Annotated in this window: 87 protein-coding genes, 1 tRNA gene and 1 pseudogene (1 of these 89 running past the window's edge); 63 read left to right on the forward strand and 26 right to left on the reverse strand. The window is 71.4% G+C overall.

Annotated elements, in window-relative coordinates:
* A protein-coding gene (locus EDF33_RS07895; RefSeq protein WP_132099671.1) for an error-prone DNA polymerase crosses the window boundary here: on the forward strand, nucleotides 1–3,097 show its 3' portion. The gene continues 329 nt to the left of window position 1, outside the view; only the last 3,097 of its 3,426 coding nucleotides appear in the window; its start codon lies off the left edge, out of view; the stop codon is at nucleotides 3,095–3,097.
* A 57-nt stretch (nucleotides 3,098–3,154) separates the two neighbouring features.
* Here the strand turns inward: EDF33_RS07895 and EDF33_RS07900 are convergent, their stop codons facing one another.
* Together EDF33_RS07900 and EDF33_RS07905 are read right to left on the reverse strand one after the other, a co-directional pair.
* A complete protein-coding gene (locus EDF33_RS07900) occupies nucleotides 3,155–4,666 on the reverse strand; it encodes a HAMP domain-containing sensor histidine kinase (protein ID WP_123293948.1) in 1,512 nt (503 codons plus the stop codon).
* Nucleotides 4,663–5,340: a response regulator transcription factor gene (locus EDF33_RS07905; RefSeq protein ID WP_111084549.1), complete on the reverse strand. Its 678-nt coding sequence runs from the start codon at nucleotides 5,338–5,340 to the stop codon at nucleotides 4,663–4,665. The genes EDF33_RS07900 and EDF33_RS07905 overlap by 4 nt, the downstream gene beginning before the upstream one ends.
* Nucleotides 5,341–5,565: 225 nt before the next feature.
* On the opposite strand from EDF33_RS07905, the gene EDF33_RS07910 reads away from it, so the two are divergent.
* Nucleotides 5,566–5,904 carry a hypothetical protein gene (locus tag EDF33_RS07910; protein WP_132099672.1) on the forward strand — a complete coding sequence of 113 codons (339 nt, stop codon included), beginning with the start codon at nucleotides 5,566–5,568 and terminating at the stop codon, nucleotides 5,902–5,904.
* Nucleotides 5,905–5,965: 61 nt separating this feature from the next.
* Here the strand turns inward: EDF33_RS07910 and EDF33_RS07915 are convergent, their stop codons facing one another.
* The gene (locus EDF33_RS07915) at nucleotides 5,966–7,039 is read right to left on the reverse strand and encodes an aromatic acid exporter family protein (protein WP_123938833.1); all 1,074 of its coding nucleotides are present in this window, start codon (nucleotides 7,037–7,039) and stop codon (nucleotides 5,966–5,968) included.
* An 80-nt stretch (nucleotides 7,040–7,119) separates the two neighbouring features.
* On the opposite strand from EDF33_RS07915, the gene EDF33_RS07920 reads away from it, so the two are divergent.
* Both EDF33_RS07920 and EDF33_RS07925 read left to right on the forward strand, forming a co-directional pair.
* Entirely contained in the window at nucleotides 7,120–8,364 is a 1,245-nt protein-coding gene (locus EDF33_RS07920; RefSeq protein WP_132099673.1) for an aminoglycoside phosphotransferase family protein, read from the forward strand.
* Nucleotides 8,365–8,985: 621 nt separating this feature from the next.
* Nucleotides 8,986–11,112 (forward strand): DEAD/DEAH box helicase, encoded by a 2,127-nt coding sequence (locus tag EDF33_RS07925; protein ID WP_165901102.1) that lies wholly within the window; start codon nucleotides 8,986–8,988, stop codon nucleotides 11,110–11,112.
* A 149-nt stretch (nucleotides 11,113–11,261) separates the two neighbouring features.
* Here EDF33_RS07925 and EDF33_RS07930 read toward each other — a convergent pair whose 3' ends face one another.
* Nucleotides 11,262–11,534 (reverse strand): mycoredoxin, encoded by a 273-nt coding sequence (locus EDF33_RS07930; RefSeq protein ID WP_132099674.1) that lies wholly within the window; start codon nucleotides 11,532–11,534, stop codon nucleotides 11,262–11,264.
* A 68-nt stretch (nucleotides 11,535–11,602) separates the two neighbouring features.
* Here EDF33_RS07930 and EDF33_RS07935 point away from each other — a divergent pair, with 68 nt between their 5' ends.
* Genes EDF33_RS07935 through EDF33_RS07945 form a run of 3 tightly spaced genes read left to right on the forward strand, consistent with a single transcriptional unit; the run spans nucleotide 11,603 to nucleotide 14,291 of the window.
* Nucleotides 11,603–11,929, forward strand: a complete 327-nt coding sequence (locus tag EDF33_RS07935; protein WP_123293946.1) for a helix-turn-helix transcriptional regulator — start codon at nucleotides 11,603–11,605, stop codon at nucleotides 11,927–11,929.
* On the forward strand, nucleotides 11,926–12,765 hold the full coding sequence (locus EDF33_RS07940) for a hypothetical protein (RefSeq protein WP_132099675.1): 840 nt from the start codon (nucleotides 11,926–11,928) through the stop codon (nucleotides 12,763–12,765). Before EDF33_RS07935 ends, EDF33_RS07940 begins: the two co-directional genes overlap by 4 nt.
* Entirely contained in the window at nucleotides 12,762–14,291 is a 1,530-nt protein-coding gene (locus tag EDF33_RS07945) for a CYTH domain-containing protein (RefSeq protein WP_131878577.1), read from the forward strand. Before EDF33_RS07940 ends, EDF33_RS07945 begins: the two co-directional genes overlap by 4 nt.
* 95 nt (nucleotides 14,292–14,386) lie before the next feature.
* Here EDF33_RS07945 and EDF33_RS07950 read toward each other — a convergent pair whose 3' ends face one another.
* Both EDF33_RS07950 and EDF33_RS07955 read right to left on the reverse strand, forming a co-directional pair.
* Nucleotides 14,387–16,531 (reverse strand): S9 family peptidase, encoded by a 2,145-nt coding sequence (locus tag EDF33_RS07950; RefSeq protein ID WP_132099676.1) that lies wholly within the window; start codon nucleotides 16,529–16,531, stop codon nucleotides 14,387–14,389.
* 9 nt (nucleotides 16,532–16,540) lie between these two features.
* Entirely contained in the window at nucleotides 16,541–17,953 is a 1,413-nt protein-coding gene (locus EDF33_RS07955; RefSeq protein WP_132099677.1) for a Fic family protein, read from the reverse strand.
* A 74-nt stretch (nucleotides 17,954–18,027) separates the two neighbouring features.
* Here EDF33_RS07955 and EDF33_RS07960 point away from each other — a divergent pair, with 74 nt between their 5' ends.
* A complete protein-coding gene (locus EDF33_RS07960; RefSeq protein WP_111084558.1) occupies nucleotides 18,028–19,227 on the forward strand; it encodes an amidohydrolase in 1,200 nt (399 codons plus the stop codon).
* 111 nt (nucleotides 19,228–19,338) lie between these two features.
* Here the strand turns inward: EDF33_RS07960 and EDF33_RS07965 are convergent, their stop codons facing one another.
* Together EDF33_RS07965 and EDF33_RS07970 are read right to left on the reverse strand one after the other, a co-directional pair.
* A complete protein-coding gene (locus EDF33_RS07965; RefSeq protein WP_132099678.1) occupies nucleotides 19,339–20,229 on the reverse strand; it encodes an aminodeoxychorismate lyase in 891 nt (296 codons plus the stop codon).
* 63 nt (nucleotides 20,230–20,292) lie between these two features.
* Entirely contained in the window at nucleotides 20,293–20,643 is a 351-nt protein-coding gene (locus EDF33_RS07970; RefSeq protein ID WP_123294181.1) for a tryptophan synthase subunit alpha, read from the reverse strand.
* A gap of 64 nt (nucleotides 20,644–20,707) precedes the next feature.
* Here EDF33_RS07970 and EDF33_RS07975 point away from each other — a divergent pair, with 64 nt between their 5' ends.
* Nucleotides 20,708–21,226: an 8-oxo-dGTP diphosphatase gene (locus tag EDF33_RS07975; protein WP_159573127.1), complete on the forward strand. Its 519-nt coding sequence runs from the start codon at nucleotides 20,708–20,710 to the stop codon at nucleotides 21,224–21,226.
* A 22-nt stretch (nucleotides 21,227–21,248) separates the two neighbouring features.
* Here EDF33_RS07975 and EDF33_RS07980 read toward each other — a convergent pair whose 3' ends face one another.
* The 3 genes from EDF33_RS07980 to EDF33_RS07990 form a co-directional block, all read right to left on the reverse strand.
* Nucleotides 21,249–21,536 carry a hypothetical protein gene (locus tag EDF33_RS07980; RefSeq protein WP_111084562.1) on the reverse strand — a complete coding sequence of 96 codons (288 nt, stop codon included), beginning with the start codon at nucleotides 21,534–21,536 and terminating at the stop codon, nucleotides 21,249–21,251.
* 229 nt (nucleotides 21,537–21,765) lie between these two features.
* On the reverse strand, nucleotides 21,766–23,322 hold the full coding sequence (locus EDF33_RS07985) for an ABC transporter permease (protein WP_132099680.1): 1,557 nt from the start codon (nucleotides 23,320–23,322) through the stop codon (nucleotides 21,766–21,768).
* Nucleotides 23,323–23,373: 51 nt separating this feature from the next.
* Nucleotides 23,374–25,062, reverse strand: coding sequence for a sodium:proton antiporter (locus EDF33_RS07990; RefSeq protein WP_132099681.1), 1,689 nt, complete (start codon nucleotides 25,060–25,062; stop codon nucleotides 23,374–23,376).
* A gap of 117 nt (nucleotides 25,063–25,179) precedes the next feature.
* Between EDF33_RS07990 and EDF33_RS07995 the strand changes: the two genes are divergently transcribed.
* From EDF33_RS07995 to EDF33_RS08005, 3 genes are all read left to right on the forward strand, one after another.
* Nucleotides 25,180–26,436 (forward strand): inorganic phosphate transporter, encoded by a 1,257-nt coding sequence (locus EDF33_RS07995; protein WP_123938824.1) that lies wholly within the window; start codon nucleotides 25,180–25,182, stop codon nucleotides 26,434–26,436.
* A complete protein-coding gene (locus tag EDF33_RS08000; protein WP_123293936.1) occupies nucleotides 26,436–26,732 on the forward strand; it encodes a hypothetical protein in 297 nt (98 codons plus the stop codon). Before EDF33_RS07995 ends, EDF33_RS08000 begins: the two co-directional genes overlap by 1 nt.
* A 314-nt stretch (nucleotides 26,733–27,046) precedes the next feature.
* A complete protein-coding gene (locus EDF33_RS08005; protein WP_132099682.1) occupies nucleotides 27,047–28,537 on the forward strand; it encodes an aspartate ammonia-lyase in 1,491 nt (496 codons plus the stop codon).
* A 30-nt stretch (nucleotides 28,538–28,567) separates the two neighbouring features.
* Here the strand turns inward: EDF33_RS08005 and EDF33_RS08010 are convergent, their stop codons facing one another.
* Together EDF33_RS08010 and EDF33_RS08015 are read right to left on the reverse strand one after the other, a co-directional pair.
* Complete coding sequence (locus EDF33_RS08010) at nucleotides 28,568–29,653, reverse strand: YihY/virulence factor BrkB family protein (protein ID WP_131878596.1); 1,086 nt, start codon at nucleotides 29,651–29,653, stop codon at nucleotides 28,568–28,570.
* 237 nt (nucleotides 29,654–29,890) lie between these two features.
* Entirely contained in the window at nucleotides 29,891–31,210 is a 1,320-nt protein-coding gene (locus EDF33_RS08015) for an MFS transporter (RefSeq protein WP_132099683.1), read from the reverse strand.
* A 69-nt stretch (nucleotides 31,211–31,279) separates the two neighbouring features.
* On the opposite strand from EDF33_RS08015, the gene EDF33_RS08020 reads away from it, so the two are divergent.
* The 3 genes from EDF33_RS08020 (at nucleotide 31,280) to EDF33_RS08030 (ending at nucleotide 34,804) form a co-directional block, all read left to right on the forward strand.
* Nucleotides 31,280–31,651 carry an FKBP-type peptidyl-prolyl cis-trans isomerase gene (locus EDF33_RS08020; RefSeq protein ID WP_123293932.1) on the forward strand — a complete coding sequence of 124 codons (372 nt, stop codon included), beginning with the start codon at nucleotides 31,280–31,282 and terminating at the stop codon, nucleotides 31,649–31,651.
* Nucleotides 31,651–32,487 (forward strand): aldo/keto reductase, encoded by an 837-nt coding sequence (locus EDF33_RS08025; RefSeq protein ID WP_132099684.1) that lies wholly within the window; start codon nucleotides 31,651–31,653, stop codon nucleotides 32,485–32,487. Before EDF33_RS08020 ends, EDF33_RS08025 begins: the two co-directional genes overlap by 1 nt.
* A gap of 73 nt (nucleotides 32,488–32,560) precedes the next feature.
* The gene (locus tag EDF33_RS08030) at nucleotides 32,561–34,804 is read left to right on the forward strand and encodes an AAA family ATPase (RefSeq protein WP_243692389.1); all 2,244 of its coding nucleotides are present in this window, start codon (nucleotides 32,561–32,563) and stop codon (nucleotides 34,802–34,804) included.
* Nucleotides 34,805–34,957: 153 nt separating this feature from the next.
* Here the strand turns inward: EDF33_RS08030 and EDF33_RS08035 are convergent, their stop codons facing one another.
* From EDF33_RS08035 to EDF33_RS08045, 3 genes are read right to left on the reverse strand one after another with little or no spacing between them, the layout of a single operon-like run.
* Nucleotides 34,958–35,227 carry a protealysin inhibitor emfourin gene (locus EDF33_RS08035; protein WP_132099686.1) on the reverse strand — a complete coding sequence of 90 codons (270 nt, stop codon included), beginning with the start codon at nucleotides 35,225–35,227 and terminating at the stop codon, nucleotides 34,958–34,960.
* 38 nt (nucleotides 35,228–35,265) lie between these two features.
* Nucleotides 35,266–36,315, reverse strand: coding sequence for a M4 family metallopeptidase (locus EDF33_RS08040; protein WP_132099687.1), 1,050 nt, complete (start codon nucleotides 36,313–36,315; stop codon nucleotides 35,266–35,268).
* A 41-nt stretch (nucleotides 36,316–36,356) separates the two neighbouring features.
* Nucleotides 36,357–37,439, reverse strand: a complete 1,083-nt coding sequence (locus EDF33_RS08045) for a glycoside hydrolase family 6 protein (protein ID WP_132099688.1) — start codon at nucleotides 37,437–37,439, stop codon at nucleotides 36,357–36,359.
* A 116-nt stretch (nucleotides 37,440–37,555) separates the two neighbouring features.
* Here EDF33_RS08045 and EDF33_RS08050 point away from each other — a divergent pair, with 116 nt between their 5' ends.
* The 8 genes from EDF33_RS08050 to EDF33_RS08085 all read left to right on the forward strand — a co-directional run bounded on the left by EDF33_RS08050 (nucleotide 37,556) and on the right by EDF33_RS08085 (nucleotide 42,644).
* Nucleotides 37,556–38,002, forward strand: a complete 447-nt coding sequence (locus EDF33_RS08050) for a VanZ family protein (RefSeq protein ID WP_123293926.1) — start codon at nucleotides 37,556–37,558, stop codon at nucleotides 38,000–38,002.
* 102 nt (nucleotides 38,003–38,104) lie between these two features.
* Complete coding sequence (rpsO, locus tag EDF33_RS08055; protein WP_070416523.1) at nucleotides 38,105–38,374, forward strand: 30S ribosomal protein S15; 270 nt, start codon at nucleotides 38,105–38,107, stop codon at nucleotides 38,372–38,374.
* A gap of 137 nt (nucleotides 38,375–38,511) precedes the next feature.
* On the forward strand, nucleotides 38,512–39,129 hold the full coding sequence (locus tag EDF33_RS08060; RefSeq protein WP_123673424.1) for a CE1759 family FMN reductase: 618 nt from the start codon (nucleotides 38,512–38,514) through the stop codon (nucleotides 39,127–39,129).
* A gap of 126 nt (nucleotides 39,130–39,255) precedes the next feature.
* On the forward strand, nucleotides 39,256–39,615 hold the full coding sequence (locus EDF33_RS08065) for a hypothetical protein (protein WP_132099689.1): 360 nt from the start codon (nucleotides 39,256–39,258) through the stop codon (nucleotides 39,613–39,615).
* The gene (locus EDF33_RS08070) at nucleotides 39,612–40,571 is read left to right on the forward strand and encodes an FAD:protein FMN transferase (RefSeq protein ID WP_132099690.1); all 960 of its coding nucleotides are present in this window, start codon (nucleotides 39,612–39,614) and stop codon (nucleotides 40,569–40,571) included. The genes EDF33_RS08065 and EDF33_RS08070 overlap by 4 nt, the downstream gene beginning before the upstream one ends.
* Nucleotides 40,571–41,128, forward strand: coding sequence for a ferric reductase-like transmembrane domain-containing protein (locus tag EDF33_RS08075; protein WP_132099691.1), 558 nt, complete (start codon nucleotides 40,571–40,573; stop codon nucleotides 41,126–41,128). Before EDF33_RS08070 ends, EDF33_RS08075 begins: the two co-directional genes overlap by 1 nt.
* Nucleotides 41,125–42,396: an NADH-ubiquinone oxidoreductase-F iron-sulfur binding region domain-containing protein gene (locus EDF33_RS08080; RefSeq protein ID WP_132099692.1), complete on the forward strand. Its 1,272-nt coding sequence runs from the start codon at nucleotides 41,125–41,127 to the stop codon at nucleotides 42,394–42,396. The genes EDF33_RS08075 and EDF33_RS08080 overlap by 4 nt, the downstream gene beginning before the upstream one ends.
* Nucleotides 42,393–42,644, forward strand: a complete 252-nt coding sequence (locus EDF33_RS08085) for a ferredoxin (RefSeq protein WP_243692390.1) — start codon at nucleotides 42,393–42,395, stop codon at nucleotides 42,642–42,644. The genes EDF33_RS08080 and EDF33_RS08085 overlap by 4 nt, the downstream gene beginning before the upstream one ends.
* Before the next feature lie 10 nt (nucleotides 42,645–42,654).
* Here the strand turns inward: EDF33_RS08085 and EDF33_RS08090 are convergent, their stop codons facing one another.
* On the reverse strand, nucleotides 42,655–43,869 hold the full coding sequence (locus tag EDF33_RS08090) for a hypothetical protein (RefSeq protein ID WP_132099693.1): 1,215 nt from the start codon (nucleotides 43,867–43,869) through the stop codon (nucleotides 42,655–42,657).
* A 281-nt stretch (nucleotides 43,870–44,150) separates the two neighbouring features.
* Here EDF33_RS08090 and EDF33_RS08095 point away from each other — a divergent pair, with 281 nt between their 5' ends.
* Nucleotides 44,151–46,418 (forward strand): polyribonucleotide nucleotidyltransferase, encoded by a 2,268-nt coding sequence (locus EDF33_RS08095; protein ID WP_123293920.1) that lies wholly within the window; start codon nucleotides 44,151–44,153, stop codon nucleotides 46,416–46,418.
* 69 nt (nucleotides 46,419–46,487) lie between these two features.
* Here the strand turns inward: EDF33_RS08095 and EDF33_RS08100 are convergent, their stop codons facing one another.
* Entirely contained in the window at nucleotides 46,488–47,015 is a 528-nt protein-coding gene (locus EDF33_RS08100; protein ID WP_131878620.1) for a YbhB/YbcL family Raf kinase inhibitor-like protein, read from the reverse strand.
* A gap of 243 nt (nucleotides 47,016–47,258) precedes the next feature.
* Between EDF33_RS08100 and EDF33_RS08105 the strand changes: the two genes are divergently transcribed.
* Nucleotides 47,259–48,224 carry a ferritin-like domain-containing protein gene (locus tag EDF33_RS08105; protein ID WP_132099694.1) on the forward strand — a complete coding sequence of 322 codons (966 nt, stop codon included), beginning with the start codon at nucleotides 47,259–47,261 and terminating at the stop codon, nucleotides 48,222–48,224.
* A 195-nt stretch (nucleotides 48,225–48,419) separates the two neighbouring features.
* On the opposite strand, the gene EDF33_RS08110 is transcribed toward EDF33_RS08105, so the two are convergent.
* Nucleotides 48,420–49,067 (reverse strand): TetR/AcrR family transcriptional regulator, encoded by a 648-nt coding sequence (locus EDF33_RS08110; RefSeq protein WP_132099695.1) that lies wholly within the window; start codon nucleotides 49,065–49,067, stop codon nucleotides 48,420–48,422.
* Nucleotides 49,068–49,313: 246 nt separating this feature from the next.
* On the opposite strand from EDF33_RS08110, the gene EDF33_RS08115 reads away from it, so the two are divergent.
* Nucleotides 49,314–50,648 (forward strand): pitrilysin family protein, encoded by a 1,335-nt coding sequence (locus tag EDF33_RS08115; protein ID WP_123938811.1) that lies wholly within the window; start codon nucleotides 49,314–49,316, stop codon nucleotides 50,646–50,648.
* Nucleotides 50,649–50,656: 8 nt separating this feature from the next.
* Entirely contained in the window at nucleotides 50,657–51,259 is a 603-nt protein-coding gene (locus EDF33_RS08120) for a histidine phosphatase family protein (RefSeq protein WP_111084585.1), read from the forward strand.
* On the opposite strand, the gene EDF33_RS08125 is transcribed toward EDF33_RS08120, so the two are convergent.
* A complete protein-coding gene (locus EDF33_RS08125; RefSeq protein WP_132099696.1) occupies nucleotides 51,256–51,747 on the reverse strand; it encodes a GNAT family N-acetyltransferase in 492 nt (163 codons plus the stop codon). The genes EDF33_RS08120 and EDF33_RS08125 overlap by 4 nt on opposite strands.
* 23 nt (nucleotides 51,748–51,770) lie before the next feature.
* Between EDF33_RS08125 and EDF33_RS08130 the strand changes: the two genes are divergently transcribed.
* Entirely contained in the window at nucleotides 51,771–52,517 is a 747-nt protein-coding gene (locus EDF33_RS08130) for a dihydrodipicolinate reductase C-terminal domain-containing protein (RefSeq protein WP_243692391.1), read from the forward strand.
* A gap of 64 nt (nucleotides 52,518–52,581) precedes the next feature.
* Complete coding sequence (locus tag EDF33_RS08135; protein ID WP_132099783.1) at nucleotides 52,582–52,992, forward strand: tetratricopeptide repeat protein; 411 nt, start codon at nucleotides 52,582–52,584, stop codon at nucleotides 52,990–52,992.
* A gap of 7 nt (nucleotides 52,993–52,999) precedes the next feature.
* Here the strand turns inward: EDF33_RS08135 and EDF33_RS08140 are convergent, their stop codons facing one another.
* Nucleotides 53,000–53,920 (reverse strand): TIGR01777 family oxidoreductase, encoded by a 921-nt coding sequence (locus tag EDF33_RS08140; RefSeq protein WP_132099698.1) that lies wholly within the window; start codon nucleotides 53,918–53,920, stop codon nucleotides 53,000–53,002.
* Between the two features lie 54 nt (nucleotides 53,921–53,974).
* Here EDF33_RS08140 and EDF33_RS08145 point away from each other — a divergent pair, with 54 nt between their 5' ends.
* The 14 genes from EDF33_RS08145 to dapF all read left to right on the forward strand — a co-directional run bounded on the left by EDF33_RS08145 (nucleotide 53,975) and on the right by dapF (nucleotide 68,870).
* Entirely contained in the window at nucleotides 53,975–54,805 is an 831-nt protein-coding gene (locus EDF33_RS08145) for a thymidylate synthase (RefSeq protein WP_123293913.1), read from the forward strand.
* Nucleotides 54,805–55,305, forward strand: a complete 501-nt coding sequence (locus EDF33_RS08150; RefSeq protein ID WP_132099699.1) for a dihydrofolate reductase — start codon at nucleotides 54,805–54,807, stop codon at nucleotides 55,303–55,305. Before EDF33_RS08145 ends, EDF33_RS08150 begins: the two co-directional genes overlap by 1 nt.
* A 248-nt stretch (nucleotides 55,306–55,553) precedes the next feature.
* On the forward strand, nucleotides 55,554–56,531 hold the full coding sequence (dapA, locus tag EDF33_RS08155; protein WP_111084638.1) for a 4-hydroxy-tetrahydrodipicolinate synthase: 978 nt from the start codon (nucleotides 55,554–55,556) through the stop codon (nucleotides 56,529–56,531).
* Nucleotides 56,532–56,580: 49 nt separating this feature from the next.
* Nucleotides 56,581–58,257: a ribonuclease J gene (locus EDF33_RS08160; RefSeq protein ID WP_131878632.1), complete on the forward strand. Its 1,677-nt coding sequence runs from the start codon at nucleotides 56,581–56,583 to the stop codon at nucleotides 58,255–58,257.
* A 119-nt stretch (nucleotides 58,258–58,376) separates the two neighbouring features.
* A complete protein-coding gene (locus EDF33_RS08165) occupies nucleotides 58,377–61,286 on the forward strand; it encodes a DNA translocase FtsK (RefSeq protein ID WP_123938806.1) in 2,910 nt (969 codons plus the stop codon).
* Nucleotides 61,283–61,951 carry a CDP-diacylglycerol--glycerol-3-phosphate 3-phosphatidyltransferase gene (gene pgsA, locus EDF33_RS08170; RefSeq protein WP_132099784.1) on the forward strand — a complete coding sequence of 223 codons (669 nt, stop codon included), beginning with the start codon at nucleotides 61,283–61,285 and terminating at the stop codon, nucleotides 61,949–61,951. Before EDF33_RS08165 ends, pgsA begins: the two co-directional genes overlap by 4 nt.
* Nucleotides 61,952–62,010: 59 nt before the next feature.
* Nucleotides 62,011–62,493, forward strand: a complete 483-nt coding sequence (locus EDF33_RS08175; protein WP_123939007.1) for a CinA family protein — start codon at nucleotides 62,011–62,013, stop codon at nucleotides 62,491–62,493.
* A gap of 154 nt (nucleotides 62,494–62,647) precedes the next feature.
* Complete coding sequence (locus EDF33_RS08180) at nucleotides 62,648–62,956, forward strand: helix-turn-helix transcriptional regulator (RefSeq protein WP_027464765.1); 309 nt, start codon at nucleotides 62,648–62,650, stop codon at nucleotides 62,954–62,956.
* 93 nt (nucleotides 62,957–63,049) lie between these two features.
* On the forward strand, nucleotides 63,050–63,274 hold the full coding sequence (locus EDF33_RS08185) for a DUF3046 domain-containing protein (protein WP_111084594.1): 225 nt from the start codon (nucleotides 63,050–63,052) through the stop codon (nucleotides 63,272–63,274).
* Between the two features lie 282 nt (nucleotides 63,275–63,556).
* The gene (recA, locus tag EDF33_RS08190; protein WP_111084595.1) at nucleotides 63,557–64,618 is read left to right on the forward strand and encodes a recombinase RecA; all 1,062 of its coding nucleotides are present in this window, start codon (nucleotides 63,557–63,559) and stop codon (nucleotides 64,616–64,618) included.
* The gene (locus EDF33_RS08195) at nucleotides 64,615–65,481 is read left to right on the forward strand and encodes a regulatory protein RecX (RefSeq protein ID WP_132099700.1); all 867 of its coding nucleotides are present in this window, start codon (nucleotides 64,615–64,617) and stop codon (nucleotides 65,479–65,481) included. The genes recA and EDF33_RS08195 overlap by 4 nt, the downstream gene beginning before the upstream one ends.
* A 26-nt stretch (nucleotides 65,482–65,507) precedes the next feature.
* Nucleotides 65,508–67,001 (forward strand): tRNA (N6-isopentenyl adenosine(37)-C2)-methylthiotransferase MiaB, encoded by a 1,494-nt coding sequence (gene miaB / locus EDF33_RS08200; protein ID WP_123341028.1) that lies wholly within the window; start codon nucleotides 65,508–65,510, stop codon nucleotides 66,999–67,001.
* Entirely contained in the window at nucleotides 66,988–67,983 is a 996-nt protein-coding gene (gene miaA / locus EDF33_RS08205; protein ID WP_347812764.1) for a tRNA (adenosine(37)-N6)-dimethylallyltransferase MiaA, read from the forward strand. Before miaB ends, miaA begins: the two co-directional genes overlap by 14 nt.
* On the forward strand, nucleotides 67,980–68,870 hold the full coding sequence (gene dapF, locus EDF33_RS08210) for a diaminopimelate epimerase (protein WP_132099701.1): 891 nt from the start codon (nucleotides 67,980–67,982) through the stop codon (nucleotides 68,868–68,870). The genes miaA and dapF overlap by 4 nt, the downstream gene beginning before the upstream one ends.
* An 86-nt stretch (nucleotides 68,871–68,956) precedes the next feature.
* Here dapF and EDF33_RS08215 read toward each other — a convergent pair whose 3' ends face one another.
* The gene (locus EDF33_RS08215; RefSeq protein ID WP_132099702.1) at nucleotides 68,957–69,568 is read right to left on the reverse strand and encodes a methyltransferase; all 612 of its coding nucleotides are present in this window, start codon (nucleotides 69,566–69,568) and stop codon (nucleotides 68,957–68,959) included.
* A 61-nt stretch (nucleotides 69,569–69,629) separates the two neighbouring features.
* Between EDF33_RS08215 and hflX the strand changes: the two genes are divergently transcribed.
* Entirely contained in the window at nucleotides 69,630–71,168 is a 1,539-nt protein-coding gene (gene hflX, locus EDF33_RS08220) for a GTPase HflX (RefSeq protein WP_111084601.1), read from the forward strand.
* A 179-nt stretch (nucleotides 71,169–71,347) separates the two neighbouring features.
* Here the strand turns inward: hflX and lexA are convergent, their stop codons facing one another.
* Complete coding sequence (gene lexA / locus EDF33_RS08225) at nucleotides 71,348–71,992, reverse strand: transcriptional repressor LexA (protein ID WP_132099703.1); 645 nt, start codon at nucleotides 71,990–71,992, stop codon at nucleotides 71,348–71,350.
* A 235-nt stretch (nucleotides 71,993–72,227) separates the two neighbouring features.
* Between lexA and EDF33_RS08230 the strand changes: the two genes are divergently transcribed.
* The 15 genes from EDF33_RS08230 to EDF33_RS08300 all read left to right on the forward strand — a co-directional run bounded on the left by EDF33_RS08230 (nucleotide 72,228) and on the right by EDF33_RS08300 (nucleotide 86,415).
* Nucleotides 72,228–72,605, forward strand: coding sequence for a LysM peptidoglycan-binding domain-containing protein (locus tag EDF33_RS08230; RefSeq protein ID WP_111084603.1), 378 nt, complete (start codon nucleotides 72,228–72,230; stop codon nucleotides 72,603–72,605).
* A 75-nt stretch (nucleotides 72,606–72,680) separates the two neighbouring features.
* Nucleotides 72,681–73,787 carry a histidinol-phosphate transaminase gene (locus EDF33_RS08235; RefSeq protein ID WP_132099704.1) on the forward strand — a complete coding sequence of 369 codons (1,107 nt, stop codon included), beginning with the start codon at nucleotides 72,681–72,683 and terminating at the stop codon, nucleotides 73,785–73,787.
* On the forward strand, nucleotides 73,784–74,386 hold the full coding sequence (gene hisB / locus EDF33_RS08240) for an imidazoleglycerol-phosphate dehydratase HisB (protein ID WP_132099705.1): 603 nt from the start codon (nucleotides 73,784–73,786) through the stop codon (nucleotides 74,384–74,386). Before EDF33_RS08235 ends, hisB begins: the two co-directional genes overlap by 4 nt.
* Complete coding sequence (hisH, locus tag EDF33_RS08245; RefSeq protein WP_132099706.1) at nucleotides 74,383–75,018, forward strand: imidazole glycerol phosphate synthase subunit HisH; 636 nt, start codon at nucleotides 74,383–74,385, stop codon at nucleotides 75,016–75,018. The genes hisB and hisH overlap by 4 nt, the downstream gene beginning before the upstream one ends.
* A gap of 125 nt (nucleotides 75,019–75,143) precedes the next feature.
* A complete protein-coding gene (priA, locus tag EDF33_RS08250; RefSeq protein WP_111084607.1) occupies nucleotides 75,144–75,890 on the forward strand; it encodes a bifunctional 1-(5-phosphoribosyl)-5-((5-phosphoribosylamino)methylideneamino)imidazole-4-carboxamide isomerase/phosphoribosylanthranilate isomerase PriA in 747 nt (248 codons plus the stop codon).
* A gap of 4 nt (nucleotides 75,891–75,894) precedes the next feature.
* Nucleotides 75,895–76,740, forward strand: a complete 846-nt coding sequence (locus EDF33_RS08255; protein WP_132099707.1) for an SseB family protein — start codon at nucleotides 75,895–75,897, stop codon at nucleotides 76,738–76,740.
* Nucleotides 76,741–76,842: 102 nt separating this feature from the next.
* A complete protein-coding gene (locus EDF33_RS08260) occupies nucleotides 76,843–77,718 on the forward strand; it encodes a ParA family protein (RefSeq protein ID WP_111084609.1) in 876 nt (291 codons plus the stop codon).
* Nucleotides 77,702–78,505, forward strand: a complete 804-nt coding sequence (locus tag EDF33_RS08265; protein WP_111084610.1) for a ScpA family protein — start codon at nucleotides 77,702–77,704, stop codon at nucleotides 78,503–78,505. The genes EDF33_RS08260 and EDF33_RS08265 overlap by 17 nt, the downstream gene beginning before the upstream one ends.
* Nucleotides 78,495–79,214: an SMC-Scp complex subunit ScpB gene (gene scpB / locus EDF33_RS08270; protein ID WP_243692392.1), complete on the forward strand. Its 720-nt coding sequence runs from the start codon at nucleotides 78,495–78,497 to the stop codon at nucleotides 79,212–79,214. Before EDF33_RS08265 ends, scpB begins: the two co-directional genes overlap by 11 nt.
* Before the next feature lie 1,258 nt (nucleotides 79,215–80,472).
* Nucleotides 80,473–81,264 (forward strand): pseudouridine synthase, encoded by a 792-nt coding sequence (locus EDF33_RS20385; RefSeq protein WP_240347709.1) that lies wholly within the window; start codon nucleotides 80,473–80,475, stop codon nucleotides 81,262–81,264.
* Nucleotides 81,265–81,341: 77 nt separating this feature from the next.
* On the forward strand, nucleotides 81,342–82,454 hold the full coding sequence (locus EDF33_RS08280; protein ID WP_132099709.1) for a prephenate dehydrogenase: 1,113 nt from the start codon (nucleotides 81,342–81,344) through the stop codon (nucleotides 82,452–82,454).
* 239 nt (nucleotides 82,455–82,693) lie between these two features.
* The gene (gene cmk / locus EDF33_RS08285) at nucleotides 82,694–83,359 is read left to right on the forward strand and encodes a (d)CMP kinase (protein ID WP_132099786.1); all 666 of its coding nucleotides are present in this window, start codon (nucleotides 82,694–82,696) and stop codon (nucleotides 83,357–83,359) included.
* A gap of 108 nt (nucleotides 83,360–83,467) precedes the next feature.
* Nucleotides 83,468–84,988, forward strand: a complete 1,521-nt coding sequence (gene der / locus EDF33_RS08290; protein ID WP_111084613.1) for a ribosome biogenesis GTPase Der — start codon at nucleotides 83,468–83,470, stop codon at nucleotides 84,986–84,988.
* A 127-nt stretch (nucleotides 84,989–85,115) separates the two neighbouring features.
* Complete coding sequence (locus tag EDF33_RS08295; RefSeq protein WP_132099710.1) at nucleotides 85,116–85,757, forward strand: hypothetical protein; 642 nt, start codon at nucleotides 85,116–85,118, stop codon at nucleotides 85,755–85,757.
* A 136-nt stretch (nucleotides 85,758–85,893) separates the two neighbouring features.
* Nucleotides 85,894–86,415, forward strand: coding sequence for a hypothetical protein (locus EDF33_RS08300; protein ID WP_123293894.1), 522 nt, complete (start codon nucleotides 85,894–85,896; stop codon nucleotides 86,413–86,415).
* Between the two features lie 112 nt (nucleotides 86,416–86,527).
* Here the strand turns inward: EDF33_RS08300 and EDF33_RS08305 are convergent, their stop codons facing one another.
* Both EDF33_RS08305 and EDF33_RS08310 read right to left on the reverse strand, forming a co-directional pair.
* Nucleotides 86,528–88,675 carry a RecQ family ATP-dependent DNA helicase gene (locus tag EDF33_RS08305; RefSeq protein WP_165918741.1) on the reverse strand — a complete coding sequence of 716 codons (2,148 nt, stop codon included), beginning with the start codon at nucleotides 88,673–88,675 and terminating at the stop codon, nucleotides 86,528–86,530.
* Nucleotides 88,676–88,740: 65 nt separating this feature from the next.
* Nucleotides 88,741–90,231 carry a hypothetical protein gene (locus EDF33_RS08310; protein ID WP_132099711.1) on the reverse strand — a complete coding sequence of 497 codons (1,491 nt, stop codon included), beginning with the start codon at nucleotides 90,229–90,231 and terminating at the stop codon, nucleotides 88,741–88,743.
* A 70-nt stretch (nucleotides 90,232–90,301) separates the two neighbouring features.
* Here EDF33_RS08310 and EDF33_RS08315 point away from each other — a divergent pair, with 70 nt between their 5' ends.
* From EDF33_RS08315 to EDF33_RS08330, 4 genes are all read left to right on the forward strand, one after another.
* Entirely contained in the window at nucleotides 90,302–91,132 is an 831-nt protein-coding gene (locus tag EDF33_RS08315) for an endonuclease/exonuclease/phosphatase family protein (protein ID WP_132099712.1), read from the forward strand.
* A complete protein-coding gene (locus EDF33_RS08320) occupies nucleotides 91,129–91,725 on the forward strand; it encodes a hypothetical protein (RefSeq protein ID WP_132099713.1) in 597 nt (198 codons plus the stop codon). The genes EDF33_RS08315 and EDF33_RS08320 overlap by 4 nt, the downstream gene beginning before the upstream one ends.
* 153 nt (nucleotides 91,726–91,878) lie before the next feature.
* Nucleotides 91,879–91,952, forward strand: a tRNA-Pro gene (locus EDF33_RS08325).
* A gap of 311 nt (nucleotides 91,953–92,263) precedes the next feature.
* Nucleotides 92,264–93,814, forward strand: coding sequence for a DUF1254 domain-containing protein (locus EDF33_RS08330; RefSeq protein WP_243692393.1), 1,551 nt, complete (start codon nucleotides 92,264–92,266; stop codon nucleotides 93,812–93,814).
* A 210-nt stretch (nucleotides 93,815–94,024) separates the two neighbouring features.
* On the opposite strand, the pseudogene EDF33_RS08335 reads toward EDF33_RS08330, so the two are convergent.
* Nucleotides 94,025–94,120 (reverse strand): annotated as a pseudogene (locus tag EDF33_RS08335) (IS5/IS1182 family transposase); the annotation flags it as partial.

Raw genomic sequence — 94,120 nt, forward strand, 5'->3', positions numbered from 1 at the left:
CGAGGTCGCCGAGGCGTACCCGCAGGTCGGCACCGTCTACGGCACCGAGCTCTCGCTGGGCCTGACCGAACCGCAGAACGGCGTCCCCGATCCCGAGGGCTCCCACCTGCTCCTGCTCGCCGACGGGCAGGACGGCTACCACCGGCTCGCGGGCGCGGTGACGAGTGCGCACCTCGCGGCCGGGTCCGAGAAGGGCAGCCCGCGCTACGACCTCGACGAGCTCGCGGGACGGGCCGACGGACACTGGCGGGTGCTCACCGGGTGCCGGAAGGGCACCGTCCGGCAGGCGCTCGAGCAGGGCGGGGAGTCCGCGGCGGAGACCGCGCTGCGCGTGCTGCTCGACCGTTTCGGGCGCAGCAACGTCGTGGTGGAGCTCCTCGACCACGGCGACCCGCTCGACAGTGCGCGGAACGACGTGCTCGCGACCCTCGCCGAGCGGTACACGCTGCCCCTGGTCGCGACCGGCAACGTCCACTACGCCACCCCGGACCGGTTCCCGGTGGCGACGGCGCTGGCCGCGGTCCGGGCCCGGCGCAGCCTCGACGAGATCGACGGGTGGCTGCCGGCCGCCGACACCGCGCACCTGCGCTCCGGCGCCGAGATGACCCGGCGGTTCGGGCGGTACCCGGGGGCGATCGGGAACACCGTCGCGCTGGCCGACGAACTCGGGTTCCGCCTGCGCACGGTCAAGCCCGGGCTGCCCGACCTCGACGTACCGGACGGCCACACCGCGATGTCCTGGTTGCGGGAGCTCACCTGGACGGGTGCCCGTCGGCTCTACCCCGGCAGCGCCGACGGCGTGGACCCGCAGAAGCGCGAGCGCATCGAACGCGAGCTCGCCGTGATCGAGGACAAGAACTTCCCCGGCTACTTCCTGATCGTGCGCGACATGGTGCAGTACGCCCGCGGCCGGGGGATCCTCTGCCAGGGGCGGGGTTCCGCCGCGAACTCCGCGGTCTGCTACCTGCTCGAGATCACCGCGGTGGACTCGATCCGCTACGGCCTGCCGTTCGAGCGGTTCCTGTCGGCGATGCGCGACGAAGAGCCCGACATCGACGTCGACTTCGACTCGGACCGCCGCGAAGAGGTGATCCAGTACGTCTACGAGAAGTACGGCCGGTACAACGCCGCCCAGGTCGCGAACGTCATCACGTACCGCCCGAAGGGTGCCGTCCGCGACATGGCGAAGGCCCTCGGCCACAGCCCGGGGCAGCAGGACGCCTGGTCGAAGCAGGTCGAACGGTGGGGCTCGGTGACCGAGAGCCAGGACCACGACATCCCGCCGGCGGTCGTCGGGCTGGCGAGCGACGTCCTGGGCTTCCCGCGCCACCTCGGTATCCACTCGGGCGGCATGGTGCTCACCGACCGGCCGGTGGGCGAGGTCGTGCCGATCGAGCACGCGCGGATGGACGGCCGCACGGTGCTGCAGTGGGACAAGGACGACTGCGCCTTCATGGGGCTCGTGAAGTTCGACATGCTCGGCCTCGGCATGCTCGCGGCGCTGCAGTACTCGTTCGACCTGGCGGCGGAGCACTGCGGAGAGCGCTGGGAGATGCACTCCATGCCGAAGGAGGAACAGGGCGTCTACGACCAGCTCTGCCGAGCCGACACCATCGGGGTGTTCCAGGTGGAGTCCCGCGCGCAGATGGGCACCCTGCCCCGGCTGCTCCCACGACGGTTCTACGACCTGGTGATCGAGGTCGCCCTCGTCCGCCCCGGCCCGATCCAGGGCGGTGCCGTGCACCCCTACATCCGGCGTCGGACCGGCGAGGAACCGATCACGTACATCCACCCGTCGCTCGAACCAGTGCTCGAACGCACCCTCGGCGTGCCGCTGTTCCAGGAGCAGCTCATGCAGATGGCGATCGCGGTCGGCAACTGCTCGGGCGACGACGCCGACCTGCTCCGGCGGGCGATGGGGTCGAAGCGCGGCCACGAGAAGATCGACCGGCTGCGCGACAAGCTCTACGCGGGCATGTCGGACAACGGCATCCACGGCGAGGACGCCGACGCGATCTACGCGAAGATCCAGGCGTTCGCGAACTTCGGCTTCGCGGAGAGCCACTCGATCAGCTTCGCCCTGATCGTCTACGCGAGCGCCTGGATGCGCCTGCACTACCCGGGGGCGTTCCTGGCCGCGCTGCTCCGGGCGCAGCCGATGGGGTTCTACTCACCGCAGACCCTGGTCGCCGACGCCCGTCGGCACGGCGTCCAGGTGCTCCGACCGGACATCCTGCGCTCGGGTGTCGACGCCACGCTCGAACCGCTCGGCGATGACCAGGTGGTGCCCCCGTGCGGTGACGACGCCTGCCTGCACACCGAGCAGCCGCCGGTGCTGCCCTTCGACAAGGCACTGCCCGACGACACCGCACGGCACCGCCGCGACGGCGCGTTCGCGGTCCGGCTCGGACTCGCCGAGGTCGCCTCGCTCAGCCGGAAGAGCGCCGAGAAGATCGTCGCCGAGCGTGACACGAACGGTCCCTTCGTCGACATGTCCGACCTGGCCCGCCGGGTGGGGCTGACGACGGCGCAGCTCGAGGCGCTCGCCGCCGCCGACGCCTTCGCCCCCTTCGACATCGACCGCCGCGGGGCGATGTGGTCGGCGGCGCAGGCCGCTGCGGAGCGCGCCGACCAGCTGCCCGACACGCAGGTCGTCGTCCAACCGCCGCTGTTCGGGCAGATGACGAGCGGCGACGTCCTGATCGCCGACATGTGGTCGACGGGCATGACGACCGACGACCACCCCGTCCGGCACGTGCGCGACCGGCTCGCCGCCCGCCGGGTGCTCAGCGTGCAGGACACCGCGACGGCCGAGACCGGGCGCCGGGTCGAGATCGGCGGGATCGTCACGCACCGGCAGCGTCCGGCGACGGCATCGGGGATCACGTTCATGAACGTCGAGGACGAGACCGGGCTGGTCAACGTCATCTGCAGCGTCGGGGTGTGGGGACGCTACCGCCGGGTCGCCCGGGAATCCCCGGCGGTGATCGTCCGCGGCATCCTCGAGCGGTCGCCCGACGGCGTGGTCAACCTGGTGGCTGACCGGATCGAGCACCTGTCGTTGTCCGTGCGCACGCGGTCGCGGGACTTCCAGTGAGTGGTCGCGGGCAGCGGTCCGCGCGCGGCGGGCGGCGGGCGCGGAGGAGGCGCGCGGCTACTCGACCTCGGGCAGTCGCACCGTGACCTCGAGTCCGCCGGAGCGCACGTTCCGCAGCGACGCCGTCCCGCCGGCGCGTTCGGCAACCGCACGGACGATCGCGAGCCCCAGCCCGGATCCACCCGGCAGGGCGATCGCACCGGTGGCCGGATCGGGGTTCGGGCGCGACTTCCGGGCCTCGTCCGGTCGGGTGAACCGGTCGAACGCCACCGGGATGAACGACTCGGGGACACCGGGGCCGTCGTCGGTGACCTGCAGGACGCCTTCGCCACCGGTGCTGCGCCAGGACACGAAGATGCCGCCACCGCGAGGGAGCGCCGACACCGCGTTGCCCGCGATGTTCGTGACGAGCTGCGCCATGCCACCGGTGTCGAGCCGGTAGCGAGGCTCGTGGGTACCACCGCCGATGCCGGGCCCGGAGCCACCGACGGCCACCGGGGCCTCGAGGTCGAAGTCGACGGTGACGTCCTTGGCCGATGCGATGAGCCGGACCCGGTCGACGGCCGCCATGACCTCGTCGCCGAGGTCGGACCAGGCGGTCTCCGGGCGCTGGTCGCCGTCCTGTTCCCGCCGTTCGGACTCCTCGATCCGCGACAGCGCGAGCAGGTCGTTCGCCAACCGGGAGAGCCGGGCGACGCTGTGCTTGGCGCGCTCGATGTGGGCAGCCAGGGCGGCGGCGTCGTCACCGTCGAGCGACGCCAGGTCGAGCTGGGTGGTGAGGATGGCAAGCGGTGTGCGGAGCTCGTGGCTGGCGTCGGACACCATCTGTCGTTCCCGCTCGGTGGCCTGGCGCGTGCGGGCGAGGAAGGCGTTGAGGGTCGTGGCGAGGGACGCGAGTTCGTCCTGCGCGGGGCCGACGGGCAGCTCGGCCCGTTCGGGCGCGACGGACAGCCGCTCGGCCTCTCGGCGCATGCGGTTGACGGGACGGAGTGCCGCGGTCGCCAGGATCCACGAAGCGACGCCGAAGGCGAGCAGGATCGCGACGCCGGTGAGCGACAGGGTCGAGGTGAGGTCGTCGACCACGATCGCCTCGGCCTGCGAGTTCCGGGCGGCGACGACCGTCCACCGGCCGGCCTGGTTCACGGGGTGTTCGACGACCACGCGGTACTCGGACCCGGACACCCGGATGATCGAGGTGCCTGCCGGTGTGGAGGTCAGGCTGCCGAGGGCGCTCTCCACCCGGGTGGGCATCGTCGAGAGCACGATGTCTCCGGACGGTGAGACCACGGCGACGAGCTGCGCGTTGCCCGGCGGGGACAGGTCGGGATCGCTGTCCACCTCGAGCGTGGCGACGTACGGGTCGGCGTCGGCGTCGAGCAGGGTCCGGGTCGCACTCGCGACCACGCTGACCACCTGGAACCGCATCACCAGCACGAGCAACACGATCACGACCGCGGCGATCGCCGTCGAGCCGATCGTGATCCGTGCCCGCAGGGACAGCAGGCGCAGGGGGCGGACCAGACCGCGTCGTGGGCGGTCCGGCCCCGGGCGAGCGGAGGCCCCGCTCACGCCCCGAGCAGATCCAGGCGGTACCCGCGGCCGCGCACGGTGGCGATCGCGACGGTGGCCTCATGGGCGACGAGCTTCTTGCGGAGGTACGAGATGTACTGCTCGACGACGTTCGGGTCGACGTGCTGCGAGCCGTCCCAGACCTCTTCGAGGATCTTCGGCCGGTCGACCACGCTGCCGGCGGAGCGCGCCAGCAGGCGGAGCAGCGCGAACTCGGTCGGGCTGACGGCGACGCGCTGGCCCTTGATCGAGATGCGACGGGCCTCGGAGTCGATCGAGACGTCGCCGACCTCGATCGTGCGGGGTGCCCCGGCGGACTCGCGGCGACCGAGGGCGCGGAGCCGGGCGGTGAGCTCGGCGAACGCGAACGGCTTGGTGAGGTAGTCGTCCGCGCCGGCGTCGAGGCCGAACACGCGGTCGTCCACGGCATCGCGCGCGGTGACGAGCAGGATCCGCACGGGGTCCTCGCGCTCGCGGATGCGTCGTGCGAGCTCGAACCCGGACATGCCGGGCATCATCACGTCCACGACGGCCAGGTCGAACGCCTGCTCGCCGAGGGCGATGAGCGCCTCGACCCCGTTCTCCACCGCCGTCACGCGGTACCCCTCGGCAGCGAGACCGCGCTCCATCAGGGCACGCATCTCGTCGTCGTCCTCGACCACCAACAGCCGCATAGTGGACCTCCTCGGACCCATCGTGGCATCGAACGGGCGCGGAGGGCCGATGCCCGGGCCGAACTCACTGAATCTCGTCACAGGAGCGGGTACCGTGGCTGCCAGGCCACCGGGCAGAACGGTCTGTCCCGCGTTCTAGGGACATGAGGACTTCTTGCTTCATTGGTAGGATCGCCTGGCGGACAGCGCTTACCCGAAGGGCGGTCCGTTGCACCAGGGGGCACCATGAACGACCCGATCGACCACGCGTCCGTCGACCACCCGGCCGTCGACCACCCGGCCATCGTCCGTCTCCGCGCGGAGCTCGACGCCGCGTGGAAGGGCATCGGCGCACTCGGCCAGATGGAGGGCGTCCGCCGCGACCGCGTGGTCGCCGAACTGCGGACGGCCGTCCCCGACGTGGCGAGCCGCGCGGCGCGCGAAGTCGGCACCGAGGCGGTCGTCGCGGAGATCAGCCGGTTCGCCGACGTCGGCGTTCCCGGCACCGATCCCGCCGTGCCGGCCGCGGTGATCTGGGACGACGTCGTGCAGACGGCGGCCGAAGCCGCACGCGCCACGCGCTGACCGGCACTGGCACGCCGCGCCCGACCGGCGCCGGCACTGGCACGCCACGCGCTGAACGGCCTCAGTCGTCCTCGCCGAGCAGCTCCTCGCGCACGCGCCGGACGTCCTCGAGCAGGGCGCCGATGAGCACCCAGTGCCGTGAGTTCGGTCGGACGATCTCCATCGGTGCCGTGAGCGCGGGTTCCGCGGTCGCCACCCCGGCATCGTCCCGACCGGCACCCGCGGCGAACGACGGGTCCAGCCGTGTCGACTCGACCCGGGCGCTCAGCGCGCGGACGTCCGAGCCGATCCGGGCCACCTCGGTCGCGATGCCGCCGACCACCGGGTCGGCGCGCAGGTCTGGTGCGGTGTTGTCGTGGATCGCCCGGGTCATGCCGGTGACGCGCGTGACCAGGACGCGCAGGTGCTCGGTGATGGCGACGTCGCGGTCGAGGATCGTGCGGTGCCGGCCGCCACGCGGGTTCATCGTCAGGGACTCGCGGGCCGCGTTCAGTGATGCCTCGGTCTTCGCGTGCTGCTGCCGGAGCGCGCGGGCCCGCACCAGGGCGTCCTGCCACCGGTCGCGGTCCCACCCCTCGGTCAGGCCGATCGCGACGCGTTCGAAGGCCACGGCGGTGTCGCGGGCGAGTCGGGCGACGGCGAGGTGCGCGGGCTCGAGCAGGACCGGCGGGATGATCAGGGCGTTCACGACGAGGGCGACGACCGCACCGATCACGGTCTCGAGGATCCGGTCGGCCGAGTAGTTCGGCGTGACGACCCCCGCGGTGAGCACGAGCATCCCGCTGATGCTGACCTGGGTGGCCGAGGTCGGGGTCAGCCGGAGCACCCAGGCGATGAGGATGGCGAGCACGACCACGAGCAGGACGACCCACACCGAGTCGCCGAGCAGCAGGTGGAACCCGGTGGCGAGCAGCACGCCGAGCACGACCCCGGCGCTCCGCTCGAGGCCCTTGACGAACGACTGGTTGATGCTCGGCTGCACGACGAGCAGCGCGGCGATCGCGGCGAAGGTCGGGAACGGTCCCTGGATCAGCAGCCGGCACAGCAGCACCGCCGCGACGACCGCCACCGCGGTCTTCACGACCTGCAGGAACGGCGTGCGACTGGAGCTGCGGAGACGCGCGACCGGGTTCACCTCGACCACGCTAGCCACCGCCCGCACGCCGAGCCGTGCACGAACGCGACGAAAACGTCCGGACACGGTTGACTGATGTCGTGTGGCCCAACCATGAGCGCGTCATCCCGCAGGCCTTCGCCGGCTCCGGGACCTCCGTCGTGGCCGCGCGGGCGCACTCCGTCGAGCCGTCGGGCAATGGCTACCTGTACGGCTACGAGGTCGACACCGTCGACCGGAACGGCCAGCGCGCCACCGTCCTGACGTACGTCGACACCGGCGGCGCGCACGACCAGAACAGTGCGATCGTCACCGATCCCGCGACCGGCGAACCCGTCTCGGTGTGGGCGTACCCGAACGACCCGGGTCTGCCGGTGCTGCCGCAGGTGACCTACCGCGACGCGGTCGCCGAGCTCCTGACGACGCTCGGCATGCCGGTCAGCGACCCGGTGCTCACTGTGGCCGCGTACCGACCGGGCAAGCGGGCGGTGGTGCGGGTGGACGCCCCCGAGCGCACCCTGTTCCTGAAGATCGTCCGTCCGCACCGGGTCGCGCCGATCGTGAAGTCGCACGAGCAGTTCGTGGCGGCGGGCCTGCCGGTGCCCCGGGTGCTGTCCAGCCGCGGCGACGGGCTCCTCGTGCTCGAGCGGATCCGCGGCGTGCCGGCCGGCAGCCGCATCCTCGACATCGCCGACGACCCGCGGTTCGTCGCGTCGCTGGCCGCCCTGAGCGGTCGGGTCGCGACCGTCCCGATGACCCAGCAGGCCCGTGCCGACGCGATGGACCACGCCGACTGGCACCGCCGCACGCTCATCGCCGCGTTGCCGCAGGACGCCGACGAGATCGACCGCCTGTACGACGCCATCGGCCGCCGGTCGATCGGCTGGACGAGCGCGACGAAGCAGGTCGTGCACGGCGACCTGCACCTCGAGCAGGTCTTCGTCGACGAGGACGAGCCCTGGCGCATCTCCGGCCTGCTGGACATCGACACCGCGGGGTGGGGCTTCCCGGTCCGCGACATCGGGGCGGTCGTCGCCCACCTGGTCGTCACCGGCCTCTGGCACCGATCGCGCGGAGACGCCGACCGCGGAGCCGCGGCCGAGCGCCTCGCCGACGCGATCGCCCGCGACTGGGTCGCCCGCAACCCGCGCGAGGCCGACCGCATCGGGCCCGCCATCGGTGCCCAGCTGCTCGCCCACGCCGGCGGCCAGGCGACCACCGGCTCCGTGAACGGCATCCAGACCGCCGAGCAGCTCCTCGCGGCGACGCGGGCCGCGTTGGCCGAGGCTGCTCCGGTCCTGCCGGCGGCCGGTCTGGTCCGCCCGCGGTCCGCGCCCCGCGTCTGACGGCTCGCGGCAACCGTCGCGAAAGCGACAGATCTGCGCGGAACGTCGGCGGCAATCTGTCGCTTCGGCGGGGTGGTCGGCGTGGGGATCCGGGATCTGTCGCTTTCGCGGGGCGGTCGGCGTGGGACCGGGATCTGTCGCGTCGGCGGGGTGGACGCGACCGGCGTCGGACGGGAGGCGCGTGGCGGGCCCGCACCGTGCCTCCCGGCCGGCACACGGGGCATTCCAGGAGGCGCGACGCGCGCGGGCGACGCGGAGTCGCCTCTGTCGGGGGTCGGGGAGTAAACTGAGCGCGCACGCACCGCGTTCCCGCGTGCCGCGTCGATTCCGGACGCAGCCGTCGATCACTTGATCGACGCGGGAACCGGGCCGTGACCGCCCCGCGGGGGCGTCACGTGCGTGTGACGACGCCGGATCCCGGCGCGGACCGTCGCACCCGGCGCCGAGCAGGCGCTCGCGGTGGAACGGTCCGCGGGACTCCACCGGACGTCCCGAAGCGGGGACCGGCGATGCGGTGGGCCACGGTGGCCCGCAGCCGAACCGGAGCCGTGTCAGGCCCCGGTGCAGGACTTCCGCCCCACGGGCGGCTCGCCCCGATGCGTGGGCGGAACAGGAGGAGCGTTGGCTCGATCAGGCACCCGGCGAGCTGCCGGCGGGACGCGGACCGCGTCACGTCGGACGAGGCCGCTGGACAACGACGGCGTGATCCCCGTCCTCGCCCGCGCGGTGCGCGAGGTCGAGGCGGCGGCGCAGCGCGGACCGCTCAAGGCGACGAACCGGACGAAGTTCCAGGCCGTCGCACTGCTCATGCGCGAAGAGCGCGCACGGGTGAAGGGCGACACCGACCTCACCGACTCGCAGCGCGCCGAGCAGCTCAAGCGGCTCGACGGCGTGGCGACGATCCTCGCGAAGACCGCGGCCCGCGACACAAGCGTCATCCAGCTGCTCGCGGAAGAGGTGCAGGTCTCCGAGGCGACCCGCGCCGTCAAGCGCGACATGATGATCGCCGGCGGCATGGAGCTGCAGCCGGAGGACCTCGTCATCGCGGCCGAGCCCACCCCGGTCGCCGAGACCCCGGTGCGCGCGGTCACCCCGCAGGCGGTCGTGCAGCGTCAGCTCGCCAACCCGTTCCTGCCGCCGGACTTCGCACTCGCCGACCAGCCGGTCGCGCACCCGCGTCGCCTGGCGAACTGGGAGCTCTTCGGTCCGCTGTTCAAGTCGTTCGAGTACGGCGCAGGCGGGGGAGCGGCGACGATGCCGCTGCCCGAGCCGACCTCGCTGCACTCCCGCTCCGGCACCACGCTGATGAAGCACCAGGCCGAACTGGTCGCCGCCGCGTCGCAGGGGCACCGCACGTTCCTGCTCGCCGACGAGCCGGGCCTCGGCAAGACGGCGCAGTCACTGCTCGCCGCCGACGCCGCCAACGCGTTCCCGCTGCTCGTCGTGGTGCCGAACGTCGTCAAGACGAACTGGGCGCGCGAAGCCGAGCGCTGGGTGCCGAACCACCGCGCCACCGTCATCCACGGGGACGGCAACGACCTCGACGGGTTCGCCGACATCATCATCGTGAACTACGAGATCCTCGACCGGCACGCCGGCTGGCTCGGGGGCTTCGGCTTCAAGGGCATGGTCGTCGACGAGGCGCACTTCATCAAGAACAAGGACTCGCAGCGCGCCCGCTTCGTGCTGCAGATCGCCGACCGCATCCGGCAGCGCACCGCAGCACCGCTGCTCATGGCGCTGACGGGCACCCCGCTCATCAACTCGGTCGAGGACTTCCGCACCATCTGGGAGTACCTCGGCTGGATCGACGACAAGAAGCCCCGCGCGAAGCTCATGAACGAGCTCGAGGAGATCGGCTTGACGCCGGCCGACCAGGGCTTCTTCGTCGAGGCCCGCCGTGCCGTGATCGACCAGGGCATCGTCCGACGCCGCAAGGTCGACGTCGCCGCGGACATCCCGGCCCGCCGGATCGCCGACATCCCCGTCGAGCTCGACGGCGACGAGGGCCGCTCCATCCGCGACGCCGAGCGCGAGCTCACCGCGAAGCTCGTCCGCCGGTACCACCAGGCGCTCGACGCCCGCACCGGGCAGGACCCGGTCGTCGGCATCGACCACAAGCTCGTCCGGCAGGTCGCCCGCTGGGAGCTCGAGGACCAGGACGCCTCGTCGACCGGTGAGAACGTGTTCTCGATGGTCCGGCGCATCGGCCGCGCCAAGGCCCAGCTCGCAGCCGACTACGCCGCGCAGCTCGCGTCGAACGTCGGCAAGGTCGTGTTCTTCGCGAAGCACCTCGACGTGATGGACCAGGCAGAAGAGGTCTTCGCTCGACGGGGCCTGCGCACCGCCACGATCCGCGGCGACCAGACGGCCACGCAGCGCACGGCGCAGATCGACTCGTTCGTGAACGACCCCGACGTCGCCGTGATCGTCTGCTCGCTCACCGCCGCCGGCGTGGGCCTGAACCTGCAGGTGGCGTCCAACGTCGTGCTCGCCGAGCTGTCGTGGACGAGCGCCGAGCAGACCCAGGCGATCGACCGTGTGCACCGCATCGGGCAGGAAGAGCCCGTCACCGCGTGGCGCATCATCGCCGCGCAGACGATCGACACCAAGATCGCCGAGCTCATCGACTCGAAGGCGTCGTTGGCCGCCCGCGCGCTCGACGGCTCGGACGAGGAACTCGTCGACTCCGGCGACATCCAGCTCGACGCGATGGCCGCACTGCTGACCGAGGCGCTCGGGGGCTAGTTCCGGGGCTGTTTCGGCCGCAAAACACCGGTGTTCGCACTGCGAACCGCGTCATGCGCGTGTTCGGAGCGGGAACACCGGTGTTTTTGCTGCGTTGCTGCGTTGCCGCGTTGCCGCGTTGCTGCGTTGCCGCGTTGCTGCGTTGCCGCTCAGATGCGGGACTGCACCTCGGCCAGCGACGGGTTCGTCGCCGTGCTGCCGTCGGGGAACACGAGCGTCGGAACGGTCTGGTTGCCGCCGTTGACCTCGGTGACGAGTTCCGCCGTGCCCGGGGTCTGCTCGATGTCGACCTCGGTGAAGGGCACGCCGGCCTTCGTCATCTGGTTCTTCAACCGGGCGCAGTAGCCGCACCATGTGGTCGTGAACATCGTGACGCCGCCGGCTTCGGGGGTGAACTGCTCGCGGGTGATCGTGTCGCTCATGGCGCCAGGCTAACCCCGCTTTCTGGACGCCCTTGACGCGCTTATCCGATATAGCTAGGTTAAGCCGCATGGATCCGATCCAACGCATCACCGCCCCGACGCTCGACGTGCTCGACGCACTGCTGACCGTCGACGGCCCGGCATGGGGGTTGCTCGTCATCAAGGCCACCGGGCGCCAGGCCGGCACCGTCTACCCGATCCTCGAGCGACTCGAGCGGCAGGGGTGGATCACGTCGTCGTGGGACGACGAGACCAGCCGGCCGGGGCCGCGTCGTCGGCTCTACGAGTTCACGCCCGACGGGGTCGACGCCGCGCGCGACCTCGTCGCCGCGCGTCCGTCCGCCGCGACGCCCGCTCGTCCGGCTCGCTCAGCCCACCGGCCGGTGACCTCGTGAGCGCGCTCGACCGGATGCTCGTGGGGGTCGCCGTCGCGGTCTCGCCCGCAGCACACCGTGCCGCCCGCCGCGAGCAGTGGCTCGCCGACGTGCGCGATGCCCACGAACTCGACCTCTCGCCGACCGCACTCGCGTTCGGCGCGTTCACCACAGCGCTGTTCCACCGACGCGCCGGCCACCGTTCCACCTGGGGGGACACCATGACCGCACTGCCGACACCCGTCCGTTCTGCACCGCACACCATCCGCACGATCCCGGTCCTCATCGCGCTCGCGGTGCTGTCCTACGTCGTCTCGGTGGGCGTCCTCGCGCTCCTGCAGCGGTACAACGGCCTGCCGGAGGCGCGCCTCGTCTTCGACATGGTCGGGATCGGGCTCGCGGTGGTGCCGGGCGCCGCTCTCGCAACGAGCGTCCTGCTGGTGTCGGACGTCGCACGCCGCCGCCGGGTCCTCGGTGCCGTTGCCGTGTTCGCCATCGCCGCAGTGTGGTGGGCGATCACGAGCGGTTCGCTCAACGTCCCCGTGTACGTCCCGGTCCAGGTCGGCGTCATCGCGGCTGGGCTGCTCGCGGTCTGGCTCGTGGTGCTCCGCCGACCGGTGTGGACGTACTCGCTCCTCGTCCTGCCCGTCGTCGCTGCCGTACTGGTGTTCCCGCTCGCAGAAGCAGCGAACGGCTCGGGGATCCCGTACTCCGCGATGGCGCTGGTGTCGTGGATCGGGCAGCTCGTCCCGTTCCTGGTCGCCGTCGTCGGAGCCGTGGTGGCGTCACGGTTCTCCACCGATGCGCCCGCGGTGGTCGAGGCGCACGGTGAAGCCCTGGTAGACAAGACCGTGTGAGTGACACCCACCTCGAGATCGAGCGCACCTACGACCTGCCAGAGGGCGGTGCCCTGCCCGACCTCGTCGGTGCCGGTGGCATCCTCCGCACCGAGCACCAGGAGCCGTTCGAGCTCGATGCGACGTACTGGGACACCGAGCGGTACGACCTGGTGGCGGCGCGGGTCACGGTCCGCCGGCGGACCGGTGGCCCCGACGCCGGGTGGCACATCAAGCGCTCCGAGTCGGACACGGTCCGCCACGAGCAGCACTTCCCGCTGACCGACGACGCCGACACGGTGCCGACCGAGGTCCTCGCGGCGCTCTTCACCGAGCGCCGCGGCCGTGGCCTGCGCCCCGTGGTCCGCATCTCGACCACCCGCACCGTGACCCGCCTGCTCGACGAGGACGGCGACCAGGTCGCCGAGCTCGCCGACGACCAGGTGACCGCGCAGCGCCTCGACGACGACGCTCCCGAAACGCCGCGCACCTGGCGCGAGGTCGAGGTCGAGGCCGTCGCCGACGTCGACCCGCAGGTCGCGCACGAGCTCTTCGCGGTCCTCGACGCGCGCTTCGCGGCCGTCGGCGCCGGCCCCGCCGCCGTCGCGTCCAAGCTGGCACGCGGGCTGGCAGGAGCACCGGCACCGCGCCTCCAGACCGAGGAGAAGCCGGACAAGGGCACGACCGCACGCGTCCTCGCGAAGCGACTGCGGAAGCTGCGCGCTGCGCTGCTCGGCCAGGAATCGCGGCTCCGCTCCGGCGACGCGGCCGACCTCCGGCAGACGGCTGAGACCGCCCTCGAGATCGCGTCGATCCTCGGCGCCTACCGTCCGGCGTTCGCCGCCGGCGACACCGTCGACCGCGCCGCCGAGGCGGCCGACGGCCTGGCTGCCGTGACCGCGCGCGCAGCACTCAACGAGTACCTCATCGACCGGTTGCCGCGCGCGTCGACCCCGGCGCAGGACGACCTGGTCGACTCCATGACCCGCGAACGCATCCTGGCCTCGACCCGTGAACGCCGCGACCAGTCGGTGCGGGACGTCGTCGCGTTCGTGCACGGTGAGCCGTTCCTCGAGCTGCTCGACGCGCTCGACGACGCCGTCGAACGGCCGACCCCGACCGAGTGGTCGCTCCGATCGCCGAAGAAGGTCGCGCAGGACGTCGGCGCCGTCGTGAAGCCGCACATCCGCGAGCTCGTCCGGGCCGCGGTCGCCGACGACACCTCGGACACCGCCGCCGAGCGCGAGGCCGCCGACCGTGCGACCACCGAAGCCGCCTGGCAGGGCACGATGCGGGCGCGGATGGCGATGGACGTCCTCGGCGACGACGCGTTCCCGCACGCGCTCTGGAAGCGGATCGGCAGCGCGGCCGACGTACTGACCGAGCGGGTCCGATCGCTGCACGCCCTCGACGCGCTGCGGACCAACGCGGCGATCGCCGAACGCGGTGGCGAGGGCACGTTCGGGTACGGCGTGCTCGCGGGGGACCGGGTGCGCCTGGCCGAGGAGTCCTACGACGAGGCGGTGCACGCGCTCAACCGCGTGTGAGTCGCAGGGCGCGGGCGCGGGCGCGGGCGTTCGCTTCGTGAGCAGAAATGGTCGGGTGCCTGAGGGCAACCCGACCATTTCTGCTCACCAAGTCATCAGGCGGCGGGCGCCTCGTCGGCCAGCCCGAGCACGTCGAGCAGCCAAGCGAGCTCGAACGCTCGCTCCTTCCACGAGGCGTACCGACCGCTCACGCCACCGTGGCCCGCGGACATCTCGGTCTTCAGCAGCACCGGCGCCCCGACCTCGCGCAGCTTCGCGGTCCACTTCGCTGGCTCGACGTAGAGCACACGGGTGTCGTTGATCGACGTCACGGCGAGGATCCGCGGGTACTGCACGTCGTCGCGGACGTTCTCGTACGGGGTGTACTCGCTCATGTAGCGGTAGACCCCGGCGTCGTGCAGCGGGTCGCCCCACTCGTCCCACTCGATGACGGTCAGCGGCAGGTCGGGGTCGAGGATGCTCGTGAGCGCGTCGACGAACGGCACCGCGGCGACGATCCCGGCGAACCGGTCCGGTGCGATGTTCGCCACCGCACCCATCAGGAGCCCGCCGGCGCTGCCGCCCTCGGCCACGAGCCGGTCCGCGGTGGTGCGGCCGGACTCGATCAGGTGGTCGGCGACCGCGACGAAGTCGGTGAACGTGTTCTTCTTCGTCAGGGTCTTGCCGTTCTCGTACCAGTGGCGACCCATCTCGCCGCCACCGCGCACGTGAGCGACCGCGAAGACGACGCCGCGGTCGAGCATCGACAGGCGCATGACGCTGAAGCCCGGGTCGATCGAGTGCTCGTACGAGCCGTAGCCGTACAGGTGGAGCGGCGATGGGGTGTCCGCGTCGACGGCGTCGCGGCGCCAGACGAGCGAGATCGGCACGCGGGTGCCGTCCGACGCGGTGGCCCAGTCACGCTCCTGCGCGTAGTCGGCGGGGTCGTAGCCGCCGAGCACCGGCTGGCGCTTCAGGACCGTCACCTGGCCGGTCGCCAGGTCCAGGTCGCTGACCTCGGACGGGGTGACGAACGAGGTGAACCCGATGCGGAGCGTCGGCTGGTCCCACTCGGGGTTGCCGCCGAGCCCGGCCGAGAACAGTGCTTCGTCGAAGGGGACCTCGTGCGCGTCGCCGTACCCGTCGCCCTCGATGGGGATGATCGCGATGCGGGGGAGCGCCTCGGAGCGGTACTCGAGCGCGAGGTGCCCGGCGAAGGCGTCGACGGACTCGATGCGGCGCTCGGTGTGGTGCGCCACGACGACCCGGCGGTCGCGCTCGGACGTGGGGTCGTCCGCGGGGACGTCGACGAGCTCGAAGTTCTCGGCACCGTCGTTGTGCAGCACCAGGAACCGGTCGCTGCCGCCGACGATGGCGTGCTCGATCTCGTACTCGACGCCGTCGCGTCGCGGCCACACGACCTGGAACTCGCCGGTCGGGTCGGCGGCGTCGAGCACCAGGGCCTCGGACGTGATCTTCGACCCGAGCTCGATGACGATGTACTGCGACGACCGGGTGACGCCGACGCCGACCCAGTAGCGGTCGTCCGGCTCCTCGAAGACCAGGACGTCGTCGGACGCTGTAGTGCCGACGGCGTGCCGCCAGATCTTGTCCGGACGCCACGACTCGTCGACCGTCGGGTAGAAGACGTAGCGGCCGGCCGGGTCGAAGGTCGCGCCTGCCCCGGTGTTCGGGATGGCGTCGCCGAGGTCGGTGCCGGAGGCCAGGTCGCGCACGTGCAGGGTGTACCGCTCGTCGCCCTCGACGTCGATGCCGTAGACCAGGCGGGTGCCGTCGTCGCTGATGTCGTAGGTGCCGAGGGAGAAGAACTCGTGGCCGTCGGCCAGGGCGTTGCCGTCGAGGACGACCTGCTCGCCGGGGAGGGTCGACTCGCCCTCGACGACGGCCGGCGGGGTCCAGTCGTCCGGACCGGCGATCGGCGCACGGCAGTGCACGCCGTACTGGCTGCCCTCGGCCGTGCGGGTGAAGTACCACCAGCCGCCCATGCGCACCGGCACCGAGAGGTCGGTCTCCTGGACACGGTTCTTGACCTCGGCGAAGACGCGGTCGCGCAGCGGGGCGAGGTGGTCGGTGGCGGCGTCGGTGTAGGCGTTCTCGGCCTCGAGGTAGGCGAGGGTGTCCGGCGACTCCTTGTCACGCAGCCACTCGTAGTCGTCGACGAAGTCGATGCCGTGGTGGGTCCGCGTCACGGGCCGCTTGGCGGCGGTGGGCGGGGTGGCCTGGGAGTGCTCGGTGCTCACCGTCCCACCCTATGCGCACGGCCCCGTGGCGAGCCGGGCGTCACGCCGCCCGGAACCGGTCGCGCCGCGTCCGCCGGCCGCCCCGTCCGGAACCGGTCGCACCGCGTCCGCCGACCGCCCCGCCCGGAACCGGTCGGACCGCGTCCGCCCCGCCACCCCCGCGCGGACCCGCTGCTCGAAGGCCTCGAGCTCGTCCACGACGGCCGGTGCGACCCAGGCACGGTCACGCCGCCGCTCGGTGACCGGACGCAGCACCCCGGCGTGGACGAGTTCTGCGGCCACGCAGCCGGCCAGGTCCTCGTCGGCCGGTCCGTCGTCGACACCGGCGAGGAGGTCCTGCAGCCGGGTCTCGGTCAGGACCGGGTCGTCGGAGAGCGCCCGCCCGACGACGGCGTGGGCGCTCGTGGCACACGGACCCGCCATCCGGTCGGCCGCGTGCTCGTCGAGCAGCAGGGCGGTCACGGTCGCCTCGTCGCACACGGTGCCGATGGCGATCGCGACGTCTGCCACGAGGACGTCCACGACCCCGTCGCGGTACCGCGCGAGGTGCCGGAAGTACCGGCCCCGATCCGCTGCGAGCGCGGTGGCGATCGGCGCGGTCACCGTCGTCGTGACGCCCCGGCGTCGCAGCACGGCGCTGATCAGCGCACGTCCGATCCGGCCGTTGCCGTCGGTGAACGGGTGGATGGACTCGAACTGGGCGTGCCCGATCGCGGCCTGGGCGATCGGGTGCAGGTCCGTCCGGTGCTGGAACGCGAACAGGTCGGCCGTGAGGGGCGCGACGAGCTCCGGCGGCGGCGGGACGTACGTCGCCAGCCGCGGGGTGTCGCCGCCACCGATCCAGTTCTGGACGCTGCGGTAGCGCCCGGCGTACCGCCCGTCGACCGGGTCGTCGCGCATGAGCAGCCGGTGCGCCTCGAGCAGCGCGGCCTCGGTGATCACGCCCGTGTCCGCTGCCGCGACCAACCCCTCGATCGCTCCGGCGGCGCGGACGACGACGGTCGCACTCGGGTTCGCGCGGATGCCCACGAGGGCTCGGGCGCAGTCGTCGAGCGACGCGGACTCGTCCTCGATCCGCGACGAGGCGACGGCCTCGGTCCGACCGATCACCGACCCGAGCGGCGCGAGCCGGGAACCGTGGTGGACGTCGAGCGACCGGAGCGCCGCGGCTGCGCGGTCGAGCAGCGCCTCGGTCCGGGCGTCGGGCACCCACCGAGCACGAGCGATCCGCGGCGGCAGCGACACGCGGACGGACGTGGTCATCCGGTCGGCGCGGGAACCCCGGTGGGCGCTGCGCCACGGACGCTCCGCGCTGCCGTGCACGGGCCATCCGCGGTGCACGAGCACGCCGCTGTGCGCGGTCTGGCCCCCGAGCGCGGTCGAGCCGTCGTGGACGTCCGGGGTCTCGTTCCGATGCACCATGCCGGGAGCGTAGGGACCCCCGGACGCCCGACGCCAGGAATTCGTATTTCGCCGGTCCGCGTAGCGTTGGTGGCATGAGCAACTCCTTCGCGATCACCGGTGCCCACGTCGTCCCCGTCTCCGCCCCCGCCTTCGACGGCGGCGCGGTCGTCGTCGAGGACGGCCGCATCACCGCGATCGGCCCGGACGTCACACCGCCCCCGGGGATCACCGTCGTGGACGCAGCCGGTGCGTGGCTCGTCCCCGGGTTCGTCGAGTCGCACGGCCACGTCGGCATCCACGAGGAGGCGAACGGCGAGGCCGGCAACGACACGAACGAGATGACCGGCCCGAACATGGCCGGGGTCCGTGCGATCGACGCGATCGACATCGACGACGAGGGCTTCCGCGACGCGCTCGCCGGGGGCATCACGAGCATCGTCGTGAAGCCGGGGTCCGGCAACCCGATCGGCGGCCAGACCGTCGCCATCAAGACCTGGGGCGGGCGCACCGTCGACGAACAGCTCATCTCGGACTCGGTGAGCATCAAGAGCGCGCTCGGCGAGAACCCGAAGCGGGTGTACGGCGGCAAGGGCCAGACGCCGTCGACGCGCCTCGGCGTCGCGAAGATCATCCGTGACGCCTTCGTCGAGGCCCAGAACTACCGTGCCGCCCGTGACGCCGCCGCCGCGAAGGGTGAGCCGTTCGCGCGTGACCTGACGAAGGAGGCACTCGTCCGGGTCCTCGACGGCGAACTCGTCTGGGACCAGCACACCCACCGCCACGACGACATCGCGACCGCCATCCGGCTGTCCGAGGAGTTCGGGTACCGACTCGTCGTGAACCACGGCACCGAGGCGCACAAGATCGCCAGCCTGCTCGCCGAGAAGGACATCCCGGTCATCTACGGCCCGCTGTTCACGAGCCGCTCGAAGGTGGAGCTCCGTGACCGCGGCATCCCGAACCTCGCCACCATCGCCGCCGCCGGCGTCCGGGTCGCGATCACCACCGACGCCCCCGTCGTGCCGATCGGCATGCTCGTCGACCAGGCCACCGCCGCGGTGAAGGAGGGACTGCCCGCCCAGACCGCGCTCGAGGCGCTCACCGTCAACCCGGCCGAGTTCCTGGGCTTCGGTGACCGTGTCGGTCGGCTGGCCGTGGGCCACGACGCCGACCTCGTGCTCTGGGACGGCGACCCGCTCGACGCGACCAGTCGCGCGACACGTGTCTGGATCGACGGCCGCCAGGTCTTCGAGTGGGCGGACGGCGTCGGCGTCACCACCCCGCGCTGGTAGCGGGGGAGAGCCGGGAGGCCCGGATCGCGACGTGCCCGCACGTCGCGATCCGGGCCTCCCGTCCGTGGCGCCGGGGGCGCTGGGTGGTGACGGCCGGCGGACCCGGCCGGCTCAGACCTCGCGCGCCAGCAGGAACTCGTTGATGCGGTCCGTCAGGTCCGCGTCGACCGCACGGGCGTCGCCGTTCACGGAGCGGATCGGCGCCGCCTGCCGCACGCTCGACACGAGCCAGAGTGCGTCAGCGGCATGCAGGTCGGCGAGTGTGACGAGTTCGTAGGCGGTCTCGATGCCCTCCTGCTCGGCGAAGCGGAAGACGTCGGCCTGCGTGGTGCCGGCCAGGATCCCGATGTCGGTGCGCGGTGTGACGAGCCGGTCGCCGACCTTCAGGATCAGGTTCGCGCGCGTGCCCTCGAGCACGTAGCCGTCGCTCGACACGAACAGGGCGTCGTCGGCACCGCGCCGGCCAGCCTCGCGCAGGGCGGCCATGTTGACCGCGTACGACAGGGTCTTCGCGCCCTGCAGCAGCCACGGCGAGGTGCGCTCGACGTCGTGTCGGTAGCCGCGGTCCAGCACGACGACGGAGATGCCCTCGGTGCGCGCGGCGGTCGAGTCGACGGACGGTGCGGCGTACACCCAGCCGGTGGGTCGGTCGGTGCCCTCGACGCCACGGGTCAGGACGGTCTTCGCGAAGGCCTCGCGGACCGGGTCGAGCCGGGCGCAGACGGCCTCGATCGCCTGCCGCCAGGCGTCTGGGTCCGGCGCGGGCAGGTCGAGCATCGCGGCGGAGCGGCCGAACCGGTCGAGGTGCGCCTCGAGGGCCTGCGGACGACCGTCGACCACCGTGATCGTCTCGAACACGCCGTCGCCCCGGGTGATGCCGAGGTCCTGCACCTGCAGGTGCTCCTCGAGCGGCTTCGCCCAGGTGAAGGCGTCCGCTGCGGGGTCGTGCGGCGCGGCGTCGCGGGAGGGCTGGTTGAGGATCGCGAGCACGGTTTCGGTCATGCGCCCATCCAACCGCACGCGCGTTCGCGTGCGTTGTGCGTGGGCGCGCTTCGGGCGTGGGCGTCAGCTCGCGTCGGGCAGGGCGCCCATGAGCTTCCACACCGCCTGGGTGAGCTCGGGGTGCTGCAGTGCGATCCGGCGCAACCGGTGGTACTCCTCGCCGAGGACGGTGCCCTGACCGGACGCGGGGTGCATCGACCACTGGGCGTGCCGCTTGCCGATCGCGGCGTCGAGGTCGACCGCGTCCGCCCGGAGGATGAGCACGACCTGCTCGTCCACCGTGGGGAGCGTCGGCATGAACTCCCACGGGTCCTCGCCCTGGCGGCTCCGGTGCTCGACGAGCATCGAGATCTCCTCGGCAGCCTCGGCGCGCAGCACTTCGAGGCTGCGCCCGGTCCTGCGGGGCTCAGCCATGGTGCCCTCGCAGCACGCCTGCCATGGGAAGAGCGTACGACACATCTTCGGCCAGACTGGACGGGTGACCCCGCGCGACGAGAGCAAGTCCCAGCACCCCCGAGTGGTCGTCGTCTACCTGCTGCGCGACGGCGCGAGCGGGCCCGAGGTGCTGCTCGGGGAGAAGCGCCGCGGCCTCGGCACCGGCCGGCTGGTCGGCCCGGGCGGCAAGCGCGAGCCCGGTGAGACGGCGGTCGAGACCGCCGTGCGCGAGGTGCGCGAAGAGGTCGGCCTGCGTCTCGAGACGGTCGACCTGGAGGCCCGTGGCACGTTGGACTACCGGTTCCCGTACCGGCCGTCCTGGTCCCAGGTCTCGGACGTCTTCGTGTGCCGCCGCTGGCAGGGCAGCCCGTCGGGCTCCGACGAGCTCGAGCCGCGGTGGATCCCGGTCGCCGACGTCCCCTACGAGGCGATGTGGGACGACGCGAAGTACTGGCTGCCGGCGGTGCTCCGTGGGGGTGCGGTGCGTGCACGCTTCACGTTCGCCGACGACGACGCCACGGTCGCGGGCTTCACCGGGACGGGTGTCGAGACCCCCGCGTAGAGCGGGTCAGCGGGTCAGCAGATCAGCGGGTCTGCTGGGTGCGGGTGCTGCCGGTGCGTGCTTCCTCGGCGGCGGCGATGACCTCGGCGTCCCCGCTGCGACCACCGAGGGGCCGGACGAAGAAGTCGATGATCCCGAACACGATCGCGCCGACCATGGCGAACATCGCCCAGCCGACGAAGAGCCCGGCGGTGTTCCGGCCGTCGGCGGGAGCGAGCACGATGCTCGCGACGTAGAAGCCGACCGTCAGCACGAGGAGCACGACGACGACGGTGACGAGGACGCGGTGCCAGGTGATGCGGGGGTTCATGCCCCCAGGATACGCGCCGCCGACGCCTCACCGGTCCGCGTGCCCGCACGGACGATGCACGTGCATCATGCGACAGAGCACGCGTTGTTCGACTGGTGCATCGTCGGAACATGCGCACGCAGTCGATGCATGTGCATCATGCGACAGAGCACGCCTCGTTCGACTGGTGCATCGTCGGAACATGCGCACGCAGTCGGTCTGCGCGAGCGGCGCGATCGTCAGGAACGAGCTACCGGTCCGCGTGCCGGCCGTGCGGGGGCTCGTCCCCGGCGTCGACTCGGGCCGACGTGTCGGACCGAGCCGACGCCCTGGAGCCCTCGGTGCGCGGGACGGGACGCGTGCGCGGTCCGGTCCCCGCGCCTCCCGGCCGCTGCACGGGGATGCGGCCGGTGGGGGTGGTCTCGGTCTCGAGGCCGTCGCGTCCGCCGGTGAAGACGTCACCGCCGACGCGGGCGTCCTCCCAGTCGTCGTCGCTCAGGACGCTGAGGGTGCCCGTCTCGGTGGACTCGAGGCCGTGGCGCTCGAGCTCGGCGTCGCGTTCCTTGCCGAGGAACTCACGGTTCGCGGTGTTGGCGTCCTGGAACATCGTCGTCCGCCCCGTGACGATGGCGCGGATGCGTCGGCGCTCCCACCACTTCTTGCCGAAGTACATGAGCACGAGGCCGACCGCGGCGTAGCAGCCCATCGTGATCAGGCCACGGGCCGGGCCGGGGCCGACGCCGTAGATCTGGTGCTTGATCATGTCGACCATGCTCGACCCGACGACGACGTTGTTGAGCCAGGCGAACGGCTCCGGCATGAACCACTTCGGGTACGCCCCACCGGACGACGGCATCGACAGGAAGACGAAGCAGATCATGGCGGGGGCGGCGATGAACCGGCCGACGAAGTAGCTCAGCCCGTTGACGGCGAGACCGATCGCGACGATCCACCCCCACGCGATGAGCACGAGCTGGATCCAGTGGCCGTGGATGGCGCCGACGACCGGACCGGCGAGGGTGTTCGTGATGAGGGAGATGACGAGGCCGCCGACGACGATGACGGTCATGCGGGTGCGATGCCGGAGCGGGCCGCCCATGATCCCGATGAACATCGCGACCATGTAGCCGCCGATGCACCAGGCGAGCATGACGTACATCGGGACGGTGCCGTACTCGTCCCACGCGGGCAGGGGAGCGAGCTCGGTGATCTTCGGGGTCGCGACCCCGATCCCGGTCAGGACCGCGGTCAGCGTCGCCGGTACGAGGCTCGCGACCTGGAACTGGTGGGCGCTCGCCTTGAAGAACTCGTTCGTCGCGGGGTCGTACGCGACCGCCATCGAGCCGGCGATGACGTCACGCTTCGCCGCGGCCAGGGAGTCGTAGGTGTGGAACACGAACTCGCCCGGCAAGGCCTTCTGCACCGCAGCGACGAGTGTCGGGTCGCTGCCGACCAGCGCGATCGGGACGTCGTGCGGGTGCGGTGCGTGGAACGCGAAGACGTAGCAGAGGCAGAAGCCGACGATGAAGAACAGCGGCATCCAGAGCTGCAGGCCGATGAGCTGGAGCGAGGGGTGCAACGTCGAGTACCAGCGGCGGTACGCACCGTGCTGCTGCGGTGCCGGCACGGGTGCCTGTCGGCGCGGAGCCGGTCGGGTGGAACCGGCGACCTTCGCGCCGCGACGGGGCTTGGTCCCGCGGGCCGAGGGCCGGGTGCTGCGTGGCTTCGGCGCCGACGTCGGCCGGGACCCTCCGGGACGGTCCGGGGTGTCGTCGTTCCTGTTGACGTCGTTCCGCGGCGTGCTCACTCGGCGCTGTGCTCCTGTTCTCGGACGGAGCGCCAGGATACGCCGAGGCCCTCAGGAGCGGCTGCGTGACGCCTGCGCCGAGTCCATCGCGAGTTCTTCGGCGTCGAGGGTCACGAGCACGCGGCGCATGACCTCTTCGTCGAGGTTGCCCTTCTCGCGCTCCTCGAGCACGATCTCGCGTCGTCGGTCGAGCAGCTCGCGCCGGATGTCCTGGATCTGCGAGCCACGCAGGCGCATCGGGGCGTTGCGCTCCTCGACCTCTTCCTCGAGGGCGTCCTGCCGGAACGTCTCGACCTGCCGCTCGAGCCGTGCCTTCAGCCGGTTCACCACGGAGTCGACGGCGACGGCGCCGTACTGCTTCGACCAGTCCGGCCGTCGCTTCTCGAGCAGCTCGATGGCGGCCTCGGTCGTGCGCTGGTTCAGCCGCATCTCGCTCCGGACGTCCTCTTCGCCCTCGGCCGGGTCCTGCACCTTGAGTGCACGGATGACGAAGGGCAGGGTCAGGCCCTGCAGCAGCAGGGTGCCGACGGTCACGAAGAACGCGATGATGAAGATCGTGTCCTGTGCGGGGATCTGCGTCGGGCTCGCGACCACGGACACCGCGGCGGCGAGGGTCACCACGCCGCGCATGCCGGTCCACGAGATGACGGTGAGCTCGCGCCAGTTGAGCTTCGGCTCGGCCGTCCCGCGCATCCACCGCAGTGACGGGTGGCCCCGGGAGAGCTTGATGCGCAGCGGACGGAGCCATCGCCCGTTGAAGCGGTTGCGCACGTACGACTCGAAGACGAAGAGGGGCCGCACCAGGATCACGACGCCGAGCACCACGGCCGCGGCGGTGAGTGTCTGGCCGAGACTCCGTTCGCTCTCGACCAGGTCCTGCACCACGGTGTTGAGCTGCAGGCCGATCAGGGCGAAGACGAAGCCCTCGAGGATGACGTCGATGCTGGTCCACAGCGGGCGCTCCTGCAGGCGGGTGGCGTAGCCCTCCTTCGGCGAGTTGTAGCCGATGTACAGGCCGGCCGTGACGACCGCGATGACGCCGGAGCCGGACAGGTCCTCGGCCAGGATGTACGCGACGAAGGGCAGCAGGATGCTCATGATCGTCTCGACCACGGGGTCGTTGAGCCGCATCCGGATCCAGTGCACGACGACGCCGAGCACGATGCCGACGGCCAGGCCGACGCCGATCGCCAGGCCGAAGATGCCGAGGTCCTGCCAGACGGTGAGCGACGTCCCGGCGATGATCAGGGTGAACACGCGCACCAGGGTCAGGGACGCGGCGTCGTTGATCAGGCTCTCGCCGGACAGCACCGTCATCACCCGGCGGGGGAGCCCGAGCTTGCGACCGATCGCGGCGGCGGACACGGCGTCCGGCGGGGCGACGATCGCACCGAGCAGGATCGCCGCGGGCAGGGTCATGTCCGGGATCAGGAAGTACGCCACCGCGCCGACCACGAGTGCCGTCACGATGACCAGGAAGATGCCGAGACGCCGGATCTGCTTGATCGACGTCCGGAAGCTCTGCCACGACACGTCGAGCGCCGCCGAGTAGAGCAGCGGCGGCAGGATCACCGTCAGGATCACCTCGGAGTCGATCTCCATCGCGGGCAGCCCCGGCAGGAACGACGCGGCGAGCGCGACCGCCGTCACGAGCAGGGGAGCGGGGAGTCCCTTCGCCCGTGCGAACCCGGTCACCGCGAGCGATCCGACCAACAGGATGAGGAGCTCGACGGTGTCCATGGGACTCATTCTCGCATCGGCATGGTTCCGAATCTGAACGAGTCTGAAGCTCCGGTGAACAGCAGGTTGCCGATCAGGTTTGCTCCGGAGGCCGTCGATGGGGAACACTGGCCCGCGGTGGACATCACACTCATAGTCGTCCTGGTCATCGCGTTGGCCCTCTTCTTCGACTTCACAAACGGTTTTCACGACACCGCCAACGCGATGGCGACTCCGATCGCGACCGGGGCCATGAAGCCCAAGGTCGCGGTCACGGTCGCCGCGGTGCTCAACCTCGTCGGTGCGTTCCTCAGCACCGCGGTGGCGACCTCGATCTCGCACGGCCTCATCAACGAGGGTCCGGGCGGCGTCGCGATCTCACCGGAGATGATCTTCGCGGGGCTCATCGGAGCGGTCGTGTGGAACATGATCACGTGGCTCCGCGGGTTGCCCTCGTCGTCGTCGCACGCGCTGTTCGGCGGACTGATCGGAGCTGCGATCGTCGGCGCCGGGTTCCAGTCCGTCAACTACGTCGCGCTGCTGACGGTCGTCATCATCCCGGCCTTCGCGTCCCCGGTGATCGCGTCGCTCGTGTCGTTCCTGTCGACACGCATCGCGTACCGGATCACGAAGCGCCCGGTGTTCCCGAACGAGCGCGGTGGCTTCCGTGTCGGGCAGATCTTCACCTCGTCGATGGTGTCGCTCGCCCACGGCACGAACGACGCCCAGAAGACGATGGGTGTCATCACGCTGACGCTGATCGCCTCGGGGGCGCAGTCGTCGAACCAGGGCGTGCAGTTCTGGGTCGTCGTCGCCTGTGCCCTGGCGATCGCGCTCGGCACCTACACGGGCGGGTGGCGCATCATCCGCACGCTCGGGTCCGGCATCACCGAGATCCGGGCCACCCAGGGCTTCGCCGCCGAGGCCTCGACCGCCGCGACGATCCTGGCGTCCAGCCACCTCGGCTTCGCGCTCTCGACCACGCAGGTGTCCTCCGGCTCGATCATCGGCGCCGGGCTCGGCCGCCGCGGCTCGAAGATCCAGTGGTCCACCGCCGGCAAGATCGTCATCGCCTGGTTCATCACGCTGCCCGCCGCCGCAGCCGTGGGCGCGGTGGCCTCGGGCATCGCACGTCTGGGCGTCATGGGGCTCGTCATCGATGCCATCGTCGGCGCCGCCGTGATCCTCGGCCTGTACCTGTGGTCGCTCCGGAAGCCGCACGAGGGTGCCTCGGCCATCGAGGTCGACGTCGCCGCGAACGCCGTGTACACCCGCAAGGAACTGCGCGACCTGCAGCGCAAGAAGCGCGCCGACGCCGTCGCGGACCGCCGCGCAGCGCTGAGCCGCGAGCGCACGCTCCGCCGCATGGCCGCACGCAAGGGAGGCCGTCGCTGATGGGAATTGATTGGTTCGCGTTCGTCACCGTGGCGCTGGTCGCCGTGGTCTCGTCGTGCTTCGTCGTCGCCGTGTACTCCGTCGGTCTCCGGTTCTGGAGCGCCGCGGACACCCGCGCGGGCAAGTTCACCGTGAAGGACGACGGCACGATCGGCCCGGCGACCGCCGGGTTCCCGAACCCCGCCGGAGCGACGACCGCGGTGCGTGCCTTCCGTGCGCTCGCGATCCTCTGCTACGCGGTCTGCGGCGCCGTCGTGCTGTACGGCATCTACCTCATCGTCCCCCAGTTCCACTGACGTGGGGCGCGCGCGACGCGCGCTTCGTGAGCAGAAATGGTCGGGTGCGTTCCGGCGACCCGACCATTCCTGCTCACCATCCACGGGCACGCGATCGCTCGCGTCCACCGGACGGGAGGCCCGTGGCGGCCTCGCACCGCGCCTCCCGTCCGGCTGGGTGTGGGCGGCGCTGACGCGACGCGCGCTTCGTGAGCAGAAATGGTCGGGTGCGTTCCGGCGACCCGACCATTCCTGCTCACCATGTGCGCGCCCCCGCCCGGCACACCCCGAGCTCGCTCCCGGACCGGCCGGACGGACTGGGCTAGCCTCGACGTGTGACCGGCAACGAAGCAGCACAGGCCCCCACCGGGGCGCAGACCCGTACCGAGAGCGACTCGCTGGGGTCGCGCGAGGTCCCGATCGACGCCTACTGGGGCATCAACACCCTGCGGGCCCTGGAGAACTTCCCGATCACCTCGGTGCCGATCTCGGTGTACCCGGACCTCATCGAGGCGCTCGCCACCGTGAAGCAGGCGGCTGCGCGGGCGAACCGGGCGATCGGGGTCCTCGACGACGAGCGTGCCGACGCCATCGACCGTGCTGCGCAGGAGGTGCGGGACGGCGCCCTGCGTGAGCAGTTCGTCGTCGACATCGTGCAGGGCGGTGCCGGTACGAGCACGAACATGAACACGAACGAGGTCCTGGCGAACCGGGCCCTCGAGCTCCTCGGCCGCGAGCGGGGCGACTACGGGTACCTGCACCCGATCGACCACGTGAACCGCAGCCAGTCGACGAACGACACCTACCCGACGAGCATCAAGATCGCGATGATCTTCTCCGCCCGGCGGCTCATCGAGCAGCTCGAGCAGCTCTCCGCGGCGTTCGCCGAGCGCGGGAACGCCTTCGCCGACGTGCTCAAGGTCGGCCGCACGCAGCTGCAGGACGCCGTGCCGATGACCCTCGGGCAGGAGTTCACCGGCTTCTCGCACACGATCCAGGAGGACGCCGACCTGCTCCGCAAGGTCCTGCCGCTGCTGGCCGAGATGAACCTCGGCGCGACGGCGATCGGCACCGGGATCACCGCGGACCCGCTCTACCGCGACGAGGTCCGCCGGCAGCTGCAGGACGCCAGCGGCATCGACGTCGTGACGGCACCGGACCTGATCGAGGCGACGAGTGACGCCGGCGCCTTCATGACGCTGTCCGGCACGGTGAAGCGCAGTGCCGCGAAGCTCTCGAAGATCTGCAACGACCTGCGGCTGCTCGCGTCGGGGCCGCAGGCGGGACTCGGCGAGATCACCCTGCCGGCGCGCCAGGCAGGCTCGTCGATCATGCCGGGCAAGGTGAACCCCGTGATCCCCGAGGTCGTGAACCAGATCGCGTTCGCCGTGGTCGGCGCCGACACCACCGTGACGATGGCGGCCGAGGGCGGACAGCTCCAGCTCAACGCGTTCGAGCCGATCATCGCGCACTCGATCCTGCAGTCGCTGCAGTGGATGTCACGGGGCTGTGCGACGTTGCGCGAGCACTGCGTGACGGGCATCGAGGCGAACGAGGCGAAGCTCGCGGCGCAGGTAGACACGAACGTCGGGGTGGTCACGGCCCTGACCCCGTACATCGGCTACGCGGCTGCGGCGTCGATCGCGCACACGGCACTGACCACGTCGACGCCGATCTCGACGCTCGTCGTGGCCGCCGGCCTGATGGACGAGGACCAGGTGCAGCGCGTGCTGAGCCCGGCGCGGCTGTCCGGCATCGAGCTCGCGACCGGTGCGATCCCGGTGGTCACCGAGGAGATGCTGGACCGAGCGGCGCGCGAGCGCTGACGAGCAACCAGCGCGACCAGCGCGACCACCTCAGGGCATCGGAGCCTCGCCGACGCGTACCTGCTGGGCCACGTCGCGCAGGTGTTCCTGCGCCGGAGTCGGCTCGGCGTCCTCGTCGGCGGCGACCTGGGCCGCGGTGGTCCGGACGTTCCGCGCCGCGGCGATGTCGGCGTCCCGCCAGCGGGCGAGCGTGAAGTTGCGCGTGACGTCGCGCAGCGGCAACCGGATCGACTCGTCGGCCTCGATGCCGGCCAGGAGCTGCCGCATCCGGATCACCTCGGAGTCGAGCTCACCGCCGACCACGAGCACGAAGTTCGAGATGTACAGGTAGACGAGCAGCAGGATCCCGCCGCCGAGCCACCCGTACGCACGGTTCCCGCCGCCGATCGTCTCGACGTAGACGGCGAAGCCGAGGGTCGCGAGCGCCCAGGTGACGATGGCGAACGCGGCACCGGCGGACACCCAGCGCAGCTGCGGCGTCTTCACGTTCGGGGTCGCGTAGTACAGGACCGCGACCATCACGACCAGGTCGGCGGCGAGCACGGGCCACTTCACGACGTTCCACACGTCGTCGATCCACGGCGCCCAGCCGAACGACGCGACGATCGCCGCCGAGATCGTCGGGGTGCCGAGCAGGATCACGATCGCGATCGCCCCGCCCGCCATCACGAGCAGGGTCACGAGGAGCATCATGCTGCGGAACTTCCAGATCCGCCGACCCTCCTCGACCTCGTACGAGGTGTTCATCGCCCGCCCGAACGCCGTCGCGTACCCGGACAGCGACCACAGTGTCAGCACGACGCCGGTCGCGAAGCCGAGCCACGGGTTGTCGAGGGTCAGCAGCTGGCGCAGCGGGGTCTCGAGGTGCTGCGCCGTCTCCGGGCGCAGGATGAACCCGAGCACACCGATGATGTCGGCCAGGCTGTCGCCCTTGCGGTCGACGATCGACAGTGCGGAGACCACGGTCAGCGCGGTGGGGAACACGGTCAGCAGCGCGAAGAACGTCAGTGACGCGGCCGCGTCGACGACGCGGTGCCGGATGACCGAATGGTAGGTGCGCCGGACTACGGCGCGGACTCCCGTCCGCTGGAGGTCGCGCGATGCGCTGTCCGGCATGCGTTGTACGGTACCCGACACGTGACGTCACGCCGTGCCGTGGTCGCGCCGCGGTGCGGACGGGAGGCCCGTGGCGGCGCCGCCCCGCGCCTCCCGTCCGCCCCTGGTCGCGTCGACCCCGTCAGAGCGACACGATCCCGCCACGGTCTGCCGTCCGTCTCGCGAAAGCGACAGACGCCCGCGGAAGGTTCGCGCAGATCTGTCGCTTTCGCGGGAGGGCCTGCGGCCGCTCGCCGTTCAGTTGGCGTGGGGGTGCAGGGCGTCGTAGCGGCGGAAGGAAGGCACGAGGCGGAGGAGCAGCGCGACGAGCGCCACGATGAGCACGCCGCCGATGATCGGCGGGTACGCGATGCCGGCCGCGACGACCAGGCCCGCGTAGAGGTCACCGAGCCGTGGACCTCCTGTGACGACCACGATGAAGATGCCCTGCAGCCGGCCGCGCATGCCGTCCGGCGATGCCGCCTGCAGGATCGTGTTCCGGAACACCGAGCTGACGTTGTCCGCACCGCCGGCCGCCGCCAGGAACAGGGCCGCGAGGCCGAGCGCGGGCAGGATCCCGACCGAGAACGACTCGCCCGAGCGTCCGCCGAGCACGTGCGCGAGCGCGATGACGACGCCGAACGCCGCGATCGCTGCGCCGTACGCGGTGATGGCCCAACCGACCGCCTCGCCCTGGCGGCGCACGTGCCCGAGCGGTCCGGAGAAGACGCTCGACAGCAGTGCGCCGATCGCGTAGGCGGCCGTGAGGGTGCCCACGGTGATCGATCCGCCGCCGATGACGAGTGCCCCGATCGCGGGGAACAGGACGCGGGGCTGGCCGAACGTCATCGCGACGATGTCGAGCACGAACGTCATGGTGATGTTGCGCGACCTCCGCAGGAACCGCGCGCCCTCGACCAGGGAGCTCAGCCCCGGACGGAGAGCACCGTGGTCGGCCGCCATCCGCGGCAGCGTGAACACCCCGAGGAACGCGAAGGTGAACAGGACGACGTCGATCGTGTAGGTCGGCGCGAACCCGACGCTCGCGATCAGGACACCGGCGACGGCCGGTCCGACGGTGACCTGGAACCCGGAGGCGATCCCGCCCAGGGCGCTCGCCGCGGGCAGCAGGTCGGTGCCGACGAGTCGCGGGACGATCGCCGAGCGCGAGGCGTTGCTCACGGTCGCCGCGACGGCGTTCACGGTCGCCAGGACGTAGAGCAGTGCGACGCTGTGCAGTCCGAGCCACGAGTGCGTGGCGATGAGGGCGACCGCGACCCAGGCGATGATCGACGACACGAGCGCGACGGTGCGCCGGTCGAAGGCGTCGGCGAGCATGCCGCCGTACAGGCCGGCGACCACCATCGGCAGCAGGGCGATGACCCCCACGAGCGCCACGGCGAAGGTGGAGTGCGTGATCTCGTACACCTCGAGCCCGACCGCCACCGTGGTCATCTGCGTGCCGATGCCGGCGATGGCGGTGCCCGCCCAGAGCCGGGCGAAGGCGGGGGATCGGCGGAGCGGGGTGAGGTCGGCGAGCAGGCGGCGGCGCGGCGGTGCGGGAGTGGGTCGTGTCACGGTGGAACCATTCTGCGGCCTGGGTGGCCGTTGCGTCTGCCGTTGCCGCGCTCTGGTTGACTGGATCGCATGACTGACCTCAACAGCAAGCCCGAGTTCGACGCGCCCGAGGGCCCGGCCCCCACCGATCTCGTCATCACCGACATCGTCGAGGGCTCCGGCGAGGAAGCGTCCGCCGGCTCGACCGTCAAGGTGCACTACGCCGGCGTCGAGTACGAGACCGGCGAGGAGTTCGACAGCTCGTGGAACCGCGGTGAGCCCATCGACTTCCCGCTCGCAGCGCTCGTGCGCGGCTGGCAGGAGGGCATCCCCGGCATGAAGGTCGGCGGTCGCCGCAAGCTCGTCGTCCCGCCGGAGCTCGCCTACGGACCCGCCGGTGGTGGCCACTTCCTGTCCGGCAAGACCCTGATCTTCGTGATCGACCTGCTCGGGGTGCGCTGATGCAGGTCGGTGCACCGACCATCGAGCTGAACGACGGCCACCGGTTCCCGGAGCTCGGCCTCGGCACCTACGGCCTGAACGGCGACGAGGGTGCGGCCGCGGTCGGCACCGCCATCGCGGGCGGCTACCGGCTGCTCGACACCGCACTGAACTACGGCAACGAAGACGCCGTCGGCCGTGCCGTCCGCGAGTCCGACGTCGCGCGTGAGGACCTCGTCGTCACGTCGAAGCTCCCCGGCCGCCACCACGGCTACGACGAGGCGCACCGCTCGATCGACGAGACCCTGGGCAACCTCGGGCTCGACCACGTCGACCTGTACCTGATCCACTGGCCGAACCCGTCGGTGGACAGGTTCGTCGACACGTGGAAGGCGTTCGTCGACCTGCGCGACAGCGGCAAGGTCCGCTCGATCGGTGTCTCGAACTTCACCCCGGAGCACCTGCGTCGCATCATCGACGCGACCGGTGTCGCCCCGGCCGTGAACCAGGTCGAGCTGCACCCGTACTTCCCGCAGGCAGAACTGCGGAAGGTGCACCAGGAGCTCGGCATCGTGACCGAGAGCTGGAGCCCGCTCGCCGTCCGGTCGGAGCTCCTCACCGAGCAGCCGATCACCGACGCTGCAGCGGCCCACGGTGTGACCCCCGGACAGGTCGTCCTGCGGTGGCACGTCCAGCTCGGTGCCGTGCCGGTGCCGAAGTCGGCCGACGCCACCCGGCAGCGCGAGAACCTCGACGTGTTCGGCTTCGAGCTGACCGACGCCGAGGTGCAGGCCATCTCCGGCCTCGAGCGCGGCCGGCTGTGGGACGCAGACCCGGACACGCACGAAGAGATGTGACCGACGACCCTTCGGGAACTGCGGGCCTCCAGCGGGCAGTACACTGGATTCCCCTCTTCCCGAAGGGTTGCGTGTGTCCGAACCGACCGAGATCGACCGCGAGCGCGGCTACGTGGACGGCCTCTTCCGCCGTCTCGACGAGCTGACCGCCGAGGCCGAGCAACGTCTCGCCGAGACCCGTCGTCAGGCGGTCGGCGGGAACCACCAGAGCCGCAGCGAGCGCGACGCGTACGCCCGACTCTACGAAGACACCGTGGCGACGCTCGAGCGCGTGGGGGACCGTCTGGTCTTCGGCCGGCTCGAGGTCTCCGAGCCCGACAGCTCCGAGGACGCCTTCCGCTACATCGGCCGGGTGGGGCTGCGTGACGCCGACCACCGCCCGCTGCTGCTCGACTGGCGGGTGCCCGGTGCCAGCGCGTTCTACCAGGCCACCGCGGCGCACCCGATGGGGATGCGCTCGCGTCGCCACCTGTCGCTCGAGGGCCGTCGGGTCGTCGGCGTCGAGGACGAGGTGTTCGACGCCTCGCTCTACGACGACGAGCGCACCCACCTGCAGGGCGAGGGGGCGCTGCTGGCCGCGGTGACCGCCGAGCGCACCGGCCGGATGACCGACATCGTCGCCACCATCCAGGGCGAGCAGGACCGGATCATCCGTTCCCCGCTCGAGGGTGTCCTGATCGTGCAGGGCGGCCCCGGCACCGGCAAGACCGCCGTGGCGCTGCACCGTGCCGCGTACCTGCTGTACTCGTACCGCGAGCGGCTGCGGGGTTCCGGCGTCCTGATGGTCGGCCCGTCGCCGGCGTTCCTGACCTACATCGAACAGGTCCTGCCGTCGCTCGGTGAGACCGGCGTCGTGATGGCGTCGCTCGGTTCGCTCTACCCGGGTGTGCACGCGACGACGCACGACTCCCGCGACGTCGCCGCCGTGAAGGGCTCCGCGCAGACGGCTGCGCTCCTGCGCCGCGCCGTGCGCTCCCGCCAGGTGGTGCCGACCGAGTCGGTGACGCTCGACGTCGAGGGCGAGCGGCTCGTGGTGCCGCCGCAGCTCGTTGCCGACGCGATGAAGCGCGCACAGGACCGCGGCAAGCCCCACAACGCCGCGCGGGTGACGTTCAACAAGCTCGCGCTCGACGCGATGACCCGGCTGCTCGCCGAACAGCTGCGCGAGCGTGGGACGACGGTGGACGAGGCCGACGAGAAGGTCCTGCGCGAGGACATCCGGAGCTCGTACGACGCCCGGGTACTGCTCAACACCGCCTGGCTACCGCTGCCCCCGGAGAAGTTCCTCGAGGACCTGTACGCCCGTCCGAACTGGCTCGCCTCGCTGACCCCGGACTGGACCCCGGAGCGCCGTGCCCTGCTGCAGCGTGCACGCGGTGGTGCCTGGACGGTCGAGGACGTCCCCCTGCTCGACGAGGCCGCCGAACTGCTCGGCCCGTTCGACCCGACCGGCGGCGCCGCCAAGCGCGCGGCGAAGGCCAGCCGGAACCGCGACATCGAGAACGCGCGGCAGGCGATCGAGAACATGGGCGTCGAGGGCATCGTCACCGCCGAACAGGTCGCCGGCTCGTTCGCCGAGGGTGGCGACCCCCGCTCGACCGCGGAGCGCGCCGCCGACGACCGCGAGTGGACCTACGGGCACATCGTGGTCGACGAGGCGCAGGAGCTCTCGCCGATGCAGTGGCGCGTGCTCGCCCGCCGCAACCCGCTGCGCTCCTTCACGATCGTCGGCGACATGGCGCAGGGCTCCTCGCCCGGGGCCGCGCGCACCTGGGACGACGTGCTCGGCGCGCTCTCCCGCCGACGCCGTGGCCGGGCACCGCTCGTGCCGCTCGACCACCGCATCGAGCAGCTCACCGTGAACTACCGCACCCCGCGGTCGATCGTCGAGGCCGCAGGCGTGTTCGCCGACGGTGCCGGCCTGACCGTCACCCGCAACGAGGCCGTGCGCGACGGCGACCCCGTCGAGCGCGTCCGCGTCGCCCGCGCCGACCTGCTCGACACCGTCGTGTCGGTCGCCGACGCCGAGCGGTCGCGGATCGGTGCCGGCACCATCGGCGTGATCGTCCCGGAGTCCGAGGTCGACGCCGTCCGGCAGCGGCTCACGCGCACCGAGGCCGACGTGCGCGGGCTGGCCTCGCCGCACGCCGGGTCGCTCACGGTGCTCACCGGGGCGGACGCCAAGGGCCTCGAGTTCGACGGCGTGCTGCTCGTCGACCCCGACCGGGTCGGTGCCGACGCTGCGCGCCCGGCGGCCGCGGTCTACGTCGCGATGACGCGTCCGACGCGGCGCCTGACGGTCATCGACGTCGACTGAGGGGTCGCGTTCGCGCATCGCGCGGCCACTTCGTGAGCAGAAATGGTCGGGTTCGCCGCGCGGAGGCGACCACTCCTGCTCACGATCCGCGGCGGTCCGGCCGGCGCGGGGCGGACGGGAGGCCCGTGGCGGCTCCGGCACGGGCCTGCCGTCTCAGGGCTGGTCGCCTGCAGAGCGGACGCGCGCGACGAGGTCGGCCCACGCGCCGTCGAGTCGGCGTCCAGGGATCGTCACGGTCGTGCGCTCGACGGTGATCGTCCACGTGAAGTCGTCGGGGACCGGCGGCCCGGCCGTCGCCGGGGTCCGGGGGAGCGCGTCGACGACCTCGGACCACGCCGCGGGGTCGGCGCTCGTGTCGGTGTCGACCCGCCAGTGCCGCGTGGTACCGGCGAAGCCCCCGGAACGACGGACCTCGATGCGCATGCTCCCGACCGTACGCCGGTGCGTGGCGCTCGATCGTCTCAGACGAGGACGCCCACCGTCCGCCAGGCGTCCTGCACCGCGGTGTGCTCCGCGGAACCGGCGCCGAACCGGGACCCAGCGGCGTCGATCGTCACGGCGGCGAAGCCAGCGAAGTCGATCGAGGCGGTGACGGCGTCCGAGGTCAGGGCGTCCCACCACACGGCACCGGCGCCCTGCCAGGCGTACCCGCCGATCGCGGTCGCCGCCAGGAAGAACGCGTGGTTCGGGATGCCGGAGTTCGTGTGCACCCCACCGGCGTCGTCGGTCGTCACGACGAAGTCGGCCATCGTCGCGGGCTGCGGGTCCTTGCCGAGCACCGGGTCGTCGTAGGCGGTACCCGGGGCCCGCATCGAGCGCAGGGCATCGCCGTGCACGGCATCGGTGAAGAGCCCCTGGCCGATGAGCCAGCTCGCCTGCTCGGCGGTCTGCCCGGCCGCGTACTGGGCGACGAGTGAGCCGAACACGTCGCTGATCGACTCGTTGAGCGCCCCGGACTGCCCCTGGTAGGTCAGGTCGGCGGTGTACTGCGTGACGCCGTGCGCCAGTTCGTGCCCGATGACGTCGAGCGCGATGGTGAAGCGCCGGAAGACCTCGTCGTCGCCGTCGCCGAACACCATCCGGCTGCCGTCCCAGTAGGCGTTGTCGTAGTCCTGCCCGAAGTGGACCGTGGCGTCGAGGGGGAGTCCGGCACCGTCGATCGACACCCGGCCGAAGACGTCGAGCCAGAAGGCGTGGGTCGCACCGAGGCCCGCGTACGCCTCGTCGACGGCCGCGTCGCCGGTGACGGGGGCGCCCTCGCTCCGGACCACCGTGCCGGGCAGGGTCGTCGTGCCGCGGGCGTCGGCGATCGTGCGCTGGGGAGACCGGTCGACCGTGCCGCTGACACGGCGCGGGGCGACCAGGTGCTGGTGCTTCGGGCTCTGCACGAGCTCGAGCGACGCCAGTGCGGTGCGCGCGGCAGACGCCGCCCGGGGGAACTCGGCCGCCTGGGCCACGGCGTGGAGCAGGTAGGGCGGGACGACGGAGCGCCGGCTGTCGGTCGGGGTCATGCGCTCATGCAACCACCGGGCACCGACACCCCGGCACCGGCTCAGTCGCGCTTGCGGTTCTCGACCAGGCCGAGCGCGTAGGACTCCCACCACTGCCCGGCGGCCGGTCCACCGTTGCACGTGCCGTCGCTGAGCCCAGGGGTCTTGACCCAGAGCAGGGCGTCGAGCCGGCTCGATCCGCCGGTGACGTGCGGCGCCTGGCCGAGACCGGCGCCCTCGGGGTTGCACCACGTCCCGCGCCAGCCCTGACCGTTCCGGGAGACGTCGATGACGAAGTGCGGATCCCCACCGATCGCGTCGGCGAGTTCGTCGGCGTAGGCGCGTTCCTGGTCGACGCGGTAGAAGTTCGACACGTTCGTGAAGAAGCCCTGCACCTCGTCGACGCCCGCCTGCCGCAGCCAGTCGGCCATCGTCGCGGTCGGGACACGGTTCTCGTTGCCGCCGTCGAGGTACACCGTCAGTCCGTGCCCGGTCAGCGCGTCCACGGCCTTGCGGAGCAGCGGGAGTCGGGAGTCGCGGAGGCGCTCGCAGTTCTGGATCTGCGCGATCGCGTCCGGTTCGACGAGCACGACGGCCTTCGAGCCGGCCATCGCGCGGACGGCGGAGCGGACCCACGGCAGGTACGCGTCGTCGGTGGTGCCGCCCTTCGAGTAGCTGCCGCAGTCGCGGTCCGGCACGGTGTACAGCACGAACACCGGGGTGGCCTGCTGCTGCTCGGCGTTCCGGACGACGGTGCGGATCGTCGCGCGCGTCTCGGACCGCGAGGTGTTCGTGAGCCAGGTCGCGATCGGCTGGTCGGCGATGCGGGCGATCTGCGCCGCGGTGTCGTCGTGTCCGGCGGCGCGGGCCTGGCGCTCGCGGATGCCCGGCTGGTTCACGTCCGACGGCTGGTGCGCGAGGCCGCCGGGGAACGCCTGCTCCACGGTCTTCCGCGTCACGACGTCCCGTCCGCTCGCCGTCGGGTCGGCATCCGGGCCGCCGCCGTGCGGCACGACGACCACGAGCGTCGTCACGACCGCCGCGACACCGACGACCGCGGCCGCGATCCACAGCCACTGACGTCGCGCGGACGCACGCTTCCCCTGGTGCTCCGGCATCCGGCGGTCCTCCTTGTTCGCACCCATGCTGACAGGTGCGGGGGAGTCCTGACCAGGACACCGGGGTGTTCGTTCAGGTCGGCCGACGGCTTCTGCCAGGAGCGCTCCAGCGACCCCGCAGGACGGTGTTGCAGAATACCGGGATGTTCCGTCGACTCCTCCTCCTCGCCGTGACCGCGGCGTACGCCTGGGTGATCTGGCGGATGACGCTGACCCCGCAGGTCTTCACCTCGGCACAGAACTCGTTCGTGCTGCACGCGATCGCCTGGGTGCAGCAGCTGCCGCACGGCACCTGGTTCACGTACGAGCGCACCGAGTTCCTGGCCAACATCGCGATGTTCGTGCCGGTCGGCATGCTCGCCGCACTCTGGCTGCCGCGGCGCTGGTGGATCCTCGGGGCCCTGGTCGCGGTCGCCCTGTCGACCGGCATCGAGTTCGCGCAGGCCACCTACCTGCCCTACCGGGTCGCCGACCCCCGCGACGTGCTGTCGAACGGCCTCGGCGGACTGCTCGGCGCGACGCTCGTCGGACTCGTCCGCAGTCTGCTGCCGGCGCCCCGGCGTCGTCGCCTGCGCGCCAGGACCGCCTAGGACTCTGGTAGTCTTGCGCGGTTGCCGTCGAACGGCCGCGGACAAAGAGCGCTCGTGCATCAGGCACGGGCACCGCGCAACGGACTGAAAGGGGATCTACGCATGGCACTTGACGCGAAGGTCAAGCAGGAGATCATCGAAGAGTACGCGACCCACCCGGGCGACACCGGTTCCCCCGAGGTCCAGGTCGCCGTTCTGACGCGTCGTATCAACGACCTGAACGAGCACCTCAAGGAGCACAAGCACGACCACCACTCGCGTCGTGGTCTGCTGCTCATGGTCGGTCAGCGTCGCCGTCTCCTCGGTTACCTCTCCGACGTCGACATCGCCCGCTACCGTGCGCTCATCGAGCGCCTCGGCCTGCGCCGCTAGTCGACGCCTCACGGCTTGACTGAACGCCCCGGTCCTCCTCGCGAGGACCGGGGCGTTCTCCGTTCCCGGGAATGGTTGCGCGCTGCGTGCGGTTCGGTACGATGTTCATGCAAACGCATCGAAAGTCGGGAACCACCATGACCACCATCGCCGTCGTCTCCGCCGGACTCTCCGAGCCCAGCTCCACCCGCCTGCTCGCCGACCGCCTGGGCGAGGCCGCCGTCGCCGCACTCGTCGCCGAGGGCACGCCCGCGCACGTCCTGCACGTCGAGCTCCGGCCGCTCGCGCACGAGATCACCGACGCGATGCTCACCGGCTTCGCGGCGCCCGCGCTGTCCGCCGCCACGGCCGCAGTGGTCGAGGCCGACGCCGTCGTCTTCGTGACGCCGATCTTCACGGCCGGCGTCAGCGGCCTCGCGAAGTCGTTCCTCGACGTCCTCGACAAGGACGCGCTCGCCGACCTGCCCGTCCTGCTCGGCGCCACGGGCGGGACCTCGCGGCACTCGCTCGCCATCGACCACGCCCTGCGTCCGGTCTTCGCGTACCTCCGTGCAGCGGTGGTGCCGACCGGCGTGTTCGCCGCGACCGACGACTGGGGGAGCGACGGCGACGCCGCGGCCCTGGACGGACGCATCCGCCGGGCCGGAGCGGACCTGGCCTGGGCGATCCGGGCCTCCCGGCGGGCCCCGCAGGAAGCCGACGCGCTCCCCGCGACCGTGGACTTCGCGAGCCTGCTCGGTGGCCTCGGTCACTGACCCGGACCACTGACCCTGCGGCGCGCTCTTAGGCGGACCACAGGGTTCGTGGGGTCGGAGTGCGGCCGGCTGGCGGCTCGCTCATCGGTGGACTCGGGAACCTCGTCATGACGACGAGGAGGACCGATGGGCACCAGAGGCAACGGCAAGCGATCCGCACGGGTCACGAGTGCGCTCGTGAGCCTGGGCGGACTCGCGGTCGCGACGGTCACGGGTGCGGGGCTGTGGTTCGGGCACGAGCAGGCCAGCACGACGACGACCGACACGTCCACGAGCACGAGCACCACGACGGATTCCGGTTCGGGTACCGGGACGTCGAGCGACGCCACCACCGACTCCGGGTCCTCGTCCTCGTCGTCGTCGAACGACACGTCGACCGACTCGTCGAACGACACGTCGACCGACAGCGGCACGAGCAGCAGCGACGCCGGCGTCTCGCAGGGCACCACCGGTGGGTCGTCCGACACGACGACGACGGGATCATGACCGTGCGCGCCGCCGCCGAGTGGGACCTCTGGACCACCACCGCCCGGGTCGTCCTCGACCACCGCGACCGCCGCCACCTCGCCGCCGCCGAGTCCTGCGTCCGCGAGGTCACGGCCGCCGTGGACGCCGCGTGCAGCCGGTTCCGCGACGACTCCGAGCTCCTGTCCCGCGCCGACGACCTGGTGCGCGGCACCGAGGTCTCGCCGTTGCTGGCGACGCTCGTGCACCAGGCCGTCGACGCCGCACGGCTGTCCGACGGGGACGTCGACCCGACGCTCGGCCGACGGATGGTGTCCCTCGGGTACGACGCCGCGTTCGCCGACGCGCCTCCGGTCCCGTCACCCGACGCCGTGGCCCGATCGCTCGACGACCGCCCGGCGTGGCAGCGGATCCTGCTGTCCGGCACGTTCCTGCGGGTCCCCGAGGGCGTCACGCTCGACCTCGGTGCCACGGCGAAGGCCGCCGCCGCGGACATGGCGGCCGCGAGCATCACCGCGCGGCTCGGCATCGGCGCCCTCGTCTCGCTCGGCGGGGACGTCGCCACGGCCGGCCCGGACCCCTCCGGCGGCTGGCAGGTGCGCGTGCAGGACCTGGCGGACGACCCCGTCGACCACGTCCGCATCGCCTCCGGGTGGTCCGTCGCGACCTCGAGCACGCAGAAGCGCCGCTGGGAGCAGGACGGGACCGCGCGGCACCACATCCTCGATCCGCGGTGGGGTCTGCCCGCCGACCCGGTGTGGCGGTCGGTGACGGTCGTCGCCCCCTCGTGCACCACCGCCAACACGATGACCACCGCCGCCGTCGTCCGGGGGCACGGCGCCGTGGACTGGCTCCGACAGAGCGGCCGTGCGGCCCGGCTCGTCGCGGCCGACGGCTCCGTGCTGCGGATCGGCGGCTGGCCGGAGGACCAGGCTGCCGACGGTGCCGTCACCGTCGACGGGGCGGACGCCGCCTGATGGACACCGCGCTCTGGGTGGTCGGCCGCGGCACGGGCGTCGCCGCCGTCGTGCTCCTGACCCTGACGGTCCTGCTCGGCATCGTGACCCGCGGCGGACGACCGCTCCCCGGCCTGCCGCGGTTCGGCGTGCAGCTCGTGCACCGGGACGTCGCCCTGGCGTCCACCGTGTTCGTGGCCGTGCACGTGGTGACGCTGCTGCTCGACACCGAGGCCGAACTGCGCCTGCTGGACGCCGTCGTGCCGTTCGTCGGCGCGTACCGCTGGTTCTGGCTCGGGCTCGGCACCCTGGCCGTGGACCTGCTCGTGGTGCTCGTCGTCACGGGGATGCTCCGCCGGGTGATCGGTCCGCGGGTGTTCCGCGCCGTGCACTGGGCCGCCTACGCCATGTGGCCGATCGCGATGGCGCACGCGATCGGCACCGGGACCGACGGCACGTCCGCCTGGTTCCTGGTGGTCGCCGGGAGCTGCGCCGCCGCCGTCCTCGGCGCCGTGGCCTGGCGCTGCACGGCCGGCGTCACCGCGTTCCGTCCGACCCCGAAGGAGGCCCTCCGATGACGCTGACCCACCCGCTCACCGTGCCACCACCGACCGGCACGCAGCGACTCCTCGCCGCCCCCGGCCCTGGACTCGACGCCCACCACCGCACGCACGGGTCGCTGCCGCACGTGGGACCCGGGATCATCGACGAGATCGGTCTCGCCGGGGTCGACGGCCGCGGCGGAGCCGGGTTCCCGCTCGCCCGCAAGCTCGACGCCGTGGCGGGCCGGACCCGGCGCGGGAGCCGCGGTGCCCCGATCGTCATCGCCAACGGTGCCGAGGGGGAACCCGCCAGTCGCAAGGACGCCGTCCTGCTCGAACGCGCACCGCACCTGGTGCTCGACGGCATCGTCGTCGCGGCGCTCGCGATCGGTGCGACCGAGGCCGTGGTCGCCACGAGTGCGCGGCTCGCCGACCGGGTCCGGGAGGCACTCGCCGAACGCACCGACGGCCGGCGCGGCACCGGCACCGACCCGGTCGCCATCGAGGTCCGAGCTCTGCCCCACACCAGCTTCGTCGCCGGGCAGGCCACGGCGCTCGCCTCTGCCGTCGCCGGAGGACGGGGCCTTCCGGAGGACCGTGTCGTGCGGCTCGCCGACCGTGGACCGAGCGGTCGCCCGACCCTCGTGTCGAACGTCGAGACCCTCGCCCAGGCGGCACTCGTCGCACGGTACGGGGCGGCGTGGGCGCGGAGCGTCGGCAGCGCGAGTGCTCCCGGTACCCGTCTCGTGACGGTCAGCGACGTGACCGACCCGGGTGGTGCCGTGGTGCTGGAGACCGCCGGGGGTGCGCCGCTCGGGCAGCTGCTGGGGGCCTCCCGGCTGCCGGCGGCCGACCCGCGACGGACGCGAGCCGTCCTGCTCGGCGGGTGGGGCGGCACCTGGGTGCCGGCCGCAGCGCTCGACGCGCCCTTCGACGTCGACGGGCTCGCACCGTGGGGTGCGGCGCCAGGGGCGGGCGTGCTGGCCGTGCTCGACGACCGGACCTGCCCGGTCGGGGTCACCGCAGGCCTCGCCGCGGCGCTCGCCGGGGCGTCCGCCGGCCGCTGCGGGCCGTGCGTGAACGGGTTGCCGCGGATCGCCGACGTGGTCGCCGACCTGGCCTCCGGGCGTCGGACGGGCGACCTGGCCGGCGAGGTCCGTCGGATCGCTGCCCTGGTCGACGGACGCGGGGCCTGCCACCACCCGGACGGCGTCGCGCGGATGGTGCGGAGCGCCCTCGACGTGTTCCACGACGACGTGCAGGCGCACCTGCGGGGCGCGTGCCTGGTCGGGGGACGACGGTGAGCGGCGCACCGAGCGGTGCCACCGCCGCCGGTCCCGTCGCGCTGCACGTCGACTGGACCCGCTGCCGGGGACGCGGCCTGTGCACCGAACTCTTCGCCCAGCGGCTGGCGCGCGACGAGTGGGGCTACCCGATCGCGCGGGACGGCGGCGGCACCCGCGACGTGCCGGTGCGGCCGGACGAACGCGCCGCCGCTGCGGACGCGGTGGCGATGTGCCCGCTGCAGGCGTTGCGGCTGGTGGAGCGGTGAGCCGGGGTTCTCAGTACCAGTGCGGGTTGACGCTCATCTCGTGGCCCCACGCACCGCACGGCGACCCGTAGGCGCTCTTGATGTAGGCGAGTCCCCAGTTGATCTGCGTATTCGCGTTCGTCCGCCAGTCCGCCCCGGCCGCCGACATCTTGTCAGCGGGCAGCGACTGCGGGATGCCGTAGGCGCCGCTCGAGGCGTTCAGCGCGTTCGCCCGCCAGCCGGACTCCTGCGTCCACAGCGACACCAGGCAGGAGAACTGGTCGTCGCCCCAGCCGTACGAGCTCAGGGCGCTCCGCGCGTACGCCTGTGCGGCCGCAGGGTCCACGACGACACCGCCGGTGCTCGGGTAGCTCGTGCCCGTACCGCCGCCGGCGTTGGTGCTCCCGCCGCTGCCGGTGTCGGCGCTCGCCGAGGCTGCTGCCGCCGCCTGTGCCGCGGCCGCCGCCGCACGCTTGCGCTGCTGTTCGGCCTTCTGCGCCGCGACCTTCTGCCCGAGCTCGTACCCGGCGGCCTGCTTGGCGGTGGTGTCCCGGAGCGACGCGAGCTGCGCGTACAGCTCGTCGCTGTGCTGCTCGGTCGACTCGACCGCGGCGTTCGCCACGGCCTCGGCGGACTTCGCCGCCGCGGACCGTTCCTCGGCCGCCTGCGCACGCGTCGCGCGTTCGGTCTCGGCGCGTTCGGCCTGTTCGTGCAGTGACGATGCCGTTCCGGCCGCGACGGACGCCTCGTCCATCACGCCGGACCACGTGGACGACAGCTGGTCGAGGGCGCCCAGCTGGTAGAGCAGCTGGTCGGGGTTGCCCGCGGTCGCGATCCGGGTGGTCATCTGGTTCGTGCTGCCGTCGCGGTACAGGTTCGCCGCCAGCTGCCCGGCGCGTGTCTGCGCGCGCTCGGCCGTCTCGGACGCGCGCTGCGCCTGGGCCTGGAGGCTCGTGGCGGCCTGGGTGGCCTCCGCCAGCTCCGCCTCGGCCGCGTCCGCCTTCGACGAGGCCGTCAGCGCGGCCTGCGACTTCGCCGCTGCTTCGTCCTGCGCCGACTGCAGGGCGGCCTGCACCTTGGTGACCTCGGCGCGCTTGGCGGTCTCGTTCCCCTTGGCCCGCTGCACGTCCTGCCAGGTCGGGTACTCCGTCGCGGACGCCGGGACAGCGGTGAGGACCGGGGCGACGAGCGCGCCGACGACCACGGCGGCCGCGACGAGCACGCCCCGCGAGGGGGTGAGACGCATGGCATCAGGTTACCGAGGCTCGCCCGGCCGTCAGCGAGCCGCGCCGCCGATTCCCTGTGGACTGGTAAAGTCCATCGTGTCCGAGGACCGTTTCCCCGGATGTTCGACACAACACTGCGCAGGCCGGGCACGGAGCTGGTCATCGGTGGTGGCTCGCGGGCCGGAACGGTTTCCCGAGTGCTTCTACTGCTGGCCAGACATGCGTCCGGAACGATCGGCGCGCACGCACCATCGAGTGCCGTCGCCACGGCCTGCCGAACACACATCAAGGAGGCACCCTTTTGGAGGGTCCCGAGATCAAGTTCGCCGAAGCCGTCATCGACAACGGCAAGTACGGCAAGCGCACCGTCCGGTTCGAGACCGGTCGGCTCGCACAGCAGGCGCAGGGCGCGGTCGCCGCGTACCTCGACGAGGAAACGATGCTCCTCTCGGCCACCAGCGCCGGCAAGCACCCGCGTGAAGGATTCGACTTCTTCCCGCTGACCGTCGACGTCGAGGAGCGCTCCTACGCCGCCGGCAAGATCCCCGGTTCGTTCTTCCGCCGCGAAGGCCGCCCGTCGACCGAGGCCATCCTGGTCTGCCGACTCATCGACCGGCCGCTGCGCCCGTCGTTCGTCGACGGCCTGCGCAACGAGGTCCAGATCGTCATCACCGTCCTGAGCATCGCTCCGGACGAGTTCTACGACGCGCTGGCCATCAACGCCGCGTCCGCGTCGACGCAGATCTCCGGTCTGCCGTTCTCCGGCCCGATCGCCGGTGTGCGCCTCGCGCTGATCGGCGAACAGTGGGTCGCGTTCCCGAAGGCATCGCAGCTCGCCGACGCCGTCTTCGACCTCACGGTCGCCGGCCGTGTCGTCACCGACGAGGCGGGCAACGAGGACGTCGCCATCATGATGGTCGAAGCCGAGGCCACCGAGCACAGCTGGGAGCTCATCCAGGGCGGCGCCACCAAGCCCGACGAGGCCGTCGTCGCGCAGGGTCTCGAGGCGGCCAAGCCGTTCCTCAAGTCCCTCGTCGACGCCCAGGCGAAGCTCGCCGCGCAGTCCGCCAAGGAGATCCAGGACTACCCGGTCTTCCCGCCGTACGCGCCCGAGGTCTACTCGGCCGTCGAGGCCATCGCGCTCTCCGAGCTCGGTGACGTCTACAAGATCGCCGCCAAGACCGAGCGCCAGGACGCCGACGACGCACTCAAGTCGCGCGTCAAGGAGGCCATCGCGGCGAAGGTGTCGGCGGGCGAACTGCCCGACGTCGCCAACTCGCAGGTCAGCGCCGCGTACAAGTCGGTCACGAAGAAGGTCGTCCGCGGCCGCATCCTGACCGAGCAGGTCCGCATGGACGGTCGCGGCCTCGCCGACATCCGTCCGCTCGACGCCGAGGTCGCCGTGATCCCGCGCGTCCACGGTTCGGCGATCTTCCAGCGCGGCGAGACGCAGATCCTCGGCGTCACCACGCTGAACATGCTCAAGATGGAGCAGCAGATAGACTCGCTGTCACCCGTCACGAAGAAGCGCTACCTGCACCACTACAACTTCCCGCCCTACTCGACCGGTGAGACCGGCCGTGTGGGTTCGCCGAAGCGTCGCGAGATCGGGCACGGCTTCCTCGCCGAGCGCGCCCTCGTGCCGGTGCTGCCGACGCGTGAAGAGTTCCCGTACGCCATCCGTCAGGTCTCCGAGGCGCTCAGCTCCAACGGCTCGACCTCGATGGGTTCCGTCTGCGCCTCGACCCTCTCGCTGCTCAACGCCGGTGTGCCCCTCAAGGCCCCGGTCGCCGGCATCGCGATGGGCCTGGTTTCCGACACCGTCGACGGTCAGACCCGCTACGCGGCGCTGACCGACATCCTCGGTGCGGAGGACGCCCTCGGCGACATGGACTTCAAGGTCGCCGGTACCTCGGAGTTCGTCACCGCGATCCAGCTCGACACCAAGCTCGACGGCATCCCGTCGACGGTGCTCGACGCAGCGCTGAAGCAGGCCAAGGAGGCCCGCTCGGCCATCCTCGGTGTGCTGAACGAGGCGATCGACGCCCCCGACGAGATGGCGGACACCGCTCCTCGCGTCATCTCGGTGCAGATCCCCGTCGACAAGATCGGCGAGCTGATCGGCCCGAAGGGCAAGACGATCAACGGCATCCAGGACGAGACCGGTGCCGACATCTCGATCGAGGACAACGGCACCGTCTACATCGGTGCCGTCGACGGACCGTCGGCCGAGGCCGCTCGTGCGTCGGTCAACGCGATCGCGAACCCGACCAACCCGGAGATCGGGGACCAGTTCCTCGGCACCGTCGTGAAGATCGCCACGTTCGGCGCCTTCGTGTCGCTGCTCCCGGGCCGTGACGGCCTGCTCCACGTCTCCGAGGTGCGCAAGCTCGCCGGTGGCAAGCGTGTGGAGAACGTCGAGGACGTCCTGGGCGTCGGCCAGAAGGTCCTGGTCGAGGTCACCAAGGTGGACGACCGCGGCAAGCTGTCGCTCGCGCCGGTCGTCGCCGAGGAGTCGGACACCGACTCCAGCGGTGCCCGCGAGGAGTCGACGGACGCCACCGTCTGATCCACCCCTGGCACACGAACGGCCGTCGTCCCTTCCGGGGCGGCGGCCGTTCGTCGTCGCGGGGTCGTCCTACGCGGCGGGGGTCTCCTGCGTGCCGACGAGCTGCGCGCGACCGAGCAGGTGCTCGCGCAGCACGAACCCGACGACCGCGGGGGTCGCGTCGGCCGGCGCCTCGAGCAGCGGCACGTCGAGGGCGCTCAGCGTGAAGAAGTAGCGGTGCACGCCGTGGCCCGCGGGCGGAGCGGCGCCGAGGAAGGTGTCGGTGCCGAACTCGTTGCGGCGGCGGAGTGCCTCGGCCGGCAGCAGGGCGTCGTCGGTGCCGGCGCCGGCGGGCAGCGAGGTCGCCGAGCCCGGGACGTCGGTCAGGCTCCAGTGCCAGAAGCCCGAACCGGTCGGGGCGTCGGGGTCGTACACGGTGAGCACGAAGCTCTTCGTGCCCTCGGGAGCGCCGGACCACTCGAGTGCGGGAGAGCGGTCCTCGCCTCCCGCGTCGGTGCCGCGCGCCGAGGTCGGCAGCTCGCCGCCGTCGGTGAAGTCGGGGCTGGTCAGGGTGAACGAGGGGACCTCGGGGAGGTTCCAGTTGGGGTCGTTGGCCATGTGCCCAGCCAACACCCGCAGCCTCGGCGACTGCCCGACACGGTCGCCCGACGCCGGCTGCTCGCTGCTCGGCCTGGCCGATGTGCGCTGATCCGCGTCGAACGCCGCCGAACGCTGGAGTCGCCCCCTGTTCGGGGGTATCTTCGCCGCACGATCGACCATCCCGCCGATCGCGGCTCGACCGACCCGTTTCCCTGCAGCGTCGGTGGGGTCCCGTGCTGCCAGCACGACATGAGGACAACGATGTTCGACAAGCGTTTCATCCACCACGCCATCGATCGCAGCGCCGAGAACGCGCTCGACCGACGACGGTTCTTCGCAGCCGCCGGCGTCGCCGGCGCCTCAGCCGGCATCGCCGCGCTCGGCTCGTCGGTGCTCACCACCGACCGCGCCGCCGCCACCCCGGAAGAGGACGGTGCCGTCTCCGACGCCGCCATCCTCAACTTCGCCCTGAACCTCGAGTACCTCGAGGCCGAGTTCTACCTGCGTGCCGTGTTCGGCGCGGGCCTCGCCGACAGCATGATCACCGGCATCGACCCGCAGGGGCCGGTGATCGGTGGCAAGAAGGTGCCGTTCAAGACCGCGGCCATCCGCGGCATCGCCACCGAGATCGCGAACGACGAGCGCGCGCACGTGGCGTTCCTCCGATCCGCCCTCGGCGGTGCGAAGGTCTCGCGTCCGAAGATCGACCTCGTGTCGAGCTTCACCGCGGCGGCGCGCGCTGCCGGTGTGGTCGGTCCGACCGGCACCTTCGACCCGTTCGCCAGCGAGGAGAACTTCCTGCTCGGGGCGTACATCTTCGAGGACGTCGGGGTGACCGCCTACAAGGGGGCCGCGCCGCTCATCACCAGCAAGACGTACCTCAGTGCCGCGGCGGGCATCCTCGCCGTCGAGGCCTACCACGCCGGGATCATCCGGTCGAAGCTCTCGGACAAGGGGCTGCAGGTGCCGGCGAACAAGATCTCCGACGCCCGTGACTCGCTCGACGGTCCGACCGACGACGACCAGGGGGTGACGACCCGGTCGGGAGCGGTGAACCTCGTGCCGACGGACTCGAACTCGCTCGCCTACGGCCGCACCGCGGAGCGTGTCCTGAACGTGGTGTTCCTGAACCCGAACCAGATCGACAAGGGCGGGTTCTTCCCGGACGGCGTCAACGGGTCGATCGTCTCGAGCGGCAACCCCGGGAGTGCCACCGGACCGGCCTGATCCGCGCGACGCGACCGGTCGCGGTGAGCGCGCTGGCGCCGGGCTGGCGCCGACGGCTGACGCGACAAGGTCGACGTCGTACGACTTCGAGGCTGTCGTTCGTGCGCGCCTGCGACTGTTGCGGCCGCGGCGGAGCGACAAAGCCGACGTCGTACGACATCGGGGGTGTCGTTCTGCGTCGACGGCAGCCGGGCGTCAGGCGGCGAGGACGCGGTCGACGACGCGACCGAGCGCTGCCGTCGCCGCGATGGCGTCACCGGAGTAGGCGCCGGCCATCGCACCGTCGCGCGCGAGCATGAGCTCGTCGGCACCGTCGCCCGGCAGCTGGTGGCCGGACTCCTGCAGCAGGGTGGCGAGTCGGTCGGTGTACCAGTCGCGGTGGGTGGCGACGACCTCGCGCACGGGGTCGCGCGGGTCGTGGTACTCGGCAGCGGCGTTGAGGAACGCGCACCCGCGGAAGTCGGGGTCGTTGACCTCGTCCGCCAGGGCGGCGACCCACGCGCGGACCGCTGCGGCGGAGGAGCCAGCGTCGGCGACGAGCTGTTCCAGGCGTTCCTGCACCCGCTCGTGCTGCGTGCGGATGTAGGCGAGGATCAGGTTGTCCTTCGACCCGTAGTGCTTGTAGAACGTCGCCTTCGTCACGCTCGCCTCGGAGATGAGGCGGTCGACGCCGACGCTGTGGATGCCCTCTTCGTAGAAGAGTCGCGTGGCCGTCTCGAGGATGCGGACCTTCGCGCCGCCGGAGCGGGGAGTCGGGGGGACGCTCGACCCGTCCGGCGACGCGAGGTTCGTGCTCGGACCAGGGAGACGCTGGACGGCCGGTTGGGGGGAATCGACCGTCACAGCGTGGCTCCTTGGTTCATCGGCTCCGCGGACGAGTGGGGGGACTCGTGGCCGCGAGGACTGATGTCCCGAGCCGCCGGATCGGAACTTAGGGGGGCTTTCGATCCGGCGTGAACGACTGTACCACAAGGAGGACAGACAGACGAGTCGGTCTGTCCGCAATTTCTGTACCCCTCTTCGAGTGACAGTCCATGGGCCCGTGGAAACTGGGCGGTGGGCTCCGGAGCATCAGTAGGCTCGTCTGCGATGAACCAGCCAGTGCCACTGCCGCTCGGGGCCCCGGACACGTCCTTCCTGACGTCCGGAGGGGCCTTCGTCCGCCGCACCGTGCTGCCGTCGGGTGTCCGCGTGCTGACCGAAGCCGTGCCCGGTGCCGCTTCGACGAGCATCGGGTTCTGGGTCGGCGTCGGTTCGCGTGACGAACGCGACGGCCAGTTCGGATCGACCCACTTCCTCGAGCACCTGCTGTTCAAGGGCACCGAGACCCGGTCGGCGCTCGACATCGCGATCGCGTTCGACTCGGTCGGCGGCGAGCACAACGCCGCGACCGCCAAGGAGTACACCTGCTACTACGCACGGGTGCGGGACGCCGACGTCCCGATGGCCGTGCAGGTCATCGGTGACATGGTGACCGGCTCGGTGCTCGACCCCGAGGCGTTCGCCGTCGAGCGCGGCGTCATCCTCGAAGAACTCGCGATGGCCGCCGATGACCCGGCCGACGTCGCGGGCGAAGCGTTCTTCGCCGCGGCCTTCGGCGGACACGCGCTCGGTCGCCCGATCGGCGGGACCCCGGACAGCATCCGTGCGGTCCAGCGGGACGAGGTCCTGGCCCACTACCGCGAGCACTACGCACCGAACGGAATCGTCGTGACCGCCGCCGGTGCCGTCGACCACGACCGGTTCTGCGACGCGGTCGCCGCGGTGTTCCACGACGCCCCGCCCGCCGAGCCGCTCGCACGACGGACGCCACAGACCGTCGCCGACCCCATCGAGCCGAAGCTGTCGGTGGTCCACCGTCCGACGGAGCAGGTCAGCATGCTGCGCGGCTCGCAGGGACTCGACCTGCGCGACGACCGCCGGCCGTCCCTCAGCGTCCTGAACGCCGTGCTCGGCGGGGGCATGAGCTCCCGGCTCTTCCAAGAGGTCCGCGAGCGACGCGGCCTCGCCTACGCGGTGTCGTCCTTCGCGCCCGCCTACCTCGACAACGGCGCCTTCGGCGTCTACGCGGGCTGTGCGCCCGACAACGTCCCCGGGGTCATCGAGATCATCGACGCCGAGTTCCGCCGCATGGTGGACGACGGCATCACCGACGACGAGCTCCGCCGCGCCAAGGGCCAGATCGAGGGCGCCCTGACGCTCTCGCTCGAAGACTCCGACGCCCGGATGACCCGGCTCGGCCGGTCCGAGCTCGGCACCGGGGAGTACACCGACCTGTCGACCGCACTGGAGCGTGTCGACCGGGTCACCACCGACGGCGTGCTCGAACTCGCCCGCGACCTCCTGACCCGCCCGACGATCACGTCGGTGGTCGGGGCGGTGCAGCAGGACGAGCTCGCCGCAGCGATCGGGATGGGCAGCTGAGCACGGACATGTCGCACTACCTGTACCTCGTCCGGCACGGCGAACACCAGGACGCCGAGCACGGCCTCCGCGACGGCAAGCTGTCGGAACGCGGCAAGCGCCAGGCCATGCTCGTCGCCGATCGCCTTGGCGGACTGCCGTTCGACGGCGTGTACCACTCCCCGTTGGAGGCCCCCAGCGAGACCGCCGCGTTCCTGGCGCAGCGACTGCCGTCGATCCAGCCCGAACCGTCGACGCTGCTGTTCGACTGCGTCCCCTCCGGCCCGACCCCGGACATGCCGCATGCCTACCAGGGCTGGTACGGCGGCGTCACGGAAGAGGAGATCATCGCCGGCCAGGCACAGATGGGCGACGCCGTCTCCGAGTGGTTCACCCCGGCGCGCGAGGACCGGCACGACCTGCTCATCACCCACAACGCCGTGATCGGCTGGTTCGTGCGCGAGGCGTTCCAGGCACCCGAGTGGCGCTGGATGGGCACGAACGTCGCGCACACCGCGCTCACGATCATCCGGATCCGTTCCGCGAAACCGGCCGAGGTGGTCGCCCTGAACGACCTGGCCCACCTGCCGGTGGAGCTCCGCACCGGGCTGCCGGTCGACCAGCCCGTCTAGCGGGAGGCCGGCTTGCGGAACCAGGCGGTCGCGTTCGGGTTGTCGTTGAACGGCGCGACGCGCTCGTAACCCCGGCTGCGGTACATCGCGCCCGCCGCGACGAGCGAGTCGTTCGTGTCCAGCACGATGCTCGTCGCCCCCAGCGCGGCGCCTTCCCGTTCGAGCGCGTCCATCAGCGCCGTGGCCACGCCCTTCCCCCGTCCCGCCGGGGTGACGAAGACGTGCTTGACCTCGAACCGGACGTCCGTGGTGGTCGCGTCGGGGTCGTCCGCGATCCGCCGCAGGCCGCCGCAGCCGACCGCGACCGCGCCGTCGTACGCCACCGCGAAGACCCCGTTCGGCGGCGTGAACTCCGCCGCCGGGGTGCGCTTCCGCGAGTACGCGCCCTGCGCACTGGGGAACGTCGCCTCGCGCTCGTCGAGGTAGGCGTCGAGCAGGACGTCGACCTCGGGCAGATCGGCCGGCACGGTCCTGACCTCGACTGACATGCGTCGATCCTAGGATGGACCGCATGGTCACTCCCGTCGCCGTCGTCGGCGCCACCGGTCGTCTCGGGGGCCTCGTGGCCTCCGTCGTCGAGGAACTCCCGGAGTTCGAGCTCGTCGCCCGCCTGTCGTCGAAGGACGGTGCCCACGAAGCACCGCCGTCGGTGTTCGGCGGCGCCGCGCTCGTCGTGGACGTGACGGTGCCGGCGCTCAGCCCAGCGATCGTCGAGAACGCGCTGTCGAGCGGGGCGAACGTCCTCGTCGGCACGTCCGGGTGGTCCGCCGACCGTCTCGCGAAGCTCCGCACCGCGCTGGAGGAGCGTCCCGACCAGGGCGTTCTCGTGGTGCCGAACTTCTCGATCGGGTCGGTGCTCGGCACCCACCTGGCCACCATCGCGGCGCCGTGGTTCCCCTCCGTCGAGATCGTCGAGACGCACCACGCCGGCAAGATCGACTCGCCGTCCGGCACCGCGGTGCGCACCGCCGAGCTCATCGCCGAGGCCCGTCGCGACGTCGGCCCGGTCGAGGCCCCGCACGTCGACCAGCGCGCCCGCGGCCAGCAGGTGGCGAGCGTGCCGATCCACTCGCTCCGGCTGCCCGGGGTGAAGGCCGTGCAGGACGTCCTGCTCAGCGGCCCCGGCGAGACCCTGACGATCCGGCACGACACCAACGACGACGTCGCCTACGTCGCCGGGATCCGTGCGGCGTTGTCCGCCCTCGGATCCGCCCGCGGGCTCACCGTGGGCCTCGGCAGCGTCCTCGGCATCGGCTGACCCGGTGGGACGTGCAGCGCGGGCCGGCCGCGCGATCCGGTCGCCGTTCTGGGGCGCAGCGCTGATGACCCTGCTGCTGACGCTCTACATCGTGCTCGTCGGGCAGCGGGCCGTGGCGTTCATCGCCACGGGCATCCCGATCGGGATCGGCATCGGCGTCGCCCTGTTCGTCGTCGCCGCGATCGGGGCGCTGCTGCTCGTGCTCGAGTTCCGCTTCGGCATCCGGATCACCCGGCTCGGATCCCGGCTCGAGGCCGAGGGCGGTGCACCGGAGGACGTCGTGCCCGTGCGTCCGTCCGGCCGTCCGACGCGCGAGGCCGCTGACGAGCTCTTCCCGCAGTACAAGGCCGCCGTCGAGCAGGACCCGGCGGACTGGCGCGCCTGGTACCGGCTCGGGGTCGTCTACGACGCCGCGGGGGACCGCAAGCGCGCTCGAGCCGCGATGCGCACGGCCCTGACGCGGTCGAGCGCCTGAGACCCGGTCAGAGGACCGCGTCGACGGCGTCCACGGCACGCGTGTACCGGAACACGTAGCCGGACTCGAGCAGCTTCGTCGGCACCATCCGCTGACTCGACAGCAGCATCTCGTCGGCGGCGTCCTGCAGCGCGAGGCGCAGCGCGAACTCCGGGATCCGGAACAGGTACGGCCGGTGCAGGTCCTCGGCGACGCGCTTCGTGATGCGGTCGGCGACGACGGCTTCCGGCCCGGCGAGGTTCACCGGTCCGCTGACACCGGACGCCGACGGACTCGTCGCCAGGTGCACGATCGCCCCGACCTCGTCCTCGAGCGCGATCCACGGCCAGTGCTGCCCGCCGGTGCCGAGGCGACCGCCGAGCCCAGCCCGGGTGAGCGGGATGAGGGGTGCGAGCGCGCCGCCGCCCTCGCCGATCACGATGCCCGTGCGCAGGGTCACCACACGGACGCCGTCCAGGGCAGCGTTCGCCGCGGCCTCCCACGCGGTGCAGACCTCGGCGAGGAACCCGGTGCCGGGCGCCGCGTCGTCCTGCAGGACGTCCGCCGGGCGGTCGCCGTACACGCCGGACGCCGAGCCGGACAGGAACAGCGCCGGGGGAGTGCTGGCGTGCCGCATCGCCTCGACCAGGGTGTCGGTCGCGTCGACGCGGGAGCGCCGGATCTCCTCGCGGTACTTCGCGGTCCAGGGCAGCTTGCCGATGTTCGCCCCCGCCAGGTTGATCACCACGTCGGCACCGTCGACGATGGCCGGGTCGAGCGGCCGGCGACCCGGAGCCCAGCGGAACTCGGTGGCCGTGTGCGGCTCGCGCCGGACCAGCGTGGTCACGTGGTGGCCCGCCTCGCGCAGCGCGCGGACGAGCGGGGTGCCGATGAAGCCGGACGCGCCGGCGATCAGGATCGAGAGGGGCTCTGCCGCCGTGTCTGCCATGCCGGCAACGCTACTCATGCTGCCGGAGCCTTTCGCCGACGTAGGCTTCTGTGTGTGAGCGACAGCGAGACCGTGCAGCCCGACCCCACCGTGCCGACCCCGTACGAGGACCTGCTCCGCCGGGTCCTGACCGAGGGCACGCCGAAGGGTGACCGCACCGGCACCGGGACCCGCAGCCTGTTCGGCGCGCAGCTCCGCTACGACCTGTCGAAGGGCTTCCCGCTCGTGACCACGAAGCGCGTGCACTTCAAGTCGATCGCGTACGAGCTGCTCTGGTTCCTGCGCGGCGACGGCAACGCCACCTGGCTGCAGGAGCACGGTGTCCGGATCTGGAACGAGTGGGCGGACGAAGACGGCGACCTCGGCCCCGTCTACGGCGTGCAGTGGCGCTCGTGGCCGACCCCGTCCGGCGAGCACGTCGACCAGATCGCCCAGGTCATCGACCAGATCCGCACGAACCCGGACAGCCGCCGGCTCATCGTCTCGGCGTGGAACGTCGCCGAGATCCCGGACATGGCGCTCGCGCCGTGCCACGCGTTCTTCCAGTTCTACGTCAACGACGGCAAGCTCTCGTGCCAGCTCTACCAGCGGAGCGCCGACATGTTCCTCGGCGTCCCGTTCAACATCGCCTCGTACGCCCTGCTCACCCACATGATCGCCGCGCAGACCGGGCTCGAGGTCGGCGACTTCGTCTGGACCGGCGGCGACTGCCACGTCTACGACAACCACGTCGAGCAGGTCGAGGAGCAGCTGTCCCGCACGGCGTACGCCCTGCCGACGCTCGAGCTCGCGCCGCGCGACTCGATCGACGACTACGAGTACGAGGACTTCACCGTCGTCGGCTACCACCACCACCCGGCGATCAAGGCCGCGGTCGCCGTCTGATGATCGGCATGGTCTGGGCCCGGTCGACCGACGGGGTCATCGGGGCCGACGGCGGCATGCCCTGGCACGTGCCCGAGGACCTCGCGCACTTCAAGCAGGTCACCGGCGACGCCACGGTGCTCATGGGCCGTCGCACCTGGGAGTCCCTGCCGGAACGCTTCCGCCCGCTGCCCGGTCGGCGCAACGTGGTGCTCACCCGCGACGCGTCCTGGACCGCCGACGGCGTCGAGGTCGTGCACGACCTCCGCGCCGCGCTCGACGGTGCCGACGGTGCCGACAACCCCGTCTGGGTCATCGGCGGCGGCCAGGTCTACGCCGCGGCGCTGGACCGTGCCGACCGGGTGTCCGAGACCGTCATCGACGTCGACGTGCCCGGCGACACCGTCGCACCGACGCTCGGCGAGCCGGCCGGCTGGACGCTCACCGACGAGGGCCCGTGGCAGGTGTCCCGCACCGGGACCCGTTACCGCTTCCTCGAGTGGCGTCGCAGCAGCGCCTGAGCGTGCGGGCGCCGCGTCGGTGTGCGCCGCGCGCCCCCGTGCGGGCGCCGCGCCCCGAAGAGTCGGGGCGCGAAGACCGCAGCGGGGCGCAGCTGGCGCGGAACCAGGTTCCGGACACCGCCGGGCGCGCGCGACACCGGGCGTGAGCGGCAGGACGGACGTGATCCGGGCCTCCCGTCCGCGCCGCAGGCAGGCGACCGTCCACCCGGACGGCGGCCATTGCGCCCATCCCCGGTACGCTGGTGCCCGTGTCCCCGCGTGAGAATCCCTTCGGTCAGGTCCTCGTCGCCCTCGTGACCCCGTTCACGGCCGACGGTGAGGTCGACTGGCCCGGCGTCGAGCAGCACATCGACGACTGCATCACCGCCGGTGCCGACGGCATCGTCGTGACCGGAACGACCGGCGAGACCAGCACCCTGACCGACCCCGAGAAGCTCCGTCTGGTCGAGGTCGGCAAGTCCGTCGCCGCGGGCCGCGCGAAGATCATCACGGGTGGCGGGTCGAACGAGACCGCGCACGCGATCCACCTGTACAAGCAGAGCGAGAAGGCCGGCGCCGACGGTGTGATGATCGTCACGCCGTACTACAACAAGCCGACCCAATCGGGTGTGCTCACCCACTTCCGGATGATCGCCGACGCCACCGACCTGCCGGTGATCCTGTACGACATCCCGGGGCGCACCGGCATCCCGATCACGTACGAGACGATCGTGCGGGCGTCGCACCACCCGAACATCCTCGCCGTGAAGGACGCCAAGGGCGACTTCGCCGAGGTGTCCCGCGTGCTCAACAACACCGACCTCATGTACTTCTCCGGCGACGACACCAACGTGCTCCCGCACCTGTCGATCGGCGCCACGGGCCTGATCGGCGTCACCGCGAACATCACGAGCACGCCGTACCGCACCATCATCGACGCCGTGAACCGCGGCGACCTGGCGACCGCCACCGCCGAGCACAAGCGCGTCGAGCCCCTCGTCCGCGCCGTGATGACCCACGTGCCCGGCACCGTCGCGGCGAAGTACATCCTGCACGGGCTCGGCCGCATCGGCAGCCCGCGCGTCCGTCTGCCGCTCGTCGGCCCCGAGGACTCCGAGGCGTACGCCATCGAGACCTCGCTCGAAGCCGTGCGCGACGTGCCCGGCGCCGACTTCTCGAACTTCCGCCCCGACCGCAACGCTGCGGCCGGCGGCGCACTACCAAAGGTGCCAGGCACCACCCGCTAGCGAACACCGCGGCGCGCTCCTCGCGCGTCGCCTGAATCCGTAGGACCGAATGCCCACACAAGTCTCCACACCGCAGCCGCTCGAACCCGGCACCCTCCGCGTCATCCCCATCGGGGGACTCGGCGAGATCGGTCGCAACATGACCGTCTACGAGTACGAGGGCAAGCTGCTCATCGTCGACGCCGGCGTGCTCTTCCCCGAGGAGCACCAGCCCGGGGTCGACCTGATCCTGCCGGACTTCGCGCCGATCCGTGACCGTCTCGACGACGTCCTCGGTGTCGTGCTCACGCACGGCCACGAGGACCACATCGGTGCCGTCCCGTACCTGCTGAAGCTCCGCGACGACATCCCGCTGATCGGCTCCACGCTGACCCTCGCGCTCGTCGAGGCGAAGCTCAAGGAACACCGGATCAAGCCGTACACGCTCGTCGTGGCCGAGGATCAGACCGAGCAGCTCGGCCCGTTCCACCTCGAGTTCGTGGCCGTGAACCACTCCATCCCGGACGCCCTCGCCGTGGCGATCACGACCCCCGCCGGTCGTGTCCTGCACACGGGTGACTTCAAGATGGACCAGCTCCCGCTGGACGACCGCATCACCGACCTCCGTGCGTTCGCCCGTCTGGGCGAGGCCGGCGTTGACCTGTTCCTGCCGGACTCCACGAACGCCGACGTGCCGGGCTTCACCGCGCCCGAGCGCGACATCGGCCCGGTGCTCGAGAACATCATCACGCGCGCCCGCAAGAAGGTCGTCGTGGCGAGCTTCTCGTCGCACGTGCACCGTGTGCAGCAGGTCCTCGACGCAGCCGCGGCCGCGAACCGCAAGGTCGCGTTCATGGGGCGCTCGATGATCCGCAACATGACCATCGCCGCCGACCTCGGCTACCTCCGCGTGCCCGAGAACGTCCTCATCGACACCAAGAAGGCGAAGAACGTCCCCGACGACCAGATCGTCTACATGTCGACTGGGTCGCAGGGCGAGCCGATGGCCGTGCTCGCGCGCATGGCGAACCTCGAGCACCAGATCGAGATCGGCGAGGGCGACACCGTCATCCTCGCCTCGTCGCTGATCCCGGGCAACGAGAACGCCGTCTACCGCGTCATCGACGGGCTGACGAAGCTCGGCGCGAAGGTCGTGCACAAGGGCAACGCCAAGGTGCACGTCTCCGGACACGCCTCGGCCGGCGAACTGCTCTACTGCTACAACATCCTGCGTCCGCGCAACGTCCTGCCCGTGCACGGCGAGCACCGCCACCTGTACGCGAACGCCGACCTGGCGATCCAGACGGGTGTGCCGCCGCGCAACGTGATCCTCGGGCAGGACGGCATCGTCGTCGACCTGAAGGACGGCGTCGCGACGGTCGCCGGGCAGCTCGACATCGGCTACGTGTACGTCGACGGCTCGACCGTGGGCGAGATCACCGACGCCGACCTCAAGGACCGCCGCGTGCTGTCCGAAGAGGGCTTCATCTCGGTCTTCGCCGCGGTGGACTTCACCACCGGCCAGTGCGTCATCGGCCCGGAGATCCAGTCGCGCGGCTTCGCCGAGGACGACTCCGTGTTCGACGACGTCCGTCCCCAGATCGCCAAGGCGATCGCCGAGGCGGCCGCCAACGGCACGCGCGACTCGCACGCGTTCGCGCAGGTCGTCCGCCGCACGGTCGGCCGCTGGGTCAACACCAAGCACCGCCGTCGTCCGATGATCGTCCCGGTGGTCATCGAGGCGTAGCACGTTCGTCGCGTCAGTCGCGTTCATCGCGGTCGACCGGGAGGCCCGTCCAGCGTCCGTCACGGATGCTGCGGCGGGCCTCCCTTGGTTTGTCCTGAGTGGGGATTAGGGTTCTGCCCATGGCCGGAGGCACCAAGTCGACCACGCGCTCGCGCGCGTCCACGTCGTCCCGTGGGAACGGGACGCGCGGTTCGTCGCGCACCCAGGCCACGACGAAGAAGCTGCCGCAGGCGGCACCGACACCGGTGTTCCGCGAGCAGAACCCGCTCGTGACGTTCTGGCTCGCGATGGCGCACGGCGTCGGTGCGATGTTCCGACTGCTCGGCAAGGAGTCCCTCGAGAAGGACCAGCGGCGTGACGGGTTCCCGTTCCTGCTGTTCGTGCTGGCCATCGCCGGTGCGGTCGTCGAGTGGCTCAACCCGACGAACGGCGTGTCGGTCGCACTCGACGCGTACACGTTCGGCGGGCTGTTCGGCCGGTTGGCGTTCGCCCTGCCGGTGATCATGATCGTCTTCGCCGGATGGCTGTTCCGGCACCCGGCCTCGGTGCACGACAACACCCGGATCGGCATCGGCCTCGGGATCCTGCTCGTCGCGATCGCCTCGCTCTGCCACGTCTTCGGCGGGCAGCCGAGCGCAGCGGACGGCATGCCCGCCCTGGCTGCGGCCGGCGGTGTGCTCGGCTGGGTCGTGATCGGCTGGCTCGTCACGATCGCGACCGCCTGGGTCGCGGTCCCGGTGGCGATCGTGCTGCTCGTGCTCTCCCTCTTCATCATCACCAAGACGCCGCCGAACAAGGTCGGGCGTCGGCTGCACGAGCTGTACGCGTACCTGTTCGGAGCGCCGGCCCCGGCCGCCGAGCCCGAGGTCGAAGCGGCAGCAACGGCACCCGCCGCCCGCACCAAGACGACCAAGCGCGGCAAGAAGGGCGACACCGACTTCCAGCTGTTCGACGACCTCGGCTTCGGCGAGGAGCAGGCCGCTGCCGACGGTGACGCCGGCGGCGACAACGTGCCGTGGTGGCGGCGGAACAAGTCCGGGCGCGAAGAGGACCCGGCGTACGACAGCCCCGTCCTGCCCCCGGCCACCGGTGTCGCACCGACGGCAGCACCCGCCGCGGCGGCAGCACCCGCTGCCCCGGTGGTCAACCCGAACGCGGGCGCTGCGGCCGGTCTCGTGGACCTGACGCCGGCCGAACCCGCGTCGGTCAACCTCAACGACTCCGTCGAACAGGACCTGCAGGTCGCCGAGCAAGCCCTGCGGGACTTCGGCACCGACGTCCCCGCGCGTCCGGAGCCGACCGCGGCGATCCGCCCCGCGGTGCCCGACGTGGTCGCGGCACCCCTCGTCGAGGACCCCGTCGTCGACGAGCCCGAGGAACTCTCCGCGGCGGCGACCGACGACGACCCGTCGAAGCCGTACCGCCTGCCGGCCGCCACCACCCTGAGCTCCGGCACCCCCTCGGTCGCTCGCAGCCAGGCGAACGACGACATCGTCGCCGCCATCACCGGCGTGCTGACGGAGTTCAAGGTCGACGCGAAGGTCACCGGGTTCTCCCGCGGTCCGACGGTCACCCGCTACGAGATCGAGCTCGGCCCGGGTGTCAAGGTCGAGCGCGTCACGGCGCTGTCGAAGAACCTGTCGTACGCGGTGGCCTCCAACGAGGTCCGGATCCTCTCGCCGATCCCGGGCAAGAGCGCCATCGGTGTCGAGATCCCGAACTCCGACCGCGAGATCGTGTCCCTCGGCGACGTGCTGCGCTCGAACGCGGCGCGGAAGTCGAAGCACCCGATGACGATCGGCGTCGGCAAGGACGTCGAGGGTGGCTTCGTCGTCGCGAACCTGGCGAAGATGCCGCACCTGCTCGTCGCCGGTTCGACCGGTTCCGGCAAGTCGGTCTTCATCAACTCGATGATCACGTCGCTGCTCATGCGGGCGAAACCGTCCGAGGTCCGCATGGTCCTGGTCGACCCGAAGCGCGTCGAGCTCTCGATCTACGCGGGTGTCCCGCACCTCATCACGCCCATCATCACGAACCCGAAGAAGGCGGCCGAAGCGCTGCAGTGGGTCGTGAAGGAGATGGACATGCGGTACGACGACCTGGCGTCGTTCGGGTTCCGCCACGTCGACGACTTCAACAAGGCGATCGAGAACAACGAGATCGTCCTGCCCGCCGGCAGCGAGCGGAAGCTCAAGCCGTACCCGTACCTGCTCGTCGTCGTCGACGAGCTCGCGGACCTCATGCTCGTCGCCCCGCGCGACGTCGAGGAGTCGATCGTCCGCATCACCCAGCTCGCCCGTGCCGCCGGCATCCACCTGGTGCTCGCGACGCAGCGCCCGTCGGTGGACGTCATCACCGGCCTGATCAAGGCGAACGTGCCGTCCCGCATCGCCTTCGCGGTGACGAGCGTCACGGACTCCCGCGTCATCCTCGACCAGCCCGGCGCGGACAAGCTCATCGGTCAGGGCGACGCGCTCTTCCTGCCGATGGGGTCGTCGAAGTCCCTGCGCGTGCAGGGAGCGTGGGTGCAGGAGGGCGAGGTCGCCGAGGTCGTCCAGCACGTCACCCGCCAGGCCCAGCCCGAGTACCGCCAGGACGTCCAGGCCGTGGTCGAGCGCAAGGAGATCGACGCCGACATCGGCGACGACCTCGAACTGCTGCTCGCGGCGGTCGAACAGGTCGTCTCGACGCAGTTCGGCTCGACCTCGATGCTGCAGCGCAAGCTCCGGGTCGGCTTCGCCAAGGCCGGTCGCCTGATGGACCTGATGGAGTCCCGCGACATCGTCGGGCCGTCCGAGGGGTCGAAGGCCCGGGACGTGCTCGTCACCACCGACCAGCTGCCCGCGGTGCTCGCGAAGCTCCGCGGCGAGGAGCCGCCGGCTGCTCCGGCGCCCGTGGCCCCCGTGCCCGGCCCGAGTGACGACGGCGATCGCTACGGCGCCGACCCCGTGGGCGACATGACCCGCGGGTACGATGAAGTGCACGACGAGCCCGATGAGGACGCGTGGGGACTGACGGGCAGGGAGTGAAGGCGATGACCGCCTCGGACGGCACGGAGACGACGGACGGCGCCACGACACACGGCGCGAAGTTCCCCTGGCGCGGGCGACTGCTCCGCAAGGGTCCCGGCCCCGCATCGACGGCGAACGTCGCAAACATCATCACCGTGGTGCGCATCCTCATGGCGCCGCTGTTCTTCGTGCTGCTCCTCACCGACGCCGGCGACGACGGCCCGCTGCGCATCTGGGCGGCGATCGTCTTCGTCGTCGCGATCGTGACCGACAGCGCCGACGGCATCATCGCCCGGCGGCAGAACCTGGTCACCGACTTCGGCAAGCTCGTCGACCCGATCGCCGACAAGGTCCTGATCGGCGGCGCGCTCGTCGCCCTGTCGATCCTGCTCGAGCTGCCCTGGTACGTGACGGTGCTCATCATGGTGCGCGAGATCGGCATCACGGTGTTCCGCTTCGCGGTGCTGTCGGACCGGGTGATCCCGGCCAGCCGCGGCGGCAAGATCAAGACCGTGCTGCAAGCCGTCGCCCTGACGTCGGCACTCTTCCCGTGGTGGGAGCTCGTCGGGGACTGGGCGCACTGGGTCAACGTGGTGCTGATGACCGCCGCCTTCCTGGCGACCGTGCTCAGTGGCATCGACTACCTGTACCACGCGTGGAAGCACAACCGGACCACCGCGTGACGCAGGCCGACGACGCGACCGGCGCCGTGCCTCCCGGCCCTGCCGACACGGTCGACGCGATCGCGCAGCACCTGGTCGCCGACCTGACGCGTCGCGGTGAGACCGTCGCCGTGGCGGAGTCGCTCACCGGCGGGTTGGTGGTGTCGACGCTCGTCGGTGTTCCGGGGGCGAGCGCCGTGGTGCGCGGGGGAGTCGTGGCCTACGCGACGCCCGTCAAGCACACCGTGCTCGGGGTGTCGTCGGCGTTGCTGGCGGCCAACGGGGCCGTCGATCCCGAGGTCGCGCGGCAGATGGCGGCCGGTGTCCGCATCGCGCTGTCCGTCGATGGTGAGCCGGCGACGTGGGGGATCAGCACGACCGGTGTCGCCGGGCCGGACCCGCAGGACGGCAAGCCGGTCGGCACCGTCTACGTCGGCATCGCGTCGGCGGACGGCGCCACTGCCTGGGAACTCCACCTCGACGGGGACCGCGGTGCAATCCGCACGGCGTCCGTCTCCGAACTCCTGACACGGATGTCGTCCGTGGTCCGGGGCCGGGAATAGGTCCCGTTTCCACTGGGTTACATCTCACGCAATCTCCAGCAGGACGGCAGCCAGCCTGGTTAGCATGCTTCAACCGGCAACGCTAAAGTTGCTGAACCCGAACTCGATCCTCCGGATCGGGCGGGCGCGGAGACGACAGAGAGGAGGAGTTCTCATGGTTCTCGTTCGTCAGGAAATCGGCGATGTGCTTCGGGACTTCCGCTTGCAGAAGGGCCGGACCCTCCGTCAGGTCGCGTCCAAGGCCAGTGTGGCTCTCGGGTACCTCAGTGAGGTCGAGCGTGGTCAGAAAGAGGCCAGCTCGGAGATCCTCGCGTCCGTCGCGGACGCGCTGGACACCCCCATCTCCACGATCATGCGCGAGGTGGGCGACCGCCTCGCGATCGTCGAGGGACTCACTCCCGTCCCCGACACGCTCCCGGACGACCTCGTCGCCGAGTTCGACAACGACCTCGCGGTGCGCTGAGCGCCTCGCACTGACCGCCCCCGCCGGAACCTCCCGGCGGGGGCGTTCTGCGTCCGGGGCGCTGTGTGTTCGGGGACGCTTTAGGCTTGTCGGATGCGGGTGAGTGAGTTCTGGCGTGCCGTCGACCAGGTGTTCGGCGAGGCCTACGGGTCCGTGGTCAGCCGTGACGTCGTGCTCGAGGACCTCGGTGGCCGCTCGGCCGTGGACGCCCTCGCCGCCGGCATCGACGCCCGCCGGGTGTGGGACGCCCTCTGTGACTCGCAGGACGTCCCGCTCGACCGGCGGCACGGCAAGGGGTTGGCCGAGCCGCAGAACTGAGGCGGCAGCGCTCGGTCGCGCCGCCGCCACCGCCCGAAACTGTGTTCGGCGTGTTGCTCGAACGGGTGTTCGATCGGTGGTACGTTCCTCCACAGCGGCGTCGCCCGGGTGCTCCATCCACAGATCGCGTGACCGTCGGCAGTGATGTCGGTGGCCAGTCATAGGTTGATGGACATCGGGAACAGCCCGAAGCCTTGTCGCAGAACCATCGGCCTTGCACCACCGGCCGGCGTGGACGCGACAGCCTACAGGCGGCCGAACACGAGCACGAAGGAGCACCCCATGCCATCACCGGCAGACCGCGAAAAGGCCCTCGAGACCGCACTCGCACAGATCGACAGGCAGTTCGGCAAGGGTGCGATCATGCGCCTCGGTTCGGACGAACGCGCCCCCGTCAACGTCATCCAGACCGGGTCGGTGGCGCTCGACGTCGCGCTCGGCATCGGGGGACTGCCCCGCGGCCGCATCGTCGAGATCTACGGCCCGGAGTCCTCGGGCAAGACGACCCTCACCATCCACGCCATCGCCAACGCCCAGCGCGCCGGTGGCATCGCGGCCTTCATCGACGCCGAGCACGCGCTCGACCCGGAGTACGCCAAGAAGCTCGGTGTCGACATCGACGCCCTGCTCGTGTCGCAGCCGGACACCGCCGAGCAGGCGCTCGAGATCGCGGACATGCTCGTCCGCTCCGGCTCGATCGACCTCATCGTGATCGACTCGGTCGCAGCACTGGTGCCGCGCGCCGAGATCGAGGGCGAGATGGGTGACTCCCACGTCGGTCTGCAGGCCCGCCTCATGTCCCAGGCGCTGCGCAAGCTCGCCGGTGGGCTGAACCAGACGCAGACCACGATGATCTTCATCAACCAGCTGCGCGAGAAGATCGGTGTGTTCTTCGGTTCCCCGGAGACCACCTCGGGCGGTAAGGCGCTGAAGTTCTACGCGTCCGTCCGCCTCGACATCCGTCGCATCGAGACGCTCAAGAGCGGCACCGACGCGGTGGGCAACCGCACGCGTGTCAAGGTCGTCAAGAACAAGATGGCGCCGCCCTTCAAGCAGGCCGAGTTCGACATCCTGTACGGCGTCGGCATCTCGCGCGAAGGCTCGCTGCTCGACTTCGGTGTCGACCACGGCATCGTCAAGAAGTCGGGTGCCTGGTACACCTACGACGGCGACCAGCTCGGGCAGGGCAAGGAGAACTCGCGTTCCTTCCTGATCCAGAACCCCGACACCGCGGCTGAGATCGAGGGCAAGATCCTCGCCAAGCTCGGCGTCGGTGGCGCCAAGGCGGAAGAGGCTCCGGTCGAGTCGATCGCGCCGAAGCTCGCGGAGCGCAAGGGCGCGTGAGCACCGACCACGACGACGACGGCCTCGCACCGGTCACCGACCTGTTCGGTGCGAGGTCCCGTCGCCGGGCCCCGGCAGCTGCGGAGCCCACCCCCGAACCCGAGCAGCCGGTGCCAAGCATTCCAGAGCCCGTGCTCGAGGACGATGCGGACACCCCCGTCCCGTTGCCCATCCGCGGGCCGCGTGCACAGGCCGACTGGGTCTCGCCGGTCATCGGCGACGGTTCCGGCCGGACCGCGCGGGCCGAGCAGGACGGCTACGACGACGACGGGGCGGACGCCACGACGGCGTCAGTCTTCTCGATCGCCGGTGGCGAAGAACTCGACCCTGCGGATGCCCCTCGTCCCCTCGACGAGCAGCGCGCCGACGCCGAGCGGCTCAGCATGCGGGCGCTCGGCCGCAAGGGCGTGAGCGAGTCCGAGATGCGGACACTGCTCACCCAGCAGGACCTCGATCCCGACGTGGTCGAGCACGAGATCGAACGCCTGACCCGAGTCGGGCTGCTCGACGACGTCGCTCTCGCCACCGACCTGGTGGACCGCTTGCACGCCCGCAAGGGTCTGGGGCGGCAGGGCGTGGTCACCGAGCTGCGTCGTCGTGGCATCGACCAGATCGCGATCGACACCGCGCTCGACGAAGCCGCCGATGACGAGGACGACGAGTTCATCCGCGCCCAGGAGCTCGCCGACAAGCGTGCGCCGCAGATGCGTGGGCTCGACCGTGCGACCGCCGAGCGTCGGTTGTCGGGGTTCCTGATGCGCAAGGGCTACGGCTCGGGCGTGGTGCGGATCGCCGTCCAGCGGGCCCTCGACGGCGGCGGACGCCGGCCTCCGACGGGCCGCGGGACCGTGCGCTTCGAGTAGTCGCCCCGACCTACACTGGGACGACCATGGCCACCGTCGCAGCGCGCCAGCGCACCTACGAAGTCCGCACCTACGGGTGCCAGATGAACGTCCACGACTCCGAGCGGCTGAGCGGGTCGCTGCAGGCAGCGGGCTACACGGCGGCCGACGGCGAGCAGGCCGACGTCGTCGTGATCAACACCTGTGCGGTGCGCGAGAACGCGGACAACCGTCTGTACGGCAACCTCGGACAGCTCGCCGGCATCAAGCGCGACCACCCCGGCATGCAGATCGCCGTCGGTGGGTGCCTGGCGCAGAAGGACAAGAACGTCATCCTCGAGAAGGCGCCGTGGGTGGACGTGGTCTTCGGCACGCACAACATGGGCTCGTTGCCGACGCTGCTCGAACGTGCGCGGCACAACGACGAGGCGCAGATCGAGATCCTCGAAGCGCTCGACGTGTTCCCGTCGACGCTGCCGACCAAGCGCGACTCGACCCACAGCGGGTGGGTGTCGATCTCGGTCGGGTGCAACAACACGTGCACGTTCTGCATCGTCCCGTCGCTCCGCGGCAAGGAGAAGGACCGCCGCCCGGGTGACGTCCTGGCCGAGATCCAGGCGCTCGTCGACGACGGTGCGATCGAGGTCACGCTGCTCGGGCAGAACGTGAACTCGTACGGGGTCGAGTTCGGCGACCGTCAGGCGTTCGGCAAGCTGCTGCGCGCGGCCGGCACCATCGACGGCCTCGAGCGCATCCGCTTCACGAGCCCGCACCCGGCAGCCTTCACCGACGACGTCATCGACGCCATGGCCGAGACCCCGAACGTCATGCCGCAGCTGCACATGCCGTTGCAGTCCGGGTCCGACCGGGTCCTCAAGGCGATGCGGCGGAGCTACCGGAGCGAGCGGTTCCTCGGCATCCTCGACCGGGTGCGCGCCAAGATCCCGAACGCGGCGATCTCGACCGACATCATCGTCGGGTTCCCCGGCGAGACGGAAGAGGACTTCGCGGACACCCTCCGCGTCGTCGAGCAGGCACGGTTCGCCAGCGCCTTCACCTTCCAGTACTCGATCCGTCCCGGCACCCCGGCAGCGACGATGGACGACCAGCTGCCGAAGCACGTCGTGCAGGAGCGGTACGAGCGGCTCGTCGCGCTGCAGGAACGCATCACCGCGGAGGAGAACGCCGCGCAGGTCGGCCGGAGCGTCGAGGTCCTCGTCGCGACGGGCGAGGGGCGGAAGGACGACGCCACCCGCCGGTTGTCCGGACGCGCCGAGGACTCGCGGCTCGTGCACTTCGCCGTGCCGGAGGGCTCCGCGGTCCCGCGACCCGGCGACGTCGTGACGGTCGAGATCACCCGAGCGGCCCCGCACTTCCTGATCGCCGACGACGACGCTCCACTGCGCATCCGACGCACCCGAGCGGGCGACGCCTGGGACCGCGCCGAGGCCGAGAGCTGCGGCGTGCCGACCCCGGCGGCGCCCGGCGACGGTCCGCGCCCGGTGTCGCTCGGGCTGCCGACGCTCCGTGTCGGGCGCTGACGCCCCCGTCGGGGACGGCTCCGAGCGCGGCCCGGTCCAGCACCGCGTACTCGATGCCTCCGACGCTGATCTGATCGCCGTCGTCGGGGCGACCGGGACGGGCAAGTCCGACCTCGGGATCGCGATCGCCGAACGCCTCCGCGCCGCCGGCCGGAACGCCGAGATCGTCAACGCGGACGCCATGCAGCTGTACCGGGGCATGGACATCGGCACCGCGAAGCTGTCGTTCGACGAACGGCACGGCATCCCGCACCACCAACTCGACGTGCTCGACGTCACCGACGAGGCGAGCGTCGCCGCGTACCAGGTGGCTGCCCGAGCCGACGTGGACCGGATCCAGGCGGACGGCGGCGTCGCCGTGCTCGTCGGCGGCAGTGGTCTCTACGTGTCCTCCGTCCTGTTCGACCTGGCGTTCCCCGGCACCGACCCGGAACTCCGCGCGCAGCTCGAGCGCGAGCACGACGAGCTCGGTCCGGGCATCCTGCTCGAGCGGCTCCGCGGCCTGGACCCGGCGGCCGCAGCGACGATCGATGCACGCAACCCACGGCGGTTGATCCGGGCACTCGAGATCGCGAGCCGGTCCGAGGTCGTGACCCCGAGCCTCCCGTCCGCGCCCCGCGCCTGGCGACCGTCCCGCATCCTGCACCTGCGACGGGATCGTGAGCAGCTGGTCGCGGCGCTGCACGCGCGTGCGGCGGGGATGTTCGCCGCCGGACTCGTCGACGAGGTCGCGGCTCTGCGCGAGCAGGGCATCGAGCAAGGGAAGACCGCGCGGGCCGCGATCGGGTACTCGCAGGCGCTCGACGTGCTGCGGGGGACCTCCACGATCGAGGCAGCGGTCGAGGCGACCGGGATCGCGACGCGCAAGTACGCCCGACGGCAGGTGTCCTGGTTCCGCCGCTACGCCGAGGCCGAGACCCTCGACGTCACCGGAGCCGACCGCGGGGACCTGTCGGAACTGGCCCGTAGGATCGTCCCGTGACCGAGCTGCACTTCACCAAGGGCCAGGGGACCGGCAACGACTTCGTCCTGTTCGCCGACCCCGACGCCACCGTCGACCTGACCCCCGAGCGGATCCGTGCGATCGCGGACCGACGCTTCGGCGTGGGCGGCGACGGCGTGATCCGTGCGGTGCGGTCCGAGTCGATCCCCGAAGGGCGCGCCCTGGTGGCCGTCGAACCCGCGGCGACGTGGTTCATGGACTACCACAACGCCGACGGCACGATCGCCGAGATGTGCGGCAACGGGATCCGGGTGTTCGCGCGGTACCTGACCGAGTCCGGTCTGGTCGAGCTCGCACCCGGCGAGACCCTGACCGTCGGCAGCCGCAAGGGCCTGGTCGACATCCAGCGGACCACCAACGGCTTCGCTGCCGACCTCGGCCGGTGGGGGCTGGGCATCGAGGACGGCGGCTCGGACGACGTCATGGTGCGCGCCAAGAACCTCGACGGCGCCCGGCCCGGCATCGGCATCGACGTCGGCAACCCGCACGTCGTCGTCGCCGTCGCGACCGAGGACGAACTCGCCGACCTCGACCTGACCTTCCTGCCCGTGCTCGACCCGGCGCCCGAGCACGGCGCCAACGTCGAGTTCGTGCTGCCCGGCGACCCCCTGATCAACGACGGCGTCGGCGAGATCACGATGCGGGTGCACGAGCGGGGCAGCGGCGAGACGCTGTCGTGCGGCACCGGTGCGGTGGCTGCGGCCCTCGCGACGCGGTACTGGGTGGGCTCCGGTGCGCCGGACACCTGGCGCGTACGGGTGCCGGGCGGCGTCGTGACGGTGCGGATGTTCGCGGCGGAGGACGGCGAGCACGTGTCGCTGTCCGGGCCCGCCGAGCTCGTGTTCTCCGGGGATCTGACGGTCTGACGCGGGGGGCGCGGGCCGCGGGCCGCGGGGCGGGGCGGGGCCGCGCGGCGCGCGGCGCCGCGCGGCGCCCGGCGCCGCGCGCCCGCCTACGCCGTCCGGCGCACCCGGATGACGCGGAACCCCTTGTCGGTGGACGCCCGCGCGACGTGGAACCCTGCCCCGAGCGCACCGACGAGCCACTTCTGCAACGAGTCGCCCCCGAGGTCCTTCGACACCACGAGCCAGGCGTCGCCCTCGACCTCGAGCCGGGGCAGCCACGTCAGCAGGATCTCGTGGAGTTCGTCCTTGCCGACGCGGATCGGCGGGTTCGACCAGATCGTCCGGAACCGCAGGTCGTCCGGGACGTCGTCGGGCAGGGCGATGGTGACGTTCGACGCACCCGCGGCCTCGGCGTTGGCCCGCGCCAACCCGAGCACCCGTTCGTTGACGTCGACGGCCCACACCGCCGCGTCGGGGGAGTGCAGCGCCATCGTGATCGCGATCGGGCCCCAGCCGCAGCCGACGTCGAGCAGCGCGCCGTCGTGCGCGGGCGGCGGGACGGAACCGAGCAGCACGCGGGTGCCGCGGTCGAGGCCGTCCGGGCTGAAGACCCCTGCTGCCGTGGTCAGCGTGAGCGACCGGCCGGCGAGGGTGACGTCGATCTGGCGTTCGCGGGTGTCCGATGACGGGTTCGCGGAGAAGTAGTGGTCGTTCGCCATGGATGAACCGTAGCGGGAACCCGGTGTGTCCGAGGCCCGCCGGAGGTACCCTGTGGACAGGATGACGGATACCCATCAGCAGAACGACCAGACCAACGACGACAGCGCAGACGGTGTCGTCGAACGGGTGTTGCGCAACGCCGACCGCCGCGCAGCATCGTCCATCTTCGCCCCCGCCCAGGCGATCCAGACCCGCTCGGTCGACGAACACGGGTGGGACGGCGACGGCGACCAGTACGACCGTGAGGACCGGGCGGCCCTGCGCCGCGTCGCCGGCCTCTCCACCGAGCTCGAGGACGTCACCGAGGTCGAGTACCGCCAGCTGCGGCTCGAGCAGGTCGTCCTGATCGGCGTGTACCCGCACGGTGACGCGCAGGACGCCGAGAACTCCCTGCGGGAGCTGTCCGCCCTGGCCGAGACGGCCGGCGCGGTGGTCCTCGACGGGCTCCTCCAGCGTCGACCGAACCCCGACCCGGCGACCTACCTCGGCAAGGGCAAGGCGGAAGAGCTCGCGATGGTCGTCAAGGCCACCGGCGCCGACACGGTGATCGCGGACACCGAGCTCGCCCCGTCGCAGCGCCGTGCCCTCGAGGACGTCGTGAAGGTCAAGGTCATCGACCGCACGGCCGTGATCCTCGACATCTTCAGCCAGCACGCGAAGACCCGAGAGGGCAAGGCCCAGGTCGAGCTCGCGCAGCTCCAGTACCTGCTGCCCCGACTGCGCGGCTGGGGTGACTCGATGTCCCGGCAGGCCGGTGGTCAGGTCTCCGGCGGTGCGGGCATGGGTTCGCGTGGTCCCGGTGAGACGAAGATCGAGCTCGACCGACGTCGCATCCACACCCGCATGTCGAAGCTCCGCCGCCAGATCGCCGGGTTCCGCCCTGCGCGCGAGGCGAAGCGTGCCGACCGTCACCGCAACGAGGTGCCGAGCGTCGCGATCGCCGGCTACACGAACGCGGGCAAGTCCTCGCTCCTGAACCGCCTGACGAGCGCCGGCGTGCTGGTGCAGAACCAGCTGTTCGCGACGCTGGACGCCACGGTCCGCCGGACCGAGAGCACCAAGGGCCGCGAGTTCACGTTCGTGGACACGGTCGGCTTCGTCCGGAACCTGCCGCACCAGCTGGTCGAGGCGTTCCGCTCCACCCTCGAAGAGGTCGGCGAGGCCGACGTCATCGTGCACGTGGTCGACGGCTCGCACCCCGACCCCGGGGCCCAGCTCGCCACCGTGCGCGAGGTCATCGGCGACGTCGGCGCGCACGACATCCCCGAGATCGTCGTGTTCAACAAGGCCGACCTGATCGACGACGCACAGCGCCTCGTCCTGATCGGGCTCGCGTCGGACGCCGTCTTCGTGTCGGCCCGCACGGGCGAGGGCATCCCGGAGCTCCTCCGTACCATCGAGGAGCGCCTGCCGGAGCCCGACGTCGAGCTCACGGTGGTCGTGCCCTACGACCGCGGTGACCTCGTCTCCACGCTGCACGACGCCGGCGCGGTCGACTCCGTCGACTACGTCGAGGACGGCACCCGCCTGCGCGTGCGTGTCTTCCAGCGCCAGGTCGCGGAGCTCGATCCGTACGTGGTCGCCCCCGTCACGTCCTGACGGCCGGTACCGACTGACGGCCGGGAGGCCCGCCCCACGTCCGTCGCGCGGGTGCGCTCCGGCCGCGGTTCCGTTCAACGCCGCACAACCGCAATCGGCTCGGACCACGAGATCTCGTGGTCCGAGCCGATTGTGGTTGTGCGCGGGTCTGCCCGTCGTGGGTCAGTGCCCGGCGTGCTTCAGAGGGAGCGGAGGACTGCGACGACCTTGCCGAGCACCGACGCCGCGTCGCCGAGGATCGGCTCGAACGCGGTGTTGCGGGGGAGCAGCCACGTGTGGCCGTCGCGCTGGCGGAAGACCTTGACGGTCGCTTCTTCGTCGAGCATCGCGGCGACGATGTCACCGTTCTCGGCGGTCCGCTGGGCACGGACGACCACCCAGTCGCCGTCGCAGATCGCGGCGTCGATCATCGACTCGCCGACCACCTTGAGCATGAAGAGGTCGCCGGTACCGACGAGCTGCCGGGGCAGGGGGACGATCTCGTCGACGTGCTGCTCCGCCGTGATCGGGACACCGGCGGCGATCCGGCCGACGAGGGGCACGAGCGTGGTGGCGTCGACGTCGGGCCCGGTGACGTCCGGCGTGGGCTCGTCGACCAGGACCTCGAGTGCACGGGGACGGTTCGGGTCGCGGCGGATCCAGCCGCCGAGCTCGAGCTGGCCGAGCTGGTGGGAGACGCTCGACAGCGAGGAGAGCCCGGCTGCGTCGCCGATCTCGCGCATGCTCGGCGGGTAGCCCCGTGAGGCGATGGACGCGCGGATGGCGTCGAGGATCGTCTGCTGCTTCGCGGTCAGCGGCTTCTGGCCCCGCAGTTCGTCCACCACGTCGTCTCGCTTTCGTCGGTGCTGAGCGGCCGTGGCGGGAATGTCGGTGGTCCCCGTTTGACTTGTCCCAGTCGATCGAAACAGTATCCGACCGGTCAACCCCGGACAAACACCTGTTCGAGCGTGTCGCAAGAAAACCCCGCAGAAATCCGCTCCCAGGACTTGTGCGTCGTCAGATTCGAAACTATGTTCGGTACACGACTTCGGTTCACCCGAACGGGAAGGCAAGAACGACATGAGCACCATCGCCATCGCTGACATCCAGCGCACCGCGGCCCCCGCCGTGCGCGTCCGCCTGCGCCTGACGCGCCGCGGCCGCATCGTCTTCACGACGCTCGCCGCGCTCCCCCTCCTCATCGTCGTCGCCTTCTTCGTCCTCAACGGCGGTCAGGCGTCCGCCGGTGACGCCGCCGCTGGTGGCGCCCGGACGCAGTTCGACACGGTCACGATCCAGCCGGGCGAGACGCTCTGGCAGCTGGCGGAGGACACCGCGCCGAACGCCGACCCGCGCGACTTCGTGCAGGACGTCATCAGCCTCAACGCCCTCGACGGCTCCGGGCTGCAGGCCGGCGAGCAGATCGCCATCCCGACGAAGTACACCTCCGGCCAGTAGCCGCTGCGAGTGGTCGAGGGCAGTCCCGTCCGGACGGCTGGTCGTCCGGTGGCCACAGCGGCCTACGATGGATCGGTGGCATTCACGCTGGAAGACCTCCCGATCCGAGACGACCTCCGCGGTCAGAGCCCCTACGGCGCTCCGCAGAAGCACGTCCGCGTCCAGCTGAACGTCAACGAGAACACGCATCCCGTACCCGACGACGTGGCTGACGACATCGTCGCCTCGATCCGACAGGCGCTCGCGACGGTGAACCGCTACCCGGACCGCGAGTTCACGGAGCTCCGCGAGTCGCTGGCCGGGTACCTCGGCCACGGCCTCACTGCAGAACAGCTGTGGGCGGCGAACGGCTCGAACGAGGTCCTCCAGCAGCTGTTGCAGGCCTTCGGTGGCCCGGGGCGTTCCGTCCTCGGGTTCCCGCCCACCTACTCGATGCACTCGATACTGGCCTCCGGCACCGGCACGACCTGGATCCCGGCGGAGCGCGACGACGAGTTCCGCATCGCACCCGAGACCGTCGTGGCGGCGATCGAGCAGCACCGACCGGACATCGTGTTCCTGTGCGGGCCGAACAACCCCACCGGCACACCGCTGCCGATCGAGACGATCGAGGCCGCGTACGCCGCGACCGACGGCATCGTGATGGTGGACGAGGCCTACGCCGAGTTCATGCCGGCCGACGTGCCGAGCGCCCTCACGCTGTTGCCCGGGCGTGAGCGTCTCGTCGTCTCGCGCACCATGAGCAAGGCCTTCGCGTTCGCCGGTGCACGGGTCGGCTACATGGCGGCACACCCCGCCGTGATCGACGCCGTCCGCCTCGTCCGGCTGCCGTACCACCTGTCCGTCCTGACGCAGGCGGCCGCCGTCGCCGCACTGCGCCACGCGCCCGAGATGCTCGCGATGGTCGACGACATCAAGCAGCAGCGTGACCGGATGGTGACCGAGCTGCAGGCCATGGGCTACCGGACCTACGAGACCTGGTCGAACTTCGTCCTGTTCGGTGGGGTCGCCGACCCGCACGCTGCGTTCGAGTCGCTGCTCGAGCGGGACGTCATCGTGCGCGACCTCGGCATCCCGAACCACCTGCGGGTGAGTGCCGGCACGGCAGAGGAGACCACCGCGTTCCTCGACGCCATGCGGCAGGTCGCCGCTGAGCAGCCGCCGGTTAGGGTTGGGGCATGACCGCCCGTACCGCCTCGATCAGCCGCAGCACGAGCGAATCGAGCGTCGAACTCGAGCTCGACCTCGACGGCACCGGTTCGTCCGACATCTCGACGAGCGTGCCGTTCTTCGACCACATGCTGACCGCGTTCAGCAAGCACTCGCTCATCGACCTGCGCGTGCGGTCGACCGGTGACACCGACATCGACGTGCACCACACGGTCGAGGACACCGGCATCGTGCTCGGGCAGGCGCTCAAGCAGGCCCTCGGCAACCGGTCTGGCATCGGCCGGTACGGCGACGCCCTCGTGCCCCTCGACGAAGCGCTGGCCCAGGCGGTCGTCGACGTCTCCGGGCGCCCGTTCCTCGTGCACTCGGGTGAGCCCGAGGGGTTCGAGTTCCACCGCATCGGCGGTCACTTCACCGGGTCGATGATCCGCCACGTGCTCGAGGCGATCACGTTCAACGCGGGCATCACCGTGCACGTCCGTGTGCTCGGTGGCCGCGACCCGCACCACATCGCGGAAGCCGAGTTCAAGGCGTTCGCGCGTGCGATGCGCAAGGCGGTCGAACTCGACCCGCGCGTCGACGGCATCCCCTCCACCAAGGGCGCACTGTGACCGCGAAGCCGAACGTCGTCGTCCTCGACTACGGCTCGGGCAACGTGCACTCCGCGGCCAAGGCACTCGAGCGGGCCGGAGCCGAGGTCACGCTGACCTCCGACAAGCAGGCGGCGCTCCGTGCCGACGGCCTGCTCGTACCCGGGGTCGGGGCGTTCGCCGCGGTCATCGACCAGCTCGAGGGCGTCCAGGGGGGCGAGATCGTCGACCACCGTCTGGCCGGTGGCCGTCCGGTGCTCGGCATCTGCGTCGGCATGCAGGTGTTGTTCTCCCGCGGCATCGAGCGCGGAGCCGACGTCGAGGGGCTCGGGCAGTGGCCCGGCACCGTCGAGGAGCTCCAGGCCGAGGTCCTGCCGCACATGGGCTGGAACACCGTCCAGGCACCGGAGAACTCCGTACTGTTCGACGGGCTGCACGACGAGCGGTTCTACTTCGTGCACTCGTACGGCGTGACCGACTTCCCGCTCGACGCCTACGGCCCGTTCCGTGCTCCCGGCCTGACGTGGGCTGAACACGGGCAGCGGTTCATCGCCGCGGTCGAGAACGGGCCGCTCACCGCGACCCAGTTCCACCCCGAGAAGTCCGGCGAGCCGGGCATCCGCCTGCTGACCAACTGGGTGCGCTCGCTCTGAACCCGGCCCGCAACGGGCGCGACGGAGCCGCCGGACGTGCCACGGGCCTCCAGGCCGAACCCCGCACCTCCACCACCGCACCTTCTCCACCGCACCTTCACCACCGTGACGAAACCGACAGGACCATGACCGACCTCACCGACACCTCGCCCCTCGTCCTGCTGCCTGCCGTCGACGTCGTCGACGGCCAGGCCGTCCGGTTGACCCAGGGCGAGGCGGGGAGCGAGACCGGCTACGGCGACCCCGTCGCCGCCGCGCGCACCTGGCGTGACCAGGGCGCGGAGTGGATCCACCTGGTGGACCTCGACGCGGCCTTCGGTCGGGGCGACAACCGCAAGGTGATCGCGCACGCGATCCGCGAGGTCGACGGCGTCTCGGTCGAGCTGTCGGGTGGCATCCGCGACGACGCCTCGCTCGAAGCCGCGCTGGCCACCGGCGCTGCCCGGGTCAACCTCGGCACGGCGGCGCTCGAGAACCCGGACTGGGCCGCTCGGGTGATCGGCGAGTACGGCGAGCAGATCGCCGTCGGGCTCGACGTGCGTGGCACGACCCTCGCCAGCCGCGGCTGGACCGAGGACGCCGGCGACCTGTGGGAGGTCCTCGACCGGCTCGAGGCCGCGGGGTGCGCCCGGTACGTCGTCACCGACGTCACGAAGGACGGCACGCTGCAGGGCCCGAACGTCGAGCTGCTGCGCCAGGTGTGCGACCGGACCGACCAGCCCGTCGTGGCCTCTGGCGGGATCTCGACGCTCGACGACCTGCGGGCGCTGCGCGAGCTCGTGCCGTTCGGGCTCGAGGGCGCGATCATCGGCAAGGCGCTGTACTCCGGGGCGTTCACGCTGCCGGCCGCACTCGACATCGCCTCGGAGTAGCGGCGTGGCGGGAATTTCGAACGGGCGCGGAACCGGCCCCGAAGCGGCAACCGGTGCGGACGCGGCAACCGGTCCCGACGACGCGCACACCCCGGGTGGCGCGGCGGACTCGGCCGGCTTCACGTGGGAAGGCCGCACGTTCGACCACCACGACACCGCCTTCGCCGACGACGACGGTCTGGCCGACCCGGCGCTGACCGCGGCGATCGCAGGCGTGGCCGCCGGTGCATCGCAGGCGGCAGTCGTTCATGCACTGCGCACCGCCCGGCTGCTCATCCCGCTCATCGCCGAGGCGGGCGACCTCGGCGAGACCGACGCCGGCAAGCTCGTGGACAAGACCCAGGAGCTCTCGATCGTGACGGTCGCCGGGCCGGACGGGCGGAGCGTGATGCCCGCGTTCACCTCGGTCGAAGCGATGCACGTCTGGGACGCCGATGCCCGGCCCGTGCCCGTGGAGTCACGACGGGTGGCGATGGCCGCGGCGAGCGAGGAGACGCAGCTCGTCGTGCTCGACCCGAAGTCGGCCACCGAGTTCGTGCTGCGCCGTCCCGCGGTGTGGGCGCTCGGCCAGGACCTACCGTGGACCCCGTGCTTCGAGGACCCCGAGGTCGCCCAGGCGTTCGCCAACTCGGTCGTGGGGGAGCGCAGCGTCGCCCGTGTCGAACTGACCCCCGGGGACCCGGTCGGACGCTTCGCCGGCCCGGAGCTGACCGTCGGACTGGCGTTGCACCCCGGGCTCGACCGCGAGCAGGTCGGCGAGCTCGTCGGACGCCTGCAGCAGCGGTGGTCGACGGACGCCGTCATCACCGAGCGCGTCGACAGCATGCGCGTGGCCCTGCGGGCAGCCTGAGCGGCGACGCGTCGGCCACGCACCCGGCCACGAGCAACGCAGACCCGGCCGCGCGCGGCGGTGCGGCCCCGGGCCGGCCGACGTCGCCGGTACGATGGCCGGGTGAGCACGAACCCGACGACCAACCCCACCGGCGCGACCTCCATCGGTCCGACGGGTCGTCCTGTCCGGGAGTTCCCCGTGCCCGAGGAACTCGACAGCACCGGCCCTGCGCGCATCATCGCCCTCTGCAACCAGAAGGGCGGCGTCGGCAAGACCACCACGGCGATCAACCTCGGTGCAGCCCTGGCGGAGTACGGCCGCAAGGTCCTGGCCGTCGACTTCGACCCGCAGGGTGCGCTCTCCGCGGGCCTCGGTGTCCGCACGCACGACATCCACACCGTCTACGACCTGCTCATGGGCGCCGTGAAGGACCCGATCCAGGTCATCCAGCCGACGAACACCCCGGGGCTCGACGTGATCCCGGCGAACATCGACCTGTCCGCGGCCGAGGTGCACCTGGTCAACGAGGTCGCCCGCGAGCAGATCCTGGCGAGCGTGCTGCGCAAGGTCGCGAACGACTACGACGTGATCCTGGTCGACTGCCAGCCGTCGCTCGGCCTGCTCACCGTCAACGCCCTGACCGCGGCGCACGGGGTGCTCATCCCGCTCGAGTGCGAGTTCTTCGCCCTGCGCGGTGTCGCCCTGCTCATCGAGACGATCGACAAGGTGCGCGACCGCCTCAACCCGGCGCTGACGCTCGACGGCATCCTGCCCACCATGTACGACTCGCGCACCCTGCACTCGCGCGAGGTCATGGAGCGCGTCGTCGACACGTTCGACGACCGGGTCCTCGACACCGTCATCGGGCGCACCGTGAAGTTCCCGGACGCCACCGTCTCCGCGCGGCCGATCACCCAGACGGCGCCGGACCACGCCGCCGCCCACGCCTACCGGCAGCTCGCACGAGAGCTCGTCCAGCGTGGCGCCGTCGCCTGAGTCGGGGTTCCGGGTCCGACTCACCAACTTCGACGGCCCGTTCGACCTCCTGCTGTCGCTCATCACGAAGCACGAGCTCGACATCACCGAGGTCTCGCTCGGCGCGGTCACCGGGGAGTTCATCCAGTACGTGCGTCAGGCCGAGTCGGCGGACGAACTCGACGAGGCGAGCGAGTTCCTCGTCGTCGCCGCCACCTTGCTCGACCTGAAGATCGTCGGGCTGCTGCCGCAGGGTGAGCTCGTCGATGCCGAGGACGTCGCCCTGCTCGAAGCCCGCGACCTGCTGTTCGCGCGGCTGCTGCAGTACCGGGCGTTCAAGCAGGCCGCCGACTGGTTCGGCGAACGCTGGGGTGTGGAGTCGCGTCGGCACGTCCGGAGCGTCCGGCTCGAGGAACGGTTCCGCGCCCGCACGCCCGAGCTCGTGTGGACGCTCTCGGTGCAGGACTTCGCCGCGCTGGCAGCGCTGGCGTTCGCCCCGCGGGAGATCCCGACGGTCGGACTCGACCACCTGCACGCGCCGCTCATCAGCATCCGCGAACAGGCCGCGATCGTCGTCTCGATCCTGCGGACACGCGACGGCGAGGGCGTCTCGTTCCGCGAACTGGTCGCGGGCGTCGACCAGACGGGTATCGTGGTGGCTCGCTTCCTCGCGATCCTGGAGCTGTACCGGAACGCATCGATCTCGTTCGAACAACTCGAGCCGCTCGGGGAACTCACGCTCCGATGGACCGCCGAGGACTGGTCCGACGAGAGCCTCGCCAACCTGGGAGCCGACTATGACGGATGACGTGCACGACACGTCCAGCGCCGAACCCGGCGGCGCCGACGAGATGGCCGACGCCCGCGCGATCGAGCACGAGATCCACGCGCGCGCCGAGCACGACCACGAGCACGAGCACGACCGCGCCCCGCAGGCGCACCCGGCGATCCCGATCGACCGCCAGCTCGAGGCGATCCTGATGATCGCGGACGAGCCCCAGTCGCTCGTCGCGCTCGGCGCCGCCGTCAACGCCCCCGTCCCCGCCGTCCGCCAGGCCGTCGAACGCCTCGTCGCGGACTTCGACGGCGTCGACGGCACCACCCGCCGCGGGTTCGAACTCCGCGAGGTCGGCGGCGGCTGGCGCTTCTACGTCCGCCAGGACCTGGACGCCGTCGTCGAGCAGTTCGTCGAGGCCGAGCGTCCCTCGCGCCTGTCGCAGGCCGCACTCGAGACCCTCGCGGTCGTCGCCTACAAGCAACCGATCACGCGATCCCAGATCGCGTCGATCCGCGCCGTCAACGTCGACGGCGTCGTCCGAACGCTGGTCGCGCGCGGTCTCATCGAGGAGTCGTTCACCGACTCCGAGACCGGCGCCATCAACTACGTCACGTCCGATCTGCTCCTGCAGCAGCTCGGCATCAACTCGCTCGACGAGCTGCCGCTCATCTCGCCCCTCCTGGACGACGGTGCGGACGGCTTCGGGCAGAACGAAGGGATCCCCGATGGCCGGGTTTGACGACCGGGGGCGCGGCGCGCCCCGAGACCGAGACGACCGCAACGGACGCTCAGGAGGCCCGGATCGCCCCGGGCGTTCGGCTCCCGGCCGCGGCGGGGCCGGCTCCAGTGCCGGTGGCCGCTCCGGCGGGTACGGTCGCGACGACCGCGGGGGCGCACGTCCGCCGCGTGACGACGACCGTCGTGGCGGCTACCCGCCGCGCGACGACCGCGGTGGCGACCGTGGCGGCTACCGGGGTCGCGATGACCGTAGCTCCGCGCCGCGTGATGACCGTGGTGGGTACCGCGGCCGTGACGACCGCAGCTCGGCTCCGCGCGACGACCGTGGCGGGTACCGGGGCAACTCGGCTCCGCGTGACGACCGCGGTGGGTACCGAGGCCGTGACGACCGTGCCGGCGGCGGCGACCGTGGCGGCTACCGCGGGAACTCCGCGCCGCGCGATGACCGTGGTGGGTACCGGGGTCGCGATGACCGCAGTTCGGCTCCGCGCGATGACCGCGGTGGCTACCGCGGGAACTCCGCGCCGCGTGACGATCGCGGTGGCTACCGGGGTCGCGACGACCGCAGCTCGGCCCCGCGTGACGACCGTGGTGGGTACCGCGGTAACTCGGCTCCGCGCGATGACCGTGGTGGCTACCGGGGTCGCGACGACCGCAGCTCCGCGCCGCGCGATGACCGTGGTGGCTACCGCGGGCGCGATGACCGTAGCTCGGCTCCGCGCGATGACCGTGGTGGCTACCGCGGGCGCGATGACCGTAGCTCGGCTCCGCGCGATGACCGTGGTGGCTACCGCGGGAACTCGGCTCCGCGTGACGACCGTGGTGGGTACCGCGGCCGCGACGACCGCAGCGCAGCTCCCCGTGACGACCGTGGTGGGTACCGCGGCCGCGACGACCGCAGCGCCGCGCCGCGTGACGACCGTGGTGGGTACCGCGGTCGTGACGACCGCAGCTCGGCACCTCGCGACAACCGCGACAGCCGCGAGGACCGCCGCGGCCCCGACGGCCAGCAGAGCCGCGTCTGGCACAACGGCCGCCGGTACGTCGGCGGTACCACGAGCGTCCGCAACAGCGACCGCCCCGGCAAGAGCAGCAACGCCGCCAACGGCCGCACCACGCCGAAGCCGAGCGGTGAGCGCGACAGCCACGGCGCCCCGGTGGAGGGCACGCCCGAACGCCCGATCATCGAAGACTGGGACGCGGCGGACGGGACGACGTCTGCCGGGGCCGAGCCGGGCCTCCAGGCAGAGGGAGAGCGCCTGCAGAAGGTGATCGCCGCTGCGGGCGTGGCATCTCGCCGCGTCGCGGAGAACCTGATCGTCGAGGGCCGCGTGACGGTCAACGGCCAGGTCGTGGACGCCCTCGGGCGTCGTGTCGACCCCGCGACCGACGCGATCTCGGTCGACGGCGTGCCGGTGCAGATCGACTCCTCGCGGCGGTACATCGTGCTGAACAAGCCGACCGGTGTCGTCTCGAGCCTGCAGGACGAGCGCGGTCGCCGCGACCTGACCGAGTTCGTGGACCGCTACGAAGAGCGCCTGTTCAACGTCGGCCGCCTGGACACCGAGACCTCCGGGCTGCTCGTCCTGACGAACGACGGCGACCTGGCGCACGTGCTCGCGCATCCGTCGTTCGGCGTGCAGAAGACCTACATCGCGAAGGTGCACGGCAACGTGAACCCCGCCGTGGTCCAGCGTCTGACCGAGGGCGTCGAGCTCGAGGACGGTCCGATCAAGGCCGACAAGGTGCGGTTGCTCGAGTCCTCGCGGGGTGAGTCGCTCGTCGAGATCACGCTGCACTCCGGCCGCAACCGGATCGTCCGTCGCATGCTCGAGGCCGTCGACCACCCCGTCCTCGAACTCGTCCGCCGCTCGTTCGGTCCGCTGCACCTCGGCAGCCTGCCGCCGGGCAAGATGCGCGAGCTGGGCACGGTCGAGGTCGGGAAGCTGCTCGGCACCGTCCGCGACGCCAAGCCCTCCGCTCGTGACGACCGCGACGTCGCCCTCGACCAGGGCGACGACGACGAGTGGGACGACGAGACCGCGGACTGACCGCGACCGGCCCCTCGGGCCGTGACCGGCACCCGGGCGTCGACCGACGCCCGGGTGTCGGTCGGTAGGCTTGCCCGGTGACCGACCTGACCCCACCCGACATCGACCGCCGCGTGCGCGGCCCGGTGCGGGTCGTCGGCACCGGGCTCCTCGGCACCTCGATCGGTCTGGCGCTGCGCGAGAAGGGGGTCGACGTCGTCCTCGACGACGTCTCACCCGGCGCGTTGGCGCTCGCCGTCGACTACGGGGCCGGCCGGCGGCCCGAACCCGGTGACGAGCCGGAACTCGTGGTGGTCGCGGTCCCGCCGGACGTCGTGGCGACCGTCGTCGCCCGCGAACTGTCGGCGTACCCGGACGCCATCGTGACCGACGTCGCGAGCGTCAAGGCCGGACCGTTGACCGAGCTCGTGGCAGCCGGCGCGGACGTCACCCGCTACATCGGGTCGCACCCGATGGCCGGACGTGAACGCAGCGGACCGAGCGCCGCCCGCGCCGACCTGTTCGTCGGCAGCCCGTGGGTGATCGCCGGGCACGACGCCATCAGCTACCAGCGCGCCGCCGTGGTCGAGGACCTGGCGCTCGACGTCGGCGCGACCGTCGTGCCGATGGACCCGGCGTCGCACGACCTCGCCGTGGCCTACGTCTCGCACGTGCCGCAGCTCGTGTCGACGTTGATGGCCTCGCGGCTGCGTGACGCCCCGGACGGCTCCCTCGGCCTGGCGGGCGGTGGCGTCCGCGACGTCACCCGCGTCGCCGCGAGCGACCCCGGCCTGTGGGTGCAGATCATCGGCGCGAACGCGGCCAACGTCCGGCGAGTCCTGGCCGACCTGCGTGACGAGCTGAGCGGCGTGATCGGGGCGCTCGACGACCCCGCCGCCGCCGGGGCACCGCGGACCCTGGCCGAGACGATCGCCGCCGGCAACCGTGGGGTCGAACGGCTGCCCGGCAAGCACGGCACCACCAAGCGCTTCGCCCAGGTGGTCGTCCTCGTCGACGACACCCCCGGGCAGATCGCCGCGCTCCTGACGTTCATCGGGGAGATCGGCATCAACCTCGAGGACATGCGCCTCGAGCACTCACCGGGCGCGCAGATCGGCATCGTCGAGGTGTCGGTGCTGCCCGAGCAGGAACAGCGACTCGTCGAGGAACTCGAGGGTCGCGGATGGAGGATCGCAGCAGCATGGGCCTGAACGACACGAACGCAGCGACGAACGACTCCGGTGTGACCGCCGACTCCGGCGTGACCGGCGGGCCGGACGGTCCGGACTCCGGCCTCCCGACCCCGGGCCAGGGCGGTGCCGGCGGCCCGCTCAGCGGCAGCGGCGACGGCGGCGCACTCGGCGGACCGGCCGGCGGCCTCGGTGAGCCCGGCGGCGAGCCCGGTTCGACCAGCGCCCCGGTACCGGCCGGTCTCACCGACGGCGCCTACGTGGCCAAGATCGTCATCGCGGTCGACGGTCCCGCGGGCAGCGGCAAGTCGAGCGTCTCCCGCGCGGCCGCCCGCGCGCTCGGCTACGGCTACCAGGACACCGGCGCCGCCTACCGCGCCCTCGCCTGGCACGCCCTGCAGCAGCGGGTCGACCTCGACGACGCGGCGGCGATCCTGGCGAGCTGGGACACCTTCGACTACGCCATCGGCACCGATCCCGACGACTACTACGTGCGCGTGGGGGAGACCGACGTCACCGACGCGATCCGCACCCCGGACGTGACGGGCGCGGTGGCGCACATCGCGAAGCTCCCCGACGTCCGACACCGGCTCGTGCAGCTGTTCCGGAACGTCATGCGGAAGACCGATGCACCGGGCATCATCACCGAGGGTCGGGACATCACCACGGTGGTCGCACCCGACGCCGAGGTCCGGATCCTGCTGACGGCCGACGAGTCCGTTAGAATGGCCCGGCGCTCGGCGGAGGTCACGACCCAGTCGGCCGCAGAGACCTCCGCCGCACTCGCTCGTCGAGACGCGGCGGACGCGAAGGTCGTCGACTTCATGAACGCCGCAGACGGCGTCACGACGCTCGACTCCACCGACCTCGACTTCGACCAGACCGTGCAGGCGGTCGTCGACCTGGCCCGCGCGGCCACGCACTGACGCACGACCGGACGGCCTCGGCCGCCTGGTCACACCACGGCCGGATCTCCGGCCCGGCCGGGAACGGCCACCGACACCGCGGCTCCGGCCGCTCGCGAGGAACCCACCATGGCTCAGTTGGACAACCCGGACAACGACGACTTCCCCCAGTACGACGACGCCCTCGGCGAGCGGCTCGCCGGACTCGACGAGGCCGAGGCCGAGCAGCGCGCGACCGCGCTCCGCGCCGGACTCGAGGAGTACGACCTCGAGGACGAAGACCTCGCCCTGCTCGAGGCCGGTCAGGTCGGCGAGGACGGCGTCCACTACCTGCCCGCCTACCCGGTGCTCGCGATCGTCGGCCGCCCGAACGTCGGCAAGTCCGCGCTCGTCAACCGCATCCTCGGTCGTCGCGAGGCCGTCGTGCAGGACGTCCCCGGCGTCACGCGTGACCGCGTCAGCTACAAGGCTGACTGGAACGACAAGCGCTTCACGCTCGTCGACACCGGCGGCTGGGAGCCCGGCGCCGAGGGCATCAACGCCTCGGTCGCCGCGCAGGCCGAGGTCGCGATCGACCTCGCCGACGCCGTGCTGTTCGTCGTCGACGTCACGGTCGGGATCACCGCCACCGACGAGCACGTCGTCAAGATGCTCCGCGGCACCGACCGCCCCGTCATCGTCGTCGCGAACAAGGCCGACGACGAGCGCCGCGAACTCGACGCCTACGAGCTCTGGAACCTGGGGCTCGGCGAGCCGCACCCCGTGTCGGCCCTGCACGGCCGTGGCGTCGCGGACCTGCTCGACCTGATCATCAAGACGCTGCCCGACACCTCGGCCGTCGCCAAGCAGGAGGTCGGTGGCCCCCGCCGCGTCGCGATCCTCGGCCGCCCGAACGTCGGCAAGAGCTCGCTGCTCAACAAGGCCGCCGGTGAAGAGCGCGTCGTCGTGAACGACATCGCCGGCACCACCCGCGACCCGGTGGACGAGCAGATCGAGCTCGGCGGCAAGGTGTGGCGTTTCGTCGACACGGCCGGCATCCGGAAGCGCGTCCACATGCAGCAGGGTGCCGACTTCTACGCCTCGCTCCGCACCACCGCCGCGCTCGAGAAGGCCGAGGTCGCCGTCGTCGTCCTCGACGTCACCGAGCCCGTCTCCGTGCAGGACCTGCGCATCATCGACCTGGTGCTCGAGTCGGGCCGTGCGCTCGTCCTGGCCTACAACAAGTGGGACCTGCTCGACGACGAACGCCGCCGCTACCTCGAGCGCGAGATCGAGCAGGACCTGGCGCACGTCGCCTGGGCCCCGCGCGTGAACATCTCGGCCCGCACCGGCCGCCACCTCGAGAAGCTCGTGCCGGCGCTCGAGACCGCCCTCGCGTCGTGGGACACCCGCATCCCGACGGGCAAGGTCAACGCCTTCATCGCCGAGCTCGTCCAGGAGCACCCCCACCCCGTGCGCGGCGGCAAGCAGCCCCGCATCCTGTTCGGGACCCAGGCGTCGAGCCAGCCGCCGACCTTCGTGCTCTTCACGTCGGCGTTCCTCGACCCGCAGTACCGACGGTTCATCACCCGTCGACTCCGCGAGGTCTGGGGCTTCTCCGGCACCCCGATCAACGTCAACATGCGCGTGCGCGAGCGCCGGAAGCGCTGAGTCGCAGCTCCGTCACACACAACGCGTCCCGTCTGCACGGGGCGCGTTGTGCGTTGCGCGTAGTGCGTTCGCGTTCGGCCGGGAGGCCCGGAGCGCGTCCGCAGCGTCGGCGCGGCATCATGGGAGCGTGCGCATCGGGCGGTGGGGAACGGATCGACGTCGGCTCGCCCTGGTGGGTGCCCTCGTCGCCGTGGTCGTCGTCGGCTCGGTGTCACTCTGGACGGTCTCGCACGCACCGTCCGAGGACGACACAGTCACCCGCTCCGACCGTGCGGCGCCCGTGCCCGAGCCAGCGCAGTCGCCGACGGAGGGGCTGCGACCCTCGAACGGCCTCGGCGTACCCCTGCCCGAGGCGTCCCCGGCCGTGCAACCCGTCGATTCGTCGCCGATCGAGCCGTGGTGGTGCCGTGTCCCGCCGGTCTCCGGGGACATCGTCGGCATCGACGGCGCCGCTGCCTCTGGACACGTCCACATCGCGGGGAACACGGGTGACGCCACCCTCGCGGTGGACATCTCGCACCTGAAGACGGGAACGACGGGGCCGGTCGACGTCGTGTTGTCCGGTGGGACGGTCACCGGAGGCAAGGACCCGGAGTGGACCCCGGCGGGGGAGTCCTTCGACGTCTTCCAGGCCGCCGGCGTCGAGCAGGGGCTGACCGTCGTGCTGAGCGACCCGTGGACCCTGCCCGACGAGGTCCGCTCCCTCGTCCTGCTCGACGCGTCGACCGGCACCGTGCTCGGTGGCGCGGCGCTCGTGCCGAGCGACTGAGCCGCTGGGCGGTCCCGCGCCGACCCGGAACGACATCGTCGACGTCGTGCGACCTCGATGACGTCGTTCGGCGTCGGCGTCGGCGTCGGTACCCGCGCGGTACGCCGGTGGTCGCTCGATGCGGCACGATGTACTGGTGACGCAGCGCAACGACGGACTCGGTGGCCTCGCCGACCGTCTGTGGTGCCGGCTGCGGCTCGACCGGCTGGCCGGAGGTCGCCAGGGCGGGTACGTCATCCGCCAGGACATGCTCGAGCACCCCGACACCGTGCGCTCGTTCCGGTGGATCCGGTGGTTGCTCGTCGCGGAGACGATCGTCGGACTCGCCGCGATCGTCGTGGCCGTGCTGCTGACGCGCGCGGGGGAGACCGTGCCGTGGGCGGTGTGGTTCCGGGCGACGGTCGTGCTGCTCATCACCCTGACGCTCTACGTGTTCGCGTGGCGGGCACAGCTCGGGTACTACTGGGCGTACCAGCGGGTGCGGTTGTTCAGCCGGATCTTCCCGATCGTGACGCTCATCGTGGCGGCGATCCCCGGGCTGTACCCGTTCTGGATGGTGATCGAGCAGATCGTGTTCTCACTGCTCATGATCGGCATCGGCGACGTGCTCACCACCGACCACATGCGCGCCACGTTCCCCAAGCCCGCCCGCCGCTAGCGCCCCGCGCGCCGGCTCCGGCGCCCGCACCACTCTTGCGACAGACCACGCGTCGATCGACTCGTGAGCTGTCGCGGAACGGGTGCGGGGGCGGGCTGCGGGCGGCGCAGCGCTACGCGACGGTGGCCAGCGCGAAGGGCAGCACGGCGGCAGCCCCTGCACGCCGGAGTTCGCGGCCCGCGACGGTCATCGTCCACCGGCTGTCGACCAGGTCGTCGACGAGCAGCACTGGGCCCTGATGCGACTGCAGCGCCGCAGCGAGTTCCGGCCCGACCTGGAACGTCTCCCACACGCCGGACAACCGGTAGGCGCTGTTCGTCGCACCGTCGCCGCGGGGCGTGCCGCCGTTCCGGTCGAGCGTGCCGAGGAACTGCAGCCGCCCGATCGTGGACAGCGCCTGGGCGAGCGACCCCACGAGCTGCGGCCGTGACCGCGAGGACATCGCCACGACCCCGGTCGGCCGGGTCTCCCACGGCCAGTCCTTGAGCGCCCGGACACAGCCGTCGACGAGCTCGCGGGAGATCGGAGCGTCGGGCGTCGACGGCGAGAACAGCGCACGGAGCGGTCCACCCCAGCCGAGGTCGGTCAGACGAGCCACTGCACGACCGGGCTGCACGAGCTCGTCGGCGCCGATCTTGCCCCGTACCGAGACACCGAGCGACGACATGCCCGACGGCCACTGGGCACGCGGGGCGATCTCGACACCGACCTTGTCGAGCGCGGCCGCCGCACCGGACGAGTCCGTGTCGGAGACCGCGGTCGGGAACCACGCCCCGGCGCAGTTGTCGCACCGGCCGCAGGGCTCCGCGGACGGGTCGTCGAGGTCCTGCTGCAACAGCTGCATGCGGCACGCCGAGGTGGACTCGTAGTCGAGCATCGAGGCGGCCTCGGCGGAACGTGCCGCGGCGACGCGCTCGTACCGCGGGGCGTCGTACTGCCACGGCTGCCCGGTGGAGACCCAGCCGCCGGTGACGCGTCGAACCGCCCCGTCGACGTCGAGCACCTTGAGCAGGAGTTCGAGGGTGGAGCGCTTGATGTCGACAAGACCCTCGAGCGCGACCGTCGACATCGCGGTGTCGGTGGACAGGGCGCCGAGCACGGCGGAGGCCCGGGCCTCGGTCGGCATCGACGCGCTCGCGAAGTACTGCCAGATCTCACGGTCCTCACGCCCGGGCAGCAGCAGCACGTCGGCGTTGTCGGTGGCACGACCCGCACGACCGATCTGCTGGTAGTAGGCGACGGGGGACGACGGAGCGCCCACGTGCACGACGAACCCGAGATCCGGCTTGTCGAACCCCATGCCGAGCGCGCTCGTGGCGACCAGGGCCTTCAGCTCGTTGCCCTTGAGCTGCTGCTCGAGCTGCTCCCGCTCGTCGGTGTCGGTGCGCCCCGTGTAGGCCCGGACGGCGTACCCGTTGTCGCGGAGCAGGCGGGCGATGTCCTCGGCAGCCGAGACCGTGAGCGTGTAGATGATGCCGCTGCCGGGCAGGTCGCCGAGGTGCGCGAGCAGCCAGCCGAGCCGCTGCCGGGCGTCGGGCAGCGTGAGCACGCCCAAGCGCAGCGATGCCCGGGCGAGCGACCCACGGATCGTGAACACCGGGTCGGCCGGGCGGGCGGTGAGCTGCTCGGCGACGTCCTCGACCACGCGCTCGTTCGCCGTCGCGGTGGTCGCCAGGACGGGGACGCCGTGGGGGAGCGAGCGGATGAGCTCGGCCAAGCGGCGGTAGTCCGGTCGGAAGTCGTGGCCCCAGTCCGAGATGCAGTGCGCCTCGTCGACCACGAGCATGCCCATCCGGGCGATCAGGGTCGGCATCTGCTCGTCGCGGAACTTCGGGTTGTTCAGGCGCTCGGGGGAGACGAGGAGCACGTCGACCTCGTCACGAGCGAGCGCGGCCTGGGTCTCGCCCCACTCGTGCGCGTTCGCCGAGTTGATCGACACCGCACGGACCCCGGCCCGGGCAGCCGCAGCCACCTGGTCGCGCATCAGGGCGAGCAGCGGCGACACCAGGACGGTCGGGCCACCACCACGACGCCGGAGCAGCAGGGTCGCGAGGAAGTACACCGCGGACTTGCCCCACCCGGTGCGCTGCACGACGAGGGCGCGCTGCCGGTGCTCGACCAGGGCGGAGATCGCCTCGAGCTGGCCGGGGTGGAAGACCGCGTCGGGGCGCCCGGTGAGCGCAGCGAGCGCCTGCTGTGCCTCGGCGGCGATGTCTGCAGACGGCGAGACGACAGACGGAGCAGCGGTGGGGGTGTCCATGCCCCCATGCTGTCAGGAGCAACCGACGAAACGCGGGTCGCGCCTCCAGTCTGTGGAGAACAACGCTACTGGTACGTGACCAGTGACGGCGTCGGTTGCACGTCCGCCATCGTCTGCGACGGCGTCAGCATGGGCGTGTCCTCGTCGTAGAAGTTCTTCCAGCCCCAGTGCAGGCCCTCCGGCGCGCCCTGGTGCAACGCCTTCCACGTCGCCTGCTTGTCCGGCTGCGATCCCTGCCCGTCGACGTGCACGAGCATGTCGAGCTCCGGATGGGTCTTCAGCGCCGACCGGTCCTGGATCATCGAGAGCCGGAACTGGTGCAGCACGAGGGCCTTCGGCGGCAGCCCCTCCTTCTTGACGAGCGACGCCAGCCACGAGGACACCTCGTTCACCTCGGACGCCGACACGCTGCCGATCTGCTGCAGCGGCACCTGGTCCTTCGCCAGCCGCCACTCCGGGTCGAGCGCGAGCCACACCCCGGGCTTCTTCAGCAGCGACTCGTACTTCTTCGCCTGCGACAGGAAGTCCGAGCGGCCCGGCTGCAGGTCGATGATCACGGGCATGTCGGCGTCGTGCGCGGCGTCGACGTAAGGCTCGAGCGTCGACACCGGCAGCTCGGTCGAGTAGTCGCCGTCCGCCCCGGCGTCCCCCGCGGCGACGGTCGCGATGACCTCCATCGCAGGCGTCACGAGCTCGTCGGACTCGGCCCGGTACGGCTTCGCGACCTGCTCGGCACGCTGGACGGTGGCCTCCGGCCCCTGCTCGCCGAGCACACCGAGCGCCGGCGCCCCGGGAGCCCCGTACAGCGCCACGTAGCGGTGCCCGTCGAACGGCCGCTGGCCGCCGTTCCGCAGCTGGAAGCCGCCCTCGGCCGCCCGTACCGTCCACTCCGGGTCCTGCAGCGCGTCGAACGCCGCACCGACCAGGACCGTCTGGTGCTGCCTCCGCTCGTGCAGCGCCGTCACCACGTCGGGTGCGGCAGCCGGGTCGGTCACGCCCTCCGGCATGGTCACCACCTCCGCACCGGCGGCCTTCGCGGTCGCCACGGCCGCAGCGTCCGCGCTCGCGTCCGCCACCACCACGGTGGCCTGCCGGGAGGCCCGGGTCGACTCCGGCGCGTCGCCGCCCTCAGGCGCCTTCCGCTGTTCGACGTCCGTGTCGACCGACACGTCGCCCTCGGCCTGGTACCAATCAGCCCCGAGCCGATCGAGCTCGCGGGCGACGGCAGCGCCGCCCTTCGTGTCCTGCTCGTCCTTCGCGGTCAGCAGCACCGGAACGTGGGCGCTCGCCGCGGCCTTCGCGGCATCGGAGATCGCGTCGGCATCGCCGGCCGTCGCCACGATCGCGCCGGGAGCACTCGCGAACAGGGCCGTGCTCACCCGCACCGACCGTGCCGCAGCGTCGGAGGCATCGGCGACCGTGACCGTCTGCGCCGTGGCCTTCACGAGCGTCGGGCGGCTCGTGTCCGGGCCACTCGAGGTACACCCGGCGGCTCCGAGCAGCAGTCCGGAGACCGCGATCGCGACGAGGACACGAGGGGTGGGACGAGAACGCATCGGGCCACCCTACGAGCCACGCGGAGAGGTCCCTGGGAATCCGACGGGTGTCGTCTCGTAGAAGGGAGGCATGCCCCACCACCCCGACGACCACCCGCTCATCGGAGCCGTCCGGTCGCCCGAGGTCCACTGCATGACCCTCAACGTGCGGCGCCGCGTGCCGCGACCGTCCGCGCACCCCGATGCCTGGGAGCGTCGACGCGACGCCATCACCGCGCTCGTCACCTCCGAAGCGCCCACCGTCCTCGCCGTCCAGGAGGCCCTCCCCACGCAGGCAGACGACCTCACGGCCGGCCTCGGATCCGGTTGGGAGCCCGTCCTGGCCGGGCGCGGCGCGCGCGGCGGTGGCGAACAGGTCGGGCTCTTCCTCGACCGCTCGCGCCTCGACGTCGTCGAGCGCCGCACGTGGGCTCTTTCCCGCACGCCGCACCGTCCAGGATCCCGCTCGTGGGCCACGTCCTTCCCCCGGCACGCCGTCGGGGCCGTCGTCGACGACCGCGCGACCGGCGCCCGGTTCCTGGCCATCGCGACGCACCTCGACGTCGCATCGCCGTGGGCCCGACTGCGGTCCGCCGAACTCCTCGGCCGGATCGTCCGGCAGCGCGGCCTGCCCGCCGTCGTGATGGCCGACTGGAACAGTCCGGCAGGGTCCGCACCCTGGCGAGCACTGGCGGACGCTGGTGTCGTCGACAGCTGGGGGCGAGCCTCCAGGCAGGTGGGTGAGCCGTACGGGACGTACCCGCACTACGGGAGTCCGCGTGTCGGCGGCCGGCGCATCGACGGCGTCCTCGTGACGCCGGATGCGACCGTCGAGCGGGTCGCCGTGTCGAACCGGCGGCCGGGCGGCGTGTGGCCGTCCGACCACGCTGCCGTGCACGCGGTCGTGCGGTGGGCGTCGTGATCCGGGCGCTCGGGCCGACGTTCCTGCGGCCGAAGTTCCTGGTGGCCGACGTGGTGCGTGCCCTGACGCTCGTCAGCCTGGTCGTCGCGAGCATCGGGTGGGGCGGTACTGCGTTGCCGGTGATGGCACTGTCGTTGCTCGGGGTCGTGGTGCCGCGGATGCTCGGGCTCCGGCCCGCGTTCGACCTGGCGGTGTGCGTGCTCGTGCTCCTCGCGGGATGGTCGAGCGTGCTCGAGTGGTACACGAGCGTGTTCCTGTGGGACAAGTTCATGCACGTCGTGCTCACCGGGCTGCTCGCCGCGGTGCTGTACGTCATCGGTGCCGACCTGCGCGCGGTGCCGGCGCCGGACGGGGAGCGCCGGGTGGTCGTCGCGATCCTCGGGCTGTGTGCAGGGCTCGCCATCGGGGCCGCGTGGGAGATGGGGGAGTGGCTCGGGCACAACTTCGTCGACTCGGCGATCTACGTCGGGTACGACGACACGATCGGCGACCTGGCGGCGGACGGGGCCGGGGGGTTGCTCGTCGGGCTCGGGTTGCCGTGGTTGGCGGCGCGGCGTGAGGTGGTGCGGCGCGAGGTGCCGCGGCCGGGGTGATCGTGCGTGCCCGTTCCGGTGGCTCTGGTTGCTGCTCGCTCCGACTCGCCGTGGCGCGGAGGAGGTCTGGCGTCCGCTATGCTGGACCGGTCGCTCGCGCTCCGGTCGGACGTGGGCGAGGGTCCTCCGGGATCCTGAGTTCTCCGGAACTCGCGGGCTGTGGCGCAGCTTGGTAGCGCACTTGACTGGGGGTCAAGGGGTCGCAGGTTCAAATCCTGTCAGCCCGACCGAACGGCCGGCTCGGACATCGTCCTGAGTCGCCACGACGAAGAAGCCCACCGAGGATCTCGGTGGGCTTCTTCGTTTCGGTGGCTGTCGTGGGGTCGTACGCATGGGGCTCCCTCACTGCGACGATCAGCGGACCACCCATGTGAGACACGACCCTGCTCGAAGCTGCGTCCGGTTCGAGTCCGGTCCGACGGTCTGCTGAGGGACCGGCTACCGGGACGGTTTGCGCTGGCTCGATTCTCACGAGAGGGACGACGGACAGTCGCCGCGCTTGACACGCTGCCCGCCTACTGTCGCTTGCGCTGTCACGGTGGTGGTCAGGTGCCGTGCCGGGGGGGGGGGGGGGCTTCTAAAGGCGAGCTTCGCCCCCGCCTTCTGCGTTGGCCGGCGACCCAAGGAGAGTGGTGATCTGCACCGCGCTCCCTGTGACCAGCGGCGCGGCCGCCGCACGGAAGACCACCTGTTTTGGGTGGCGACCTCGGCGGGCTGGGCGGATGGACTCAGCTGCATGGCCGAATCGAATGATCCCCTGACAGGCGAGATCGATGTGCAGCTCGTCACGAACGCGTACATCTACGGGTTCCCATTGGTGTTCAACCTGCTCCAGGTGCTGCGGTTCACGACGGACGGCATCGGCGCGGTACCGGCCGCTGCGTTCAACACCTTCAGTCACGGACGGACCCTTGCCGGCCCCGATGACACCTTCGTGACGATCAACAACGACACGCTCTACTCGATGGCTCAAGTCGACCTCAGCAGCGGGCCGGTGGCGTTGCACGTGCCCGACACGGCGGGGCGGTACTACGTGCTGCAGTTCGTCGATGCCTGGACGAACAATTTCGCCTACGTCGGACACCGCGCCACCGGCACCGCCGCAGGCGACTACCTGCTCGTGCCACCGGACTGGGACGGCGAACCTGACGATGACGACACGGTCATCAGGTTCCCGACCGCGGTTGCCTCCATCGTCGGACGGTGGGCAGTCGACGGCGACACCGACCTCCCGACGGTGCACGCGCTCCAAGACGCGACGACGTTGACTCCCCGCACGCCTGATGCTGCACCGCACGGGCTGGCCGTTCCCGACCCGGAGGTGTCGGACGCGCTGGCGTTCCTCGAGCGCTTCCGCGTCTGGTCGCAGCAGTTCCCGCCGGCGCCGCGTGACGCCGCAGTGCAACGGTCCTTCGCGGGGCTCGGCGTGAATTCGCCGGCGTCGCCGTACGTTGGTTTGCCCGACGACGCCGTGGCGGCCCTGACGTCCGCACTCGAGGGGGCCTCGGCCCGACTGCGGCAGATCCTCGAGTCCGGCTCCAGCCCGCAGGTGAACGGCTGGAAGATGACGCTGCACGTGTTCGACTACAACCTCGACTTCTTCGAGGTCGGCGCACTCGACGACGAGCGGTTCCGCATCGAGGATCCGACCCTTCGCTACGCCGAGCGTGCCGGCGCTGCGCTCGGCGGGTTGTGGGGTAACCACGCCTACGAAGCGGCCTACGTGATGACGTTCGTCGACGATCACGGCGACCAGCTCGACGGCACGCACGAGTACACCTTCCGCCTCGCACCACCACCACCGGTGGGCGCGTTCTGGTCACTCACGATGTACGGAGTGCCAGACTTCTTCCTCGTCGCAAACCCCATCAACCGCTACTCGATCGGCGACCGCACGCCGGACGTCGCCCAAGACGCCGACGGTGCACTCACGATCACCATCGCGCACCAGCCGCCCGATTCGCCCGATGCGAACTGGTTGCCGAGCCCCGCGGGACGATTCCGTCCGGTCCTGCGCATGTACGAGCCAGGCGACGAGGTCCTCGACGGGCGCTGGACCCCGCCCGCGATCGTGCGCACCGAACGGTAAGTCCCGTCCGCGTCCCCGTCTTGCGTAAATCGCACCAGATTGCAGTTGCCAGCGCATCCACATCTCCAATCCCCGCTGGACACCACAGTTAGCGGCGCCGACGGGACGCCGCCGCATGATCACGCATCGTGTGCGTGGCTATCACGGCGCTCAGCATCAAGATCCCCGTCAACGGGCACCTGACCGCCGGGAACCTTGATGGCGGAGCACTTAGGGCGTGTCTATTAATTGGTGGAGCCATGCGATGACGGCGTTGAGGACGGCGGCGGCGCGGTAGACGATCGCGAGTTTGTCGTACCGGGTCGC

This window comes from Curtobacterium sp. PhB146, assembly GCF_004342995.1.
GTDB lineage: Bacteria > Actinomycetota > Actinomycetes > Actinomycetales > Microbacteriaceae > Curtobacterium.

Coding starts and splice junctions, on each gene's coding strand:
- EDF33_RS07905 (WP_111084549.1), bottom strand. CDS start 5,340: ATGCGGCTGTTGGTGGTCGAGGACGACGACGAGATGCGTGCCCTGATG.
- EDF33_RS07910 (WP_132099672.1), top strand. CDS start 5,566: ATGAACGACCCGATCGACCACGCGTCCGTCGACCACCCGGCCGTCGAC.
- EDF33_RS07930 (WP_132099674.1), bottom strand. CDS start 11,534: ATGAGCGACACGATCACCCGCGAGCAGTTCACCCCCGAAGCCGGCGGC.
- EDF33_RS07935 (WP_123293946.1), top strand. CDS start 11,603: ATGGATCCGATCCAACGCATCACCGCCCCGACGCTCGACGTGCTCGAC.
- EDF33_RS07955 (WP_132099677.1), bottom strand. CDS start 17,953: ATGGTGCATCGGAACGAGACCCCGGACGTCCACGACGGCTCGACCGCG.
- EDF33_RS07960 (WP_111084558.1), top strand. CDS start 18,028: ATGAGCAACTCCTTCGCGATCACCGGTGCCCACGTCGTCCCCGTCTCC.
- EDF33_RS07965 (WP_132099678.1), bottom strand. CDS start 20,229: ATGACCGAAACCGTGCTCGCGATCCTCAACCAGCCCTCCCGCGACGCC.
- EDF33_RS07970 (WP_123294181.1), bottom strand. CDS start 20,643: ATGGCTGAGCCCCGCAGGACCGGGCGCAGCCTCGAAGTGCTGCGCGCC.
- EDF33_RS07980 (WP_111084562.1), bottom strand. CDS start 21,536: ATGAACCCCCGCATCACCTGGCACCGCGTCCTCGTCACCGTCGTCGTC.
- EDF33_RS07990 (WP_132099681.1), bottom strand. CDS start 25,062: ATGGACACCGTCGAGCTCCTCATCCTGTTGGTCGGATCGCTCGCGGTG.
- EDF33_RS08000 (WP_123293936.1), top strand. CDS start 26,436: ATGGGAATTGATTGGTTCGCGTTCGTCACCGTGGCGCTGGTCGCCGTG.
- EDF33_RS08010 (WP_131878596.1), bottom strand. CDS start 29,653: ATGCCGGACAGCGCATCGCGCGACCTCCAGCGGACGGGAGTCCGCGCC.
- EDF33_RS08020 (WP_123293932.1), top strand. CDS start 31,280: ATGACTGACCTCAACAGCAAGCCCGAGTTCGACGCGCCCGAGGGCCCG.
- EDF33_RS08025 (WP_132099684.1), top strand. CDS start 31,651: ATGCAGGTCGGTGCACCGACCATCGAGCTGAACGACGGCCACCGGTTC.
- EDF33_RS08035 (WP_132099686.1), bottom strand. CDS start 35,227: ATGCGCATCGAGGTCCGTCGTTCCGGGGGCTTCGCCGGTACCACGCGG.
- EDF33_RS08040 (WP_132099687.1), bottom strand. CDS start 36,315: ATGACCCCGACCGACAGCCGGCGCTCCGTCGTCCCGCCCTACCTGCTC.
- EDF33_RS08045 (WP_132099688.1), bottom strand. CDS start 37,439: ATGGGTGCGAACAAGGAGGACCGCCGGATGCCGGAGCACCAGGGGAAG.
- EDF33_RS08050 (WP_123293926.1), top strand. CDS start 37,556: ATGTTCCGTCGACTCCTCCTCCTCGCCGTGACCGCGGCGTACGCCTGG.
- rpsO (WP_070416523.1), top strand. CDS start 38,105: ATGGCACTTGACGCGAAGGTCAAGCAGGAGATCATCGAAGAGTACGCG.
- EDF33_RS08060 (WP_123673424.1), top strand. CDS start 38,512: ATGACCACCATCGCCGTCGTCTCCGCCGGACTCTCCGAGCCCAGCTCC.
- EDF33_RS08065 (WP_132099689.1), top strand. CDS start 39,256: ATGGGCACCAGAGGCAACGGCAAGCGATCCGCACGGGTCACGAGTGCG.
- EDF33_RS08070 (WP_132099690.1), top strand. CDS start 39,612: ATGACCGTGCGCGCCGCCGCCGAGTGGGACCTCTGGACCACCACCGCC.
- EDF33_RS08075 (WP_132099691.1), top strand. CDS start 40,571: ATGGACACCGCGCTCTGGGTGGTCGGCCGCGGCACGGGCGTCGCCGCC.
- EDF33_RS08080 (WP_132099692.1), top strand. CDS start 41,125: ATGACGCTGACCCACCCGCTCACCGTGCCACCACCGACCGGCACGCAG.
- EDF33_RS08090 (WP_132099693.1), bottom strand. CDS start 43,869: ATGCGTCTCACCCCCTCGCGGGGCGTGCTCGTCGCGGCCGCCGTGGTC.
- EDF33_RS08100 (WP_131878620.1), bottom strand. CDS start 47,015: ATGGCCAACGACCCCAACTGGAACCTCCCCGAGGTCCCCTCGTTCACC.
- EDF33_RS08105 (WP_132099694.1), top strand. CDS start 47,259: ATGTTCGACAAGCGTTTCATCCACCACGCCATCGATCGCAGCGCCGAG.
- EDF33_RS08115 (WP_123938811.1), top strand. CDS start 49,314: ATGAACCAGCCAGTGCCACTGCCGCTCGGGGCCCCGGACACGTCCTTC.
- EDF33_RS08120 (WP_111084585.1), top strand. CDS start 50,657: ATGTCGCACTACCTGTACCTCGTCCGGCACGGCGAACACCAGGACGCC.
- EDF33_RS08125 (WP_132099696.1), bottom strand. CDS start 51,747: ATGTCAGTCGAGGTCAGGACCGTGCCGGCCGATCTGCCCGAGGTCGAC.
- EDF33_RS08130 (WP_243692391.1), top strand. CDS start 51,771: ATGGTCACTCCCGTCGCCGTCGTCGGCGCCACCGGTCGTCTCGGGGGC.
- EDF33_RS08135 (WP_132099783.1), top strand. CDS start 52,582: ATGACCCTGCTGCTGACGCTCTACATCGTGCTCGTCGGGCAGCGGGCC.
- EDF33_RS08140 (WP_132099698.1), bottom strand. CDS start 53,920: ATGGCAGACACGGCGGCAGAGCCCCTCTCGATCCTGATCGCCGGCGCG.
- EDF33_RS08150 (WP_132099699.1), top strand. CDS start 54,805: ATGATCGGCATGGTCTGGGCCCGGTCGACCGACGGGGTCATCGGGGCC.
- EDF33_RS08160 (WP_131878632.1), top strand. CDS start 56,581: ATGCCCACACAAGTCTCCACACCGCAGCCGCTCGAACCCGGCACCCTC.
- EDF33_RS08165 (WP_123938806.1), top strand. CDS start 58,377: ATGGCCGGAGGCACCAAGTCGACCACGCGCTCGCGCGCGTCCACGTCG.
- EDF33_RS08180 (WP_027464765.1), top strand. CDS start 62,648: ATGGTTCTCGTTCGTCAGGAAATCGGCGATGTGCTTCGGGACTTCCGC.
- EDF33_RS08185 (WP_111084594.1), top strand. CDS start 63,050: ATGCGGGTGAGTGAGTTCTGGCGTGCCGTCGACCAGGTGTTCGGCGAG.
- recA (WP_111084595.1), top strand. CDS start 63,557: ATGCCATCACCGGCAGACCGCGAAAAGGCCCTCGAGACCGCACTCGCA.
- miaB (WP_123341028.1), top strand. CDS start 65,508: ATGGCCACCGTCGCAGCGCGCCAGCGCACCTACGAAGTCCGCACCTAC.
- EDF33_RS08215 (WP_132099702.1), bottom strand. CDS start 69,568: ATGGCGAACGACCACTACTTCTCCGCGAACCCGTCATCGGACACCCGC.
- hflX (WP_111084601.1), top strand. CDS start 69,630: ATGACGGATACCCATCAGCAGAACGACCAGACCAACGACGACAGCGCA.
- EDF33_RS08230 (WP_111084603.1), top strand. CDS start 72,228: ATGAGCACCATCGCCATCGCTGACATCCAGCGCACCGCGGCCCCCGCC.
- hisB (WP_132099705.1), top strand. CDS start 73,784: ATGACCGCCCGTACCGCCTCGATCAGCCGCAGCACGAGCGAATCGAGC.
- priA (WP_111084607.1), top strand. CDS start 75,144: ATGACCGACCTCACCGACACCTCGCCCCTCGTCCTGCTGCCTGCCGTC.
- scpB (WP_243692392.1), top strand. CDS start 78,495: ATGACGGATGACGTGCACGACACGTCCAGCGCCGAACCCGGCGGCGCC.
- der (WP_111084613.1), top strand. CDS start 83,468: ATGGCTCAGTTGGACAACCCGGACAACGACGACTTCCCCCAGTACGAC.
- EDF33_RS08305 (WP_165918741.1), bottom strand. CDS start 88,675: ATGGACACCCCCACCGCTGCTCCGTCTGTCGTCTCGCCGTCTGCAGAC.
- EDF33_RS08310 (WP_132099711.1), bottom strand. CDS start 90,231: ATGCGTTCTCGTCCCACCCCTCGTGTCCTCGTCGCGATCGCGGTCTCC.
- EDF33_RS08315 (WP_132099712.1), top strand. CDS start 90,302: ATGCCCCACCACCCCGACGACCACCCGCTCATCGGAGCCGTCCGGTCG.